This is a genomic window from Nonomuraea glycinis, assembly GCF_014646515.1.
Classification (GTDB): Bacteria; Actinomycetota; Actinomycetes; order Streptosporangiales; family Streptosporangiaceae; genus Nonomuraea; species Nonomuraea glycinis.
This window is the reverse complement of record NZ_BMNK01000010.1, coordinates 81,156-195,807: the sequence shown is the minus strand read 5'-3', so window position 1 is coordinate 195,807 and position 114,652 is coordinate 81,156. Positions and strand designations below refer to the sequence as shown.

Sequence of the window (114,652 nt, the reverse complement as noted above, 5' to 3'; positions counted from 1 at the left end):
GCATCGACACGCCGATCGGTGCCCTCACGTGGTGCCCGTGATAGTCCCCCGATTCCCAGAACATGGACTCACTATAGCCCAGACGTATTCATAGGTCTATGCCCGCCTCCATAGACCTATGAGCGTCCGCTTTGTACGCGCATGTCTGCTTTCGTCTATAATCCTGTTGTGCTTGACCGCGAGGGGCCAGTGCCCATCTACAAGCAGGTCGCCGACCTCATCCGCGAGCGGATCGAACGCGGCGAACTCAAGGCGGGTGATCCCGTACCCAGTGAGGCAAAACTGGAAAAGGATTACGAAATCGCCAGAACAACCGCTCGCCGGGTGGCACGGGAGCTGCGAGAGCAGGGCATGGCCTATACGATTCAGGGCGAAGGAACCTTTGTCGGGAAGCCTGGCGCGCCCCACACACTAAGCAGATTTCCGCGCTATCAACAAATTGCCGAAGAAATCGCCGGGCGGATACGACAAGGCGATTTCCCACCAAACAGGGCGATTCCTGGCGAAAAAGTCATGATGCGACAGTACGGCGTCGCCAAGGTGACCGCGCGTCAAGCCGTGGCCTATCTCAGAAAGCAAGGCTGGGTCTTCACCGTCCCCTATCGGGGAACATATGTGACGACCAAGGACAAGTGGCCGAAGAACGAGGGCCAGTAATCTTTGTCCTTTCCCCGATATACCCTTGAGCAATGCTCGATCCTGATGGTGACACTCACCTCTATGTGCAGATCAGCGAGGTGATCCGGTCGCGCCTCGTCCAGGGCGGCTCCCCTGGCGATCCTGTGGCCAGCGAGGCGGACATCCAGCGAGAGTTCGGCGTAGCACGCACCACGGCGCGCAGAGCGATCCGAGTGCTTCGCGACGAAGGGCTCGTCCATACCGTGCACGGGGAGGGCACCTTCGTCGGTGTCCATGCCGAAGCTCCGCGCCTCCCCCGGAAAACGCCGCTATATCAGCACATTGCCGAAGAGATCGCGAAGCAAATCGGCGCCGGAGACTTCCAGCCAAGGCGTCCGATCCCTAGCGAAACAACCCTGGTCCAGCAGTATGACGTGGCACGCGAGACCATCCGGCGAGCCATGGCGCTCATGCGGGAGCAAGGATGGATTTATACGGTGCCGCAACGCGGCAGTTACGTCTCCCCTGAGGAACAATGGCCCACCGGCTGAAAAGCCGACGACGAGTTATTCGGCGAATGCCTGCGCGGTTGCTGCACCACGTCGCACACTTGTGGTGAGCGGCCATCGCCTGTTTCCTCGCACTGCGCCGATCATCGGGGAGCACGATGGCCGCCCCAGTTCACTGGCTCACCAGGCGGAACGACAGGCACACCAGGCGGAACGACAGGCACACCACAGTCGTGGCGTCGTCCACGACGACCCCCTCGTCCCTCCAGTAGCGCCGGTGCGCCTCGCGCCAGTCGTCGATCGTGTCGTAGCCCTCGCCCTCCGACTCGGCGAAGACCCAGGTCACCTCCGCGAAGGGCAGCAGCACGACGTCGACCACCTCGACCGTGGCCGCGTGGGTGCCGGAGTCGTCGATGAGGGCCAGGTGCTCCCCCACGTGTTCGAGCTCCTCGTTCTCGGCGTGGTAGTCGAGCTCCAGGAGACCGGCCGTGGCCTTTTTCCGGCCGGTCAGCACCAGATCGGTCAGCCAGGTGCGCATGTCGCCAGGGGTGCCCAGCTCGAGAACGCGCAGGCCGTTCGTCCGTCCCCACATGGCCGTCAGAATACCGGGATGATCTCCTCGGGATCGATGAACTCGACCGGGACGCCGTCCAGGTCCAGCTCGGGGATGGCGGGGAAGGCGATGCCCCAGCGTTCGACGATGGCGCGGACGCGGGCCATGGCGACCCGCCAGTTCTCGGCCTGCTCGTCGTAGGAGAGCACGCCGAGGCCGGCGTCGCGGGCGTGGTCCATCAGGACGCGGTGGTTGGGCAGGAAGTAGGGCGGCAGCTCCCAGAAGCCTTCGGGCGGCTCCCAGAGGATCATGGACAGGAAGACGAAACCGGCGCGGAGCTGGCGGGTGATCAGGACGCGGGTCTCGTCGGTGAGGCCGGGCCATTCGTTCTCCAGGATCGTCATGCAGATCTGGAGGTGGCGGGACTCGTCGCGGCCGATGCGCTGGAACATCTCCTCGAAGACGGGATGCCGCGCGCCGGAGGCCATCCCCCTGAAGAGGGTGGAGGCCGCCATCTCCCCCATCATGAAACTGGTGAACAGGATGGGCAGCGAGTATTTGCCCACGGCCGTGTTGTAGCCGGTCCAGTAGCGGCCGCCGTTGTGGTAGAGCCAGCCGATGTTGTTGTGCGCGGCCTTTTCCAGGTCGTCGGTGGGGGTCCAGTCGAGAGGCCCGCCGGGCCAGACCTTGGCGATGCTCCGCTGGCAGCACTCTTCGTGGTTCATCTCGTCACGGGTTATCGAGAAGAAGCACTTCCTGACCGGGTCCTCCTCGTGTTTCTCGAAGGCCTGAATGGTGGCGCGGGCGAAGACGGCCGGGCCGGAGGCGTCGAAATTGGCCAGCACGGAGAACCAGTACATGATGCCCAGCCGCTGCTCACGAGTGAAGTCCTCGGGATTCAGCTCGTCCCACGGAAGGTCGGCCGGATTCCACAGAGTGCGTTTCGACTTCTCGTAGATGGCCGCGAGTTTCTGGGTCTCGACCCGCCACTCCATCGGATAGATGTTGGGCTGCGGGATCTCCGGAGCAGGCCAGAAGCCGCCTTCCGGGATCGTGAGGTCCGCCATGTGTGACACCTCCAACCCCTATCCTGCGTCCAGCCGTCATGCCTTTCAAGTACCCATCACGTACGGGCCCGCTGGGTGATGGCGACGCACGCGAGTACGGCCAGCGCCGCGACCACCGTGGCCATGCCGAACCTCTCCCCCATCAGGAACCAGGCCCACACCAGCGTGAGCAGCGGCTGGACGAGCTGGGTCTGGCCCGCCCTGGCGATGCCGCCCCTGGCGAGGCCCGCGTACCAGGGGAAGAAGCCGAGGAACATCGAGATCAGGCCCGCGTACGCGAGGCCGGCGAGGGAGGCCGGGGTGGGGGTCATGGGGGTGGTGAGGGCCAGGACCGCGGTGATCGGCGCCGTGAGGGGGAGGGACAGGACGACGGTGTACGAGATGACCTGCCAGCCGGGCGTGGTCCTGGACAGCGTGCCGCCCTCGGTGTACGCGATGGCGGCCGACAGGAGGGCGCCCACCAGGAGCAGGTCCGACCAGGTGGCGGCCGTCTCGCCGCTGACGAGGGTGAACGCCGTGATGGCGGCGGCGCCTGCCGTACAGGCTGCCCAGAACAGGGGGCGCGGGCGCTCGCCCGCGCGCAGGACGGCGCAGGCCGCGGTGGCGGCGGGCAGGAGGCCGATGACCACGGCGGCGTGCGAGGTGTCGGCGCCCAGGTGCAGGGCCAGGCCGCTGAAGACGGGGAACCCGAACACGACGCCAAGGGACATCACGGCGTACGCGGGCCAGTGCCGTCTCGGCGGGATCAGGGGAAGGCGGAGCGCTTTGAGACAGACCAGGGCCACCATCCCGGCGAGGAAGGCGCGGCCGATCGCCACCAGCCACGGATCGAAGCCCTGCATCGCGTAGACGGTGGCTGGGAAGGAGCCGGAGAAGGCCAGCACTCCCAGGAAGGCGAGGGCCGTGCCGGTCTGCCGCACCTCGGGGAGCGGGACCGCTACTCGCAAGGCGACAGTAGCGCTATCGTCATCCTTCATGGACAACGATAGCAGTATCGCGCAGATCGCCGCGATTCTGCGCGAAGAGGCCGCCCGGCTCCGGCCCGGTGACCGGCTCCCGTCCAGCAGGGAGATCATGCGCCGCCATGGCGTGAGCCCGGTGACCGTCTCGCGGGCTCTCGGGCAGCTCGCCGCCGAGGGCCGGGTGGTCACCAGGCCGGGCAGCGGGGCGTTCGTGGCGACGCGGCGGGAGTGGACGGCGGACGCCGCGGACTTCTCCTGGCAGACGGTCGCGCTCGGCGATCGGGTGATCGACGAGGAGCCGGTGGCGGCGCTGCTGCGCGTGGCGCCCGAGGGCGCGGTGCCGCTGACCGGCGGCTACCTGCCCATGGGCCTGCGGCCCGACCGGCAGCTCGCGGCCGCCGGCGCCAGGGCGGTGCGCAGGCCGGAGGCGTGGGCGATGCCGCCGCTGAACGGGCTGGGCGAGCTGCGCGGGTGGTTCGCCGCCCAAGCCGGCGGGGAGGTGACGGGCAACGACGCGCTGATCGTGAGCGGCGGGCAGGCCGCGCTGTCCCACGCCTTCAGAGCGCTGGCCGCGCCCGGCACCCAGGTGCTGGTGGAGACGCCGACGTACCCGGGGGCGCTGGCGGCGGCCAAGGCGGCGGGGCTGCGCGCGACGGCGGTGCCCATCGACAGGGACGGCGTACGGCCTGACCTGCTGGCCGAGGCGTTCGCCGTCTCGGGGGCGCGGGTGTTCTTCTGCCAGCCGACGTTGCAGAACCCCACCGGGGTGACGCTCGGCCACGAACGCCGGCGGCAGGTGCTGGAGGTGGCCAGGGCGGCGGGGGCGTTCGTGATCGAGGACGACTACGCCCACCACCTGACCGAGCAGGCACCGCCGTCGCTGCTGTCCATGGACGCGCACGGCACCGTGGTCCACATCCACTCGCTCACCAAGATCCTGTCGCCGAGCATGCGACTGGCGGCCGTCATCGCGCGCGGGCCCGCGGCGCACCGGCTGCGGGCCGGCCAGCTGGTGGAGTCGTTCTTCGTGGCCCGGCCGCTGCAGGAGACGGCGCTGGAGTTCGTCGGCTCACCGGCCTGGCAGCGGCACCTGGCGGCCGTCCACGCCGAGATCGCCACCAGGCGCGACGCGCTCGCGGCGGCGCTGGCCGCGCGGATGCCGCAGGCGGAGCCCTACCTGCTGCCGAACGGCGGCATGCACCTGTGGCTGCGGCTGCCGCCGCAGACCGACGAGCGTGCCCTGGTGGAGGCGGCCAAACGCAACGGCGTCCTGGTCAGCCCCGGCAGGATCTACTACCCGTCGGAGCCGCCCGGACCGCGCATCCGGGTCACCCACATCGCGGCCGCGAACCTCACGGAGCTGGCCGAGGGCGTGCGCAGGCTGGCCCAGGCCCTCGACGCATGCGGATGATCACGAGCCAGTACAGTGGGCGCATGCCGGCGCGCACGGAGTTGGTCCGCGAGGCCGGCGCGCGGTCGCCCGAGTCACCGGTGCTGCCGCTGCGGGTGACGATCGGCGCGCGTCCCGGCCTGGTGCCGGTGGCGGGCGGGGTCACGGGTGCCCTGGCGTGCATCGCGGCGGCGATGACGGGCGATTCGGGGGATCGGCTGAAGGTGTGCGCGGTGGAAACGTGTCCGTGGGCGTTCATCGACGGGTCGAGAAATCGATCACGATCGTGGTGTTCCATGAGGGTCTGCGGTAACCGCACCAGAACACGCGCTTACCGGGCGAGGAAGCAGGGTTCGCGTCATCCCCAAGGCGCAAACACCGATACGGTGTAACTCGTGCCTTGTGGCACGAAGAGCAGGCGAAGGAGCGGGCCGAGATGGCAGACGTAGGCGTCCGGGCGGCCCGGCGCGAGGATGTGCTTCAGGTGGCGAATGTCCAGGTCCGTGCCTGGCGACTCGGCTACCGGGACTTTCTGCCCGAGGGTCCTCTCGAACAGATGACAGGCCCCGCTGCCGAGAAGATGTGGCTACGGCAGTGGGATGAGGCGATCGTCGCCCCGCCCACCTCCCGGCACCGGGTGCTGGTCGCGGTGGAGACGATCCTCGACACCGAGGGCTTTCCCGCGCTGGGCGTCGGCGGCAGCGCCGCCCCGATGACGCCGCGGGGCGGCGAACGGGTGGTCGGGCTGGCCTCACACGCGCCCGCCGAGGACCCCGATCTCGACCCGACCGTCGTGGCGGAGATGCTGACGCTGCTCGTGGACCCCGACTTCGTCCGGCGCGGCCACGCCAGCCGCCTGCTGAACGCCACCGTCGACCACCTGCGCGAGGACGGCTATCGCCAGATCGTCACTTGGGTGTTCTCCGACAACTACGCGGTCCTCGGCTTCCTGGAGTCGGCGGGGTGGGGTGAGGACATGGCCGAGCGCGTGCTCGACATGGGCCGGCCTATCCGCATGGTCAGGCTCACCACCGACATCAGCTGATGGCGACTCCTGCTCAGTGGCTCGCCGGCGCACGCCCGCGCACCCTGCCGAACGCGATCGTCCCGGTCATGGTCGGCACCGGGGTGGCGATCGGCGAGGGCGGCTTCAACGGATGGCGCGCGGTTCTCGCGCTGCTCGTGGCGCTGTCGCTGCAGATCGGCGTCAACTACGCCAACGACTACAGCGACGGCATCCGCGGCACCGACGACCAGCGGGTCGGCCCGATGCGCCTGGTCGGCTCACGGGTGGCCACCCCGCGACAGGTCCTCGGCGCGGCGCTGGGCAGCTTCGCCGCCGCTGCGGTGCTCGGGCTGATCCTCGTGATCGCCACCCAGGCGTGGTGGGTGCTGCTGGTGGGCGCGGCGGCCATCGCCGCCGGCTGGTTCTACACCGGCGGCAGCAGCCCGTACGGATATCGCGCGCTGGGCGAGGTGGCCGTCTTCGTGTTCTTCGGCGTGGTGCCCGTGACCGGCACCGCGTTCGTGCAGACCGAGGCGCTCTCGTGGGCCGCGCTGGTGGCGTCCGTACCGGTCGGGCTGCTGTCCTGCTCGATGCTGGTGGTCAACAACCTGCGCGACGTAGGCTCCGACGGCGAAGTGGGCAAGCGGACGCTGGCGGTCGTGCTCGGCGCGCCGCGCACCCGTACCCTCTACGCGGCCTGCCTGATCGCGCCGTTCGCGGTGGCGCTCGCCATGGTCGTGGCCGCGCCCGCGGCGGCGCTGGCCGTGCTCGCGGCGCCGCTGGCGATCTCTCCGGTGCGGACGGTGCTGCGCGGCGCGGCAGGACCCGCGCTGATCACCGTGCTGCAGCAGACGGGCAAACTCCAGATGGCGTACGGCCTGCTGCTCGCGATCGGCCTGGCCCTCACCCTTTGACATCACAGTTCGATAACGTCGCGTATTAATGGTCGGGACGGATGCATCCTCTTTTTTGGAGGATGAATGCCCGACATCGCGATGCTCTCGGACACTCCGGTCAATTGGCGTGGAGACCTGCTTCGCTTCCGCAGGTACGTCGACCCCCTCGTTTCGGTCATTACCAATCCCCGCACGGAAACGCCCTTCACCATCGGCATTTACGGCGCGTGGGGAAGCGGTAAATCGACCCTGCTCGAAATGGTGGACGAACGCCTGCTCGACCGGCACGGCGACGCTTTCATCCGGGTGCGCTTCAACCCCTGGGTGCACCGGCGCGAGCCGGAGATGCTGCTCCCCCTGCTGAACGCGCTGCACGACGAGCTCAATCAGGACCCCAGGCGCCGCTTCGCGGACACCGTCAAACGGCTGAGCGCCATCATGCTGAACCTCGCCGCCGACGAGATGCTGAAGAGGCTCAGCCTGGGCACCATGAGCGTGGAGAAGATCGTCAAAGTCGCGCACCAGTACGCCGAGATCCGCGGCCAGGTGGACAGCCAGACCGGCCGCCTGCGGGGCCTGCTCCAGCGGGAGGCCGACCTGCTGGCCGCCCAGGGCAAGAAGCTCGTCTTCTTCGTCGACGACCTCGACCGGTGCGAACCGGACCAGATCATCGACGTACTGGAGTCCATCAAGCTCTTCCTCGACCTGAAACACGTCTTCGTGCTCATCGCCTTGGCCAAGGACGTGGTCGACCGCGGCGTGTCGGTGAAGTATCAGCCGTTCGGCTTCCCCGCGGCCGAGCACGCGCTGATCGGCGACGACTACCTCGACAAGATGATCCAGCTGCCGCTGCATCTCTACCCGCTCGGCCCCACCGAGGTCGGCGCGTTCATCCGCGCGTCCCAGCCGGGCGAGCTGGCCAGGCGGCACGCGGCGACCCTGGAGAAGAGCGTCGCCCCGAACCCCCGGAAGATCAAACGGGTGCTCAACCTGCTGCGGGTGACCGAGGCCATCATCGCCGGCACCCCCGGACTGGCCGGCCTGCGCACCGACTTGGTCGTACGGCTCGTCGTGCTGCGGGTGCAGGCGCCGGAGCTGTTCGCTGACGTGGTGCGGCAGCCGGAGCTGCTGGTCGCGCTGGAGCTGGTCTACCAGGAGCGGCTGGTGGCCGACGTGCTGCAAGGGTTTCAGACACGGTTCAGGACCCGGGCGGAGCGGGTGCAGACGCTGACGCGGACGTATCACGGCAAGCACGACTTTCTGGCGCCACTCTTCGCGGACTCCGGATTCGAGGCCTCCGATGCGGAGTTGCCCGCCTATCTGACGATGATCGGCGGCTGAGGGATGTTCGGCGAAGACCGTTACGAGCTGTACGGCCTGCCGTCCGGCAATCCCTACGCCGGTCGCCCACTGGATCCCCTCCTTTCCCCGTCCGACTGCGAGCTCATTCTCGAGCTGGAGGGGTTCATCCGGCTGGCGATGATCCAGGCGGTCGTGGAGCAGGCGATCAAGGAGAAAAGGCCGGCCTTTTTCCTGATCGTCGGCGTGGGCAACAGCGGGCGGACCACGCTGGCCAATCACGTGATGCACCTCTACCGGCAGGCCGCGGCGGCGCATGCACCGGAGTTCACCTTCCTGGCCCACGGCGCGGAGCGCGGTGACATGACGCACGACTCCTACGCGGTGCTGTGCTCCACCCTGCTCTCGCTGCGGAACAAGATGAAGGGACACCAGATCCCGATCTCGCGGGAGTTGGGCGACTGGTTCGCCGAGCTCAGCCAGAAGGGGCGCATGGTCCCGCTGAACGAGTACGACCTGCAGGAGATCGCGGAGTCCACCGCCCGGGAGTGCGCCTCCCGCGAGGCGGGTTTCGGCATCCGGTACGAAGGCGTGCCGGACAAACGGCTGATCCCCCTGGCCCAGCGAGTGTTCGAGAACACCAGCACGGTCGTGGTGTTCACCGTCGACGACTATCAGCACGCCAACACCGTGCAGCTCACCGAGGCCGACCGGCAGGCGTTCGGCAAACAGGGGCACGTCTGCGATCTGAACGCGCTGACTCCGAGGCAGATCGCGGCCCTGGCCACCGACCGCTGGAACGGCACCTCCCCCACCCCCTTCGATTCTGAGGGGATCCAGAAGGTCTTCGGCGCCCGCTCGTACACGATCGGCCAGGCCCTGCGGCACCTTGAGATCCTGCTGGACCTCCGGCTCAGCGAATACGAGCGAGACGAGCCCTGGCCGACCGACGACCTGCGCATCCACGAACTCTGGATACGGCTGAAGCTGTGGCAGCGCGACAAGTGGAACAAGCTGGACGGCATCGATGGCTGAGTACCCGGCCCGCAACCCCTTCCCGGCGCGCGGCACCTCCATCGCCGAGGAGACCTCACTTCCCGACTTCCTCCGTGCGTGGGCACAGGGCATCCCCACCGTGCTCCTTCCCGGGGTGCGCGCGGCCGAGCGCCGCGTCTCGGACTATCTGCGTGAGTTCGGCAACGACGAGATCAGCCGCGGCGGAATCGGCTGGTTGTACGGCGCGCACGGCGTGGGCAAGACGCACGCGGCCCGGCACATGATGGCGTTCGTCAACGACGCGCGGCCCCAGGCGGTCCAGCTCTATCTGAAGTTCCAGGAGGACGATTTCGTCCTCGCCTACCGCCGCCTGATCCCCCAGTTGTCGCAGAGCCTGCTCACCGACCTCAGCCTGCGCTATCTCGGCACGCTCGCCGGCGACCGGGCAGGGCAGGCGGGTGGCCGTTCCCGGCAGGACGCGATCCTGTCCGCGGTCGCGGACGACCCCACCCGCGTGTACGACCTGTTCGGCGCGCACCAGGTGGAGCTGGGGGAAGTGCTCGAGGAGCAGGCCAAGGAGATCTCCGCCGTCGCCGGCAACGGCCAGCACTTCGAGCGGGCGCTGTCGTACCTGCTCCGCCCGGAGTTCTCCACCGCGGCCTACGACTGGTTGTGCGGGCGGCCGATCGACCCGGACGACTCCCGCGCGCTCGGTGTCAGCGGCCGGATCGACGATCCGGTGACGTGCCGCTACGGGCTGCAGGTGCTGGCGACGCTGGTGACCAGAAGCGGGCGCCCGTTCGTCCTGGTCCTCGACCAGTGCGAGAAGTTCCTGCTCGAGGACGGCGCCCCGGTGGGCGCCAACGTCAAGCTGCTGCAGGCGCTGGTCGAGATGATCCCCGGCGCCCAGGGGATGCTGCTCCTGCTGTCGAGCGAGGCGGGCTGGGAGCACCTGCCGCCCGACCTGCGCGACCGCATCGGCACCGGTGATCACCACCTGCGACCGCTCAGCCCTGACGAGGCGGAGCTGGTGCTCCGCGTGTACATCAACACCGCACGGAAGCACCCCGCCGACGGCATCGAGCCCTTCACCGAATCCGGCCTGCTGGAGCTCCTGCGCCGCAGCGGCGGCAACATCCGCCACCTGCTCCAGTTGAGCTGGGCGAGTTTCGACGCCGCGGCGCCGTCGTCCGACATCGACGCCGAACTGGTCGCGACCGCGACCGCGCGCCACAGTCGCTCCCCCGGCCTCGCCGGCCTCGCGACGATCGTGGAGAACGCGCTGGTCGCCGCGGGACTGCCGGCCGAACGGGTGGACAAGACCGGGCGGCCGCCGGAGTTCCTGATACCCGATCGGCGATCCCCGCGTGCTCTGATCAGGCTGAGCGAGGCCGTCTTCTACGACCACGAAGTGGCCAACGCTCTGGAGATAGTGGATCTGGTCGAGCACGCGCGGCGCGCCGGGCGGCCGATGTACACGGCGATCCTGGTCACCGGGTACGTGAGTCCGCCGGTGCTGGCCGGCCTGCGCGAGGCGGTGCGGGTTCTGGTGGCCGATGGCTCCGCCGCGTTCTCCCGCGAGCTGGAGGAGCTCGTACGGGAGATCGCCGCTGGGGAGCGTCTGCCGGTGGAGCCCGGCGCCTTTCACGAGACTCTCCGGACGCTGAACGCGAAGCTGGAGGAGCTGGGCTCCAAGAGCCGGAGCGAGGCCGCGATGCTCAGACGCGACCTGGCCGACGTGGCTGAGCGGCTGGAACGCGAGGAGGCGAGGCCGCCGTCCGACTGGCCGATCCGGCGCGCGGAGCTGACCGACCGCATCGCCCAGGCCAGGAACGCGCGCGCCGAGGCCGACTGGGCGGAGTTCCGCAGGGCCCGTGCGGACGTCATGCGCGAGCGCCGCAGGCGCTTCACGACGCAGGCCGCGGCCGGAGTCACGGCGGTGCTCCTGGGCGCGATCTCCGTGGTGGCCGCGCTGTCGGCGGTGCCCTGGGCCGCGGTCGTCGGCGCGGCCGGTGCCGTCGGCGCGGGCGGCGCAGCCGTCCTCCTCGGACGATCGCGCGGCGCCGTGGTCGTGCACCGGGCCGGGGCGCCTCTGGAGAACCGGCGTGATCTTGACGTGCTCGCCCGTGGACTGCGCGCTTACGCCGACCCGCACGCCGCCGACCCGGTCGGCCGTTACGCCTACGCCCTCAAAGAGGACCCCGACGAGAACTACCGGCCGCTGACGCAGGCCATGCTGACCGAACCGCTCGCTCTCGTACGGCAGGCGATCGGGCGTCGTCTGGCCGTGTCGGAGCGGACTCCGGTCGACTGCGTCACAGACGTGCAGCGTGCCCTGCGGGAGCGGATTCCCGAGGCGCTGTTGCTCCTGGCGCGCAGGCAGCGGCATGCCGAGTCCGATCGGCCGCCGCGCTCGCTGCGGGACCTGCCCCCGGAGTTGCGCATCATCGTGGCGCTGGCCAATCCGCAGGCACTCACGCTGGCCGACGGCGCCCTGTCCGGGCACCCGGCCGAGTCGGTGCTGGCGGCGATCGGCGTACGCGGGTCGAACCACCCACTCGCGCAGGCCTTTCGTCGTGGCCGCTTCGACGAGATCGACTTTCCCCGGAACGAGCTGAGAGCCGCCGCGCGGGTGCTGTCACCTTTCGAGCCGGACGGGCTGGGCACCTATGACTGGCTTCCTCTCATATCCGCGATCGACGAGTTGTATCTCCTCTTTGAGGAGATGCTTTATCACACAGAAAATCCCCCCGAATAACCATAAATCTTGACTTGCTGCTACAGGCATGAGAAATAGGGACGGGGATGTAGCGCATCCATGCGATGGGTCGCGTGACACATAAGGGGTGGCCGTTGTTGGGGAGCCCTGATTCGGATCCGCTGCTCACTCAGGGGTTCCCGGCATTTCTCGACGTCGAAGCGCTGCTGGCGAGCGGCTGGGAGCCGCTCGCCTTCCAGCAGTTCATCCTGAAGATTCACAGTCGATGCGACCTCGCCTGCCGCCATTGCTACGTCTACGAGATGGCGGACCAGAGCTGGCGCGACCAACCCCGCAGAATGTCGGACGCCATCGCGGACCGCGCGATCGAGCGCGTAGCGGAGCACGCGAACCAGCACGATCTCGCTGAGATCGACGTCGTTCTGCACGGCGGTGAGCCGTTGCTGGCGGGCCCCGACCTCATCTCTCGCCTGGTCTGCGGCATCAGGGGCGCGGTGGCCACCGGCACCCGGGTCAACGTCCACGTGCAGACCAACGGCCTGCGGCTCGACCCGTCGTTCCTGCGCCTGTTCGAGTCCCTGGAGATCCGCGTCGGGGTGAGCCTCGACGGCGACGAGGAAGGCCAGGATCGCCACCGCCGCTTCGCCGACGGCCGCGGCAGCCATGCGCTGGTCAGCGAGTCGCTGACCAGGCTGACCTCGGGGAGGTACCACCACCTGTTCAGCGGGCTGCTGTGCACGATCGACGTGCGCAACGACCCCCTGCGGACGTACGAGGCGCTGCTCGGCTTCGACCCGCCCGCGATCGACTTCCTGTTGCCGCACGGCAACTGGGCGACGCCGCCACCCTTCCGCGACCCCGGCTCGCCCGAGACACCGTACGCCGACTGGTTGATCCCCATCTTCGACCGCTGGTATGAAAGTCCTGTCCTGCAGACCGAGATCCGCCTGTTCCAGGAGATCCTGCGCCTGCTGCTGGGCAGCCCGTCACGGGCCGAGGCGGTGGGGCTGTCCCCGGTGCGCATGGTGGTGATCGAGACCGACGGCAGCATCGAGCAATCGGACATCCTGAAGAGCACCTATCAGGGCGCCGCCATGACCCGGCTGCACGTGCTCACCGACTCCCTGGACCGGGCCCTGCTGCACCCGTCGATCGTGGCCCGGCAGATCGGCGAGCTGGCGCTCTCCCCCGCCTGCCGCGACTGCGCCATCATGTCCACCTGCGGAGGCGGGCTCTACGCGCACCGCTACAGCCCGGCAGCCGGCTTCGCCGAGCCTTCGATCTACTGCCCGGACCTGTACCGGTTGATCACGTACATCAGGGCCAGATGCGAGCCGGACCTGGCACGGCTGCGAGGAACACGATGAGCCAACCCTTCCATCGTGTCTCCGGCGCCGCGTTCTCCGGGCTGGCCACGAGCGGCGGCGGCGCCGAGGCGGTGGCCGAGTTGTGCGCCGCGCAGGCGAGCAAGAACCGCCTGCTGGTGCGGCATCTCGTGGACGAGAGCCGCCGGCACCCGGACGCCGAGCTCGTGGCCCAGGCCTACGATGCGCTGTCGGAGCTGGAGGAGTGCTCCCCCGAGGAGGTCGACCGCTGTCTCAGGTATCCGGCGGTCGGCGCGTGGGTGCTGCGCGCCTGCCGGTCGGTGGCCGCGGGTGGCGGCGAACCCGGCCGGCTGACCGCGGTCGCGCTGGCCGCCTCCGTTCGCGCCGGCACCTCCTGCCGCCTCCTGGTCCCGCTGAGTGACGGCGAGCTCATGCTGCCCTCGCTGGGTCGCGTACGTCTGCCCGGCGGCACGTCCCGGGTGGTGGAGGCAACCGTGGAACCGGTCGACGGCGGCGCCGAACTCCACCTCGGCGGCCGCGTCCATCCGGTCTCCGCACAGCGTGATCACCATGGCTGGCAGGTGTTGCACCGCCCGCTCGACGATCCCGAGCTGACGATCGACGACCTCGACCCGTACCGCTGGCCCGGTGCCGACGTCGACGGGCGGCTCACCGACGAGCGCCGCCAGAGGTGGACCGCATGCCTGCGCGAGGCCTGGGACACCCTGACGACGCACCACCAGGACGTGGCCGAGGAGATCGCCGCCGTGGTGTCGGTGCTCACGCCGATCGTGACCCCGACGCGAGATCAGCACAGCGCGTCCGCCCGCGACACGTTCGGCACGATCGCGCTCTCCGACCCCGTCGACGGGCCGGGCATGGCGGTCACCCTCGCGCACGAGCTCCAGCACGCCAAACTGAACGCGCTGTCGGAGGTGGTCGAGCTGATCGGCCGCGACGACGGACGCCGCTACTACGCGCCCTGGCGCCCGGATCCGCGCCCCCTGTTCGGCCTCCTGCACGGCGCGTACGCGCACGCCGGCCTGGCCGGGTTCTGGCGGCGGCACACCGAGGACAGCGCGCTCGGCCTGTACGCCCAGGTGGAGTTCTCCCGCTGGCGCGAGGCCGCCCACCAGGTCACCGGCACGCTCCTGGACAGCGGCGGGCTCACCGAGGCCGGAACGCACTTCGTGGCCATGCTGCGTGACACCCTCGGCCGCTGGCAGGCCGAACCGGTGACGCCGGCCGCCGCCGCCCAGGCTCGCCTCCAGTCCGAACACCATCGGCAGGAGTGGAGCCGGGCCAACACGTCCTGACCGGCGCCGGCGGGTCAGATGGGCGGCGGGTCGAAGTCGGAGTTGAGCCGCTCCCCCGCCTGCACCGCGAGGGTGTCAGGGTGGTCGCGACCCATGATCACCTCAAAGCGCTTCAGCGTCTCGCCGTACAAGCGCTCGGCCTCCTCCTTGGCGCCGGTCTCGCGCAGGTCCTGGCTCAGGTTGGCCGCGCAGATGAGGCTCAGGGGATGCTCGGGGGTGAAGTAGACCTGGATCCTCCGGTAGTTCTCCTCGCCCAGCCGCCGCGCCTGGTCGAACTCGCCTAGGGTCGCCAGATCGTTCTGCAGGTTGATGGCGCAGGTCACCGCGTAGTCATGCTCCAAGCCGACCCGCCCGTCGAGACCGGCCAGGGCTCGGGCGTTCATGTCCCGCGCGGAGGCGGCGTCTCCCGTGAGTCGCATCACCAGGGCGAGATTGGTCCTGCACGCGTGGGTGAACGGGTGGTCGTCACCGAACACCTCGGGATAGTGCCGAAGCGCGCGCTCGGCCATCTCCCGGGCCTCGTCCAGGCCGCCGGAGGCACGCAACGCATTGGACAGGCCCATGGTGGCGGCCATCGTGTCGGCGTGCGCGTCGCCGTACAGCCGATCCATGCGGACGCGAGTCCCCCGCATCAGCTCCAGACCTTCCAGCAGCTGGCCGCTCCTGCGCAGGGAGACCGCGTAGTCCTTGGCCGCCAGCAAGGTGTTGGGGTGGTCCTCGCCCAGCTCTGTCACGCCATAGGCGTAGGCTTCCTCGCTCAGATCAGTCGCTACCTGGAACTGACCACTCAGCCGCACGCTCCGGCTCAGGTTGCTCCATACCTGGAGCTGGAAGCGCTTGCCGGCCGCCTCCACATTGGTCGCCCTGTTGTAGACCTCGCGCAACATCGCCTGAGATCTGTCGTACTCGCTGGCCAGAGCGTGATCGATGGCCAGGTTGTTGCGCGTGCGCAACGTTCGCACATCGTCCTGACCATGAAGACGCCCATGCGCCTCCAGGGATACTTCGTCGACCTCACGCGCGCGCAGGAAGTCACCACGTCCGCGGAGCGTGGCCGCGTAACCGCCCATCGCCCACAGCGTTTCGGAATGTTCTTCGCCCAGGGATGCGCGCATCATCTCCAGGGAGCTCGAGTCGATCTCATAGGCCATGCGATACATGGCCAGCGCCCGGTAGACGTTGCCCAGATGCTGACGAGCCACCAGCACCTCGACGTGACGCTCACCGCTCTGCTCGGTCCACTTCTCTATATATTGCTCAAGGAGTGCCTGTGCCTGCTTGTAGCTGCCTCGTACGTACAGATATCGCGCGATGTTGAGCGCGAACTCGCGCACCTTGGGATCGTCGCAGTCGACCACGTTCGACGGGCTCAGATGAGCGGCCAGCTGATCGAAGTAAGCCCATTTGGTGGTGTCCTCAGGGTTGACCTGTTTAGGACCGGCCAGTAGCAGGTGCACTTCGTGGCGGAGATCACGCCGTTCCGCCTCAGGCGTCTCGTCCCGTAGGAGCGCCTGATTGAGCCGGTGGACCTGCAGTGTCCGCGTCGATGACTCGACCTTGACCAGCGCGTATCGCTCCAGATTGCTCAGCGCGTTGGTCAGTGTTATCGGGTCGGACAGAATGTGCTCGAGTTGCATGCCGGTCGACAGGTCGCCTCGGCGGAACACATCCCGAGGAATGGGTTCGGGGCCGAAGAACGCGCAGCACCGTAAGAGTTCCACTGCCTCGGGGACCCGATCTTCGAGCTGCGAGACGGAGATCTGCCAGGCGGCGGTCATGGATTGCGGATATGTCGGCGCCTTTTCCAGGCTGAGCAGCCGGCCGGTCTGTTCGTCCAGCAGCCGGACATACTCCTCTACCGTCATCAGCGTCCGGCCCAGGAGGGCGGCAGCCTGCTCCAGGGCCAGTGGGAGGTCGCCGAGCTTGTCGGCCACCTGGTTCGCCTGGACGTCGGTCATGGACCTGCCCAGGCGCTTAAGCAAGAATTCCACGCTTTCCTCGCGGTTGAACACGTCCACCTGAATCGTGGGCTCGTGATCGCTCCAGCGTGAGTTGCGCGAGGTGATCAGAACATGGCCGGGCCCTCTGGGAAGGAGGTCCTTGATATCGTCAGGCTCCTCGGCATTATCGAAGATCACCAGCCATTTCCGGTACGGCGTCCCGCTCTCCAGGCTACGAATCACCTGCTGGGTCGCCTGCTCGGTCCCTGTCGCCTGAGGCAGGCCGAGGAAAGGGCCCATCGCGGCCAGCGACGACGGGACCAGGATCGGCTGATCTGCGGATATCCAGAAGACCAGGTCATAGTGGGCGCGATACTGCCAGGCATACTCGATCGCCAGCTGCGTCTTCCCGACACCGCCCAGCCCTTGCAGGGCCTGGGGTTGTGCCACGACCGCGGTCACGGTGTTGATGCTCTTGCGGAGCTCGGCCAGCAGGTCCGCGCGGCCGGTGAAGTTCGGATTGCGCTTCGGGACCCTCTCCCAGACCGTCGGCTCCTGCGCACCTATGGAGCGAGTGTTATCCGCCACGTCCGTCCTCCGCTCCGCGCCCGGAAAGCCAACATTATTATGACTCATCCCAGGGTTGCTTAGTCGAGCCGCTCATAACAGAATCATGAGAAGAATCTTGCGCGATTCCGATCGTCCGGATTCATGCACGCTCATAGGCACCAGTGCGTCATTTGACATTCGGGCGGACCGAAATGAATGGAGTGCACATGCGTGGTGGGCAGTACGGGTCCGGGCAACTGATCGATGTCACCACCGTTTCACTACGCGGCCTGCAGGAAATGGAGAGCGCCGCTCTGAAGGCTGCGGTAGCGTCATGCCTTGGCGACGACAAGGAGCAGGTGGCGGCCTTCTCGAGTTCGATCTAGGGCCGAAACACTTCCCACCCGGCGGCCACCGCGTTCTTATCGCCACATATACCCGAAGGGTATCTTGACATAGCGGACCCATGATGAGCGAGAAGACGCGGCTGCGGATGGATCGACATGGTGACTTCCGGCATGAGCGCACGAGAGGTTGCGCCGGAGCCGTACAAGGGCTTGGACGCCTTCGGCGTGCAGGACCGACACATTTTCGGAGGGCGGGACAAGGATGCCCGCGCCGTCGGCGAACTGTGGCGCACGCAGCGGGTGACCGTCCTGTACGGCGCCTCGGGGATCGGTAAGACCTCGCTGATTCAGGCCGGAGTCATGCCGCGCCTCAGCGCCGGCGGGCTCGACGTGCTCCCTCTGGGCCGGGTGTCCTGCCGATCGAGCCACCCGCGAGCCGCACTCCCTGCCGATGATCCGTACACCCTCGCTCTGCTGGCCTCGTGGTCTCCGCTGGAAGCGCCCACCCGGCTGGCACGCATGACCGTTCCCGCGTTCCTGCGGGGCAGGCCCGCCAGGCGCGACGCCTTCGGCGCCGTGATGCGCACCATGTTGGCGATCGACCACGTCGAGGAGCTCTTCCTCCCCTCTCGGCGCCCCCAAGCCGACCGGGACTGCTTCTTCGAACAACTCGCCGAGGTTCTCAGTACCGAAGACGGCCCACACCTGCTCCTGTCGGTTCGCGCGGACTGGCTGACGGATCTCCTGCCGTACGTCCGCAAGCTCTCCGCTCCCCACGGGGAGCACTTCCGGTTGGAGGCGCTGAACTTCGACGAGGCCCTGGAGGCGGTCACCCAGCCGGTCGAACGCGCCGGGCGCGCCTTCGCCGAGGGCGCCGCCGATCGACTGGTGAACGACCTCATCAAGGTCCGGGCCCGTTCGGACCGCCGGCGACGGCCGGAAGGGGTGGAGCCGGTCCAGCTCCAGGTCGTCTGCAGAGCCCTGTGGAACGCGTTGCCCGCCAAGCCGGGGACGACCGATGTCATCCAGTACGCCGACGCGGCCGCCGACGAGATCCTCGCGGAGCATTACCGAGGGGCGCTCGGCGACCTCGCCGCCGAGCGGTTCAATGACGACGATTTCGGGTTGCGAACATGGCTTCGGCTGACGTTCGCCGGCCGGCCGGGAAGACGGTCGACGGGCCGCCGCGAGCTGATCAGGAGACTCGGATCCGGCCGGACCATGGCCGCCCTGGTGAAAGACCGTCTCGTCCGAGCCGACGAGCGCATGGGTGAGCGCGTCTATGAGCCGGCATACGATCGCCTGCTCGAACCCTCTCGGATGAACGGCCGACCCACCGCTCTCACCCGGCGACGGCCGGCCAAGGGCAGCCTCCGTATGGCCGAGGACGCGCTGTGCCACGGCGAACTCACCCTGGCCGCCCGGCACGGCGCGCAGGCTCTGGCCGCTCCGGAGAGCGACGACCTCGCACGTGCGAAGGCCCAATCCCTGTTGGGCGACGTCGCCCACGAACACGGGTGCCCGGAGGAGGCCATCTCGCACTACACCAGAGCCGCCCAGTGCTTCGATGCCGCTGGAGCGGTAGCCGCCGTCAGCCCTCTGCTCATCGCCATCGGACGCCTGAGACTGGCCCTTGGGCAGCCCAGCGAGGCCGTCCGCGAGTTGCGGGCCGCGATGGCCCGCGTCCCCACCGACCTGCCGATCCAGACCGACCTGGCGTGGGCACTGTGGCACGGCGGACATCCGGAAGCGGCCGTGGGCGTCCTCGACGGTGTGCTCAGCAAGGAGGGCAACAACACCGAGGCCTTGCTCGGCCGCGGCCAGATTCTGGCCGGGCTGGGCCGCGCTCACGACGCGCTGCGCGACCTCGACCGGGCCAAGCCGCTGCGGAGCCCGTCCGCCAAGATCGCCCACGCGCTGGCCCTGGCTCAGAGCGGCAGTATGGACAGAGCTCAGAGCGAACTGGCGGCCGCGATGGCCGAAGCCGGAGGACACGGCCCGGTGCTGCTGTACGCCGCCAGGGTGGAGGAGTTGTCAGGCAGGATGAGGTCGGCTGCGGAGCTCGCAGGACGCGCAATCTCCGCAGCGGCACCCGCGCTGCCCAGACACCTCGAACCGGACGCCCAGCGACTGGCCGGTAATCTGTGACCCCGCCGGCGCCAACCGGCCGACGGCCGGCTCGGCCTCGGTCATGTCCGCGTCTCCTCCGACCACGACCTCCTCGATCGTGTCGACGATCAGCTTCGCCAGGCGCACGCGCTCATTCGCCGTACGCATGGTGCGGTGCGCGCGACGGAGCGCCTGCTTCGCCCGGTAAGAATGACGAAAACTCCGGGGTATGTCGGGCATCGGCGGAGTCAGACCGTCGTGCCGCCAGGACACGCCCATGATGATCAGCATCACGGCGAACAGGAGGATCGAGCCCCCTGTCACGCCGTACCAGGTGACGAGCGCCCCGCCGAGAGGCGCGGCCAGACTGAGCGCGCCGAAGGAGCACAGCCGGGCGACAGCGACCACGCGGGCCAGTTCCCCGGGGGAGATCAGGGTGACTTCCGCCACTCTGATCGCCACATTGCTCAGCGCGCCACCGAATCCGGTGAGGAAGAAGGCAAGGGCGAAGTACGGCCACGCCTCGCCCTGCGCCGCCAGGAGCGCCCCCAGCATCGCGACCGTCAGCGCCAGCAACCAGATCCAGGCGTGCACCCGCAGGATGGAACGCCCCGGCTCCCGGAAGAACGCGACGACGGCGCCCGCTCCGCCCCCCACCCCGCCAACCGCCAGGACGAGCCCGATCGTCGCCGACGACATACCGGCAGATCCAGCGATGAAGATCATTATCAGCGTGTTCACCAGCAGATTGGTCAGGGTGACCAACCTGACCGCGCTACGGAGGAATTCCAGCCTCCGCAAGACCCGAAAGCCTTCGGACAGATCGTGCAGGAGCGACACGCCGGCGGGTCGCCGTTCGAACGTGCGAGGCAGGCTGAAGAACAACCCCCAAGAAACGGCGAAAAGTGCAGTATTCATCGCAAAAGGGATGTACGACCCCGCACCGAAGAGATATCCGCCCAGAGGCCGGCCCGCGAGCGAGGCGAAGTGGGCGGCCCCCTCACTCTTGGCCAGCGCGCGCCACATCGTGACAGGCTGCACCAAGGAGGGCAGCATCGCCGTCTCCGCCAGGTTGCACAGACCCCAGAGCGCGCCTTCGACCAAGGCCGCAATGATCAGATGCGCCAGCGAAGGGCCGCCGAAGAACATCGCGACGAGCACGGTGGCCACGGTCAGGCAGCGACAGAACTCCGCGAACAGCATGACCGCCCGAGGCGATATCCGATCGACCAGGAGCCCCCAAGGCACATACAGGATCAGGACTGGCACGGCCAGCGCGAATCCCGTCCAGCCGACGGCGGTCGGCGATTGAGTCTGCCCAAGAGCTAGGAGCGGGTAGGCGACGCCGAGCGTCCGCGTGCCCACCGTGGAAAAGGCCGAGGTTGTCCAGACCAGAGCGAACTCGCTCCTCTTGGGGATGCGCATCTTACCGCGCACTCGACCATGGACGCTTTTCAAGCCCTCCCCCCGACCAGCCCCTTCCGGGCATGACCCTAAGGTCATGAGTCGGGACGGTCACGGCGACAACCTGCTTCTTGAGGGACTACATGAACATGCTTGACAAGACTCAGAGCATGCGCGCCTCAATATAAGGGACACAGCCGATGACCACTGCCCTATCTCCATTTCGATCTACACACAGTCGAGCAATGGCGGGCAATTTTGATCCGTCCATGATCATTCACGACATAAGCGAACAATGATATGAAATATCCGCATCAAGGCGGCCCTCGCACTTTCTGCGACCGTAAGGCAACATGAAGCATGGATGAGCGCTACATGATTAGCAATGTCCGTTTAAGTCATGATTTAGCGGCTCTGGGGCTGGGCACCGGGCAGGTCGTGCTCCTGCACTCCTCGCTCAGCAGCATCGGCCACCTGGTCGGCGGAGCACGGACGGCAGTCGAAGCACTACGAGACCGACTCGGCCACGACGGCACCTGTGCGGCCCCCACCGGCACCGCCGCGAACTCCGACACCTCCCCGCACTATCGTGCCGCCGTAGCCGCCATGACCGCGCGGGAAGTCGTCCGCCACCGGGCAACGATGCCTGCCTACGACACGGAAACAACGCCTTCGCAGGATATGGGGCGGATCGCCGAGCACCTTCGGCTGCTACCCGGAGCCGTACGCAGCGCCCATCCGCTCACCTCGTTCGCCGCCATAGGCCCGCAGGCGAAGTGCATCACCGACGGCCACGCGCGCGACTGCCTCCTCGGCGAGCGCTCCCCGCTGGCCAGGCTCTACGACGCGGACGCGCTCATCCTGCTCCTGGGCGTCGGCTACGACCGGTGCACCGCCTTCCACCTGGCCGAGTACCGCTACACCGACACGCCACCACGCCGCACCTACCGAGCCGTGGTCGACGACGGACGAGGGCGGGAGTGGTGCGAGTTCGAGGACGTGGACCTGGATGCCGGCGACTTCGCCGCTCTGGGTGCGGACTTCGACCAGACAGGCGTGGTACGGCGCGGGAAAGTAGGACGTGCCGAAGCCCGCCTGTTCTCGCTCACAGCGGCAGTGGATTTCGCCACCGACTGGTTCGCCTCCCACCGATCCCCACAAGAACGACGAACCCTCTGATCCGCGAAACGACCGCCCCTCGGAACGGCCACCGCGCTATCGCCGCATCACCACCCGGGGTGCCACCTCGATGCCCAGCGCTCGCTCATGCTCGACCAGCGCCCGCAGCTCCGGCCCCCACCCCTGCTCCCCCAGCACCGCAAACCCGTGCCGCGCGTACCACGGCGCGTTCCACGGCACATCCCGGTACGTGGTCAGCGTGACAGCGGGCGCGCCCACCGCCAAGGCGTGGTCCAGGACGGCCCGTACGAGCCGGCCGCCGATCCCCCGCCGCATCCGGTCAGGGTGGACGGCGAGCTGTTCCAGGTGCACGTTGCCGTCGACCCAGCCGATCATCGCGAACCCGTCGGGCGGCTCCCCGTCGACCAGCACCGTGCCCGGGTCGTCGACCTCCTCGACCATGGTCGTCCCGGCCGGGAAAGTGATCCCCACCTGCTCGAACAGCCCGTCGGCCGCCACTTCGACCGCCACCAGACCGGCGAGGTCACCGGCTACCGCCCATCGCACCATGCCGACACGGTCTCATGTTCGCGGTGACGGCCGCCTCTGGATATTAGTGTGATGATCGTAGGCTCGGCTGTGCGGAGCCGGGACCCTCTCCTCACACCGTGCCCGCGACCTGACCAGGTGGTGGGCACGGCGTTTTTACAGGTCGAGCAGTGGCTCCAGGCCCAGGGTGAGGCCAGGCAGCTCGCCCACCCGGCGGACGCCGAGCAGGACGCCGGGGGCGAAGGCGGCGCGGTTCATGGTGTCGTGCCTGATGGTGAGGATCTCACCGTCGCCGCCGAGCAGCACCTCCTGGTGCGCGATGAGGCCGGCGAGCCGTACCGCGTGGACGTGCACGCCGCCGACGTCGGCGCCGCGGGCGCCGTCGAGCTCGGTGCTGGTCGCGTCGGGCATCGCGCCGAGGCCGGCCTTGGCGCGTGCCTGGGACACCAGCTCGGCAGTGCGCCTGGCGGTGCCGGACGGGGCGTCGGCCTTGTTCGGGTGGTGCAGCTCGATGATCTCGACGGACTCGAAGTGGCGGGCGGCCTGCTGCGCGAAGTGCATCATGAGCACCGCGGCGATGCCGAAGTTGGGGGCGATGAGGCAGTTGGTCCCGGGTGAGCGCTCCAGCCAGCCGCGGACGGTGCCGAGCCGCTCCGCGTCGAAGCCGGTGGTGCCGACCACGGGGTGGATGCCATGCGCGATGGCCCATTCGAGGTTGCCCATGACGACGTCGGGATGGGTGAAGTCGACCACCGCCTCGGCGCCTTCGAGCCCTTCGATGGGGTCGTCCTTGTCGAGTGCGGCCACCAACTCCATGTCGGTGGCCGCCTCGACCGCCTTGCACACTTCCACGCCCACCCGACCGCGGGCACCGAGCACACCTACCTTGATCACACGGTCAACCCTATACCGAGGTCAGGAGATGGCGTCGGAGAAGTCCTTGTCGCCGTACGGGCCGATCACGGCGAGCGTGAGCGGCCTGCTGAGCACGTCCACGGCAACCTCGGCGATCTCGTCGGGGGTGACCGACTCGATCCGGGCCAGGACCTGGTCCACCGAGAGCAACTCGTCGTAGACGAGCTCGTTCTTGCCGATGCGGGACATGCGCGAGCCGGTGTCCTCCAGGCCGAGGACGAGCCCGCCGCGCATCTGACCCTTGCCACGGACGATCTCGTCGTCGGCCAGGCCGTCGGAGACCACGCGGGCCACCTCGTCGCGGCAGATCTTGAGCACGTCGTCGATCTTCGACGGCAGGCAGCCGACGTAGATGCCGAACTGGCCCGTGTCCGCGTAGGCGGAGGTGTAGCTGTAGGCGGAGTAGGCCAGCCCGCGCTTCTCCCTGATCTCCTGGAAGAGGCGCGACGACATGCCGCCGCCGAGCGCGGCGTTGAGCACGCCGAGCGCGAAGCGGCGGTCGTCCGTACGGGACAGGCCGCTGGTGCCGAGCACCAGGTTGGCCTGCTCGGTGGGCCGGTCGACGACCTTGGCCACCGACCGGGTCCGGGCGCCGGGCCCGCTGGTGCGGGGCGGGGCGTAGACGGCGGGGCCGGTCAACGCGCCGGCCCGCTCGTAGGCCCGGACGACCAGCTCGACGACCTCCTCGTGACGGATGTTGCCCGCCACCGAGACGACCGTGCGCGGCGGCTGGTAGTAGCGCTGGTAGTACTCCGCGATCCGGTCGCGGGCGAGCAGATTGATCGACTCGACCGTGCCCAGGATGGGCCGCCCTATCGGCGAGTCGCCGTACATGGCGGCCGCGAACGCCTCGTGCACCACGTCCGACGGGTCGTCGTCGTGCATGGCGATCTCCTCCAGGATCACGCCACGCTCCGACTCGACGTCGTCTTCCGTGATCAGCGAGCTGGTCACCACGTCGGCGAGCACGTCCACCGCGACCGGCAGGTCCTCGTCGAGGACCCGCGCGTAGTAGCAGGTGTACTCCTTGGCGGTGAAGGCGTTGATCTCACCGCCGATGCCCTCGATGGACGCCGAGATCTCCATGGCGTCGCGGGTGGGCGTGCCCTTGAAGAGCAGGTGCTCCAGGAAGTGGGTGGCCCCGGTGTGCTCGGGGGCCTCGTCACGCGAGCCGATGCCGACCCACATGCCGACCGCGACACTGCGCACGGTCGGCATGGTCTCGGTCACCACGCGCAGCCCACCGGGGAGGACGGTGCGCTTGACGACCCCGGCCCCGTCCCGGCCGGGGTGCAGCGTGGTGGTCGTCACGAGTTGCGGTCGCCGCCGTCGCTATCGTTGCGCGGGGCGCGCACCCGGGTGCGGGTACGGCGCGGGCGGTCGTCGCGGGGCTTGTCGTCGCCGGCCGGAGCGGCCGCCTCGGGCTGAGCCTCGTCGGTGTCGCCCTTGGCCTCCTTCTCGGCGGCCTCCTTCTCGATGACCTCGACGGGCACGAGAGAGAGCTTGCCCCGCTGGTCGATCTCGGCGATCTCCACCTGGATCTTCTCGCCGACGCCCATCACGTCTTCGACGTTCTCGATGCGCTTGCCGCCGTGCAGCTTGCGGATCTGCGAGACGTGCAGCAGACCGTCCTTGCCCGGCATGAGCGAGATGAACGCACCGAAGGCGGCGATCTTGACGACCGTGCCCAGGTAGCGCTCGCCGACCTCCGGCATGTGCGGGTTGGCGATGCCGTTGATCGCCGTACGGGCCGCCTCCGCGGAGGGGCCGTCGGTGGCACCGATGTAGATGGTGCCGTCGTCCTCGATGGTGATCTCGGCGCCCGTGTCGTCCTGGATCTGGTTGATCATCTTGCCCTTGGGGCCGATGACTTCGCCGATCTTGTCCACCGGGACCTTGATGGTGATGATGCGCGGTGCCGTCGGGTTCATCTCCGCCGGGGAGTCGATGGCCTCCTGCATCACGTCGAGGATCGCCAGCCTGGCGCCCTTGGCCTGCTTGAGCGCACCGGCCAGCACCGAGGCGGGAATGCCGTCGAGCTTGGTGTCGAGCTGCAGGGCGGTGATGACGTCCTTGGTGCCGGCGACCTTGAAGTCCATGTCGCCCATGGCGTCCTCGGCGCCGAGGATGTCGGTCAGCGTGACGTAGTCGTCACCCTCGTTGATGAGGCCCATCGCGATGCCGGCCACCATCTCCTTGAGCGGCACACCGGCGTCGAGCAGCGCCATCGTGGAGGCGCAGACCGAGCCCATCGAGGTCGAGCCGTTGGAGCCGAGCGCCTCGGAGACCTGGCGGATGGCGTACGGGAACTCCTCGCGGGCCGGCAGCACCGGGATCAGCGCCCGCTCGGCCAGCGCGCCGTGACCGATCTCGCGGCGCTTGGGCGAGCCCACCCGGCCGGTCTCACCGGTGGAGTAGGGCGGGAAGTTGTAGTTGTGCATGTAACGCTTGGTGCGGTCGGGGTTGAGCGTGTCGATGACCTGCTCCATGCGCAGCATGTTGAGCGTCGTGATGCCGAGGATCTGCGTCTCGCCACGCTCGAACAGGGCCGAGCCGTGCACCCGGGGCACCACGTGGACCTCGGCCGACAGGGCGCGGATGTCCTTGGTGCCGCGGCCGTCGATGCGCAGGCCATCCTTGACGACCCGCTCGCGCATGAGCTTCTTCATCACCGAGCGGAAGGCGGCGGAGATCTCCTTCTCGCGGCCCTCGAACTCCGGCAGCAGCTTCTCGGCCGCCAGCGCCTTGACCTTGTCGAGCTCGTTCTCGCGCTCCTGCTTGCCGGCGATGGTGAGCGCGGCGCTCAGCTCGGTCTTCACGCCGGCCTCGACCGCGGCGAGGACGTCGTCCTGGTAGTCCAGGAAGATCGGATATTCGGCGGTCTCCTTGGCGGCGACCTGCGCGATCCGCGACTGCGCCTCGCACAGCACCTTGATGAAGGGCTTGGCGGCGTCGAGGCCCTCGGCGACGGTCTCCTCGGTGGGCGCCACGGCGCCGTCGGCGACCAGCTTGAGCGTGTCCTTGGTGGACTCGGCCTCGACCATCATGATCGCGACGTCGCCGTCGGCGAGCACCCGACCCGCCACGACCATGTCGAACGTGGCGCGCTCAAGCTCGTGGTGGGTGGGGAAGGCCACCCACTGGCCGTCGATCAGCGCGACGCGGACGCCGCCGATCGGGCCGGAGAACGGCAGCCCGGCGAGCTGCGTGGACAACGAGGCGGCGTTGATGGCCACCACGTCGTAGAGGTGATCCGGGTTGAGCGCCATCACGGTGGCGACGACCTGGATCTCGTTGCGCAGGCCCTTGACGAACGACGGGCGCAGCGGCCGGTCGATGAGCCGGCAGGTGAGGATGGCGTCCTCGGAAGGACGGCCCTCACGCCGGAAGAACGAGCCGGGAATGCGGCCCGCGGCGTACATCCGCTCCTCGACGTCCACCGTGAGCGGGAAGAAGTCGAGGTTCTCTCGCGGGTGCTTGCCCGCCGTGGTCGCCGACAGGACCATCGTGTCGCTGTCGAGATAGGCGACGGCACTGCCTGCCGCCTGCTGTGCGAGCCGTCCGGTCTCGAACCGGATCGTGCGCGTTCCGAAGGAGCCGTTGTCTATGACGGCTTCAGCTGTGTGGACACCCTCCACGGGGGACCTCCTTGGTCAGTCGGTCTCCCGCGCCCTGTACACCGGCACCCTCGTTAGGTGCAGCGCCGGTCTTCGATCGAAGCGCCCGGTCTTGGTTACCGGAAGCCACTACCGAGGACCGGCCCGCAGGCGTCGCGGGTCGCATGGTGCTGAGCGGACGCGGGGGCTCTAAGTGTCTCGGATATTCAGTTGTACGTCAGGCGCGCGGCGCGGAGCCGTTCGACTCGCCGGACCATATGAGAAGGGAGCGGCGTGTCACGCCGCTCCCTCTCATGCTATCGGCGCAGGCCGAGGCGCTCGATGAGCGCACGGTAACGCGCGATGTCGACCTTCTGAAGGTACTTCAGCAGGCGGCGCCGGCGACCGACGAGCAGAAGCAGGCCACGACGGCTGTGGTGGTCGTGCTTGTGCGTCTTCAGGTGCTCGGTGAGCTCGCTGATGCGCTTGCTGAGCAGCGCGATCTGCACCTCGGGCGACCCTGTGTCACCGTCGGCCGTCGCATATTCCTCAATGATGGACTTCTTGGCAGCGGTGTCTAGGGACACGGCTCTCCTTCATCTACGGGCACGCGCGAATGGAAACCTGATGCGAACGACCGTGCGTGCCTACAGTCGCCGCGGCGAAGGCCTTCAGGGCAGCGCGGAGCGCCGCCGTCACAGAGCCGACATACAAGGTTACCACCGTGGGCCGGGTGCCCGGGCTGCTCGCCGTCAGACGTAGTGCTCGGCGTAGTCCTGGGAAGGCGCGATGGGCGTGATGACGTCGATGAGCACGCCGTTGGGATCGGCCACGATGAAGTGCCGCTGGCCGAAGTCCTCGCTGCGCAACGGCAGCTCGGGCGCCAGGCCCGCGCGCACGACCAGCCGCTCCCACTCGGCGTCGGCGTCGGCCACCTCGAAGTTGAGCAGCAGCCCGGCGACCTGCCTGCGGGAGGCCTCGGGCAGCGTCGGGTGGGTGTGGTCGAGCAGCGCCAGCTCGTAGGAGCCACGGCGCAGGCTCACGTACCAGTCCGCCTCGAACGTCACCTCGAAGCCGAACAGCTTGACGTAGAAGTCCCGGGACTCGGCCACCTGGTCGGTGCAGATCACTGGATAGAAGCCGGTGAGTTCCATGATTCCTTCCTTCGCATACCAACGGTATGTGGCGGTAGGCTAGTTCGCGTACCATCGGTATGTCAAAGGGGGCGCGGTGCCGAGGACCAGAGCCGAGCAGCGGGAGCAGACCAGGCGCACGCTGGTCGCCGTGAGCAGGCGGCTCTTCGCGAGCAAGGGGTACGGCGCGGTCGGCCTGGCCGAGATCGTGCGCGAGTCCGGCGTCACCAAGGGCGCCCTCTACCACCACTTCGAAGGCAAGGCGGAGCTGTTCCGCGCGGTGCTGGTGGAGGTGCAGCAGGAGGTGGCGGCCCGGGTGGCGGCCGCCGCCGAGGCCGCGGGCGACCCCTGGTCGCAGCTCAAGGCCGGCTGCGCGGCCTTCGTGACCGCGGGCGCCGACCCCGAGGTGCAGCGCGTCATGCTGATCGACGGCCCGGCCGTGCTGGGCTGGAACGAATGGCGGGCGATCGACGAGGCCACCTCCGCCCGGCACCTGGCCGAGGCGCTGGCCGGGCTCATCGAGGACGGCGTCATCGCCGCCCAGCCGGTGGCCCCACTCACCCACCTGCTGTCGGGCGCGATGAACGAGGCCGTGCTGTGGCTGGCCCAATCGCCGGGACCACACGACCTGGCCGACACCCTGGCGGCGCTGTCACGACTGCTGGAGTCCCTGCGCAGACCGTAAGAAGCTGCAGCGCGCGGGAAGGCTCTCAGGAGGTCAGGCGGCGGGCTTCGGCCACGTCGGCGTGGATCTGGGTGATGAGCCCCTCGATCGAGTCGAACTTGGTGTTGCCCCGAAGCCTCGCCGCGAACTCGACCGCCACGTGCACGCCGTACAGCTCCAGGTCGTCGCGGTCCAGCGCGTACGCCTCGACCGTGCGCGGCACCCCCTCGAACGTGGGGTTGGTGCCGACCGAGATGGCGGCCGGCCACCGCTCGCCCTCGTAGAGGGCGGGCAGGTTGGCCACCGGCACGCACTCCAGCCAGCCCGCGTAGACGCCGTCCGCCGGGATGGCCGTCTGCGGCGGCGTCTCCACGTTGGCCGTGGGGAAGCCGAGCTGACGCCCGCGCTGATAACCGCGGACCACCACGCCCTCCACCCGGTGCGGCCGCCCCAGGTCGGCGGCGGCCCCGCGGACGTCGCCCGACACCAGCCGCTCGCGGATCTCGGTAGAGGAGAGCGCGTCGAGCAGCATGACGGTCTCGACCGTGAAGTCGTACTTCTCCCCCAGCGCCCGCAGCGTCTCGGTGTCGCCCTCGGCGCGGTGGCCGAAGGTGAAGTCCTCCCCCACCACGACGCAAGCGGCGCGCAGCCCGTCGGCGAGCACCCGCTGGGCGAACTCGGCCGGGCTGAGCCGCGACATCTCCAGCGTGAACTCCAGCACCCGGACCTCGTCCACGCCCAGCTGCTTCAGCAGATCGGCCCTGCGCCGCGGCCTCGTCAGGCGTGCCGGGCGGTGGCCGGGCCGCACGAGCTCGTCCGGATGCGGCTCGAACGTGAGCGCCACGGCACGCAGCCCTCGCTCGCGCGCGACGGCGACGGCCCGCTCGACCACCCTCCGGTGGCCGAGGTGCACGCCGTCGAACACACCGATCGTGACGACAGATCTCTCCGAATCCCGCACGCCCGGCCCCATTCGCTTGTGGCGGATCACTCCCTCCACAAGCCTGCCATGCTCGTCCCCGTTCGCTGAAACCGAGGGCGGTACCATCGTTGCCACCATGCCTCGTTACGCTCTTTTGATCCTGCCCGCCTTCAACCGCGTCTACGGCCAGAGCTCCGCCCGGCTCACCCACGCCGAGCTGGCCGTCTTCAGCGACAGAGCGCTGACGGCCACGGTGTCGGACATCGAGGAGAGCCGGATCGGCGGCCTGCCGTACGTGACATTCGCGACAGCGCGGCCGCTCGGCGAGCCGGACGTGGCGCTGCTGTCCAACCTCTCGTCGGTCTACGCCCTGTTCGAGCTCGCGGGCGAGCTCCTCCGACCGCTCACGATGAGCCCCCTCGACCGGCTGAGCAGCGATCTGCTCACGATCCAGAAGTACGCCGGCAAGACCAACGAGCACTTCACCAAACTGCTGCTCAACGTCACCGCGCTGGCCTCGGACTTCCCTCTCGACGGCCGATTGTCGGTGTTCGACCCGATGTGCGGGCGCGGCACGACCCTCAACCAGGCCCTGATGTACGGCTACGACGCCTACGGGCTCGACGTCGACGGCAAGGACTTCGACGCCTACTCGGGCTTCCTCAGGACCTGGCTGAAGAACAAGCGGCTCAAGCACACCGCCGAGATCGTGCCGGTGCGGCGGGAGCGGGCGCTGATCGGGCGGCGGCTCTCGGTCACCTTCGCGCTGTCGAAGGAGGCGTACAAAGCGGGCGAGACGCAGCAGGTGTCGGTCGTCAACGCCGACACCGTGCGCAGCCGCGACTTCTTCAAGCCGCGCTCCTTCCACGTGATCGCCACCGACGCCCCGTACGGCGTGCAGCACGGCAGCAAGGGCGGCGGCGGACTGGCCCGCAGCCCGCTGGAGCTCATCGCCCAGGCCGCGCCGACCTGGGCCGAGCTGCTACGCCCCGGCGGCGCGCTCGGCATCTCCTGGAACACCTATGGCGGCGGCCGCGACGAGCTGGCCGGCATCCTCACCGCGGCGGGCCTCGACGTGGTCCCCTACCCGGACTTCGAGCACTGGGTCGACCAGGCGATCGTCCGCGACCTCATGGTGGCCAGGAAACCCGCCTAGGAGACGAAGACGGCCAGCGGCTTGGCCAGCCGGCCCTGCTCCTCCACGAGCGCGAGCAGCTCGCCGTCGGGCCCGAACATGCCGATCGGCCCCTTGCCGAGGCCCGCCGCGGGCAGCCGGCCGCCGTGCCTGACGACGCGGGCCTCCTCGTCGCTGATGTCCCGGCGCGGGAACGCCGCCGCGACCGCCTCGCCGATCGGCAGCACCGCGCACCGCTCGGCGAGCTGGTCGATGGTGCTGGCCTTGGACAGGTCGTACGGTCCGACGCGGGTACGGCGCAGCGCCGTCAGGTGCCCGCCAACGCCGAGACCGGCGCCCAGGTCACGGGCGAGCGCCCGGATGTAGGTGCCGGACGAGCAGCGGACGGTGGCGTCCACGTCCACGACCTCGCCCTGGTGCCGGATGTCGGTGATCTCGAAGGTGTGGATGGTCACCGGACGGGCGGCCAGCTCCACGTTCTCGCCGGCGCGGGCCAGCTTGTAGGCGCGCTGCCCGTCCACCTTGATCGCGCTGACCTGCGGTGGGATCTGCATGATCTCGCCGGTGAGCGCGGCCACGCCGTCGCGCACCCGCTCGGCGGTGACGTCCGCGGCCGAGGCCTGCGCGGTGACCTGCCCCTCGGCGTCGTCGGTGTTGGTGGTCACGCCCAGCCGCATCGTGGCGTCGTACGCCTTCTCCGTCAGCGCCAGGTGACCGAGGAGCCTGGTCGCCTTCTCCACGCCCACCACGAGCACGCCCGTCGCCATCGGGTCGAGCGTGCCGGCGTGCCCGACGCGGCGGGTGCCCGCGAAGCGGCGCAGCTTGGCCACCACGTCGTGGGACGTCCACTCGGCGGGCTTGTCCACGATGATCAAGCCGCTCTCGGCCATCAAGCCTCTCTCAGCAGTTCCTGGAACTTCGCCATGGTCTCCTCGACACCTTCGTGCGAGGTGAACCCGGCCGCGCTGTGGTGACCGCCGCCGCCCAGCGCGGCGCAGATCGCCGCCACGTCGACGTGGCCCTTGGACCTGGTCGACACCTGCCACGCGCCCTGGTCGTCCTCCTTGAGGACCGCGGCCACCCGGGCCTCGTCGGTGCGCCGCACGATGTCGATGATGCCTTCGAGCTCGCAGTACGGCAGGCCGTACGCGGCCCGGTCGACGCGGGTGACGTACGTCCACACCAGGCCGTCGTCCAGCCGCACCCGCTCCAGCGCCGCCCCCAGCACCTTGAGGTAGCCGAACGGGGAACGGTCCCACAGCTCCCGGGCGATCTCCTCGGTACGCAGGCCGGTCGCGACCAGGCGGGCCGCCATCTGGTGCACGGCGGGCGTGGTGGAGGAGTACTTGAACGACCCGGTGTCGGTCACCAGGCCCGCGTACAGGCAGGTGGCGATGTCGCGGTCGAGCGCGCCGCCGAGCCGGTAGATCAGCTGCTCGGCCAGCATGGCGGTGGCCGCCGAGCTCGGGTCGATGAGGCCGAGCGTGCCGAAACCGTCGTTGGACGGGTGGTGGTCGACCACGATGAGCTCGCGCGCCCGCCTGACGCTGTCGGCGAGCACGCCCAGCCGGCCGATCGACGGCGAGTCGAACGTGATCATCAGGTCGGGCGCCGCGGGATAGTCCGCCGGCGGCACCAGCATGTCCTGGCCGGGCAGGAAGCCGAGCAGGCGCGGCACGGTGAAGTCACGGTCGCCGAAGGAGGCGGTGACGCGCTTGCCCATCGACCGCAGCGTGAAGCCGACGGCCAGCATCGAGCCGAGCGCGTCCCCGTCGGGTGACACATGACAGGCCAGTGCCACCTCGTCGGCCTGCGAGATCAGCTGGAGCGCCCGGCTCCACGCCGCCTCGGGCACGGGCGAGCCGGTCGGCTGCGCCGCGCCCGGGGTCACGCGGGACGGGCGGTCTAGCCTGTCGCGAACGTCGGGCGTCACGGCGCCGGGTGTCCCGCCTGCTCGTCGTCTTCCTCGTCGGGCTTCTTGTACGGGTCGGGCTCGCCGGCGTATTCGGCGCCCGCGGCCCGCCGCGCCACTTCGGCGTCCCGCGCCTTGGCGGCGCTGATCAGGTCGTCGAGCTGGCGGGCGCTGTCGGGCAGCGGGTCATGCTTGAACGCCAGCGTCGGGGTGAAACGCACGCCGGTCTGGCGGCCCACCTCGGACCGGATGACACCCTTGGCGCTCTCGAGCGCGGCCGCGCTGTCGGCGCGCTCGGCGTCGGAGCCGAACACCGTGTAGAAGACCGTGGCCTCGCGCAGATCAGGCGTGATCCGCGTGTCGGTCACGGTGACGAAGCCCAGACGCGGGTCCTTGATCCGGCGCTCCAGCATCTCGGCGACGATCTGCTGGATGCGATCGGCAAGCTTGCGCGCTCGTGGTGCATCCACCATGTTCGCTTCCCCCCTCAGGCACGACAGGCCGTCGTGCGGTCGTTCAGTCTTCGTCGTTGTAGATCCGATGCCTGGCCGACAGCAGCTCGATCTCGGGGCGGAAGGCCACCAGCCGTTCGCAGGCGTCCATCACCTCGTTGCAGTTGTCCGCTGAGGCGGAGACGACCGCGATGCTGACCTCGGTTCTGCGGTGCAGGTCGAGGTGGCCGGTCTCGGCCACGGCGACAGCCGGAAAGCGCCGTAGCAACTCGGCGACCAGCGGACGCACGACGGATCGCTTCTGCTTCAGCGAATGCACATCGCCGAGCAGGATGTCCAGAGTAAGGGCACCCACATACATGGTTGGCAACCACCGCTTGCATGGGAATCGGAAGCACGCCGGTCCTGGTGCGGTGGCGACCAGGTCAGAGCGTGCGGAGGGCGCCCGGCGGATGATCCGCCGGACGCCCGGCCACGGGTCAGGCCCGCGGCTTCTCCCGCATCTCGAACGTCTCGATGACGTCGTCGATCCTGATGTCGTTGTAGCCGACACCGATACCGCACTCGAAGCCGTCACGCACCTCGGTCGCGTCCTCCTTGAACCGGCGCAGCGACGAGACGGTCAGGTTGTCCGCGATGACGACGCCGTCGCGGATGATCCTGGCCTTGCTGTTGCGGACGATCAGACCGGAGCGGACCAGCGAACCGGCGACGTTGCCGATCTTCGGCACCTTGAAGACCTCGCGGACCTCCGCCGTGCCCATCTGGACCTCTTCGAACTCGGGCTTGAGCATGCCCTTGAGCGCCGCTTCGATTTCCTCGATCGCCTGGTAGATGACCGAGTAGTAGCGGATGTCGACGCCTTCGCGCTCGGCCAGGTCGCGCGCCCGAGGCTCGGGGCGGACGTTGAAGCCGATGATGACCGCGTTGTCGTCGGCGACGGCCAGGTTGACGTCGTACTCGGTGATCGCACCGACGGCGCGGTGCAGGACACGGAGCCTGACCTCGTCGCCGACGTCGATCTTGAGCAGTGCGTCTTCCAGCGCCTCCACCGAACCGGAGACGTCGCCCTTGATGATGAGCTTGAGCTCGTCGACGCGCCCCTTCTCGAGGTTGCTGAACAGCTCCTCGAGGGTGAGACGACGGCTCGACTTCGCCATGTCGGCGCTGCGCTTGCGCGCCGCGCGCTGCTGGGCGATCTGGCGAGCCATCCGGTCGTCGGTGACAACGATGAAGTTGTCGCCGGCGCCCGGCACGGCCGTCAGACCCATCACCAGGACCGGACGGGACGGCGTGGCCTCTTCGACCGCGTCGCCGTTGTCGTCGAGCATCGCCCGGACGCGGCCGAAGGCCTCGCCACAGACGATGGAGTCGCCGACGCGGAGCGTGCCGCGCTGGACCAGGACGGTGGCGACAGGGCCGCGGCCCTTGTCGAGGTGTGCCTCGATCGCCAGGCCCTGCGCGTCCATCGTCGGGTTGGCCCGCAGGTCGAGCTCGGCATCGGCGGTCAGGATGATCGCCTCGAGGAGGCTGTCGATGCCGGTGCCGTTCTTGGCCGAGATGTCGACGAACATCGTCGAGCCACCGAACTCCTCGGCCACCAGGCCGTACTCGGTGAGCTGGGCCCTGACCTTGTTGGGGTCGGCGCCCTCCTTGTCGACCTTGTTGACCGCGACCACGATCGGCACGTCGGCCGCCTGGGCGTGGTTGAGCGCCTCGATCGTCTGCGGCTTGACGCCGTCGTCGGCCGCGACCACCAGCACCGCGATGTCGGTCGCCTTGGCACCACGGGCACGCATGGCGGTGAACGCCTCGTGACCCGGGGTGTCGATGAAGGTGACCTTGCGCTCCTGGCCCTCGTGCTCGGCCGCGACCTGGTAGGCACCGATGTGCTGGGTGATGCCACCGGCCTCGCGCGCCGCCACGTTGGTCTTGCGGATGGCGTCGAGCAGCTTGGTCTTACCGTGGTCGACGTGACCCATGACGGTCACGACCGGCGGACGCGCGGCCAGGTCGGCCTCGTCGCCCTCGTCCTCGCCGAACTCGATGTCGAAGGCCTCGAGAAGCTCGCGGTCCTCCTCCTCCGGGCTGACGACCTGGATGTTGTAGTCCAGCTCGGCGCCGAGCAGCTGCAGCGTCTCTTCGTTGACCGACTGGGTGGCGGTCACCATCTCGCCGAGGTGCAGCATGATCTGCACCAGTGCGGCCGGGTTGGCGCCGATCCTGTCGGCGAAGTCCGCCAGCGAGGCTCCGCGCGGCAGGCGGATCGTCGCGCCGTTACCGCGCGAGACCTGCACACCGCCGATCGCCGGGGCCGACATGTTGTCGAACTCCTGGCGCCTCTGACGCTTGGACTTGCGGCCACGCGTGGGACGGCCACCGGGACGCCCGAAGGCACCCGCCGTGCCGCCGCCGCGACCGCGGCCACCGCCGCCGGGACGACCGGCGAAACCACCCGGAGCACCGGGGCGCTGGCCCGTGCCGGCGCCACCACCGGGGCGACCGGCGAAACCGCCGCCACCGCCACCGGGACGACCGCCACCGCCGCCGCCACCGGGACGGCCTCCGCCGCCACCGCCACCGGGACGACCGCCACCGCCGCCACCGCCGGGACGGCCTCCGCCGCCACCACCGGGGCCGGCAGGACGGCCCTGCGGCATCATCATCGGGTTGGGACGCGGACCACCGGGGCGGGGACCGCCCGCACCAGGGCCGGGACGCGGACCCGCGGCACCGGGCGGACCCGGACGCGGACCGGGAGCACCCGGCCGCGCGTCGCCGCCGGCGCGACTCTGCGGCGGACGCGGTCCCGCGCCCTCACGGGGCGGGCCGTCACGACGCTCGCGCGGCGGACCGGCCGGGCCGCCTTCACGGTTGCCTCCGGGACGCGGCGGCCGGGACTGGCCCATGCCGCTGGCGTTGGAGGAGAACGGGTTGTTGCCCGGACGCGGGCCGCGCGGACCCGGCTTGGGGCCGGCACCCGGACGGGACGCGCCACCACCGGCAGGAGCGCCGGGACGACCGGCCTGGCCGGGACCGCCCGCGGCGGGCCCACCACTCTGACGGGGCGCCGCCGGACCCGGCTTGGGGCCGGGACGGGCCGCCGGACCGGGACGCGGACCGGACGCGGCCGGACGCGTGCCGCTGTCGAAGCGGGCCTGCGGAGCCGCGGGCGTCTCGCCACGGGCAGCCTCAGGCTGCACCTGCGGCTTGGGCTCCGGCGCGACGGCCTGAGGCTCAGGCTGCGGCGCGGGCGCCGGCGGACGCGGCGCGGGACCCGGACGCGGACCGGGCTTGGGACCCGGACCCGGACGCGGAACGGATGAGGTCGGCGTCTCGTGGACGCCGTTGCCGGCCTGGCTGTCCGCCGGCCGAGGAGCAGCCCTTGGCGGCTGCGGCTTGTGAGACGACGAACCGCCGCCTCTGGAGGGCCCACCCTTGGATGCGCCCAGAGCTTCGGTGAGCCTGCGGACGACCGGCGCCTCGATGGTCGAGGACGCCGAACGGACGAACTCCCCCATCTCCTGGAGCTTGGCCATGACGACCTTGCTCTCTACGCCGAACTCCTTAGCGAGCTCGTATACCCGGACCTTCGCCACTGCACTCCCTTACTCGGCCCGGGAGGCTGGCTGTGCCGTCCGGACCGTCGTTACGTTGACGTCTTCATCGCCGCGTGCTCATCAGGCGCTCATAGCAATCTGACTCCGCCCCATCAACTCGGCGTCCTACATGACATTTCGTGGTTCTCCTTCTAGGTGGGCTCGCACTCGCGAGGCGTCAAGCGGTCCCGGCACACGAAACGCGCGCAGGAACGCTCGGCGACGCTCGGCGAGCTCTAGACAGCTCACGGTCGGATGCAGCGATGCACCCCGGCCAGGAAGCTGTCCTCGCAGGTCAGGGACCACTTGGTCCTCGACCCGCACCAACCGGAGCAGCTCGGACTTAGCCGTGCGGACCCTGCAGCCCACACAGGTGCGCTGTGGGGCCGCGTGGCAACCATATTCCAGCTTACCGTGTCGACGCATCTACGGAACCGGCGGCGTCCTCGGCCTGAGTATCCGGACGGATGTCGATGCGCCAGCCCGTCAGCCGGGCGGCAAGCCGGGCATTCTGCCCTTCCTTGCCGATGGCCAGAGAGAGCTGGTAGTCGGGCACGATCACTCGTGCCACCCGTCCTTCGAGATCGAGGACCTCCACGTGCGAAACACGTGCGGGCGACAGGGCATTCCCCACGAAGTCGCCCGGGTCCTCCGACCAGTCGATGATGTCGATCTTCTCGCCGTGCAGCTCGGTCATCACGTTGCGCACCCGCGAGCCCATCGGGCCGATGCAGGCGCCCTTGGCGTTGACGCCCGGCCGGCGCGACCGGACCGCGATCTTGGTGCGGTGGCCCGCCTCGCGCGCCACCGCCGCGATCTCCACGGTGCCGTCGGCGATCTCCGGCACCTCCAGCGCGAACAGCTTCTTCACCAGGCCGGGGTGCGTGCGCGAGAGCGTGACCGAGGGGCCCTTGTGGCCCTTCTTCACTTGCACCACGTAGGCGCGCAGGCGCTCGCCGTGCACGTAGTCCTCGCCGGGCACCTGCTCGTGGGCCGGCAGCACGGCCTCGATCTTGCCGAGGTCGACCAGCACCACCCGCGGGTCCTTGCCCTGCTGGATGACCCCGGAGACCAGCTCACCCTCGCGGCTGGCGAACTCCCCGAAGTTGATCTCGTCCTCGGCGTCACGCAGCTGCTGCAGGATGACCTGCTTGGCGGTGGTGGCGGCGATTCGGCTGAAGTTTCCAGGCGTGTCGTCGTACTCCCTGACGATCTCGCCGTCCTCGTCGAGCTCGGCCGCCCAGATGGTCACGTGCCCGCTGGACTTGTCGAGCTCGGCCCGTGCCTTGGTCCCGGCGCCGTCCGTGCGGAAGTAGGCGATCAGCAACGCGTCTTCGATGGCCTTGACGACCAGGTCGAAGGAGATGTCCTTCTCCCGCTCAAGGCTGCGCAGGACGCTCATGTCAATGTCCACGAGGCTTCCCCTTAGCCTTCGTCGCCGTCGACGTCGTCGAAGCGGCGGAACTCCACCTGCACCCGTCCACGGGCCAGGTCCTGAAAGTCGAGCCGTCGGCCGGCTCCTTCGACGTCGAGATCGACGCCGTCGTCGTCGGCGGTGAGGATCCTGCCCTCGATCACCGTGCCGTCCCGCAGTTCGGCCTTCACCAGCCGCTTGGCCGCCCGCCGCCAGTGGCGGGGCTCGGTCAGCGGCCGGTCGATGCCCGGCGAGGACACCTCGAGGGTGTAGGCCGCTTGGCCCATCGCGTCGTCGTCGTCATCGAGGGCCGCCGAGACGGCCTGGCTCACGTCGGCCACGTCGTCGAGACTCACACCGCCGTCGCGGTCGACGATCACGCGCAGCAACCGCCTCTTGCCGGCCTGGGTGACGGTGACGTCCTCCAGATCGAGGCCCTCCGCGCTGACCACAGGCCCAAGGAGCTTCATCAGGTGGTCGCGGGATGATGCGCTGCCCATATCGACCTCCCCTATTGTCATGTCTCAGCCGGGCGGACCTCGCCTCTGGCTCTCCGTCGCATGGCTGCTCGGCCAGCGGCGACAGTTGACACCCTATCTGTAGGAAGGCACGCAGAGAGCGACACTCGGCACCCCCGGACGGCGAGCCTCGGCTCCAGGGGGCGGCGGACGCCACCTCGGCCGACGGCTGCCGCGTGCCGCGGCACGCCTGACAGCGAGGGCGGGCCTGAGCCCGTACGATGCTATCTGCGGTCCGTGACACTGGAGGTCCCTGCTCGTGCGCCAGCCACACCTCTCCCGGCGAGCCGTGCTGGCGGGCGGAGCGATGGTGGCGCTCGCGGGATGCAGCGCGGACGTCCCGCCGCCTCCCCCGCGGGACTCCCCGGAGCAGGCGTTCGCCCGCGCGCTGATCGCGGAGAAGGCCAAGACCGTCGCCCTCTACGACACGCTGATCGCCAAGGGCGGCGCCCGGCTCGTCCCCTTCAGGGATCGGCACCAGGCGCACCTCGCGGAGCTGCGCAGGCGCTTTCCCCAGATGACCGGGCCGACCGGCTCGCCCACGGCCGCCACCACCCCCACGACGAGCGCCAAGGTGACGACGGCGCGCCTGCGCAGCCTTGAGCGCAAGTCGGCAGCGCTGCGGCCGAGCCAGCTCGCCGGGATCCCGCCGTCGCTCGCCCAGCTCGTCGCCAGCATCGGCGCCTGCGAGGCCGTGCACGCGCTGGCCCCGGTCAAGGCTCCCGGGCCGGCCCGGGGCGGCACCCGTCCCGGCGATGTGGACAAGCTGCGCAAGGCCCTGGCGGCCGAGCACGCGGCGGTCTTCGCCTACGGCCTGCTCGGCGCGCGGACCGCCGGCTCGATGCGGGTCCGGATCACCCGTGCCTACGACGCCCACCGGGACCGCAGGGACGAGCTGCGCGGGCTGATCACGGCGCTCGGCGGCAAGCCCGCCGAGCCGGCGCCCTCCTACGCGCTGCCGTCCGTGCCGTCGACCGCCACGGCCGCCGCCCGGCTCGCGGCGCACGTGGAGAGCGGCATCGTGGCCGCCTACCTGGAGCTGGTCGCCGCCACCGCCGCCGAGCTTCGTACGTACGCGGCGCTGGTGATGCAGGAGGCCGCCACCCGCTCCTACTCCTTCAGACCGGCGATCACCACGGCCTTCCCCGGCATGCCGGCACCCGCCCCACCGAAGCAGACGACCCCGACCCCAGGCGGCTGACCACCAGCCGGAACGCGCGACCCCGCCCCCACGGCTGGCCTTCAGCCCGAACGGGCGGCACCGATCGCCGGTGGCCGGCCTGTCAGCGGCGACGGCAGATCATGAACTCCGTGGTGGGGCTCTCGCGCAGGACGCGCACCAGGCGGCGCTCCACGGGGTAGAGCGCGGCCCCGGCCAGCCAGCCGGTCACCTCGGTCAGGGTCACCGCGCGCAGCAGCCCGCCCCACAGCTTGCGCCACAGCGGCTGGCCGTCGACCTGGGCGTTCATCAGCACCAGCATGGGGACGCGGCGGACCACGTCGAACCCGGCCTCGTCGAGGGCCTTGGTGATCCACGGCAGGGTGCGGTTGACCTGGTAGTCGGAGCGCTCCTCAGGCCTTTGCAGGAAGTTCTCCGACAGCACGAAGACGCCGCCGGGCTTGACCGCCTCGCCGATGGTGCGCAGGGCCGCCCGGTAGCGATCGTCGTCGGTGATGTGGAAGAGCATGTCCATCGCCGAGACGGCGTCGAACGAGCCGGGCTCCAGCGCGTCGCCGGGCTCGGCGATGTCGAGCTGGAGGAAGGAGGACTTGGGGAACCGGGCGCGCAGCCGCTCCACCGCCGCCTGGGTGAGGTCGCTGCCGGTGACGGAGCCGGCGCCGAGCTCACGCCACAGCCGGACGTAGAAGCCGGTGCCGGAGCCGACGTCGAGCACCCGCGCCGTCGGCAGGTCCAGGCCGAGGGTGGCCGCCTCACGGCGGAACCCCTCGGCGCGCACGCGATACATCCAGATATTGAACGCCCGGCCGAGCGCCTTGTATCCGACACCACTCTCGGTCCAGTCGGACTCCAGGCGTCGTTCCCAGAAGTCTTTCAATTCGACATGTGGCTTCATCGCACCGAGGTTTACAGCCCCTCAGCGCGCCGTCAAACCAGCCGTTGCCTGATGCCCGGTATGGAGGTGAATCGGAGGTACGGCCCTCGCCCGCGCAGCGGTCAGGAGCCCGAGCAGGCGGCGACGACCCGGTCGACGGCCTCGGCCAGCGGAATCTCGCCCTTGTCCCCCGACACCCGGTCGCGCAGCTCCACCACGCCCTGGTTGAGCCCACGGCCCACGACCAGGACGGTGGGCAGGCCGAGCAGCTCGGCGTCCTTGAACTTGACGCCCGGCGAGACCTGACGCCGGTCGTCCACCAGGACGCGCAGCCCACGGGACTCCAGCTCGGCGGCCAGCTCCAGGGCGACCTCCACCTGGCGGTCCTTGCCGGTGCCCACGATGTGGACGTCGGCGGGGGCGATCTCGCGCGGCCACACCAGGCCCAGCTCGTCGTGGCTCTGCTCGGCGATGACCGCCACGGCGCGGGAGACGCCGACGCCGTAGGAGCCCATCGTGATGCGGATCGGCTTGCCGTCGGGGCCCAGCGCGTCGAGTCCGGCGACGTCGGCGTACTTGCGGCCGAGCTGGAAGATGTGGCCGATCTCGATGCCGCGGTCGATGGACAGCTCCGCGCCGCAGCGGGGGCAGGAGTCACCGGCGCGCACCTCGGCGGCCTCGATCGTGCCGTCGGGCTCGAAGTCACGGCCGGCGACGACGTGCGCGGCGTGCTTGCCGGGCTGGTTGGCGCCCGTCACCCAGGCGGTGCCGGTGGCCACGCGGGGGTCGACGAGGTAGCGGATGCCGAGGTCGCGCAGCACCTGCGGGCCGATGTAGCCGCGCACGAGGCCGGGGTGCTTGGCGAAGTCCTCGGCTTCGAAGATGGCGGGCTCGCCGGGGGCCAGCGCGGCCTCCAGGCGCTTGAAGTCGACCTCGCGGTCGCCGGGAACGCCGATGACCAGGGTCTCGACCTTCTTGGAGCCAGGGGTGGCGACCTTGACGACGACGTTCTTCAGCGTGTCGGCGGCGGTCACGGACAGGCCGTGGTGCTCGTTGACGTAGGAGACCAGCGAGTCGATCGTCGGGGTGCCGGGGGTGTCGAGGACCCGCTGCTCCGGCAGGCCGTCGAGGGCGCGGGCGGCGGGGGCGGGCGTGGTGACGGCCTCGGCGTTGGCGGCGTAACCGCAGGAGCGGCAGGCCACGAACGTGTCCTCGCCGGTGGGCGTGGGGGCCAGGAACTCCTCCGAGGCGGAGCCGCCCATCGCGCCCGACGTGGCAAAAACGATCTTGTAGGTGATGCCCAGCCGGTCGAACGTCTTGATGTAGGTGTCGCGGTGCGCCTCGTAGGAGCGCTTGAGGCCGTCGTCGTCGAGGTCGAAGGAGTAGGAGTCCTTCATCAGGAACTCGCGCCCGCGCAGGATGCCCGCCCGGGGCCGCGCCTCGTCGCGGTATTTAGTCTGGATCTGGTAGAGCGTGACCGGATAGTCCTTGTAGGAGGAGTATTCGCCCTTGACCATGTCGGTGAAGAGCTCCTCGTGCGTGGGGCCGAGAAGGTAGTCGGCGCCCTTGCGGTCACGCAGCCGGAACAGCGTGTCGCCGTATTCGGTCCAGCGGCCGGTGGCCTCGTAGTATTCGCGGGGCAGCAGGGCCGGGAAGAGCACCTCCTGGCCGCCCATCCGGTTCATCTCCTCGCGGACGACGCGGGTGACGTTCTCCAGCACCAGCTTGCCGAGGGGCAGCCACGAGTAGATGCCGGGCGCGACGCGGCGGACATAGCCGGCGCGAACGAGGAGCTTGTGGCTCGGCACTTCCGCGTCTGCCGGGTCGTCCCGCAGGGTGCGAAGAAACAACGACGACATGCGCAGCAACACGGCTACTCCTTGCTCGGGCCTGATGTGAAGGCTTACAGGCTATCGACTCGGAGCCACCCTCGGCGCGCGCTTAACCGGCGACGGCGCTCCAGCCGCCGATCGCGGCGGCGAACAGCCCGGTCAGCACCGCGGTGCACGCCAGCGCCCTGATCCGGGCCCCGGCGCTCCCGCGCAGGGCGATCACCACCGCGACGGCCACCGCGCCGATCAGCAGAGCGGGCAGCGGCCAGAAGGCGCGCTCGTCGCCGATGAAGCCGGGAGTCGCCCGGTCCACGACGTCGGCGAGCAGGGCCGCGCCGATGACGCCGGCCGCGTAGTCGCCCCACCGGTCGCTCCTGCGGGTGACGTAGGCCAGCAGGCCGATGCCGACCAGCAGCGCGAGCGTCCAGTTGAGCCCGGCGGCGCTGCCGCCGATCACGTCGAAGCGGGACTCGCCGCCGATGACGCCGCTCACGGCCGCGGCCAGGGTGGCCACCGTGGCCAGGAAGGTGGTCAGCAGCGCCCAGCCGAAACCGGACGCGCTGGCCCCGACGGCCAGCGTCAGCGCCAGATAGGCGTACGGATCGTAGACGTGGCCGACCCAGCCGGGGCCCAGGCCCGCGGCGAGCACGCCGAGGAGACCGACGACCAGTCCGCCCAGGAACGCGGCCAGCATATGGCGTTCGATGCCTCGCTGCCGCCGATCGAACTCGGCGAGATCCGCGTACTGCATTGCGCTTTTACTCATGTCCATCCCCAGGCCATCCCTGCCTAAAGACGACCGCTATCAGGGTATTTAGCCGTACAAAAAAGGCAAATTTCGGGGCAACCTTGTGCAGGGTCAGCCGCCGAGGAGTTCTTCCCAGGGGTGGCGGGCGGTGGTGCGGCGGGTGGTGTCGAGGGCCTCGGCCAGGCGCCAGAAGTGCGGGCGGGCCCGCGTTCCGGCTCTGCCCATGGGGTCGACGGCGCGGAGCTCGAAGCGGACGCCCAGCACCTCCAGCACGGCGGAGGCGTCGTCGGCGGTCACGACACGGCCGATGGCGTGCGGGTGCCCGGCGAGCAGCGCCGCCACCTCGGAGGCGAAGGGGCCGTCGCGCCACTCGAGGTGCCAGCTCTCGTCGGGGCCCGGCCACCAGGTCAGGTCGCGGCACGACTCGATGAACTCCGCCTTGGTGGCGAGCGCCGCCATGACCCTGCCGAACGCCTCGTAGCGGCGAGCACCGGCGAACGTGGGGTCGTTCGGGTCCGTCCCGTCCTTCGTCCGCCGTAGCGCGTGCTTTCGCCTCACGAGGATCACTTTGATCGCGACGGCACCCTTCCCGCAAGTGGTGGCTGCTGGTACGCTCAACCAAGCGAGCGCTTGGTTCACAGACTTCGGCGGAGGCGCGATGACGGCCCTACGGATCAGCCTGGGCTACGAACTGGAGGTACGCGGACGCACCCGCGAGGTCGAGCAGCGGGCGTTCCAGAACGTGATCGACCAGGTCGTGCTGGGCGATCGGCTGGGCTTCGACACCGCCTGGTTCGTCGAGCACCACTTCACCCGGGGGTTCTCCCACTCCTCCGCGCCGGACCTGGTGCTGGCCGCCATCTCCCAGCGCACCGAGCAGATCCACCTGGGGCTCGGCGTGGTGCTGCTGCCGTTCCAGTCGCCCATCCGCACCGCCGAGCGGGTCGCCACGCTGGACGTGCTCAGCGGCGGGCGGGTGGAGTTCGGGACCGGGCGGGGCGCCTCCCCGCTGGAGTACCAGGCATTCCAGCGGCCCTTCGAGAAGTCGCGGCAGATCTGGGAGGACTGCCTGGAGGCGACGCTGGCCATCTGGCAGGCCGACGGGGAGCCGGTCAGCCGCTCGAACGAGTTCTTCGAGATCCCGGACGTGGCGGTCTATCCCCGTCCCGTGCAGCGGCCGCATCCCCCGGTCTGGGTGGCCTCCACCTCCCTGGAGGGCTACCTGGCCGCCGCCAGGCACGGCTACAACCTGCTCGGCATGACCATGCTCAAGGGCGTCGACGAGGTGACCGAGGACATCGCCCGCTACCGGGAGGCGCTGGCCGAGCACGGCTTCGACCCCGGCACCCGGCGGGTGGCGCTGATGATCCCCTGGTTCGTCGCCCCCACCCGCGACCAGGCCAACGCCACGGCCGCCGACGCGGTCCTGTGGTACATCCGCCGCCAGGTCAACCTCGTCACCCCGCCGGACTACTACGACGCCCGGCACGCGACCCACCGGGTGCTCGGCCAGCTCGCGGCCGGGATGCCGCCCGAGGAGTCGATGGCCGTGCTGCGCGAGCACCTGATGGTCGTGGTGGACGACGTGGCGGGCTCGCGCAAGGCGCTGGCCCGCCTCGCCGAGGCCGGCGTCACCGACCTGATCCTCCAGGCGCAGGTGGGCGGGCTGGCGCACGATCAGGTGTGCGCGTCGATGACCCTGTTCATGGACGAGGTGATGCGTTGATGACGGCTCGCTGGCTGACGCGTGGCGAGCTCGGCGCGGCGGGCGGCGCCGCCACCGGGCTCCTGCTCGTCGCACCGGATCTGTCCAGCGTCTTCCCGCTCGGCCCCGCCGACCGTACGGCCTGCGTACGGATGACCGGCGAGGTGCTTCAGGCCACCGGGGTCGGCGCGGCCGATCGGGTGGTCGTGGCGCTGGCCGAGCCGGCGGCCACACTCTGGACGTCGGCGGCGGCGGACGTGGCGGCGGCCGCCGCGTCGGTCGGACCCCGGGGCCGGATGCGGCTGCACCACGCGCTGACCACGCTCAGGGCCACCACGCTCGTCGCCACCCCCACCGGGGTCATGGACTTCCTGGCCAGGCTGCATCTGGAGTTCCTGCTCGACCCGCTCGACCTGGGGCTGCGGCACATCGTGCTGACCGGCGAGATCGCCTCCAGGCACACGATCCGGCAGCTGGCCGGCGAGTTCGGGGCGGCGGTGTCGGAGGCGTACTCCAGTCCGTTCAGCGGCGGCGCGCTGGCCTGGCGGACGGCCGAGGAGGACCCGCTGACGCCCGTGGCGGACGGCGTGCTGGGGCTGGCCTCGCTGGACAAGGACGTGCCGTACGCGGACGGCGGCCTGGCCGAGATGGTGATCATGCCCCTGGGGCACTCGACGCTGGGCGACACCGTGCTGCGGACCGGGCACGTGGCCCGTGCGGAGAACGGCGGGCTGCCCGCACCGGAGCACACGGTGGGTGAGCACGTGCTGGTGCGAGGGGTGTGGGTCGCGCTGCCCCGGCTGGAGAAGGCGCTGTCCAAGATCGACGGGGTGTCCGGGTGGGAGCTGACGGTCAGCCGGGCGGGCACGCTCGACTCGGCGGTGCTCACCGTGACGTTCGGCCGCCAGAGCCTGGTCGCGAACCCCATGTGGAAGGCCCGGATCCGGGAGGCGCTGCGAGCGCTGACCCCCGTCACGATCGGCGTGGAGATCGCCCCCGAGGCGGCTGAGGCGGCCCGGCCGGGCCTGGTGAACGATCTGCGCGGCCAGCACCTCGGCCGCGACCGGGCGCTGCTGACCTGAGACCCGGTGGGACCCGATCGGAGGCGTGACGGTGGAATCCACGGGATCAACGGGATCGGCGGGGGCCGAGCGAACGATGCCCGGCTGGGGGACGCTCCCCCGGATGCTGCGTGACCAGGCCGCTCGCCACCCCTTCAGCACGGTGATCGTCGACGGGGACACCCGGATGACGATGGCGGAGCTGCGCGCGGCGGCCGCGGTCACCGCGCGCGGGCTCATCGCGCTCGGGGTGCGGCCGGGGGACCGAGTGGCGCTGTGGGGGGTGAACGATCCCTCCTGGGCGGTGCACGCCTTCGCCGTCTGGGACGCGGGCGCGGTGCTCGTGCCGCTCTCGCCGCGGTACAAGGGGATCGAGGCCGCCGCGCTGATCGAGAAGACCGGGGCGCGGACCTTGATCACCGGCGACGGGCCCGACGGCACCCCACTGGCCCGCCTGCTGCCACCGCTCCCCGGCCTGCGGCACCTGGTCGTACCCGATCGGGAGCAGCGGGAGGTCGCGGAAGCGCGGGCCGAGGGGCGGGCTCTGCTGGGCGTCGCGGAGTTGCGGGCGCGGGGGGTCGAGGTCGAGGAGCGGGTCGCCGAGGAGCGGGCGCTGGGCGTACGGCCTGATGATCTGTGCGAGATCATGTCCACCTCCGGCACCACCGGCACGCCCAAGGGGGTGATGCTGGATCACGCGCAGGTGCTGCGGGGCTACTGGGACTGGTCGGAGATCGTCACGCTGGACGAGCATGACCGCTATCCGGCGATCGCGCCGTTCAGCCATGGGTTCGGGCTGAACGCCGGGCTGGTCGCCTGCGTGCTGCGGCGGGCGGCGATGATGCCGATCCGGGTGTTCACGCCCGACGCGCTGATGTCGCTGATCTCCGCCGGCCGGGCGAGCGTCCTGGCCGGGCCGCCCACGCTCTTCTACCGGCTGCTCGACGAGCTGGACCGGGGCGAGTGGGACGTGTCGTCGCTGCGGGTGGCCATCTGCGGCGCCGCCGCCGTGCCTCCCGCGCTGATCACCCGGCTGGTGGAACGGGTCGGGCTGGAGCGCATGATCAACGCGTACGGCCTGATGGAGGGCACGGTCGTCTCCATGACCAGGGCGGGTGACCCGGTCGAGGTGATCGCGTCCACCACCGGCAGGCCGGTGCCCGGCATCGAGGTGCGGATCGTGGACGACTGCGGCCTGGAGGTGGCCGCCGGGAAGCGCGGCGAGATCCTGCAGCGGGGGTACGGGGTGATGCGCGGTTACTGGGACGATCCGGAGCGCAGCGCCGAGGCCGTGGCATTCTTGATAAATCCGGAAATTTGGCGATTGTTGACCGGAAGAAGGAGCTCTATATCGTCAACGGGTTCAATGTCTCCCCTGCCGAGGTAGAGGCACTTCTGTTACTGGAAGGCTCGCTGGCCCAGGCCGCCGTGGTCGGTGTGCCCGATCCGGTCTCCGGCGAGGCGGGCGTCGCCTACGTGGTGCCCAGGCCCGGGACCAGGGCCGATCCGGAGGCGCTGCGCGCCTGGGCACGGGCCAACATGTCCGGGTACAAGGTGCCCAGGCGGATGATCGTGGTGGACGCGCTCCCGACGAACGTCAACGGCAAGATCGACAAGCTCGCGCTGCGCGAACGGCTCGCCCACGAGGGCTGAGCCTTCTTGAGTGCCCGCCGGGTCTGAGGGAGTATCGGTACAGATCCCGTGAGCGAATATGTCGGGAAAATGATGCTCGGGCGGCAGTCAACGAAGATAGGTTCATCCCGACGCGCGATCGGGGATGTATCGATCACGCCGACCCGTTACACCTGGCGGAACGCGTGCCCCGAAATGGACGACGACCGGCATAGGGAGGCGACGTGACGTTGCGCGTGGCGGTCATCGGATCGGGCCCCGCCGGGATCTACACGGCCGAAGCACTGGTGAAGCAGTCGGCCGAGCCCGTCGAGGTGGACGTCCTCGAACGCCTGCCGACCCCGTACGGACTGGTCAGATATGGCGTGGCGCCCGACCACACGTCGATCAAGTCCATTGCCAACTACCTGCGCCGGGTCCTGGAGCTGCCCGAGGTGCGCTTCCTCGGCGGCGTGACGCTGGGCGAGCACCTGTCGGTCGAGGACTTGCTGCGCTGCTACGACGCCGTCGTCTACGCCACCGGCGCGATGGTCGACCGGCGGCTCGGCATCCCGGGAGAGGACCTGCCGGGCAGCGTGGCCGCCACCGACTTCGTCAACTGGTACTGCGGTCATCCGGACGTGGACCCGTCGCGGTTCACGCTGGACAGCCCGGAGGTGGCCGTGATCGGCGTCGGCAACGTCGCCGTCGACGTGGTCCGCGTATTGGCCAAGACCGCCGCGGAGCTGAGCTCCACCGACGTGCCGCACGACGTGCTCGAACGCCTGGCGGACAGCCAGGTGAAGGCCATCCACATGATCGGCCGCCGCGGTCCCGAGCACGCCAAGTTCACCCTCAAGGAGCTGCGCGAGCTCGGCGAGCTGACGAACGCCGACGTCTGCGTGCGCCCGGAGGAGGCCGTGGTGCTGGGCGCCGACTTCCCCCGGCAGATCCGCGGCAACATCGACGTGCTGCGCTCCTGGTCCGACCACCAGCCAGTCGGCCGGCCCCGCCGCCTGGACGTGCGCTTCTGGCTGCGCCCGGTGGAGATCCTGGGCACCGACCGGGTGGAGGGGCTCAAGCTCGAACGCACCCGGCTGTCGGCGGAGGGCCGGGTGGTGGGCACCGGCGAGTTCGAGACGCTGCCCGTCGGCATGGTGCTGCGCTCGGTCGGCTACCAGAGCGTCCCGCTGCCGGGGGTGCCGTTCTCGCCGGAGACGATGACGGTGCCGAACGAGGCCGGCCGGGTGCGGGAACGCGAATACGTCGCGGGCTGGCTCAAACGCGGCCCCACGGGCGTGATCGGCACCAACAAGTCCGACGCCGCGGAGACGGTCCGCACGCTGCTGTCCGATCTGTCCGGCCCGGACGACCTGGCGGGCGGGGAGCGGCCGGCCCCCGCGTCCGTCGACGCGCTGCTGGCCGAGCGGGGCGTGCGGCCGGTGACGTACGCGGAGTGGCAGGCCATCGAGGCCGCCGAGGCCGAGCTCGCCAAGACGCTGGGCCGCGGCGAGCGGGTCAAGCTCGTCGGCCTGGAAGCCATGCTGCGAGCCTGCCGCCCCTGATCCGCGAAGGGAACCCATGCGCGTCACCACGAGCCACCACGTCGACGGCTTCGAGGAGGTCCACGCGGTCCAGCGGGCCCGCTACCCCGGGGCCGAGCCCACCTGGCAGCCGGTGCACACCGTGTACGTCCCGGCCGACCGGTTCGGCGCGGGCACGGTCGCCGCGTGGGGCGACGAGGCACTGGCCCTGGCCAAGGCGCACCTGAGCGGGCCGGGCGAGCTCGCCGAGGTGTTCGGGCTGCCCGCCGTCCTCGCGACCGCCGTACACGAAAGAGTGCTGCGCAAGCTCGCCACCGAGCCGGTCGAGGACCTGCGGGTGGACTTCGAGGACGGGTACGGCGTACGGCCGGACGAGGAGGACGGCCACGTCGAGCAGGCGGTCGAGGCGCTGGCCGGGATGCGCGAGGCGGGGACGCTGCCGCGCCGGTGGGGGCTGCGGGTGAAGTCGTTCGCCGACGGCGACCCGGCCCGCTCGCTGCGCACCCTGGACGGGTTCGTCACCGGGATGGTGGAGCGGGCCGGCGAGCTGCCCACCGGATTCACCGTGACGTTTCCCAAGGTCATCATGGAGTCCGGCCTCACCCAGTTCGCCGCGTTCCTGCGGCGGCTGGAGGAGGGTCTCGGGCTGGGGCGGCGGCTGCGGTTCGAGCTCCAGGTGGAGGCGCCGCAGACGGTGCTGTTCCTGCGCGGGGACCTGGCCGAGACGCTCGGCGGACGGCTGGCGGCGGCGCACTTCGGCGTGTTCGACTACACCGCGGCGCTCGGGCTGCCGCCGCACGAGCAGCGGCTCGACCATCCGGCCTGCGACCACGCCAGGCACGTGATGCAGACGGCGTTCGCGGGCACCGGGGTCGAGCTGTCCGACGGGTCGCTCGCCGCCTCCCCCGCCTCCGGCTCGGCCGCGGACGTGCGGGCGCTGTGGCGGCGGCACGCCGAGCTGGTCAGGCACTCGCTCGCGCACGGCTTCTACCAGGGCTGGGACATGCACCCCTCGCACCTGGTGAGCCGCTTCGCCACCGTCTACGCCTTCCACCTGGCGCGCTACGACTCCTACCGGGACAGGGTGCACGCCTGGGAGGAGCGCCGGGCGGCCGGGGGCGGCGTGCTGGACGAGCCGGCGACGATCAAAACCCTCGCGGCGGCCCTCCGCAGGGCCGACTCGGTCCTCGGCTGACGATCACAGCGCGTACAGGTCAGTCGCGTTCGATCAGGGCGCGCCAGCGGCGGACCAGGCGCGCGTCGACCGGATCGGACCAGCTCCGCCGGACGGCGGAGCCGACGTGGAAGGCGCGGACCCCGTAGTCGAGCAGGTCGGGCACGTGGGTGGGCTTGAGGCCGCCGCCCGCCAGGATGATGGAGCCGTCGCCCGCGTCCGTGCGGTGCTTCAGGACCGCCAGGCCGTCGGCGACGCCCTTGGGCGAGCCGGAGGTCAGGACGGTCGCCAGGTTGGGCAGCAGGCGCACGGCCCGCCAGGACGCCTGTACGTCGGCCGCGTGGTCGACGGCGCGGTGGAACGTCCACGGCAGCGGCGACACCCCGTGGATGAGCGCCTGGGTGGCGGCCAGGTCGACCGCGCCGGCCTCGTCGAGGAAGCCGAACACGAACCCGGCCGCCCCCGCCTCCGCCAGTGCTCGGGCGTCGCGCCGCAGCCGGTCGAGCTCGTCGGCGTCGGCGGTGAACCCGGCGCGGCTTCGCAACATCACCATCTGCGGCAGCGGGCACTCCGCGGCGATCGCCGCGACCGTCTCCGGCGCCGGGGTCAGCCCGTCTGCCGCCATGTCGGTGACGACCTCGACGCGGTCGGCGCCGCCCTGTTCCGCGGCGACGGCGTCGCGCACGTTCAGCGCGATCACCTCGAGGAGGGATCCGGTCATGCTGCCGAGGTTATATGGCGCTCTGCACCTTTTCGCCCTAAACGGCAGAGAAGATCCTCCGAGCGGGCCACGATCCGGGCCCGGAGCTCGGAGGCGCAGGGATCAGGATCAGGCGCTGATCAGCTCTGCGAAGGTGAGATCACGGAACTCCGTGATCGCCACGTCCGTCGCCGGGCGCTGGAAGAGCGCGCCGGAGGCCCGATGGGGCAGGTCGACCGTCCGCACGTGGCGGAAGCCCCTGCTGCGGTAGTAGCCCTGCAGTCCGGGGTTGCCCTTGGCGCAGTCGAGCCGCAGCCACGGCAGCCCCGCCTCGTACGCGGTGCGGCCCGCCCAGTCCAGCAGGGCGTCTCCCAGCCCGCCGCCCGCCCAGAGGCGCCCCACGGCCAGCTTGTGGACGTACAGGGCCGCGCTGGGGTCGTCGTGGGGGGTCCAGAACTCCGCGTCCGCGTGGCCGTCGAGGGCGATCGTGGCGACCGGAGGGGCCGGCTCGCCGGGACCGAAGTAGCGGAGCTCGTCCTCCAGGAGGAACAGCACCCGCTCCTCGATGAGGGGCTCGATGCGCTCGGGGCCGAAGCCGTCCCGGGGCCACTGGCGGACGCCCCGCGAATACAGCCATTCGGCGGTGTCGGACAGGAGGGCCAGAATCCCCCGGAGATCGTCGGACTCTGCCCTCCTGAGTGTCAGCGGTTGGAGCAGGGTGTTGGCGTACATGGGTCACCTTTCGTCGCTGTGTGCGTTGTATCGGATACGATGAGTAATGGCACAATGGGACGCGACGCCAATTAGGCGAATAGCCCGATATATACGGATAAATCGCCATTGGGGGAGCGTGCACGACTCCCCGCGCCCAGCGAGAATGCAAGCTCGCTGCGCCGCGGCCGGGCGGATCACCCCCAACCGAGCTCGGTCAGCGGCGGTCGAGCTCGTATCTGATCAGATGTTTGTCGGCAGGTAGCACCGACACTGCAACGCGCACCGGTATGTCACCCTCGTCGTATCCGACTCGGACATAAACCACAACTGGTGTACCCAGCTCCAATTGGAGCCGCTCAGCCTCTTCCTGGTTGGGCATGCGCGCCCAGATGTCGTCCACCACGCGTACCTGCGCGTGCCCCAGCTCCCCGAGCACCCGATTGGCGCCGCGCTCGATGTCGCCGGGACGGGCGATCTCAGAGTTGGCCACCAGGTCCCGGGGAAAGTAGGAGTCGTTGGTGTTGTACGGCTGGCCGTCCACGAATCTCAGGCGGCGCCGCACCACCGCGAGCTGCCCGTCGGCCAGCTCCAGCCGGCTGGCGATCTCCTCGACCGGCGAGACGGTCAGCACCTCGATGTACTGACTGAAGGCGCGGCCCTCCTGCGTGACGGCGAACGCGAAGGCCTCCCGCAGCTCCCCCGCGGGTTGTGGCTCCAGCTCCCGCTGGGGATAGATGAGCAGCGGCCGGCGGTCCCTGACCACCGTGCCGCGTCGCGGCGTGCGTGTGACAAGTCCCTCATTCACCAGCTCACCGAGGGCCAACCTGACGGTGTTCCTGCTCACCCCATGGTCTTCCATGAGTTGTGCCTCAGTCGGCAGCTGCGCTCCGGGGCCGAGTATGCCGGAGTAGATGGCCCTTCGTAGCTCCGAAGCCACCTGCTGATACAGCACCGACCTTGCCACTTTCACCCCTTTTGTTCCAACAATTTAGACGATCTGGTTCTAGCAGGCCATCACCCCTTGACCGGACGGCATAGTCGGCCGCATCATCCATTCGTTGGTACAAATCCATCGAAAGGCCGGTGAGGGGGTGAGGGCCGGTGGTGCCGGTCCGCGCGGGTACGCCGTACCTGCCCTGGGAGAGCCCTTGCGAAGCAACACGTTTACTGCGTTACGCGGTGCGTCGCATGGGATTCACCCACATCAACCAGAGCAACGGGCGACCTGAGCATCGGGCACGGCACGTCCGACCCGGCCGGCATGGCAGAGCGCACTCCACCGCTCGCCGACCTCCGGAGTCCTCGCAAGAGGGTCACTCCCCCACCATCTCCGTGTGCGATCACTCGGCCTAGGACTCCATCCCTCGCCGGAGTCCTGGCGTCGCCGCACACGGGGCAGGAAGCGCGTCCTGGCGGGTCCCCCACGCCCGCCAGGGCGCGCGCTCCTACCCACCCCGATCACGGCCCGGCCGGCCGCCAGTCCAGGAGCACCACCCCGTCGCCCGCCCTGGTGTGCACACCCCGCACCGCCTGCCCGCCCCGGGGCTCGCGAGCACCGCGCCAGTTCCCGTAGACGAAGCAGCCCGGCACCGCCGCCAGCCGCACCATCACCACGAGGTACGGCTCCGCGCCGCCGGGGGTGAAAGCCTGATGGTTGACGATCCAGCTCTCCACCGTCCCCTCCGGCTCGATCGCCGCCCAGTGCGCGCCCTCGCGGTGACAGGCGGGACAGAAGGCCCTCGGCGGGAAGCGGAGGGTGTCGCAGGACGCGCAGCGCTGGACGGCGAACTCGCCCCGGGCCAGCAGCTCCCACCACCCCGCCGAGTCCCGATCCGGCACCGGAGCTGGTCTCTCACGCACGGCGGGCCTTTCTGCCGGAGGGCGCGCTCAGCCTTTGGTCAGGATGAGGGCGGAGGTGGCGGGCAGGATGTAGCCGGGCTGGGCGGTGGACAGGGCCACCTCGGCGCCGGGCACCTGGCGGTCGGCCGCGTCGCCACGGAGCTGGGAGACGGCCTCGGCGATGTGGTTGATGCCGTGCACGTAGCCCTCGGACAGGAAGCCGCCGTGCGTGTTGACCGGGAGCCGGCCGGCGGAGACCGCGTACGGGCCGCCCTCGCCTTTCGGGCAGAAGCCGTAGTCCTCCAGCTGGACGAGCACGGAGTAGGTGAAGCAGTCGTAGAGCTCCGCGACGTCGATGTCCGAGGGGCCCAGCCCGGCCTGGGCGTACAGGCGGGGCGCGAGGGCGGCGGCGGCGGAGGTGGTGGGGTCGGCGGCGCCGCCCGACAGGTGCGAGGCGCCGCCGCCCCAGGCGGCGGCGGAGATGAGCACCGGCGGGCGGCGGAGGGTACGGGCGCGCTCGGCCGTGGTGATGACCAGGGCGCAGGCGCCGTCGGTCTCCAGGCAGCAGTCGAGGAGCCGGAACGGCTCGGCGATCCATCTGGCGGCCAGGTAGTCGTCGAGGGTGATGGGGGTGCGCATGAGGGCGCGCGGGTTCTTGGCGGCCGACGCGCGCTGGGTGACGGCGATGTGCCCGAAATGCTCGGCTTTAGTGCCATATTTCAGCATGTGAGCGCGGGCATACATGGCGTACTGCTGGGGTGGCGCGACGTAGCCGTACGGGGCCTGGAACTGGATCTCCGGGCTGACCGGCAGCCCCCGGCCGGTGCCGCCCATCCGGAACTCCGAGCGGGCGTTGACGGCCCGGTAGCAGACCACGGTCTCGGCCAGGCCCGCCGCCACCGCGAGCGCCGCCTGGCCGACCACGGCGTGCGAGACGCTGCCGCCGCCGAACTGGTCCAGGTGCCAAGTGGGATCGTGCACGCCCAGCGCGGGACCGACCACGGTGGGCGCCACGGAGTCCCCCACCCGATGGGTGGCCAGGCCGTCCACGTCACCGGGGCCCAGTCCGGCGTCGTCGAGCGCGGCCATGATCGCGCGGCAGGCCAGGGTGAGCGTGCTGACGCCGGAGTCCCTGGTGAAGGCCGTGTATCCCACGCCGGCCACGGCCGTACGATCCCTGAATTCAAGCAAGCGCTTGGCCACATCGTCACGCTAGGCGGGAAATTCACGACATGTCAACGCGTACCGCATTCCGCTTGACAGCCCTTCGGCCGCGCGCCTACCGTCCAAGCAAGCGCTTGGTATGATTGCCGCGTCAGGGTGAAGAGGAGACGACCATGGGCACGCACGCCGCCGGTCTGATCGCACCGGGAACGATCGCGCCGCACACGCCACCGACCGCGCTCGCGCCGACCGGGGTGATCGCACCGGATCGGCGGGTCGCTGCCTTGACGCCTCGCCAGCGCAGCACTCGCAACGGAGCCGCCATGCCGACCGGCCCTTCCAGCGGCAGTTGCCGAGAAGACGGCCATCTCGACAGCAAGACGTTCCGGTCGGTGCTCGGCCGGTTCGCCACCGGAGTGGTGGCGATCACCGCCCTCGACCCCGTGGACGGCCGGCCGTACGGCCTGGCGGCCAACTCCTTCACCTCGGTGTCGCTGGATCCGCCGCTGGTGGCGTTCTGCGTGGCGCACACGAGCACGAGCTGGCCGCGGGTGCGGGGCGCGACGGCGCTGACCGTGAACGTGCTGGCCGAGGACCAGCAGGCCGTCTGCGCCCAGCTGGCGTCCAGGGGCGGCGACAAGTTCGCCGGGCTGCGCTGGACCGGCTCCCCCGGCGGCAACCCGGTGCTCGACGGCGCGCTGGCCTGGATCGACTGCGTGGTGGAGGCCGAGCACCCGGCCGGCGACCACATGATCGTGGTGGCCCGGGTGCAGCAACTCGACACCCACGCCGACGGCGGCCCGCTGGTGTTCTACCGCGGCGGCTACGGCGGCTTCGTCGAGTGACCGCCGGCCGGGTGGCCGGCGGTCGGGCGACCGCCAGGTGAGTGACCGCCAGGTGAGTGACCGCCAGGTGAGTGACCGCCAGGTGAGTGACCGCCGGGTGAAGGACCGCCGGGTGAAGGACCGCCGGGTGAAGGACCGCCAGGTGAACCGTGCTGGTCAGAACCGCGCCAGGCTAGGCGGAAGAGGCCGGCGGGATCTACTGTCCAAGGTATGGGCACACGCTCCTCGTTCCTGCTCGATGTCCTCATGGCGGAGTTCGGCGAATCGATCAAGCGTGATCCTCCCGCTTTCAGGAGGAAGTTCCGGAAGATGGCGGCCTCCCCCTTCGCGTTCTACCGGGGCAGCGCGTCCCTGTTCTACGCGGACCTGACCGGGCCGTACGCCGACGACTCCTATCTCGACCCGGCCACCAGCAGGGTGTGGATCCACGGCGACCTGCACGCGGAGAACTTCGGCACCTACATGAACGCCTCGGGCGTGCTGGTGTTCAACGTCAACGACTTCGACGAGGCGTACGTCGGCCCGTACCTCTGGGATCTCAAGCGCTTCGCCGCGAGCGTGGCGCTGCTGGGCTACGCCAAGGCGCTGTCGGACGAGGTGATCGGCGGGCTCGTCGGCGGCTTCGCGGGGGCCTACCTGACCGAGCTGGCCGCCATCGCGCGCGGCGGCGACGACGCCATCGGGTCGCTCACGCTCGACACCACCTCCGGAGTGCTGCACCGGGTGCTGCAGACGGCCCGACTGCGCACGCGGGTGGCGATGCTGGAGGTGGAGACGGTGGTCGAGGAGTACGACCGGCGCTTCGCGTTCATGGAGGGGCGCGAGCCCGTCGAGGCCGGGACCCGGGCGCAGGTGCTGGCGGCCTTCGAGGACTACCTGACGACGCTGCCGACGCCGTCGAGCCCGGTCGAGCACGTCATCAAGGACGTGGCGCTGCGCAAGGGCGTGGGCATCGGCTCGGCCGGGCTGCCCTCCTACAACCTGCTGCTGGAGGGCACGTCACAGGCGCTGGAGAACGACGTCATCCTCTACATGAAGCAGGCGCAGGTGCCGGCGGTGGCGCGCTACATCACCGATGAGAAGGTGACCCACTACTTCCGCCATCAGGGGCACCGGACCGCCGAGTCGCAGCGGGCGCTGCAGGCCTACGCCGATCCCTGGCTCGGCCACACCACGCTGGGCGGGGTGGGGCAGCTCGTGGCCGAGGTGTCGCCCTACTCCGCGGATCTGGACTGGGACGACGTCAGCGAGCCGGCGGAGCTGGAGGCGATCGTCCAGGACCTGGGCCGGGCCGTGGCGCGCATGCACTCGGTGGCCGACGACGAGTCCAGCCATGACCTGGTGAGCTTCTCCACCGAGGAGGCGATCGTGGGGGTGGTGGCCGACGACAGGGCCGGCTTCACCGAGGTGCTGGTGGACTTCGCGCACCGTTACGGGGCGCAGGCCCGCGAGGACCACCAACGGTTCGTCGACCTGTTCCGCAACGGCCGGCTGCCCGGGATCTGACTGGCAACCGACCGTTCGGTATGGCAAGCTTCCGAGACATGACTCTGTTCTCGGTGGAAGGCAAGACCGTCGTCGTCACGGGCGGTTCGCGCGGTATCGGACGCATGATCGCGGCCGGATTCGTCCAGGCGGGCGCGCACGTGCACATCTCCGCGCGCAAGGCCGCCGAGGTGGAGAAGACGGCCGCGGAGCTCGGCTGCTCCTCGGTGGTCGCGGACCTGTCCACGCCCGAGGGGGTGGAGGCGCTGGTGTCGGCCGTCGACGGGCCGGTGCACGTGCTCGTCAACAACGCGGGCGCCACCTGGGGCGCGCCCCTGGCCGACTATCCCGAGCACGCCTTCGACAAGCTCTGGAACATCAACGTCAAGGGGGTCTTCTACGTGACCCAGCGCTTCCTGCCCCAGTTGCGCCAGGCGGCCGGCGCGGAGGACCCGGCGCGGGTGATCAACGTGGGATCCATCGACGGGATCAGGGTGCCGGAGATGGACACCTTCGCCTACTCCTCCACCAAGTCGGCCGTCCACATGCTGACCAGGCACCTCGCCAAGCAGCTGGCCGCCGAGCACATCACGGTCAACGCGCTGGCCCCCGGCCCGTTCGAGTCCAAGATGATGGCCTTCGCCCTCGACGACCCGGCGACCCGTGCGGCCATCGCCGCCAGCATCCCCCTGGGCCGCATCGGCCACCCGGACGACATGGCCGGCGCGGCGATCTTCCTGGCCTCCCGCGCCGGCGCCTACCTGACCGGCACCGTCATCCCGGTCGACGGCGGCATCACCTGCTGATCAGCTCGCGCAGGGCCGCGGCCAGGCGCGCCGCCGCCTCAGGCTCGGCCCGCAGATAGAGGTACGGCTCCGTCAGCTCGACCTCGATGACCGCCGGGCTGCCGTCATGAAGCCGGACCAGGTCGATCCTGGCGTACAGAAGGGCCTGAGGGATGGCGGCAAGCACCTTCTCCGCGAGTTCGACCTGGTCCGGGGCCGGGGTGCGCGACTGCGCCCGTACGCCGTCCGCGGCGGTCATGCCCGGAGCGAGCATCGGCGTGCGGCGGACGGCGTGGCTGAAGCGGCGGTTGAAGTAGAGGAGCGAGGTCTCGCCCTCGGACTCGACCATGTCGAGGTAGGGCTGGACCATGGGCGTGCGCCCGGCGGCCTCCAGGGCGGCGGCGTGCGCCTGGGCGCGGTCGCGGTCGGCGGTCCTGATCGTGTCGCGGGCGCCGGCGGAGATCGCGGGCTTGACGACGTAGTCGTCCCAGAGCGGCAACTCCCGCGCCGACCAGTGGGTGGGCACGATCGGCACACCGAGGTCACGCAGGTAGGTCTTGTCGGTGTTGGCGTCAAGAACGGCGGCCGGATTCAGCAGCCGGGTGACGGACTCCACCCGCCGGGCCCAGGAGAGAAACTCGGCCCTGCGGTCCACGTAGTCCCAGACCGATCGGACCACGACGGCGTCATAGGCGGCCCAGTCGACGCCGGGATCGTCCCAGCGTTCGGGCCGGCCGTTGATTCCGGTCGCGTGCCAGGCATCGAGAGCCGTCGTCCGCTCGTCGTCATGGCCATCGGGGTCATCGAACGTCACATATGCGCAGGTAGTCATCCTGGCGATGGTAGTGCCGAACCAGAAACTGGGCACACGCCCCCGCGCTCCGCGCCGAGCGCGGGTGCGCGTGCCGGGATCGGCTAGTCGACGCGGACGCCGAAGGCCGCCCGGCTGTCATCGGACGCGACAGCCGCGTTGCCGTTGATGTTGTTGACGTTGGTCGAGCTCCGGCCGCCGAAGTTGGCCGCGCCGATGTTGGCGAAGTTGTTGCCCGACTGCGAAGTCTCCTCGTTCCGGCTGGAGTTGCGGTTGTCCGTGTCGGCGAAGGCCGGGGCGGAGACGAGGGTGAGGCCCGCGGCGGCGGCAACGACGAACCCGGTCACGCTGAGCTTCTTGATCATGTCGATTTCCTTCCACAGAGGTTAGGTCGAGAGTTCAGAGGCTCGCCGGGACAGTGGGCCCCGGCGGGAAACCGTGATCGGATCAGTAGAAGATGTAGGTCACGGCGATGCTGTCGTTCGTCGCGGTCGTGGCGATGCCGTTGATGTTGTTGACGTTGGTCGACCAGCCCCAGCCCCGGTTGACCGCGCCGACGTTCGCGAAGTTGTTCCCCGACCGGGACGCTTCGGTGTTGCGGCTTGAGTTGCCGGCCCAGCTGTCCGCGTGCGCGGGGGCGGCCAGCAGCGTGACGCCCGCCGTGGCCGCGACCACGGCACCGGTGACGCACAGCTTTCTGATCACTTGAGCTCCTTCGCCGTTGGCTTCGAGGGGTGGCGGAACGCCAGGGCCCGAAGGCGTGCCACACCCCCTTGACCTGTCTTGACCCATGAGGATCAAGGTCACAGCGACTATATAACCGTGAGTCATGAATCGGTAGCGTTAGGTAATCAGAACATTCTTCTGGCAAAGTCACTGACAAGGGATGTCAGTGGTAGCGCCATAACGTCGGCCGCATGATCTACGAGTTGAGGCGCTACACGCTGCACCCCGGTGAGCGGGACACGCTGATCGGATTGTTCGAGCGCGAGTTCGTGGAGACGCAGGAGAGCGCCGGGATGGACGTCGTCGGCCACTTCCGCGACCTCGACGCGCCCGACACCTTCCCCTGGCTCCGGGCGTTCACGGACATGGACAGCCGCAAGGCCGCCCTGTCCGCCTTCTACGGCGGGCCGGTCTGGAAGGCGCACCGGGACGCGGCCAACGCCACCATGATCGACTCCGACGACGTCCTCCTCCTGCGCCCGGCCGGCTACGGCTTCCGGCGGTCGCCGCGCCCGCCCGTGGGGGCCGCCGCGCTGCCCTCCTCGGTGTACGTGGCCACGATCTGCCAGGTCGACCCGGACGCCACGGGGGCGTTCCACCAGTTCTTCGCCGAGCGGGCGGCACCGGTGCTGGCCGAGGGCGGGGCGGCGCCGGTCGCCTGCTTCGCGAGCGAGCACGCGGTCAACACCTTTCCGGCGCTGCCCGTACGTACAGGGGAGGAGGTTTTCGTGTGGTTCGCTCGGTTCGAGCGGGCGGAGGACGAGCGTGTGGTGGAGGTGCCGGCGCTGGAGGGGTTCCTCACGGCGGCGCCGCGGCGGCTGCGGCTCGCGCCGGCGGCCCGGTCGGCCCTGCGCTGAGGCGTTCAGAGCACGTTGATGCCCCAGGAGACGTTCAGAGCACGTTGATACCTCAGGAGACGTTCAGAGCACGTTGATGCCCCGGGCGGCCAGGATGGCGTCGGCCTGGGCCCTGTTGATGGTCGCGCCGGCGAAGGCGTGCAGCCTGGCGTCGTCGATCTCCCCGAGGTCGGCGCCGCGCAGGTCGGACCGGGTGAAGACGGTCTTCAGCAGCTTGGCGCCGCGCAGCCTGCAGTCGCTGAAGGTGGCCTCGGTGAAGTCGCAGCCGGACAGGTCGGCCTCGTCGAAGCGGACGCCCTCGATCACGTCGCCGCGCATCGAGCAGCCGCCGAGGTTGGCCAGGGTGAGGTTGGAGCGGGTGACCCTGAAGCCGGTGCCGCGCGAGCCGGTGAGCGAGGCGCCGATCAGCCGGCAGCCGGTGAAGGAGGCGTCGGTCAGCAGCGCGCCGCCGAACTGCGCGGCGGACAGGTCGACGCTGGTGAACGTCACGTCGATGAGGTCGGCGTCGCTGAACCTGACGCGCGGTCCGCCGCCGCCGGTGAAGACCGCGCCGTCGAGGTCGGCCTTGCGGAAGTCGGTCTGCTCCAGCACGCACGACTCGAACCGCGCCCCGGCCAGGGAGGCTCCCCACAGATCCGTCTCGGTGAGGTCGCACCCGCGAAAGACGTGCGTCTCGTCCGGCGCGAGCCGGTCCGTCAGGGACTTACGGGACAGATCCTCGCCGTCGAAGTTCACGGTGTCAGAGGCTACCGGTGATCACCTCGGCGGCGGCACGGCCGCAGACCATCGCGGAGCCGTACGTGGCGATGTGCACCGCGCCCAGGTCGGAGCGCTCGGGCAGGCCCATCTCCACCACGACGGCGTCCGGCCGGGCGCTGAGCAGGTGGCGCAGCGCCTCGCCCTGCCAGGGGTGGCGGTGCACGTCGCGGACCACGACCACGAGCGGGCGTCCGGCCGCGCCGGCGAGCAGGTCCTCGATCGCCGCGCCGGTGGCCTGACCGGCGGCGAACCTGGTCACGGTGGTGCCGGGCAGCAGCCCGGCCAGCGGTCCCGCCACTCCCCACGGGGTGCCCTTGTCGATGGCCAGGTTCATCTCCGGCGACAGCTCCAGCACGTGCGGGGCGGTGGTGAGCGGCAGCACGGCGGCGCTGGACCTGCGGGTGACGCGGACGGCGCGGCGGGCCGCGCTCAGGCCCAGGTGGCCGTTCGCGCCGGGGGCGCTGCCCGAGGAGGCGGTCCAGCCGGCCAGCTCGCGGACCCTGCGGGCGGCGTCCGCCAGGCGCTCCTCGGGCAGCAGTCCTTCGGTCACGGCGGCGGCGATCGCGTCGCGCACCCCGATCGCGGTCGCCTCATCGGCCCGCTCGCCGCCGACGCAGATGGCGTCGGCGCCGGCCGCGATGGCGCGGGCGGAGGCCCCGCCGATGCCGTGCACGCCGGAGACGGCGGTCATCTCGATCCCGTCGGTGACGATCATGCCGTCGAAGCCGAGCTCCTCGCGGAGCAGCCCGGTGAGCACCTTGGGGCTGAGCGTGGCGGGCAGCTCGGGATCGTAGGTGGGCACCAGGAGGTGGCCGGTCATGATGGACCGGACTCCCTCCTCGATGGCCGCGCGAAAGGGCCGCAGGGCGTCCTCGATCCCGCCGGAGGCCACCCTGGGCACGCCGTGGTGGGAGTCCACCGAGGTGTCGCCGTGGCCGGGGAAGTGCTTGGCGCACGCGGCCACGCCGACCGACTGCATGCCCCGGACGAAGGCCCGGGTGTGGCGGGAGACCAGGTCGGGGTCGGCGCCGAAGGACCGCAGGCCGATGACGGGGTTGTCCGGGTTGGAGTTCACGTCGGCGGAGGGTGCGAAGTCGATGGTGATGCCGGCGGCGGCCAGGTCACGGGCCAGGTCCGCGGCGAGCGCCTCGGTCAGCGCCACGTCGTCCACCACGCCGAGCGCGTAGCCGCCGGGACGGGTGCTGCCGGTGCCGACTTCGAGCCGGGTCACCTCGCCCGTCTCCTCGTCGGTGCCGATCAGGGCGGCGGGGTTCTCCGCGCGCAGCGCCGCCGTCAGCCGGGTGACCTGGGCCGGATCGGCGATGTTGCGGGAGAACAGCACGACCCCGGCCAGGCCCTCGCCGAGCCTTCTGCGCACCCAGTCCGGCGGGGTGTGGCCGGCGAAACCCGGCAGGAGCACGGCGTCGGCCATGGCGAGGAGGTCACCGCTCTTGGACATGACTCGAAATCTAATAGGAAAGTTTCTTATTTGCTAGAGGCATTTTCGAACGTCAGCCCCTGTCCTCCCCGGACGAACTCCGTCCCGGTGCTCAGCGGGGCCCTGATGCCTATCAAGCGCTTGGCCGCAGCGATGAGCTGGGCCGGACAGGTGAACAAGCGATTGCCTGAGGGCCCATAATGGGTACGTGACAACGCGAAAGAACTCCGCGGGCACCGCCACCCCGGCGAAGCGCCAGCGAGCGACCTCCTCGGGCGCCGCGTCCGAGCGCCGTGACCATCTCGTCAAGCTCGCGGCGGAGCTCTTCGCGCGCAAGGGCTTCCAGGCCACGACCGTCCGGGAGATCGCCGAAGAGGCGGGCATCCTGTCGGGCAGCCTCTATCACCACTTCGACTCCAAGGAGACGATCGTCGACGAGGTGCTCTCCACCTTCCTCGATGATCTCATCGCCCGCTACCGCGCGGCCCTCGAGACCGGCGGCGACCCGCGCACGGTCTTGTCGGAGATGGTGCGCATCGGCTTCGGCACGCTGGAGCCGCACCGCGCCGCGATCACCGTGATGCAGAACGACTGGAACTATCTCCAGCAGTTCGAGCGGTTCAACTACCTGGTGAAGGCCGAGGAGGAGGTGGAGCAGATGTGGGTCGCGCAGATCAAGGCGGGGCAGGGCGTCGGGCTCTTCCGCCCCGACGTCGACGCCAAGCTGACCTACCGGATGATCCGCGACACCATCTGGGTGGCGGTGCGCTGGTTCCGCCCCGGCGGCAGGCTCAACACGACCGGGCTGGCCGAGCACTACATCACCGTGCTGTTCGACGGGCTGGCCACCGGTGAGCGGACGTCCCAGCGAGCATGAGCCTCGGTGAGCCGGTGCGGCTGGCACTGCGGGAGGTCGCGGATCCGGTCAAGGCCGCCGCGATGCAGACGTACATGAAGTCCAAGATGCCCTTCCTCGGCGTGCAGGCGGGGCCGCGGCGGGCCGCGCTCAAGCGGGTGTTCGCCGCCCATCGGCTCGACAGCGCGCCCGAGTGGCGGCGGGCGGTGCTCGCGCTCTGGCGCGAGGCCGACTACCGCGAGGAGCTCTACGCGGCGATCCAGCTCACCGGCCATCACCTCTACCGCGACTACCAAACCCTCTACACGGTGCCGATGTACGAGGAGATGATCGTCAGCGGCGCCTGGTGGGATCTGGTGGACGAGCTGGCCACGCACCGGATCGGCGCCCTGCTCGCCGCGTTCCCCGACTCCATGCGGCCGCTGATGCTGCAGTGGGCGCACGAGGACGACCTGTGGAAGCGGCGCACCGCGATCCTGTGCCAGAACCGGTTCAAGGCCGCCACCGACACCGCGCTGCTGTTCGCCTGCATCGAGCCGAGCCTGTCGGACAACGACTTCTTCGCCCGCAAGGCGATCGGCTGGGCGCTGCGCGAGTACGCCAGGACCGACCCGCGCGAGGTGGTCCGCTACGTGCGGGTCAAGGGCCTCACTGGACTGAGCCGCCGCGAGGCGCTGAAGAACCTGCCGGTCACCTAGTCCACAGCGCGTCCTGTACGGCCTGCACCAGGGCGAGCAGCTCACCCGTGACGCGCTCCTTGGACCAGGCCAGCGCGTAGGTGATGCGCAGATCGGGCGCCTCCAGCGGGACGAACCTGACGTCGTCCCGCCGCACGGTCCTGACCAGGAGCTGCGGGATCGGCAGCAGTCCGGCGCCGGCGGCGACCAGGTCGAGCGCGGCGGCGAAGTCGTCGCCGGGCAGCAGCCGGCGGTGGCCGGGCAGCCCGGCCCAGGGCCTGCCTTCCGGGGTGAGCAGCGCGTGCCCGGCCAGGTCGGCGGGCACCAGCGCGGACCGGCCCGCCAGGGCGTGCCCGGCGGGGACGGCGACATGGTCCACCGTGACGTGGAAGCGCGCCGCCGTGACGAACCTGACCGGCGCCGGGATGGCCAGGATCGCCGCCGAGACCTCGCCGGACTCCAGCGCCGCAGAGGCGGCCGCCCGCCCCGCCATGCGCAGCTCCACCCCGATCGCCGGGCTGCGGCTCGCCATCCTCCGGACGATCCGGGCAGCCAGCGCGCCGATGAGCGGAGGATAAGCAAGATGAATAGTGGGCCGGGCCAGCCTAGCCGCTTCTGCGGTGAACGCGGCGGCGGATTCGAGCACCTGCTCGGCATAGGGCAGCAGCGCCAGACCTTCGGCCGTCAGCCGGACCTCGCGGGCGGAGCGCTCGAAGAGCCTGACCCCGGCGGCTCGCTCCAGCCTGGTGATGGCCTGGCTCATGGCCGGCTGGGACATGCCCTGGTCGGCGGCGGCCGCCGAGAAGCTGAGCCGGGCGGCGACCCTGGCGAAGCACTGGATCTCCTTGAGCATAACCGTCACCAATGCATGATGCAGGACGAGCGGCTCACTGTGCAGGATGCCAGCGTCTCGATCCATCACTGAGGAGTCGTCGATGTCCCGTTTCCCGCAGTCCACTGTGCTCGGATATCCGAGGATCGGCCCGCGAAGGGAGCTGAAGCGCGCGCTGGAGTCCTACTGGGACGGCCGCACCGGCCGTGCCGAGCTCGACCGGGTGGGCGCCGCCCTCAGGGCGGACACCTGGCGCAGACTGGACGAGCTGGGGCTGGCGGCACTGCCGTCCAACACCTTCTCGCTCTATGACCAGGTGCTGGACACCGCCGTGCTGCTCGGCGCGGTGCCGGAGCGCTATCGGGACGCCGCCGACCCCTACTTCGCCATGGCGCGCGGCACCGAAGGGCTCGCGCCGCTGCGGATGACCAAGTGGTTCGACACGAACTATCACTACATCGTGCCGGAGGTCGGCCCGGAGACGGTCTTCAAGCTGGACGCCGCCAAGCCGCTCGCCGAGTTGCGGCAGGCGCGCGAGCTGGGGTTCGAGACGCGGCCCGTGGTGATCGGGCCGGTCACGTTCCTGCTGCTGTCGGCGGACCCGGCCGCGGCGCTGGACCGCCTGGACGACGTGCTGGCCTGCTACGAGGAGCTGCTCGGCGCGCTGGCCGCCGAGGGCGTGGCGTGGGTGCAGCTCGACGAGCCGGCGCTGGTGGCCGACCGCACCCCGGACGAGCTGGCCGCCGTGCGTACCGCCTACGAGCGGCTCGCGGGCGTGGCGGCGCGGCCCGCCCTGTTCGTCGCCTCCTACTTCGGCCACCTGGGCGAGGCGCTGCCGGTGCTGGCCGCCACCGCCGTGGAAGCCATCGGGGTCGACCTGGTGAACGGCGCGCCGGACGGGCTCGCGGCGCTGGCGGGCAAGACGGTGGTCGCGGGCGTGGTGTCGGGCCGCGAGGTGTGGCGGACGGCTCCGGAGCGGGCCGCGCACGCGCTGCGCACCGTGGCTCAGCATGCCGGGCAGGTGGTGGTCAGCACGTCCTGCTCGCTCCTGCACGTACCGTACGACCTGCGCGACGAGCCGGACCTGGACCCGGAGCTGACCGCGCGGCTGGCGTTCGCCGAGCAGAAGGTGGCCGAGGTCGTCGAGCTGGCGCGCACCGGCTTCGAGGGGCCGGAGCCGGTCGAGCGCGCTGCGCCGAGCGCGCGGCCGGAGCCGGTCGAGCGGCGCAGCCCGTACGAGGTGCGGGCGGCGGCGCAGGCCGCGCACCTGCGGCTGCCGGTGCTGCCGATCACCACGATCGGGTCGTTCCCGCAGACCGGCGAGCTGCGCCAGGCCCGCGCGGCCCTGGCGGCGGGCACGCTGGCCGCCGGGGACTACGAGCGCCTGGTGGAGGCCGAGATCGAGCGGGTCGTACGGCTGCAGGAGCGGCTCGGGCTGGACGTGCTCGTGCACGGTGAGCCGGAGCGCAACGACATGGTGCAGTACTTCGCCGAGCACCTCGACGGCTTCGCCGTCACCAGGAACGGCTGGGTCCAGTCCTACGGCTCCCGCTGCACCAAGCCGCCCATCCTGCACGGCGACGTGGCCCGGCCCGAGCCGATCACCGTGCGCTGGGCCCGGCACGCCCGATCGCTCACCGGCAAGCCGGTCAAGGGCATGCTCACCGGGCCGGTCACGATCGTGGCCTGGTCGTTCGTCCGCGACGACCTGCCGCTGCGCGAGGTGACCTTCCAGGTGGCGGACGCGGTGCGCGAGGAGGTGCGCGACCTGGAGGCGGCGGGGCTGTCGATCATCCAGGTGGACGAGCCCGCGCTGCGCGAGCTGCTGCCGCTGCGCCGCGCCGGGCAGGCCGGTTATCTGGAGTGGGCGGTGGCCGCCTACCGCCGGGCCACCTCGGGGGCGGGTGACAGCACACAGATCCACACGCACCTGTGCTACTCCGACGCCGGCGAGATCCTGGCGGCCATCGACGGGCTGGACGCCGACGTGACGACGATCGAGTCGGCCCGGTCCGGGGCGCGGATCCTGGACGCGGTCGGCTCCTTCGGCCGCGGGCTGGGGCCGGGCGTGTACGACATCCACTCGCCCCGGGTGCCCTCCGGCGCGGAGGTCGAGGAGCTGCTGCGCAGGACGCTGGCGGCGCTGCCCGCCGAGCGGGTCTGGGTCAACCCGGACTGCGGGCTGAAGACCCGCACCTACGAGCAGGTGGAGGCGGCCCTGGCCAACGTGGCGGCGGCGACCGGCAGACTGCGGGCCGAGCTCACCTCCGGTAACGCTCGGTGAGCCCTTCCGTCGTCATGGTGCGCCAGAAAGCCCAGAGAACACCGGTGTACCGCCACAACGTCGTCCTCTGTCAATAAAACGTACAATTCCGCTGTGAAGGACTCCGAGGCAGCGGACGTGCTCAGCCTGCGGCGCCACAATCTCTCCCTTGTTCTGCACCACCTGCGCGATCACGGGCAGAGCTCCAGGATCGAGGTGTCCGGGGACACCGGGCTGGGCGCCGGCGCGGTCACCAGCCTGGTCGGTGAGCTGATCGGCTACGGGCTGGCCGAGGAGGTGGGGCTGCGCGGCACCGGCTCGGCCGGGCGGCCCCGGCGGCTGCTGACGCTCGGGCACAACTCGGTGGCGGCCGTCGGCGTCCGGCTGGATCCGACGTTCATCTCGGTGCGGGTCACCGATCTGGCCGAGCGGGAGCGCTATCAGGAGCAGGCGCCGCACGGGCTGACCGCGCCGACGGTGGACGAGGCGGCCAAGGCGCTGGCCGAGCGGGTCACGCGGGCGGTGGGCGACTGGCACGGGCGGACCGTGTCGGTCGTGGTGGCCGTGCCCGGGTGGACGGACCGGGGCATCGTGACCAGCGTGCCGTTCGGGTGGCGGCTCGCGCCGCTGCTGGCGGCCCTGCACGAGCACCTCCCCGGGATCGGGCCGGTCGCCCTGGTCAACGACGGCAACCTGGAGACCTGGGCCGAGTACCAGTCGCTGCGCCTGACCGGGGTGCGCGACCTGATCTACCTGGCGGGCGGGCTCGGCGCCGGCGGCGGGGTCGTGGTGGACGGCCGCCTGGTGTACGGGGCGCACGGGGCGGCGGGCGAGCTCGGTCACCTGGAGGTCGAGCCGGGCGGGCTCCCCTGCCCCTGCGGCCGGCGCGGCTGCCTGGAGCGTTACGTGTCCCTGCAGGCGCTGCTGGAGCGCACCGGCATCGGCGAGCACGAGCGGGGCGTGGAGGAGATCGCCGAGCGGGCCGAGCGGGGAGACCCCGCCACCCTGCGGGCGCTGAGGGAGGCCGCCGAGCGGATCCACTCGGTCGTCATGAACGCTCGCATGCTGCTGAACCCGCAGGTGGTCGTCCTCGGCGGGCACTTCGGCAGGCTGGTGAAGTGGCTCGGGCCGGTGATCGCGCAGGACACGCTGCGGGTCTCGCCGCCGTTCGAGGTGCGCGCCGCGGGCCATGGACGCGACGCCGCGCTGCACGGCGCCACCTGTTTCGCGGCGGCGGCCATCCTGGACGACCCGCTGCTCGTCACCCGGCCCACATGAATGCGCCCTACTTGAGCGCCCCCATGGTCAGGCCCGACTGGATCTGCCGCTGGAAGATCGTGTAGACGACCAGCATCGGCAGGATGGCCAGCGTCAGCGCGGCGAACAGGGCGGCCCAGTCGGAGTCGTACCCGGCGGCCGTGGAGATGTCCGCGATGCCCTGCGTGAGCACCCACTTGTCCCGCTCCTGCAGCAGCACCAGCGGGAGTTGATACTGGTTCCACTGGCCCAGGATGTTGAAGATGGTGATGCTCACCAGGCCCGGCCTGGCCATCGGCAGCATGATCTGGAAGAAGACGCGGGTGTGCGACGCGCCGTCCACCATGGCCGCCTCCCCCACCGCCGTGGGCAGTGTGCGGAAGAACGCCGCCAGGAAGAACACCGTGAACGGCATCGAGTAGGCGATGTAGACCAGCACCAGGCCCGCGTGCGTGTTGAGCCCGATGAACGGCCCGACCAGCGGCACGTTGCCCATGTTCTGCACCACGAAGAACAGCGGCGTCAGCGCCAGATAGACCGGGAAGGCCAGGCCGGAGACGAACAGCAGATAGACGGCCCGGTTGCCGCGGAAGGAGTAGCGGGCCAGCACGTAGGCGGCCATCGCGCCGCACAGCATGGTGCCGAACGTGCTGAAGGTCACCACCACGACGCTGTTGAGCATGTACTGGCCGATGTGCGCCTGCTCCCAGGCCCGCGCGAAGTTGTCCCACCGCAGGGTGGCGGGCAGCGACCATGCGTCGCCGAAGATCTCGTCCTCGCTCTTGACCGAGGCCAGGAACGTCCACAGGATCGGCACCAGCGTCAGCACGGTCCACAGCAGCAGCGCCAGGTGCGACAGCATCGCCATCGGCCCCAGCCGCCGCCGGGTCTCCTGGCGGGCCAGCTTGCGGGAGTTCGCGACCGTCCACGAGGTCATCTCTAGTACTCGATTCTTTCGCGACGCGACAGGCGCAGCGACAGGATGGCGAAGCCGATGGTGAAGAAGAACATCACGACGCCCAGCGCCGAGGCGTAGCCGAAGCGGAAGTGCTGGAAGGCGTTGCGGTAGATCTCGGTGGCCATGACCGTGGTGGAGAAGTCCGGGCCGCCGTGCTGGTCCGTCATCACCCACACGATCGCGAACACGTCCATCGCCAGGATGCCGAGGTAGACCCAGGCCACCTGCACGGTGTCCCAGAGCAGCGGCAGCGTGATCCGGAAGAACAGGCTGACCCGCCCGGCCCCGTCGATCTGCGCCGCCTCGAACATGTCCCGCGGGATGGAGGCGAGCCCGGCCGAGAAGAGCACCACGTAGAAGCCGACCGCCTGCCACACCATGACGCCGAGCACCGACCAGAACGCGACGTCCGGATCGGACAGGAAGCCCACCGGCCTCGCCCCCAGCGCCATCAGCGGCCCGTTCAGCATGCCGCTGCCGTCGGGCCGGAACACCTGCTGGAACAGCACCGCGACCACGGTCACGGCCAGCACCTGCGGGAAGAAGAACAGCACCCGGTAGAACTTCGACCCGGCGACCCCGCCCACGCCCCGCCCTTCGCTGCCCACGTTGAGCAGGAACGCGAAGAACAGGGCGATGACGATCGTCACCAGCGGCAGCAGCACGAGGAGCGCCGCGTTGTGCGTGACCGCCTTCCAGAAGACTCCGTCGGAGAAGAGCCTGACGAAGTTGTCCAGCCCGACGAAGTTCGGCGTGGCGGTCACGCCTCGCCAGTCGGTCATCGCGATGTAGAACGCCTGGGCGTACGGCGAGATGACGTAGACCAGGTAGAGCGTCACCGGGGCCGCCAGGAACGCGGTGATGAACAGGCCCCGGCGATAGGTGTTGAACATCAGCGCTTGTATTTCTTGATCGAGGAGTCGTTCTTGATCTCATCCGCCTTCTTCTGCAGGCGCTGCACGTACTCCTCGGGCGTGACGCCGCCGCTCATGAGCTGCCCGGTGGCGGCGACGGCCTCGTCGTGGAGCTGGGCGTACCAGGTGCGCCAGCGGTAGTAGACGGTGTTGGCGCCGGCGGCGGCGATCGCCGCCGTGGCACTCTTCGCGCCGGGCGACAGCTCCCGCCCCTCCCCCGCGCCCTTGACCACCGACACGGTACGGACCAGCTCGCTGAAGTCGCCGGCCGCCTTCTTCGAGAGCATGGCCCGCAGGTACTCCATGCCGCCCTGCGGGTTGGCGCCCTTCGACGGGACGATGAACGACTCGCCGGGCTGGGTGTGCAGGGTGCCGTGCGGCATCTTGTCGGAAGCGGTGAAGTCGGGGATGGGGAACATGCCGTACTCGAAGTCGTCGGGGGTGGTGGTCTTCTGCTCGTTCTCCAGCCACGACCCGGACGGCAGCATGGCCACCTGGTATTTGTTCTGCGCCGTCTGGGTCTGGACGTGGTCCAGGCCGGCGGTGCCCTCCATCAGATACTTGGCGCCGACCTCGGCCCAGGCGGTGGCCGCCGTCTTCATCGGCTCGCTGGACCAGGCGCCGTCCTCGAGGTTGTCGATGTTGACGAGGACCTCGTTGCCGCCGATCTTCGCGGCCATGGTGAGCAGCGGCTCGTAGAGATATTGCGGGTGCTTGCCGGCGTAGGTGAACGGCGCCATCTTGCCGGACTTCTTGATCGTCTCGCACAGCTTGAGGAACTCGTCCCAGGTCGTCGGCACCGTCCAGCCGTTGTCCCGGAAGACCTTCTGTGAGTACCAGATGCCGTGGATGTAGTTGACGTAGCCCAGCACGCTGAACTTGCCGTCGTAGGTGCCGAACTCGACCACCGCCGGGTCGAGGATGTCCCTGACCTTGACGGCGGGGTCGTCCCAGCTCGGCGCGTCCAGCATCGGGGTGAGGTCCTGGAGCTGGCCGTCCTGGGCCAGCGCGCCCAGGTCCATGGCGTTGGCGCCGGAGTTGTCGATGACGTCCGGCGGGTTGCCGCCGGCGAACCTCGGCTGCAGGACCTTGGTGATCTCCTTGGTGACGTTGTGCTTGATCGCCGCGTCCGGATACTTCGTCTTGAACAGCGGCTGGTGGATGTCGGTGGCGTAGGCGTCGCCGAAACCGCCGTCGAAGATCCACACCTCCAGCGGCTTCTTGGCGTCCACGCCGAACGGGTTGGCGGCGCTGGTGGCGAGCGGGGCCGCCGACGAGGCGGGGGCCTGGCTCTGCGGGGTGGCGCACGCGGCGAGCGCGCCCGCCACGGGGGCGATGGCGGCGGCACGCAGGAGCGCGCGCCGGGTGATGTGGTGGGGGGTGTTGGTCATGTGAACTACTCCTGACTGGTCAAGCTCCACGTCTGATGCGTCCCGCGTAGCGGCTCTCCAGGGCCTTGTTGTGCTCGTCGCCGCCGGTAACGTTTACCGACAGGTAGACCGGAGGCGTCTCACCCAGCTCCACCAGCAGGTCCACGGCCTCGGTGACGACCATCTGGGCCAGCAGCGCCGAGGTGATCGTGGAGACCGCGCCGTAGCTGCCGCCGCCGGGCAACTCCATGAGGGCGTCGCCGTACGGCGCGCCGTTGTCCAGCACGATGTCGGCCAGGTCCAGCAGCTTGCCGCCCGACGGGTGCCGGGAGGTCATCTGGATGCTGTGCTTGACCGAGGTGATCGCGATCAACTGGTGGCCGCGCTCCTTGACGATCGAGGCCAGCTCGACCACCGTGCCGTTCACGCCCGAGCTGGAGACCAGCACGAACACGTCCTGCGGCGCGACCGGCGCCAGCTCGTAGATCCGGTGCGCGACCGCCGGATCGCGTTCGAGCTCGGGGGTGAGCACACTGGCCGGTTCGCCGCCGTACAGGACCAGGTCTTTGGGCGTGAGCCGGTTGCTGGGCACCAGGCCGCCCGCCCGGCCCGCGATCTCCATGGCGATGGCCTCGGAGTGCCCCGACCCGAACGCGTTGACCACGCCGCCCGCCCGCAGCGACGCCACGACGGCCGCCGCCGCGCGGCGCACCGGCTCCTGCTGTGTCTCGGCGACCTGACGGGCCAGCTCCAGGGCCATGGATGCGTACGTCATCTAGCCTCTCTCCACGCGGTGGCTCTCCACTGCGCTGATCGTGAGCTCGAACGCCTGGTTGGTGCGCTCGTAGGTGCGCTGGGCGACCGCCACGTAGACGGCGTCGAGCACGAACAGCTGCGAGTGGACCGCGGCCAGCCCGCCGAGCCGGAACGTGGTCTCCCTGCTGGCCGTCGTCAGCACCAGGTCGGCGAGCTCGGCCAGCGGGGAGCGGGCGAAGGAGGTGACGGCGACCGTCCTGGCGCCGTGGCTGCCAGCCTCGGCCAGCGCCTCCATGACCTCCCGGGTGCGGCCGCGGTGGCTGATGCCGATCGCGATGTCCTCGGCGGTCATCAGGGCCGCCTCCGACAGGGCGACGTGCGCGTCGCCCGCGCTCCAGCACGGGATGCCGATGCGCCGCAGCCGGCCCTCCAGCATGGTCGCGACGTTGCCGCTGGTGGAGACGCCGACCAGGAGCACCCTGCGGGCGGCGATGATGTCGTCGGCGACCTTGGCCACCACGCCCGGGTCGAGCTGGGCGGCGGTGTCCTGGATGAGCCGGGTGTCGGCGGCGGCCATCACCTCGATGGCCGCGTCGATCGGGTCGTCGGGGCCGATCTCGTGCCCCACGCCGGCGCCCCAGCCCGCCTGGGCGGCCCGGCCGGTCTCGGTGGCCAGCGCCACCCGCAGCTCGGCGTAGCCGGTGAAGCCGAAGGCGCGGCAGAACCGCGTCACGGTCGCGGGCGAGCTGCCCGCGCGCTCGGCCAGCGTGATGATGGTCGACCTGGCGGCCTCCGCCGGATCCGCGAGGATGACCTCGCCGACCCGGCGCAACGCCTCGGGCAGACCGGACAGTTCGGTGGCGATTCGACCCAGTGCTCCTGAAGTCACGAATATTCCTTCCGGATATCGCGTCTTCTGGCGAAAATTATTCTTGCAAAGCGGTCAAGTCAAGACCCACAATCTGATCGTGACTTATTCGCTCGTAGTCGGAGTCGACGCCGGGGCCACCTCCACCCGGGTCGCGGTGCACACCCTCGACGGCACCCGCGTCGGCTACGCCACCGGAAGCGCGGGCAACCCCAGCGCGCACGGCCTGGCCAAGGCGGTGACCGCCATCGGTGACACCCTGCATGAGGCGCTGACCGGCCAGGACGGCTCCCGCGTGGTGGCGTCCCTGGCCGGGGTCGCGGGGCATGTCCAGTCGATGGCGCCCGCGCTGGGCAGGATCTGGGCCGACCTGGGCATCCCGGCCGGCCCCCGGCTCACGGGCGACGTGACGATCGCCTACGCCGCGGGCACGCCCGAGCCGGACGGCTCGCTGCTGCTGTCGGGCACGGGCGCGGTGGCGGCCCGGATCGCCGGCTACGAGATGGTGGCCATCGCCGACGGCCTCGGCTGGCTGCTCGGCGACGAGGGCTCCGGCTTCTGGATCGGCCGCGCCGCCGCCAAGGCCGTCGCCGCGTCCCTCGACCGCGGCTCCTTCGCCGGCCTGCTCACCGAGCTGGTGCTGGAGCACTTCCTCGGCGCCGAGCGCCGCTCCGCGCCGCGCGACACCGCCGATCGACTGGTACGGCTCGCGCAGGCGGACCACATGCGGCTGGCCGCGCTGTCGTCCCTGGTGAGCCGGGCCGCCTCGGCGGGCGACCCGATGGCCCTCGGGATCGCCCGCGAGGCGGCCGATCACCTGGTCGCCACGGTCAGGCGGGTGCATGTCTCCGGTCCGGTGGTGCTCGCGGGGAGCGTGCTGACGAACGAAGGTCCGGTACGGCAGGGCGTCCAGGAGTTGCTGGCCGACCAGGAGGTGGCGACGGCGCGGGACATCGCGGGGGCGGCGGCCTGGCTGGCCACCCGCGACCTGCTGCCGGAGGAGGATCGGAAGGCCGCGCACGCCCGTTTCACCCCTTGACCGCCCCCGCTTGGTTCACCCTTTGATCGCCCCTGCTGTCATGCCCGTGCCCACGCGGCGCTGCAGGAAGAGGAAAAGCAGCAGCGCCGGGAGCGCGAAGAGGCTGGCGGCGGCCATGGTCGCGCCCCAGTCGGTGCCGAAGACGTCGCGGAAGGACGACAGCCAGACGGGCAGCGTCCGTTTGTCGTGGTCCTTGATGATCAGCACGTTGACGAAGGCGAACTCGTTCCAGGCGGTGATGAACCCGAACAGCGACGTCGCCATCAGCCCTGGCGCGAGCAGCGGAAAGACCACCCGGCGGAACGCCACGAGCCGGCTGCACCCGTCGACCTGGGCCGCCTCCTCCAGCTCCGGCGGGATCGCGGCGAGGAACCCGCGCAGGGCGACGATCGTGAACGGCAGCGTGATCATGAAGTAGACCCCGGTCAGCATGGCCAGCGAGTCGAGCAACTCGGTGTCCCTGGCGATGATGAACACCGGCACCAGCAGCGCCTCCCACGGCGCCATCTGCGCGGCGAACACCATGACCACGAACGCGCCCCTCCCCCGCCACCGCATCCGGGCCACCGCGAACGCCGCCAGCAGCGCCACCACCAGCGCGAGCAGCACCGCGACCACGGTCACCAGCAAGCTGTTGCGCCAGAAGGTCCAGAACCCGGGCGCGCTCACGGCGGTCGCGAAATGCTCCAGCGTGGGGGCGGTGGGCCAGAACGTCGGGGTCTCCGACTGGATGTCCCGGGTCGGCTTGAACGCCGTCAGGAACATCCAGTACACCGGGAAGATCGTCACCAGCAGTACGGCCAGCGCCGCGGCGTTGAGCGTGAGCCTTCTCATGAGCGGACCATCCGTCGCAGGTTGCTGATCAGGGCCACGGCGAGGATGCCGACGGTGAGCAGGGCGACCGCCGAGCCCAAGTCGTAGCGGTGCAGCACCCGGGCGACCTTGAACGCGTAGATCGGCAGGGTGGTGGTGGCGTCGCCGGGGCCGCCCTGGCTGAGCACCCAGATCTGCGGGAAGCATTTGGCCACCCAGATCACCTCCAGCGCGGTGATCAGCGCGAAGAGCTGCCTGAGGATCGGTACGGTGATCTTCCAGAAGACCTGCCACCCGGTACCGCCGTCGATCCTGGCCGATTCGTACAGCTCGGCCGGGATCGTGGTCAGGCCCGCGTAGAGGGTGAGCGCGGCGAACGGCACCGACTGCCAGACGACCAGGATGACCAGGACGGCGAAGGTCGCGTTGCCGTTCGCGAACCAGGTGTAGCCGTCGAAGGAGTCGAGGCCGAGCGTGGTCAGCAGCCAGTTGACCACGCCGAGCTCCGACTGGAACAGCCACTGGAAGATCGTGGTGGCCGCGATCACCGGCGTGGCCCAGGCCAGGGCGAGCGCGCTCATCAGGGCCAGGCGCATGCCGCGCCGCAGCCGGACGAGCATCAGGGCGACGCCGGTGGCCAGCGCCACGATGAGCGCCACGTTGATCGCGGTCCAGACGACCGTGCGCAGCAGCACCTGCCAGAACTCGGCGCCGCCCAGCAGCTCCTGGTAGTTCTCCAGGCCGACGAGCGCGGCGCCGCCCCGGATGAGCTCGCCCATCCGGAAGTGCTGCAGCGAGATCACGGCCGCCTTGAGCAGCGGGTAAAGGAGGAGGAAGGCCCCACCCGCCACCGTTGGCGCGATGAGCAGGTAGGGCCACAGGGAGCGGGTCCGCAACTCAGGACCCGCTGTTGAGTGTCGTGGTGATGGACTCGGAGACCTTCTTGGCCTCGGTGGCGGGGTCGGCGCCGGTGAGCACCGCGGTCATGTACTGCTTGATGACCGAGGTGGCCTCGACGGCCGCCCAGTTGGGGGTGTTCGGGGTGGCCCGGCCGACGGCGGCGCCGACCGCCATGGCGGCGGTGCCCTCGTCCCCGGACAGCACCGAGGCCAGCGACGTGCGGTTGGGCACGAAGCTCATGGCCTTGGCCAGCTCGGTCTGGAACTGCTCGCCGGCCAGCTCCTTGATCACCTCGTAGGCCTCGTCCTGGTGCTTCGCCGCGGCCGGGATGATCAGGTCGGAGCCGCCGGTGAAGACGGCGCCTGGCTTGTCGGCGGTCTTGCCGGGGATCGGGAAGAAGCCCATCTTGCCCTTGAGCTTCGGCTCGACCTCCAGGACGCGGGCGGCGATGCCGGGGACGGCGACGATCTGGGCGGTCTTGCCCTGGGCGAACACCTCGTGCTGGGGCGGGTTGGCCTCGTCGGCCTCCTTGGGGCCCTTGCCGAGGGCCTGGAGGCGCTTGTAGAAGTCCATCCCGGCCAGCGCCTGCGGGGTGTCCAGGGCGCCTCGCCACTTGCCGCCTTCTTGTACGGCGAGGTCACCGCCCTCGTCCCAGACGAATCCGGCGAGCGCGTACCAGGTCTGGCCGGGGAGGTAGATGCCCTGGTTACCGCCCTTGTTCAGCTTTTCCGTGACATTTAGCCATTCGTCCCTGGTTTTCGGTGGGGTGTCGATGCCGGCCTTGGCGAACAGGTCCTTGTTGTAGACGACGACCCGGTTGGCGGCGTACCACGGGACGCCGTACTGCTTGCCGTCGATGTTGCCCGGCTGGGCCAGGCCGGGCAGCCAGTCCTCGCCCTTGAGGTCGGCGACCTTGGCGGTGAGGTCGGTGACGCCGCCGCTGGCCGCGTACTGCGCCACCTGGGTGTTGCCCACCTCGATCACGTCGGGGGCGTCGGTGCTGGCCAGCGCGGCGGTCACCCGCTCGCCGATGCCGTCCCACGCCTGGATCTGGAGGTCTAGGTCTGTTTTCGGATGGGCGGTCTCGTAGCGGGTCTCGAACGTCTTCAGCAGGTCCTGCGTGACGCTGCCGTCCATGATCCAGACGGCCAGCTTGACCGGGCCGCTGCTCGCCGGGGTGCCTGTGCTCGCGCCCGAGCCGCACGCCGCCGCGGCCAGGGCCAGTGCCGCCACCGCGGCGGTGAGTCGGTGTTTCATGGTGCCTTCTCGCTACGGGTTGGGGACGGTGTCGCGGAAGGCGGTGCCCTCGGCGCGGAGGTCGTTGACCCGGCTCAGCACGCCGGCAGGCGAGACGACCTCGTTCTTGGCGTGGTAGACCCAGTCGACCTGCTGGCGGTAGGTGCGGGTGCCGGTGGCGGCCTGGAGGTCGATGAACCACTGGTTGAACATGATCCACATCGGCGTCTCGGGGTAGTAGATGCCGCTGTGGTCGGCGAACAGCCGGCCGTCGACGTAGTACTTGATGTGGCCGCCGGACACCTGGATCACCAGGTCATGCCAGCCGGCGAAGCTGGCGCGCTCCTCGGTGTGCGCGTTCACCGCCTGCCACGGCTCGGCCTGGTAGGTCTCCCAGCTCGTGGTGTAGAGGATGTTGGACGGCTCGCCCCAGCCGCCGTTCGGCAGATACTCGAAGTCGAGCTCGCCGTAGTCGGGGTCCAGGTTGAAGCGGAGCGGGGTGATGGTGAAGAACGTCTGCACGACGTGCTCGCCGTCGGGGCCGCTGGTCGGGGCATCGGTGAAACGCACGCGGGCGCCGTACGTGCCCTCGAAGAACTTGCGGTTGGCGGTGGAGAGCTCGGTGTGGACGGTGCCCGAGTTGGTGCCGTTCGTCGAGGAGTCCAAGGTGAGCAGGCCGCTGGGGAAGGTGATCGCCGACGGGGACCAGGTGGCGCCGGGCACGCCTGGGCCGCCCGAGCTGCCGCGCACGGTCCAGCCGCGCTGAGCCAGCCTGGGGTCGCTGGAGTTCGTGTACGTGAAATCGTCGAACAGGACGCCGCCGGGGCCGGGTGGGTCTGTCGGGTCGGGGTCCGGGTCTGGGTTACTGCCGGATGGGTCGCCCCAGGCCAGCTGGCCGTTCACGTAGACGGCGATCTTGTTCCAGTCCGTGTAGGAGGTCTGGGGGCCGTAGGAGGGGTCGTCGTTCTGGGTGAAGCTCTGCCAGTCGGCTCGGTAGAAGCGGAGTTGCAGGTCTCTTGTGGTGGCGCCGGGGGCCAGTTGGCCTGCGGTGAAGCCGATCTCCAGGTACTGCGCGCCGGCTGATTGGGGGACGAAGTGGCCGGTGACCGTTGAGCAGGAGATCACCGCCCAGGAGCAGGCGAAGCGGTAGGTCTCGGTGCCGGTGAGGTAGTAGCGGATTTTGACCTGGTTGAGGGGGATCGTGGTGGTGCCGTCGTTGAAGAGCTGGAGCCAGGGCTCGGCTTGGGCGGTGGTGGTGCCGGGGGCGCTGGTTCTGTACTGGAGGCGGATGGCCTGGGCGGCGCTGGCGGGGTTGGCGATGGCCAGGGTTGCGATCAGAGCCAGGGGGGTGGCTAAGGACAGCAGGATCTTTCGGAAATTTCGCGACATGGGTGGGGTTCTCCTTGTTTGAACGGCCCCCGAATGTGCGGCATGCCAAACAGAGCTGTCGTGCGGCTTGGTGCGGCTCTCGTACGCCTGCGTGCGCCGGCGTCGTGGTGGGGCTGACGTGACCGGGTCGGGGTCAGGCGCCTCGGCGGATGCGGCCCGCGTACAGGGCTTCGAGCTTGAGGTTGTGCGCGTCGCCCTCCGGCACGTTGGCCGAGAGGTAGACCGGGGGGACCTGTCCGGCTTGGAGGAGGTTGCTGACTGTTTGTGCCACGACGAGTTGGGCGAGGAGGGCTGAGGTGATGGTGGAGACGGCACCCGTCGCGCCTCCGTCGGGCAGGGGGAGCACGGCGTCGCCGTACGGGGCTCGGTTGTCGAGGATGACGTCGGCCAGGTCGGTGAGTTTGCGGCCCGAGGGGTGGCGGGAGGGGACCGCGTCGCTGTGCGCGTGCGAGGTGATGGCGATCAGGGGGTGGCCGCGCTCCTTGACCAGGGTGGCGAGCTCGACCACGACGCCGTTCACGCCGGAGTTGGAGATGATCACGAAGAGGTCGTGGTCGTGGACGGGGGCGTTGGCCAGAATGGCGTGGGCCACGGCCGGGTCGCGTTCGAGGTCGTAGCGGTCCAGCTCTTCTCGGGGCGCGTCGCCGTACAGGACGATGTCCCTGAGCGCGAGCCGGTTCGTCGGGACGAGGCCGCCGGCGCGGCCGGCGATCTCCATGGCGACGGCCTCGGAGTGACCGGAGCCGAACGCTTGGATGACGCCGCCCTTGGTCAGCGCCTGGGTGAAGAGGTCGGCGGCCTGGTGGATGGCCGGGTCTTTGGGGATCTCTTGGACGAGGTGGGCGATGTGCTCGGCGAATGCGTCCGGATTTATCGTCATATATCTCCTTCCGGCAGGCGATGTCCCTGCACGGCCCTGACCGTGACGTCGAACGCCTGCCTGGTCCGCTCGTACGTACGCTGGGCGACCGACACGTACACGACGTCCAGCACGAGCAGCTGCGAGTGAATCGCGGCGAACCCGTCGGCCCTGAACGTCGTCTCCCTGCTGGACGTGGTCAGCACCAGCTCGGCCACCTCGGCCAGCGGCGATCGCGGATGCGACGTCACCGCCACCGTGATCGCACCATGGCTGCCGGCCTCGGCCAGCACCTCGATCACCTCCCGCGTCCTGCCGCTGTGCGAGATGCCGATGGCCACGTCACCCTGACCCAGCAGCGCCGCATCGGTGAGCGCACTGTGGGCGTCGGACCTGCTCCAGGTGGGTACGCGCATCCGCTGCAGGCGGTACTCCATCTCGCTGGCCACCGCGGCGCTGCTCGACACCCCGAACAGCAGCACCCGGCCCGCACCCGCCACGGCCTGCGCAACCTTGGCGACCACGGCCAAGTCGAGCTGGTCGCCGGTCTCCTGGATCAGGCGAATGTCGTTGCCCGACACCACGCCCAGGACCTTTTCCAGGCTGTCGTCGGGCAGGATCTCCTGGCCTATGTCGGTCTGCCAGGTCTGCTGGGCGACCCGCCCGGTCTCGGTGGCCACGGCCACCCGCAGCTCGGCGTAGCCCGTGAAGCCGAGAGCTCGGCAGAATCGGGTGATCGTGGCCGTCGAGGTGCGACTCCGCTCGGCGAGGTCGACGATCGTCAGCCTGGCGGCCTCGCCTGGGCTGGCGAGGATCGCGTCGGCAACCTTGCGCAGGGCATCGGGCATCTCATGCCGCTCGGTCCGGATCCGGCCAAGTAGTTCCACGAGATGATAATTATGCCCAACAAACGATGACGTCAAGGTATGTTGCGATAATTTTTGACATTGCTTGGGCCTGAGAAGCGCTCCAGCTCCACCCGTACTACGTGCTTCGCCTGGCAGGCGGCTTGTTGGCGGGTGACAGGCGTCTCACCACAGACCCAAGGCCAGCAAGGGCAGACGCCGCCGAACCCAGGTGCTGGCGGCGCTTCGCGGGAGAGCCTCTCAAAACTAACCCCGACCAGGGAGGGCAGGAGGCCAGCCTCACACGGCTATTTGACTTGAGGCTCCGACCATGGCGCTGGATCGCATATCTCGGCTGTAGTGACCTCACAATTGAGCCGTGCGTCTACGACGTGAATGGCGCCTACCCTGCTGTCATCGAGTAGCAAGCGAAGTTCTCGAGCACTCGTGTTGACTTCGACGTAACCAACGATCAAGCCACGTCGGGCTGCATCTTGGAGGTATCCCATCCGCAAGTTAAGCCCTGTAAGCGTTACTGCGTCTTCGGTGCGAAGCCCGGCCACCCACGCCTCGAATTGCTGGAACAGCGATACGTTGTCACAGTCCTCCACCACCTTGCGATCTTCGCAGTGAGGGTAAGCATCCCAGTAAAAGGGTTTCTCTCCGGGCTGCGATGCGATGAGAATGTTATCAGGGCCAAACCCCTTCGCGTTGTCGAACTCGGCAGCGGGCATCGGCTTACCCAGTTCCACGATAGCCGTCACAGAGGCATATCGACCAAGACCCTCCAGTAGCCCGGCCGTGGCCTTTTTGCTCCCGACGGGAGGGTGGGCGCCGAGCTTTGACAGCAACTCTTGCATTCGGGACTCGCGAAAAACCGGCTCCAAGGATTCCGCCCCAGCGGGAGATATAAGGAGCTTACCGCCCGATGTTGTTTGGAATGCCTCGTAGGCTTTTTTCGAGGCCGGCTCTGCATCAAGGCGCGCCCACTGGGGCTCAATCGTAAAACGGATAGAATATTCCTGCAGCGGCTTCTCCGGCCCAGGTTCAGATGCAATCCGATAATCTGGATTTGCTACAGACAGGCCGCTACGCACTACACGATAAAAGTGACTATAATCGCCACCGGAAAAGCGCGGCCATCCCGGCCTTGACTCTTCCCTGCTTGCGATTAAGGAAATTAAAACAATAATGACAAGGAGACTCGATGTCAGAATCACCCAAGCTGGACGGGAAATATGGCGCAACATTGAACCCTCCGATTCGATACAACGAACGAGGATGGCCGAATGACGAAAATTCGACCATCCTCAGCGTAGAGTCTATTTTGCCATGGTCATACCATAGCTATTCGAGGCTTATGCACATGTAGCCATCAGTGCCGGCTCCGCTGTACGGATATCCGCCTGCCCTGGTCCAAGCACACTTGGATGTGGCAGTAAGGTTGTCGTGGTGAATTTCGGTGACAGTCTTTCCACCTTCTTTTTTCTTTGTGTACCACCTAAAAAGCAGATCCGCTTCGACGGTGTGCTGATAGGCGTCGATCCAGCACTTCGAAAGTACATGATCCCAGCATTCCGCATCGACGAAATCGAGATCGATCGTAACCGCATCAACCGTATTCGGCCATTTCCTGGTTATTTTCCGACTGCAGCGTTCCTCCACCTTTCCGCTGATTCCGATGCTTACGCTCGCGTCGGCACCCGCCAAAGGCTTAATCCCGAATGTGGCCTGGCCGTCTAAAGTCGCATCGTACGACAAATTCCTGAAGCAGGCTGTCGTACCGAGCGTCAACTTGGAGTGCGTTCGAATGTACTTTGCCAGAGCGTCCTTGTCCTTGTCATTGGGATAGGACCACTTGGCACCGTTGGTCGGATATAGGCGAGCCCAGTTCTTGAACGGTTGAATTCTCCAGAAAGTACCTCCACTTTTTTCGTCATTCCAGCAGGATGCTGATTGAACGTGGAGTTGCCAGTACTTCCACAACCTCGTCCTGTCAGTGCTGTTCGACCGGTACTGCTCGGTTTCTTGACGATGCGGTTGACCCTCGCACGCGTCGCGCCCTGGACCGCTCGATCCGCCGCCTGAAGCGGAGTCACCCGCGTCAGTGGGGTCTTCGTTCACATCGAGCGGGACATCAATGATGCTGACGTTTCCGCACCGGTCGAATACGAATATCGAGATTGTCGCCTCGCTTGGTTCGACAATGCCGCCACTCGCCTGCGAGCGAGCGTTGCCAGAACCCGAACCAGTTGTTTCCGTCCACCTACGCGTAACCTCGGACGTAACCCTTACTTGACCATCTGCCTGTTGGATAACGACATTAGCCAACTCTACTGCTGAGTCGCTGCGCGTCTTGTCTGCCAAAGCCATGGTCTCTCGCTGCCGCACCAGACCAGCATTCAGCAATGAGAGCTTGGCCGTACTGGGCGCGGTAGGCATGACACCTGGAGCATCCCAGATGGTGGTGGAACTCCCCTCCAAGACGGCATCTTGAGCCTGATAGTAGGCCTTAACACGATCAGTATAGACCTGGGCGCCAGACTCATCCGCCGTTGCTTCAGCGGATGATGACGCTAAGGGCGAGTCCAAAGTGCAGCCCGTACCTCCGATAGGAGTTGACGGCGGCGGGATAGCCCTTGTCGTGGCTGTGGCCGCTTCCCACTCACCAACCGCGAAATTAGTCTTGGCTCGCACTTTTACGGTGTAGGTGACATTATTTGCCAACCCACTGATAGCAGCCCATGGATCGTCCACGTCCAACGTTTTGATGAGGGTGCCACTACTGTCAAGGACTTCGACATCGTAGCCGTCGATCATGGCGATGCCGCCCGTGCTCTCCGGGAGGCCCCAACTGGCGGTCGCGCTGGCATCGCCGCCTTGGACAGTCAGGTTGAGCACCTTACTTGGCGGTCCGGCAGGTAGATAGGTGAGCGCCAGCGTGGGTTGCTCAGCTGCATTCGGTTCAGCGAATGTGATGACCTCTTCCTTATTGGAGGTGAGCAAGAGCCACTGGTACTCGCTTCCGGCTATGTCAGCCTGAGGACCGCTCAACGGCAGCGAGTATGGCGTGACTGTGTCATCGATGTCACTCGCAAGGTCCGCCCCCTTGGTATCTGCGGTGATCGTACCCTTGAGGGGAGCGGCGGAGATGACTGCATCGGCAGGGCATGTCCCAGCCGAGCAAGTCGGTGTACCTAGTTTGAGCATGCTCTCGGACACGCCTGCACCATCAGGAATTTCATCGAGCCGGAACCCGATGACCGCTGCCGTCTTGTTGATGCCGGCTCCGCCAATGCGGATCACCGCATCGTCAGTCACCGTGCATGGCGAACCATCACAAGCGGTGGGGTCGGTCTTGGCTATCTTGACGACAAAGCTGTCCTTTCCCAGGGAAAGGTTTCCGACCTTAGCGACGGGATCTTTTTCCGGAGGTGTGCCAGGGGTAGTAAAAGAGATCGGTGCGGTCTTTGATGTACATACCTCGCTGTCCGTACTACTCACGGAGGAGACCGTGACTTTAGTCGATTGCGCTGTGACGGCTGAGGTGGTTGCTCCTCCGAGTGGGGTGTTCATGTCGGTGGTGATTTCGGCGGCGGTTTGGGCGCGGTTGTAGATGCGGACGTCGTCGAGGACGCCCTTGAAGAAGTCGCCGTAGGGGGTGTCGCCGCCGAGGTGAAGGGCGCCGCCGTCATCGGCGATGGCGCCGGCGGAGGGGAAATCGCCGATCAGGGAGCCGTTGTGGTAGAGCCTGGCGCCGGAACTGCTATAGGTGAAGGCGAGGTGGGCCCACGTGTTGCGCGTCAGAGGGCTCTCACCCAGCGCCCCGTCTGGTTCGTCCTCTGTGGAGTACCAGGCCATCGGGACGCCGCCCTCGCCGGACGCGTACAGAGCGTAGGACATGTCGAAGTTGGTGAAGTAGTCCTTCGCGATGATGGCACGCCAGCCGTCGACAGCACTGGGCTTGACCCAGGCTGACAGCGTCAGGGCGTTCGTCATCTGCAGCGACGGGGAGTCGTTGATGAAAACGGAACTGGAAGTGCCGTTGAAGGACAGCCCCTTGCCGTACTTTCCGGTGACCCAGGAGGTACTGTCCGCGGTGCCGTTGTTGGTACCGGTCGCGTCGGTGACGGTCGTGCCGGTGCCCTCGTCCATGGCATAGGCGGCCACCAGGCCAGGAGGCAGCGTCGGGTCCGGATCAGGGTCGGGGTCCGGATCAGGATCAGGGTCTGGGGTGGGGGTGGGGTCGGGGTCCGGGTCCGGGTCCGGGTCCGGGTCCGGGTCGGTGCCGCCGTCTTGCGGGGCGGTGACACACGCAGTCATCTGCCACTTGTACGTGCTTCCTGGCTGCACGGTGTTGGCAGGGATTTGGAAGGACGCGCGTTCACCTCCATTGACAGTGCGACTGCCGAGCGGCGCGGATGCGACAGGCGCTCCGGTGCTGTCGTAGAGGTAGTACTTGGCGGTGACCGGACCGCCGGAGGGGCGGTTGACCATGCCCGAGAGGATGGGCTGGGTCGGGTCGGCCATGCCGGTCTCGGCGTCGGAGGGCAGCGTCGGGGCGTCGCTCGTGATGCGGTAGGCCGGGCTCTCGTTGCATGAAGGCGGCGTCACGCCGGCTCGGCAGGCCTTGACCACGAACTTGAAGCTGGCCGGGTTGTCCAGCGCGAAGACCTTGTCCAGCGCCTGGCCGGACGGGATGTTGTTGTGGGTGGTGGTGCCGGGCACGCCGACCAGGGTGCGGATCTCGTTGGCGGTCAGCGCCCGCTGATAGACATGGAGGTCGTCCAGAGCCCCCTTGAGATTGCCGCCGAGGGGATATCCCGAGCTGCCGATCTCGAAGGCGCCTCGGGCGTTCCAGTTGGCGGTGTGGTCGGCCTCGCCGGACAGCACACCGTCCACGTACAGGCGGATCTTGCCCGCTGTCTTGTCGTACTGGGCGGCCAGGTGAGTCCATTCGCCGATCTTGGCGAGGTCCTTGGACTGAAGCGAGGACTGCCGAACGTCGGTGGGGTGGTCCTCCTTGATCATGGTCCACCACCAGCGCTGGTCGAACTCGGGCGCGGTCGAGGTCTCGTACGACAGATTGAAGGCGGGCAAGTTGACGCCCATCTGCGACAGGACGTTCTGACTGGTGGTGCTGCTGTCCAGCCGTATCCAGGCCGTGGTGGTGAAGCTCTGGTTGGTGTTGATCACCGGGCCGCTGGTCTTGGCGTTGCCGCCGGTGAACTTCACCGCCTGGCCCAGTTGGGCGGGCTCGCGGGTGTGCGCGCCGCTCAAGGTGGCGGAGCGGTTGTTACCGGAGGAGTCGGTGAGCGTGCCGCCCGAGGCCTCGTCAAGCTTCCAGTACGCGGCCTCCCCCGCGGGCAACTCGACGGCCGGCGCGGCCATGGTCGAGTCGTTGACCGTCACCGTGTAGTTGAGCGGCGACGCCTCCGGCACGGCCGACTTGTACGTCACCTTGACGTTCTGGCTGCGGGCGATCGCGTCGTTGCCGTCCATGGAGTCGATGGACTCGGCGGTCACAGTGGGGATCTCCGGGGGCAACACCCAGTCCACGCTGAGCTTGGGCGCATCGCTGGTGCCGAACATGGCGGGCCAGAATGAGTACGACTCGTCGTAGTTGGGCGGGGTCGTCTCCTCGTCCGTCAGCCTCATGACGAAACCGTGGTTCGCCGTGCCGGACGCCCATAGCCTGGTCATGTCGGTGAGGTTCCAGCTCCACACCGACCCTGGTGTCGGGGGCAGTGCGCACGGGTCGACCGACGCCCGGCCTTCCTCCGTACTGTCCGGCTGGTCTTCCCAGGCGGTGTCCTCGGCCTCCCAGGGCTGGGTGATCCGCTGTGCTGCGATCCCCTGGAACTCGCCGCAGTCGAAGTCGTACACCTCGTTCTTCAGCCGCAACTGCAGGGTGGACTTGACCACCTGCTTGCCGGTGATCGGCGCCGTGTCGAACGCCATCAGCGAACGAGTGGGACGGATCTCGTAGACCTCGATGCCCCCCGTCCCACACTTCCGAATGCACTCCGCGTATTTGCCGACCTGCCCCGGCGACAACTGAGAGTTCGGTGATTTGATGGAGACCTCTTGGGTCACTCCGAGGGTCGTGGTCGGATCGATCGTGACCGGATACTGGGTGGCGGGATCGGCCAGCCAGGCGGCATCCGGCTTGAGCAGCAGGGCGGTCGCCCCGTCTTTGCCCTCCACCGTGGTATCGACCTTGGCTTGGCGCCCCGGACGGTCGGCGCTGGGCTTCTCGGCCGCCGCGTCCCACATCAGCGGCGCGGGGGCGGAGGCTACCTCCTTCTTGTCCTTGGCTCCGGCTAGCGAGAGCCCGCCCGCCTTGGTCTTCTTGAGTGTGACCCCCTTGGCCTGCACCGGGATGCGGAACTCCACCGAGCCGGTGGGGCGCTCGCGCAGCACGATGTCATGCCGGAAGCCGGTCGGCAGCGCCGTCACGACCAGGTCTCCCGACGGTCCCGCGACGCCTGGATAGGTCGCCACATTGCCCTTGATCTGCGGGCGAGGCAGCTCAGTCAGCCAGGAGAGGCCGAATGACTTCTCCCTGCCGAGGGTCATGGTCGCGAACGGGTCGGATCCGCCCACCGACAGTCGCACGTTGGCCTTGGCCAGCTTGGGCTTCAACACGCCGTTCTGCTCGACCAGAGAGGTGTCGATCCACGCCCAGGAACCGTCCCCCTGCCTGAGCTGTGCCGGGCCGGCATAGGACTCGGTGGCCAAATGGCCGTCCGGATATGCCCACGTACGTGACGTCTCCGTGTAGGCGGCCTGCACCGCGACCGGCTTGTTCTGCTTCTTCGCCTCCTCGACCGCGGCGCGCAGAGCCGCGTCCGGGTCCTCTGGGCGCGGGAACGTGGTCACCGCCGGGCCCTTGGCCGCGGCCTGCGGATCGGGGTCGGCCACGGCCTGCGTGATCGGAACCGCGACCAGCAACGATGCCGCCACCGTGAGCGTCGTTGCGACCGCCAGTCTCCGTTTTGGCTTCTTCCTGAAGATCGATCGGCTGCCTAACTCGTCCACAAACACCTTCCGTGAAAGTTAGTTCGAATTGTCAGCCTTGATCATTCATCGGAGATCGTCAGTGATCAACCCGATCTAGATCACAATAACTTGATCAAAAAACGCGTAACACGGGCAGACCGGACAGCGATCCCCAAAGGGAAAAATCTATGACAATTCGGTAATTCATATTTCCCCTTTGCGCCCCCGACTCTCGTTCGAACTGCTGCGTAGCCGTACAGTCACCCTCGGCTGTTGGATGGGGCCCGCACGCGGTTCATCGGGCGTGGCCGTCGAGCAGGCTTTCCCACAGTCGATGCGCTGCGGCGGTCCGTAGCCAAGGGCTTTCACTGACGCAGGTGCCCTCGGCCGACCGCACGGTCCGGCGGATGTGGACTAAACCAGCCGCCGAGCACAGTTCGTACGACGGCATGATGCACTCACATGTATGCGCCCGAACCCTGATCGAGCCGCACCTCGGCACCGATTCGGACCAAACGATCGGGACAAAACCCTCCCGCAAGGGCTTCAGATGACTGCCATGAAATTCGATCATGGCCCTGCCTCCACGGTCGATCGTGCTGTCAGAGTCGGTACGGCCGCCGCACGCTCATAGGCAAGGCAGGGCAGGGGGACGTGCCGGTTCGGGCAGCACGCCACGCCGATGGTGACGAACCGGCCGCCGTGCAGCCACTCACCCCACCGCACGTCCACTCCACGAGGCAGCAGGTCCAAAGCGGCCTCCAGCCGCTCCTCCAGCAACACCACCGGCAGCGGCAACTCCGCACGGATCCTGCCGTACGCACCGGCCAGCCAGACCACCGCCAGCCACACCTCCTCAAAAGTCGCCGCGATCCGCGACCCCGGCTTAGCCGGCCAGTCGCTGGTCCGCCTCGGCGACAGCACCGACGTCACGAAGTCAGGCGACGACGACCGCCGTTGAGCCTCGTTGCTCCGGTCGGCTCCCGCACCGACCCATTGGTACGCGTGCCAATGCATGCTCAGCCGCTCCCAGTCCGGAATCGCAGCGGTCAGGACACAACCCTTCACGCCCCTTCCTGCTGACTCCCGCCGCACACCACCTCGCCAAGCGGCCTGCCGTACAGATCCAGCACGCGATCCCCCTTCCTCCGGTGCCAGCAACCGACTTGCGATCGCTGCCCGCCTACACCACGCCATCATGGCACTCCTGTAATGGCCTGTAAAGGTCGATTATCATAGGAGCATATAGACCCTTCTATGCTTGTCGTGAAGGGTCTATCTAGAGTTATGCCGTGATGGAATTCAACCCGCGGATCCCAAAGTGGCGCCAGGTCGCAGACGAGATCCAGCGCAGGATCGAGGCAGGTGAGATCGGCTACAACGACGTCATCTCCGAGGTTCAACTCGAACGCGAGCTGGAGGTCTCCCGCCCGACGATCCGCCAGGCCATTGCATACCTGCGGGATGATCTCAAGCTGATCGAGACCATCCCGGGGCGCGGCTCGTTCGTACGCGAACCCACGCCGAAGAAGCCGTAGCACGGTCCTGACTACAGCTGGGGCCGATAGCGGGATCCCGCTATCGAGGATTAACGCCCAAGCTCAGCCCACTCTTATACGGCTACCGTGAACAGGCCGGGTCGGACGCCATCTTCGCAGGGTGTCGTCCGTAAGAAGAAGCCCGCCGGGGAGCCGCTGTACGTCGGGTCGAAGAGGATGAACCACTACGCGGCAGGGGAGGACCAGGCTGCGAAGCGCCGACAGTTTCTCACCGTGGCCGGATCTACCCTCCTGGGTGCAGCCGGGGAGCAGCCCGCCGAAGCCATCGTCGGCCGTCTTGAACACATGCTCATCAGCGCCGCCCCCGCAGAGCCCACATCCCTGAGCAGCCTGACAGCGCAGGTGAACAAGGCACAGGCAGCGCTCGCCGACTCCCGCTACGCCGCCCTGTCCACGCTGCTTCCCCCGCTGGTGGCCACCGCGACCACCACTGCCGCCGCGACCACCGGCCGCCGGCAAGATGGCGTTCACAATGCCTCAGCGAGATTTACAACCTCACCGCGGAACTCGCCACCAAGATCCATACCGATGGCGGCCTCGCGTGGGTCGCCGCCGATCGCGCCCTGCGCGCCGCTCAGCTCTCCGGGGACGGTGTGGCCATCGCTCACGCCTCCCGGCAGGTGGCCATCGCCATGCGCCGCCAAGGCCGCCACGCGAGTGCGACCGATCTACTCACCCACACGGCCCAACACCTGAACGCCGACACCGGTCACCCCTCCGCCGCCGTGCTGAGCGCGTACACCAAGCTGCTCTGCACCGCACTGCAAGACCTCGCCTCCCGAGCGAGGGTTTGAGCGAGCACCTGCTTCCTCCCACAGCAGCGCCGAGCCTGACCAAAACGGGGAGCTGCAGCGGGTGTGGCCGGACGATTCGGAGCGGCTGCTCTAGCCGGCGAAGGGCCGATCGCGGAACCCAGGGCCCAGGACCGAAAGTGGCTGGAATACGGCGGAGTTTGGCACGGATCGATCTTCTCCGGTGCCGGCAAAGGTGCGAGGCTCACTGGTCGCCGTACTGGTCATGGCCGTCGCGGGGACGGTCGGCAGGTGATCTTTTCGTGGAGGACGGACAGTGAAGTGGTTGCGCGGCCTCCTGGGTGTGACGCTCCTGGCGGGAGCGGCCACCGCGTGTGGGCTCATGCCGGCGCCCCAGCCCTCCGCCGTGAGCCCCGCGGCCAGTCCTTCCCAGCAGAGGCAGGAGACCGCGCCCACGTCTGAACCGCCCGCTGAGATCGCCAAGCGCACAGTGCCCGCCAACCCCTGCCGCGTGCTGACCGCGTCGACCCGGTCGAGGATCGGGATGCTGCGGGGGAAGAGGGACCGGCTCAACCTGGCCTGCAAGTGGAGCAACGACCCCGGCGACGCCCCGCCGTTCACGTTCAGGGATCTGAGCATCACCTATGACGCCGGGTTCGAAGGGCTTCCCGCTTCCGTGGCCGTCGCGAGGAAGACCTTCGCGACCATGAGGAAGAACGACTACCGGCAGCCCAGCATCTTCGGCGGGGCGCCCTCGGTGAAGGGGACGGTCAAGCAGGTCGGCTCCGCCAAGGCGGGCGAGCACTTCGACGAGGGCTACTACGTGTATTACGTCTACGAAGTGGGCGACGCCAAGCGCGGCGAGGGCAAGGCTGTCCTGCGCAAGGACAACGTGGTGATCACGATCAACGTCAGCGGTGCCAACGTGCCCGGACGTATGGTGCGCGACGGCAAGCCGATCGGCAACGCCACCGCCCAAGCCATGATCGACATTGTGGCGACTCAGGCTATCGCGGCAGTGCGGTGATATCTGGGGCAGTCGTGGAAGAGTCCGCGCCCCTCCGAAGCCGATGAGTTTCGGGGGGCCGGGTGGTCCTCCTCCTGAAGGCAACGATCAGGAGGTCTCGATGGGCACGGTGGTGCTGTACAAGAGCATGTCGTTGGATGGTTTCGTCGCCGGTCCGGACATCGGTGCGGAGCATCCCATGGGCAAGGGCGGCATGCGGCTGCACGAGTGGATGTTCACGGACCGGCCCGACCCGCGCGATAAGGACGTCATCGCCGCGATGTCCGCTTCGGCCGGTGCGGTCGTGGTCGGCAAGCGTACGTTCGACGTCGGCCTGCCGCACTGGCAGGACACCCCTTACCCGGTGCCGACCTTCGTGCTCACCCACCAGGCACGTGCCGAACTCGTCATGAAGAGCGCGACGTTCACCTTTGTCACCGACGGTATCGGGGCTGCTCTGAAGGCTGCCCAGGACGCCGCCGGGGACAAGAACGTGATCGTGATGGGTGCCCAGACGGGACGGCAGTTCCTCCAGGCCGGACTGCTGGATGAGTTGCTGATCAACCTGGTGCCGGTCGTGCTGGGCGCCGGAAGCCGGCTGTTGGAAGACCTTGGCCACATCGAGTTGACGCGCACTCAGGTGATCGCCTCCGACGCGGTCACACACCTGCGGTTCCGGGTCGTGAGATGACCGCCCGTCCCGGCAGGCCGGATCTCGCACGTTCAGCCCATCAAGCCCGGCAGGTCAAAGGGCGGCCGCCGTTGTAGGTGACCATGTCGCGGAACGCGGCCGGGATGTCGAGGCGTGCGCCCGGCGCGGCGCCGTTCTCCTCGGCGTAGGCGCGGTGCAGGTTGCCGACGATGCGCTCACTGTCGAGCCATTCGGCGTACGGACCGAGGTCGCACTGACGGGCGGCGTCGAGCGGCGAGAGCCCTGCCGCGACGCCCTGCTTCGCGACCTCCTGTACGAAGTACAGGTATCCCAGCGCGTCGTCGATGGCCTCGGGGCCGCACACCGGACCGTGGCCGGGCACGATCGTCGTGGCACCCAGCGGGGCGATCACGTCCTTGAGGACCGCGATCGAGCCCGCGACCGAACCGGAGAGGAGGAAGGGTGTGCCGCCTGCGAACAGCAGGTCACCTGCGAACAGGACGGACCGCTCCGGCACCCAGATGACCGAGTCGTTCGTGGTGTGCGCCGGGCTGCCCACATGGCGGACCTCGCAGCGCAGGTCGTCGACCCACAGCGTCACGCCCTCGCGATAGGTCAGGAACGGTGGCGCCGGCGGCAGCGAGCCCTCGTCGATCGGCTCGAAGATGCCGGTGAGCGGCGGCGCGGCGGCCATGGCCAGCATCTCCGACCGGGTGTTCTCGTGCGCGACGATCGTGGCCCCGGGCAGCCAGGCGTTGCCGGCCGTGTGGTCGGGATGGCTGTGCGTGTTGACGAGGGTGTGCACCGGTCCCGGCGACACGGTACGCATGGCGGCGGCGAACGCGCGGGTGCGCCGTTCCGTCGAGCAGGTGTCGACGGCGACCGTCCCTGACCGCCCGACGAGCATCCCGGTGTTGTTGATCATCCAACCGCCGTCGGACTGCACGTAGGCGTAGAGGCCGCCACCCAAGTCCTCGATCCGCGGATCACCAAGAGCATCGTCACTCATGCGTCTACCCTCGTGCCCGCCTGCTCCTGTCGGGAAGCTGATTTCGCGTATACCCGCCATCAGTGCGACTGATGACCTGCGGCACGGTCATCGGTTAGGCTGAATGCGCTGATGCCCACATCAGGGAGCGCGATGTGGAGGCCGCCGTGAAGCTGTCGAACCTGGACCTGAACCTCCTGGTGTCGCTGGACGTCCTGCTGGAGGAGCGGTCGGTGACGCGTGCGGCCGCTCGTCTGGGCCTGTCCCAGCCCGCCCTCTCGGCCGCGCTCGCCCGGTTGCGGCGGCACTTCGACGATCCGCTGCTCATCCGTTCAGGCAACACCTCCGAGTTGAGCCCGCTCGCCCAGACCCTGCGGCTGCGCACCTCGCACGCGCTGAACGAGGTCGAGCGCGTGTTCGCCAGTGAGGCCGTGTTCGATCCGGCGACCTCCAGGCGCACGTTCACCGTGCAGGCCTCGGATTACGCCATGGCCGTGATCGGTCCGCGGGTCACGCAGGTGCTCGCGGACCGGGCTCCGGGCGTCAAGATGCGGTTCGAGAGTCATTCGAACCCCCTGACGGACAACCCGGCCGACTGGCTCCGCGGGGTGGACGGCATGATCCTGCCACGCGGATTCGTGTTCAACCTCCCCTCGATCGACCTGTTCACCGACGAGTGGGTGTGCGTGGCCGACCAGGACAACGATGCCGTCGGTGATGTCCTGACCATGGCGGACGTCGCCGAGATGCCGTGGGTGCTCACCTACCACGGACCGACCCGCTTCCTGTCCGCCGTGCGGCAGTTGGAGCAACTGGGGATCGAGCCCAGGGTCCAGGTGGTGGTCGAGAGCTTCCTCGTGCTGCCGTTCTACATCGTCGGGAGTCGTCGGCTCGGACTCGTTCAGCGTCATCTGGCGGAAGCGCTGGCCGCCACCGGCCGACTCCGGGTGCTCGCCTGTCCCTGGGACGTGGTGCCGGTGGTGGAGACGCTCTGGTGGCATCCGCTGCACACCCGCAGTCCGGATCACGCCTGGCTGCGGTCGGTCCTCACCGAGACGACCCGGCACCTCGACCGACGGGCCTGAGGGTTCGCGGTGGAAGCACCGCCCGCTGGTACGACATTCGTCTGCCTTATGTGGGGCATCAGCTATTTCAGCTTCCCCGATGCGGTTGGTCGAGCGGACAGTGGTGGCCATCACAGCACATGGATGGAAGGACCACTGTGGTTGCCCCTTTCGCCCTCGCCACGGTCGCCGACGGCACCGCGGAGCGTCCCGCGCTGGTCGTCGATCTCGACGGGGATCCTGCCTGGCGGGACCTCTCCGACCTCGGGCCGACGGTGCACGCGCTCCTGCAGGACTGGGACTCGGTGCTGCGGACGCTGCACACGCTGACCGGCCAGGCCACCCGCCCGCTGGAACAAGAGCAGCTCCGGCAGCCGTTCGTGCCAGGGCAGGTCCTTCAGGCCGGCGCCAACTATCGCACGCACGTCATCGAGCTCGCGGTCAAGCACGCTCCCGGCGACCGGCCCAAGTCCGAGGTGCGGGCCGAGGCCGCGGCGGCGATGGAGCGCCGCACCGCCGACAGCGAGCCGTACCTGTTCATCGGACTGCCCTCGGCCGTCACCGGCCCTTACGACGACGTCGTGCTCCCCGCCTACTCCCAGCAGCACGACTGGGAGCTCGAACTGGCCGTCGTGATCGGCCGGGAGGCGTTCCACGTGGATCGCGAGCACGCACTCGAACACGTCGCCTGCTACACGATCGCCAACGACCTGACCACGCGTGACCTGGTGTTCCGCCGCGACATGCCGGCGATCGGCTCGGACTGGTACCGCGCGAAGAACGCCCCCGGCTTCACCCCGCTCGGCCCCTACCTGGTACCCGCCGAGTTCGTGCCCGAGCACCCGCGGATCCGGCTGGAACTCAACGGAGAAGTGATGCAGGACGAGTCCACCAAGGACATGATCTGCGACGTCGCCGCGATCGTCGCGGCCGCGTCGCGAACGACCCCGCTGCGCCCCGGTGACCTGCTGCTCACCGGCAGCCCGGCGGGCAACGGCATCGCCCACGGCCGGCTGCTGCGCGCGGGCGACGTCATGACCGGCACGATCACCGGGCTGGGCGTTCAGCGCACCCGGGTGGTCGCGCCATGACCGCGGTCGAGTCCGTCGGGGTCATCGGCGCCGGAATGGCCGGTCTGGGCGTCGCCATCCTCCTCGCCGAAGCCGGCGTGCGAGTGGACGTCATCGAGACCACGGCGGAGGTCGGCGCCCTCGGGTCAGGTGTCACGCTGCAGGGCAACGCACTGCGCGTCCTGCGTCGCCTCGGGGTGTGGGAAGGGGTCGAGCGGGCGGGGTACGCCTTCGACTCGGCCGCCCTGCGCACGCCGGACGGCGCGCTGCTGGCCGAGATGCCCGACGCCCGGACAGGCGGTCCTGAGCTTCCCGCCACGGTGGGGATCTACCGCCCCGACCTGGCCCGCCTGCTCGTCGAGCGCGCCGTCGGCCTGGGCGCGAGGGTGCGGACCGGGGTCCGGCCCGTCTCGCTCGAACAGGACGACCACGGGGTCGACCTCGGGTGCTCCGACGGCACGCGCGCTCGCTACGACCTCGTCGTGGGCGCCGACGGGGTGCGGTCGTGGACCCGTGACGCGCTCGGCGTCCCGTTGCGGACGGAGCCGGTGGGCATGGGGATCTGGCGCGCGTTCGCGAAACGGCCGCCGTCGGTGACCCGTACGGACCTCTGCTACGGCGGCGCGGCCTACATCGCCGGATACTGCCCCACCGGCGAGGACACGCTCTACGCCTACCTCGTCGAGGACGCGCGGGACCGCGGCGCGCTGTCCGCCGACGAGCGGCTGGCCGTCATGCGCGGGCTCGCCGAGCACTACCACGGCGCGTGGGACGACATCCGCGCGAACCTGACCGACCCGTCCCGGGTGAACTACGCGCGGTTCGAATGGCACCTCCTGGACGGGCCGTGGCACCGCGGCCGCACGGTGCTGATCGGCGACGCCGCCCACTGCTGCCCGCCGACGATGGCGCAGGGCGCCGCTCAGGCGCTGGAGGACGCGCTGGTGCTGGCCGAGCTGCTCACCACCCGCGACACCCTGGATGAGGACCTGTGGTCGGCGTTCACCTCACGCCGGCTCGACCGCGCGCGCACGGTGGTCGAGAGTTCGGTGCAGATGTGCCGGTGGCTGCTGGCCGGCGAGCGGGGCGACCTGCCAGGACTGATGGGCCGCGTGCACTCCCTGCTCATGGAGCAGCCGTGAACGCGCCCGTGGAGTCAAGAAACCTCGTCATCGACGTGCACGCGCACTGCCTCGTCGCCGAGGTGGAGGCGCTGGTCGCCGGCGAGCCGGGGCTCGCCGAGCTCCGCGCGCTCGAGGCGCGGCGCCACGGCGCGGAGTCAATGGCGGTGTCGGGGCAGATGGTCCGGGCGGCCCTGCCCGCGCTGACGACCGTGGCGCGGCGCCTGTCCGACATGGACGCGGCGGGCGTGGACGTGCAGGTCGTCTCGCCGTCCCCGTCGCACTACCACTACTGGGCCCGCCCCGAGCTCGCGACCGAGGTGTGCCGGGCGGCGAACCGCGGCGTGGCGGCCGTCGTCGACCAGGCTCCCGACCGGCTGGTGGGATTCGGGCTGGTCCCCCTGCAACATCCCGATCTGTGCGTCGCCGCTCTCGACGACGCCCTCGGTCTCGGCCTCAAGGGCGTCGAGATCTCCTCCTTCGCCCCCGGCGTCGAGCTGTCGGACGCTCGGCTCGACCCGTTCTGGGCGCGGGCCGCCGAGACCGCCGCGGTGGTGTTCCTGCACCCCTTCGGCTGCTCGCTCGATGCGCGGCTCGACCGGTTCTACCTGGCCAACACGGTCGGGCAACCGGTCGAGAACGCCGTCGCCCTCTCGCATCTGATCTTCTCGGGGGTCCTGGACCGCCACCCGGACCTGCGGGTGGTCGCGGCGCACGGCGGCGGCTACCTGCCCACCTACCTCGGCCGCTCCGACCACGCCTGGCAGGTGCGCAGCGAGGCCCGGCAGTGCGCCGAAACACCCTCGGCGTACCTGCGCCGGATCTGGTTCGACTCGCTCGTCCACACCCCGCAGGCGCTGCGCGCCCTGGTCGCCGCCGTCGGCGCCGACCGGGTGGTGCTCGGCTCCGACCACCCCTTCGACATGGGCGTGCCCGATCCGCTCGGCCGCCTCGACGCCGCCGGGCTGGACGCGGGCGACCGCGCCGCGATCGCCGGCGGCACCGCGCAGAAGCTGGGGCTCGTCCCCGGGAAGGAATCCTGATGCCCGACACGGCGGCTCCACGCCTGATCACGCACCTGCGGCACGTCGACCTCGCCGTGCCCGACCTGGCCGCCCAGCAGGCGTTCTACACCGGCCAGTGGGGTCTCACCGAAGTCGCCACGGACTCCGGGCTGTCCTTCCTCGCCGCGGAGGGCTCGCCCGAGCAGTACGTGATGCGCCTTCGTCGGTCCGCCGACAAGCGCATCGACCTCATCGCGTTCGGCGCCGCGACCCCGGCCGACGTCGACACGCTCGCCGGGCGGCTGGCGCGGGACGGCGTGCGGCTCGTGTCGGAGCCGGGAGTGCTGGCGACGCCCGGCGGCGGCTACGGGTTCCGGTTCTTCGACAACGAGGGCCGTACCGTCGAGATCTCCGCCGAGGTCGCCGAGCGGACCCACCGCAGGATCGAGGAGGGCGAGTCGATCCCGGTGCGCCTGTCGCACGTGGTGGTCAACTCCGCCGACCCGGAGGGCACCGTCGCGTTCTACGAGCGTCACCTCGGCTTCGCGCTCTCGGACATCCTCACCCACCCGCGCAATGGTCACATGATGTGGTTCCTGCGGTGCAACCCGTGGCACCACAGCTTCGCCGTCGCCCGCTGCCCGCACCCGTCCCTGCACCACGCGAGCTTCGAGATGCGCGGGATCGACGAGTACATGCGCGGTACGGGCCGTCTCCTGCGGGCCGGCGTCGAGAAGATCTGGGGGCCGGGCCGGCACAAGGCCGGCAACAACACCTTCTCGTACTTCCTCGACCCGCAGGGCAACACGATCGAGTACACGACCGAGCTGGAGCGCCTGGACGAGGACACCTGGCACCCCGGCCTGCACGACCTCTCCGATCCCGACGTGGCCGACCAGTGGGGCACCGCCAACCGGATGGACGAGTTCGTCGCGAAGAAGTCGTTCAACGACCCGGACCGGGGCCTGTTCATGGCCCCGCCCGTCTGAGGGCCGGACGATGCGCTTCGCGACGGTCTCAGAAGCCGGCGGGCAGGTGCGGTGCGGCGTGGTGCGGGACGACACGCTGCTGCGCCTCCCCGCCGGGACCACCGTGCTCGACCTGCTCCGTACCGATGGACTCCGCGACGCCGGCGCCCGGGCCCTGGCCGACGGCGACGCCGTCCCGCTGGCCGGGCTGCGGCTGCTGCCACCGGTCGACGCACCCACCGTGCGCGACTTCGTCGCGTTCGAGGAGCACGTCGAGGGGATGACGGCCGGGGCCGGGGTGGGAGCGGAGTGGTACGAGGCCCCGACGTTCTACTTCACCAACCCGTACGCGCTCGTCGGCGCGCACGACGACGTGGCGGTGCCGCCCGGCTGCTCCCGGCTGGACTTCGAGTGCGAGGTCGCGGCCGTCATCGGCCGGGGTGGCGCCGACATCGCCCCCGAAGACGCGTCCGCGCACATCGCCGGCTACACGATCTTCAACGACTGGTCGGCACGCGACCTCCAGTTCCGCGAGATGGCCGTCCGCCTCGGGCCCTGCAAGGGCAAGGACTTCGCCACCACGCTCGGGCCCGTCCTGGTCACGGCCGACGAACTCGAGCCCTACCGCGACGCCGACGGCTTCCTCGCGCTCGGCATGACGGTCGCGGTCAACGGCGTCGAGATCGGGCGAGACCTGCTCTCCAACATGGGCTGGCCGTTCGAGGACCTCGTCGCCTACGCCAGCCGCGGGACCGAGGTCCGTCCCGGTGACGTCCTCGGCTCCGGCACCTGCGGCAACGGCGGCTGCCTCGCCGAACTGTGGGGCCGCGGCCGCACCGATCTGCCCCCGCTGCGGCCCGGAGACGTGGTCACGATGACGGTCGAGGGCCTCGGCACCCTCCGCAACACCGTCGTCGCCGGACGCGAGCCGCACCCGATCGCGCAGGCCCGGCCCCGCCCTCGCACCCGCCCCTGATGTCGACCCGTTCCACCCCCCGAACGCCGTGAGGTCCCCATGAACACCGACGCCTCCCGAACCGCCGGACTGCCCCAGCTCATCCTGCTCCTGGCGGCCAGTTCCATGCCCGTGCTCGGAGCGGTCCTGATCGCACCCGTGCTCCCCCTCATCGCCCAGCATTTCGCCTCCGTGCCGGGCGTCGAGGTCCTGGTGCCGATCGTGCTGACCATCCCCGCGCTCGTCATCGGGCTGACCGCCCCGTTCGCCGGGCAGCTCGTCGACCGGCTCGGCCGGCTGCGGGTGCTGCAGGTCGGCATGGTCGGCTACGCGGTCGCCGGCACCGCACCCCTCTGGCTCGACGGCATCGGCGCGATCATCGCCAGCCGCGTGTTCGTCGGCGTGTTCGAGGCCGGCATCGCGACGGCGGCGATCACGCTGATCGGCGACTACTGGAAGGAGAAGCGCGACCGCTACATCGGCCTCCAGGCGACGACGGCGTCGCTGGGCGGGGTCGTCTTCATCGCGCTCGGCGGCGCGCTGGGGGTCGGGGGCTGGCGCGCACCCTTCTGGGTCTATGCGATCGCGCTGGTGCTCGTCGTCCCGATGACGTGGCTCCTGTGGTCGCCCCAGCGGTCGGCGGAGCCGGCGGATCCGCGTGCGGTCAGGGTCCCGTGGCGCGCGCTCGCCGCGCCGTGCGGGGTCACGCTGTTCGGCGGCGTCGTCTTCTACATCCTCATCGTCCAGCTGTCCACCGTGCTGACCTCGATCGGGATCACGTCCACCGCGACCACCGGCCTGCTGACCGGCGTGCTCGCCATCGCCATCGCCGTCGGCGCGGCGCTCTACGGCCGCTTCGCGAGCCTGGGCAGGCGCGTGCTCCTGCCCGCCGAGTTCGCGACCTCGGGACTCGGCCTCGTCATCGTCTTCGCCTCGTCGAACGTCACGGTGGTGATGGTCGGCGCCGTCATCACCGGGTTCGCGAGCGGCCTGCTCTTCCCCACGCTCATCTCCTGGGTGCTGGACAACGTCGAGTTCTCCCAGCGTGGGCGCGGCACCGGGCTCTGGACGGGCACGGCGTACGTCGGCCAGTTCCTCTCCCCCCTCGTCGTGGCGGGGCTGGCGCTCTTCACCGGCGGTCTGCAGGGTGGCATCGGCGCACTCGGGGTGCTCTCCGTCGTCGTCGGGGTCGCGCTGTTCCTGACCTTCCGCAAGCAGAACCCGACGCCCGCTCCCGCCGTCCCGCCCGCGCCGGTCGCTGACGGACACTGACGGACACTGACCGCAGGGCACGACCAGTCAGCTCGCCAGGAGGGCCGCGCTTCCGTAGCTGCCGCCGAAGCCCGTCACCAGCGCCACCTCGCGCCCGTCCCGCAGCTCCCGTACGGCCTGGGCCACGTTGTTCAGGCCGTGCACGTAGCCCTCCGACAGCAGTCCGCCGTGCGGGTTCACCCAGGCGTGCCGCCGTTCCATCAGGTACGGCCCGAGCTCGGAGCGGCCCACGACCCCGAAGTCCTCCAACTGCCGGGGCACCAGCCACGAGTACGCGTCGTACAGCATCGCCGCGTCCACGTCCGCCGGCCGCATCCCCGAGGTCTGCCACAGCATCGGCGCCACGTACGCCGAGAAGATCGTCGTGACGTCCGGCGCGCGGTCCATCGCGGAGCTGCCCGGACCGCCCGCGCGGACGACCGCCTGGACGCGCGGGCCGTCCAGCACACCGCTGATCAGCAGCGCGCAGGCGCCGTCGGTCTCCTGGCAGCAGTCCACCGTACGCAGCGGCGTGCAGACGTACGGCCTGGCCAGGTAGTCCTCGTACGGCAGCGGCTCGCGTCTGAGGGCGCGCGGGTTGGTGGCGGCGTTGGCCCTGGACTGGGCGACGACGGCGTGCAGGTGCCGCTCGCCGAGCCCGGTCTCGTGCAGGTAGCGGGTCGCGGCCATGGCGAACATCGGGATCGGGCCGGCCATCCCGTACGTGAACCGCTCCTGAGGCCCGGTCGAGACGACGTTCATCCGCTTCCCGGAACGACCGTTCAAAGCGCGATAAATGAGGATATTTCGAGCCAGACCGGCGTGCACCAGCATGGCCGCGTCGCCCAGGATGGAGGCCGCCTGGGTGCCGCCGCCCGCCAGGTCGTTGTGCCAGCCCAGCCGGTCCATCCCCAGCGCCCGGGCGACCTGTGTGACGGGGGCGGAGTCGTTCAGGTGATAGCTGAGCACCGCGTCCACCTCGCGGGCCTCGATCCCGGCGTCGTCGCAGGCCGCACGGCACGCCTCGACGGCCAGCTCCAGCTCGGTGCGACCGGAGGCGCGCGTCAGCGCCGTCATCCCGATCCCGGCGACGGCCGCCTTACCGGCGAAGGGCTGCATGGTTCACCTCCCGCCGGACCGCACCCGCTCCGACTGTTCGTCGGCACGACCGCTCCCACCATCGCCCAGAGCAGGGCGCGCGGCTGCTCCCACCACGGACCGGAGCAGGGCGCGAGGCTGCCCCGGCCAGCGGCGCCTTACGCCCGACACGGTATCGCCCAATCCAGGAGTAAGACAAGCGCTTGCTCGGTAAGATCACCCCGCCAGGCCACATAATGAGTGAATATCGTCACCCCCGGTTAACTGACGCTCTTCACTCCAGCTATCCACATATGTCAGATGAAGTGCGATCATCAAGAGCCCATCACCTTCACCCCGAGGTGAGCGATGGATCTACGCCACATCCGCTACGCGATCACGATCGCCCGCGCGGGCAGCCTGCGGCGCGCCGCGGCCATCCTGCGGATCGCCCAGCCCACCCTGTCGGAGCAGCTGAAGGCGCTGGAGAAGGAAGTCGGGGTGGAGATCTTCACCCGTTCCTCCAGCGGCATGCGGCTCACCGAGGCCGGCGAGGTGTTCCTCGCGCAGGCCACCGTCGCGGTGGACGCCTTCGAGCGGGCGATGCTCGCCGCCCGCGGCAACGGGCGGACCACCCGGCTCGGGGTGGCCGACGGCCTGAGCGACGTGGTGGCCCGGCTGCTGTCGCAGGTTCAGCACTGCGGCCCGCGGGTGGCTCCGATGGGCACGGCCGAGCAGATCGTCTCCCTCATGGACGGCGCGATTCAGGCCGGGCTCGGGTACGCGCCCGGTTCGCTGCCGCGCGGCGTGGCCCGGATGCTGGTCCACCGCTCCCCCGTACGCGCGCTGCTCAGGCGCGACCACCGGCTCGCCGCGAACAAGCGGCTGTCGCTCGCCGCGCTCGCGGGCGAGCCGCTGATCATGCCCGAGTCGGAGGCGGTGGCGGGCGCCCGCCGGTTCCTGGAGGCGTTCGTACGGCAGCGCCTGCATCCCCGGCTCGGCCCGGCGGCCGCCACCCACGACCTGGCGATCGCCATGGTGAGCGAGGGAGCCGGCTACACCCTCTGCGTGCGGGACGGCACTCCGGTGCCGGAGCGGCTGACGTTCGTGCCGATCGCCGAGGAGGTGCCGCCGATCGAGGTCGTCCTTCTGTGGAACCGTCAGGCGGACGTCCACGAGCTGCTCAGCGCGGCCCGCCACCTGGCCCGATCTGGATAGCGATAATATCCAGCAGATGCGCATGTCCGAGCTGAGCACCGAGTCCGGCGTGGCCATCCCCACGATCAAGTACTACCTGCGTGAGGGCCTGCTCCACCAGGGCGAGCAGCTCACCGCCACCCGGGCCGACTACGACGACTCGCACCTGCACCGGCTCCGTCTGATCAGGGCGCTGCTGGAGGTGGGCAGGCTCCCGGTCGCCTCGATCAAGAAGGTCGTCGAGGCGGTGCAGGACGAGTCCCTGCCGATCCACGAGCTGCTCGGCACCGCGCACTACGCCCTGAGCCCTGCCGTCGAGCCCGAGCCGACGCCCGAGTGGGAGACGGCCCGCGCCCAGGTGGACGCCCTGCTCGACCGCCTGGACTGGCAGGTCACCGCCGAGGCTCCGGCCAGGGACGAGCTGGCGCAGACGGTGGTCAGGATGCACCAGCTCGGCCTGACCGCCGACCTGGCGCCGTACGCGGCGGCGGCCGAGCGGCTGGTCACCGAGGTCGAGCTGAACACGATCCCCTACGACGGCCCGCGCGACGCCGCCGTGGAGGCCCTGGTGCTGGGCACGGTCCTGTACGGCCGCGCCTTCGACGCGCTACGCCGCCTGGCCCAGGAATCGGAGTCGGCCCGCCGCTTCGCCCGCGAGGCTGACTGACGAGCCCCGGACCCGCATGTCATGACCCGTACGGGGTAGCGCGGGCCTGATGTTCGAAGATTTCAGGGAGAGCCGCGTCGACGTCGGCGAGGCGGAGTTGTTCGTCAGGCACGGAGGCGACGGTCCGCCGGTGCTGTTGCTGCACGGTCATCCCAGGACGCACGCCACCTGGCATCGGGTCGCGCCGCTGCTCGCCTCAGACTTCACGGTGGTCTGCCCGGACTTAAGGGGGTACGGCCGCTCGTCGAAGCCGCCCTCGACCCCCGACCACGAGCCCTACTCCAAGCGGGCGATGGCCAGGGACATGCTCGCCCTCATGCGCGCGCTCGGTCACGACTGGTTCGCCGTCGCCGGGCACGATCGGGGCGGGTACGTCGCCCAGCGGCTGGCCCTCGACCATCCCGAGGCCGTCACGCACCTGACGGTGATGGACGTGGTGCCCATCGGCGAGGCGCTGAGCCGCTGTGACGCGGGGTTCGCGGCTCGGTGGTGGCACTGGTTCTTCCTGGGCCAGACCGCCAAGCCCGCCGAACGGGTGATCGACGCCGACCCCGACGCGTGGTACCGGACGGGCCCCGAGCAGATGGGTGAGGAGGCCTACCAGGACTTCCGCCGGGCCGTGCACGATCCGGACACCGTGCACGCGATGTGCGAGGACTACCGGGCCGGCCTGGGCGTGGACCGCGCCGCCGACGACGCCGACCGGGCCGCGGGCCGTACCATCGGCTGCCCCACGCTGGTCGTCTGGGCGACGCGGGACGACATGGAGGAGCTCTACGGTGACCCGGTGGAGGTGTGGCGGTCATGGGCGGACGACGTGCGCGGCCTCGCCGTCGACAGTGGCCACCACCTGGCCGAGGAGGCGCCCGAGGAGCTGGCCGCCGCCATCGCGGGGTTCGCCGCTCCACGTGCCGGGTCGGGGCGGCGTCTGCCGTGACGTGCCTTCAGTCGGTGACGGTCACGGGGCGTTTCAGCAGCCACAGCGCGGCCCGTTGCAGCAGGGCGCGGTGGATCTCGTTGCCGTAGGAGCGGGTGTCGTGGCCGAGGGCGTCGTAGAAGACCCGGCCGCGCCGTACGGGACGGGCCCACATGAGCGGCTGGCCGGCCGCGGAGGCGAGCGGGCGGACGTCGGGCAGCACGTCGAGGTCACTGTAGACCTCGTCCACGAGGTCGAAGTCACGCAGCCCCTCCACCACCGGGTGCTCGCCGTGCACCCGCACGCCGGTCCAGCCGAGCGGCGGGTGGTAGGACTTGGACCAGTCCCAGCAGGCGCCGAGCACCCGCGACCAGCCCTGCCAGTCGTCGAAGCAGAGCGACGCCGAGTGCATGCACAGCAGGCCGCCGCCACGGTCGAGGTGGTCCAGCAGGGTGGTGCGGGCCTGGGCCGGCAGCCGGAAGCTCCACCGGTCGCGCAGGTCGGCGAAGCGGTCGGCGTTCATCAGCCAGCGCAGCGCGTTGACGGTGATGAGCTGGACCTCCGACGGCTCGCTCAGCGCGCCGACGATGTCTTCAGTGATCTCGGACTCGACTCCCACCTCGGCCAGCACCTCGGTGAGGGCCGCCGATGTGGCGTCGAAGTCGTGGAACGGGCCTCCGGACAGGACTAGGTTGCGTGCCACCCGCCAAGCCCATCACGCCTGCCGCCTGATTGCCACCCACACGCGGTCACATCAGGACGGGCCCGCCCGTCCTGCCGGCCAAAGGGCTCAGGAGCGGGGTGACTACGCTGCCAGGGGTGAGGCAGGTGGAGGATTTCGAGGCGTACCGGCCGCTGCTGGTCGGGCTGGCCTACCGGCTGCTCGGCAGCATGTGGGACGCCGAGGACGTGGTCCAGGAGGCGTGGCTGCGCTGGTCGGGCGCGGACCGGAGTGACGTCAAGGAGCCCAGGGCGTTCCTGCTGACCGTGGTGTCGCGGCTGGCGCTGGACCAGCTCCGCTCGGCCAGGGTCAAGCGGGAGGCGTACACCGGCCCCTGGCTGCCCGAGCCGGTCTCCACGGCGGAGGCGGGCCCGCTGGACACCGCCGAGCTGCGCGACACGGTGTCGCTGGCGACGCTGCACCTGATGGAGCGGCTCTCGCCGCCGGAGCGGGCGGTGTTCGTGCTGCGCGAGGCCTTCGAGCTGCCGTACGACCGGATCGCGGAGATCGTCGACTCCTCGGTGGCCAACGCCAGGCAGCTCCACCACCGGGCCTCGGTGCGGTTGGGCGAGGGCCGGGACAGGTTCCGGCCGTCGGCCGGCGAGCACGCCGAGCTGCTGACGAGGTTCATCGAGGCGGCGGGCGGCGGCGACCTGGCGGCGCTCACCGAGCTGCTGCACGAGGACGTCGTGGCCTGGAGCGACGGCGGCGGCCGGGTCAGGGCCGCGCTGCGGCCGATCCACGGCCGGCGCAAGGTGGTGGCGTTCCTGGCCGGGGTGAACGCCCGCTACTCCTACGGCGCGGCCACGCTCGGCGAGGCCAACGGGCATCCGGTGCTCTGGACACAGGTCGGGAGCAACCTCCAGCTGGTCGCGATCGACGTGCGCGAGGGCCGCATCCAGGGGCTCTACAGTGTGCTCAATCCGGACAAGCTTCAGCGGGTGCGCCCACCCTCCTGACACGCCCGGTGACATCTATAGTCGCCCCCATGGATCTCGGCATCAAAGGCAAGGTCGCACTCGTCACGGGTGGCAGCGCGGGCATCGGGCTCGCCGCCGCCAAGAGCCTCGCGAAGGAGGGATGCGACGTCTGCGTGAGCGCCCGCAATCCCGAACGGCTCGCCGACGCGGTGGTGGAGCTGCAGGAATTCGGCGGCGTGGTGCACGCGGTGCTCGCCGACGTGGAGGACCCGGACGCCGCGGAGCGGGTCGTACGGGAGACGCGCGACGTGGTCGGCCCGGTCGACATCCTGGTGGCCAACGCCGGTGGGCCGCCGGCCGGCCGGTTCGTGGACGCGAGCATGGCCGACTGGGAGCTGGCGATCCAGCGCAACCTGCTCGGCACGGTACGGCTGGCGCGGGCGGTGCTGCCGGAGATGCGCGCCCGGGGATGGGGCCGCATCGTCACGATCACCAGCAGGTCGGCCCGCGAGGCGCTGGACGGGCTGGCCCTGTCCAACTCCACCCGCTCGGCCGTCGCCGGGCTGGTACGCACCCTGGCCCGCGAGGTCGGCGCCGACGGGGTGCTGGTCAACAACGTGATGCCGGGCTCGATCGACACCGAGCGGCTGCGTGACCTGGCGGGCAGCGAGGAGGCGCTGGCCGAGCGGGCCGGCTCCGTGCCGCTGGGCCGGATCGGGCGGCCCGAGGAGGTGGGCGACGTGGTGGCGTTCCTGGCGAGCGAGCGCGCGTCGTACATGAACGGGGTCTCGGTCCTGGTGGACGGGGGCGAGAGCCGGGTCATCGCCTGACCGGGGACGAATCCCTACAACTTGGATGCTCGTGACATTCTTGCATTGAGGAACGATTGGAAGGCGGGGGCATGGACAAGCCGGTCATCGTGACGGTCGACGACGATCCGGGCGTGTCGAGAGCGGTCGCTCGCGACCTCCGGCGGAGGTACGGCCAGCAGTACAGAATCGTCCGGGCGGAGACGGCGCCGCAGGGCATCGAGGCGGTCAAGGAGATGCGGCTGCGCGGTGACGAGGTGGCCGCCATCCTCGCCGACTACCGGATGCCGCAGATGAACGGGGTGCAGTTCCTCGAGGCGGCGATGGACATGTATCCGTTCGCGCGCCGGGTGCTGCTGACGGCCTACGCCGACACCGACGCCGCGATCCAGGCCATCAACGTGGTGGATCTGGACCACTATCTGCTCAAGCCGTGGGATCCGCCGGAGGAGAAGTTCTACCCGGTGATCGACGGCCAGCTCGACGCCTGGCAGCGCACCGACCGGGTGCCGGTGGCGGAGCTGCGGGTGGTGGGCGACCGGTGGTCCGCGCCCTCTTACAAGGTGCGTGACTTCCTGGCCCGCAACCACGTCCCGTACCAGTGGATGCTGACCGAGGACCCGGACGGCGCGCAGCTCGTGGCGGCGGCGGGCGACGACTGCCGCCTGCCGCTGGTGGTCACCGCCGAGGGGGAGATGCTGCAGGCGCCCGACCAGTCCACCCTGGCCTCGACCGTGGGCCTGTCGACCACCCCCGCGACGGACTTCTACGACCTGATCGTGGTCGGCGGCGGGCCCGCGGGGCTGGGCGCGGCGGTCTACGGCGCCTCCGAAGGGCTCAACACCGTGCTGGTCGAGGCGCACGCCTCCGGCGGGCAGGCGGGCCAGAGCTCCAGGATCGAGAACTACCTGGGCTTCCCCGACGGCGTCTCCGGCCAGCAGCTCGCCGACCGGGCGCGCCGGCAGGCGCTCAAGTTCGGCGCCGAGCTGCTGACCGCGCGCAGCGTCACCCACCTGGAGCCGCGTGGGCAGGCGCGGGTCATCGGGTTCGAGGACGGCCGGGAGATCGCCGCGCACGCGGTGATCCTGGCCACCGGCGTGACCTACCGCCGCCTGGACGCGCCGGGCCTGGACGAGTTCGTCGGCAGGGGCGTCTTCTACGGCGCCGCGCTGACCGAGGCGCCCTCCTGCAAGGACAGCGAGGTCTACATCGTGGGCGCCGCCAACTCGGCCGGGCAGGCGGCCGTCTACCTGGCGGGATTCGCCAGCCGCGTGCATGTGTTGGTGAGGGGTGATGGTTTGGAGAAGTCCATGTCTCACTACCTCATCGAGCAGATCCAGGCGGTCGACAACATCGAGGTGCACCTGGAGTCCCGGGTCACCGGCGGGCAGGGCGATGGTCACCTGCAGCGGCTGTCGATCTCGACCAAGGGCGAGGAGCGGACGGTCGAGACCCAGTGGCTGTTCGTGTTCATCGGCGCCAAGCCCTACACCTCCTGGCTCGGCGACACCGTCGAGCGGGACGACAAGGGGTTCCTGCTGACCGGCCCGGATCTCGTACACGGTGATCAGCGACCGCGTAACTGGCCGCTCAGGCGCCAGCCGTACTTCCTGGAGACCAATGTGCCGGGGGTGCTGGCCGCCGGGGACGTGCGGGCAGAGTCGATCAAGAGAGTGGCCTCCGCCGTCGGAGAGGGCGCGATGGCCGTCGCGCTCGTGCACCGCTATCTGGAGAAACAATGACGAACGTGGACATCGACGAGCTGCGCAAACTGTTCCTGTTCGAGCGCCTGACCGACGAGCAGCTCACCAAGCTGGCGAGCAGCGGGGAGATCAAGAAGTTCGAGCAGGACGAGGAGATCGTCCGCCAGGGCGAGCCGGCCGAGTGCTTCGCGGTGCTGGTGGAGGGCGAGCTGCAGATGGTCTCCGAGACCGTCACCGCCGGGACCGTGGCCATGCCGCGCGCCTCCACGCCGGGGGTGTACGGCGGGGCCACCTCCGCCTACCTCGGCGATCGGGGACCCCAGACCTATCAGCACACGCTGCGCGCCACCGCGCCGTCGCGGGTGTTCATCCTGCCCGCCCGCAAGTTCGCCTACATCGTGACCGAGTGGTTCCCGATGGCCATGCACCTGCTCGACGGCCTGCAGTCCGGCGGGCGGATGCAGCGGGAGATCATCGACAGGCGGCAGCGGCTGACCGCGCTCGGCACGATCACCGCGGGGCTCACCCACGAGCTGAACAACCCGGCCGCGGCGGCCGTGCGCGCGGTGAGCGAGCTGCACTCGCTGATCAGGTCCTCGCGGGTGGAGCTCGCGAAGCTCGCCGAGGACGGCATCCCGCCGCAGCGGCTGCGCGCGCTGGTGGAGATGCAGGAGGCGTGCATGGAGGCGGTCGGCAAGCTGGCCCCCCGCTCCCCGATGGAGATCTCCGACGCCGAGGACGAGCTCGGTGAGGCGCTGGACGACCTGGGTGTGGAGGATGGCTGGGATCTCGCGCCCGCGCTGGTCAACGCCGGGTTCGGCAAGGAGCATCTGGCCAAGGTGCGGACGAAGGTGGGCGAGGAGCACGCGCCCGCCGCGCTGCGCTGGCTGTCGGAGGCCGTCGAGATCTCGCAGATGCTCGGCGAGGTCACCGAGGCGACCGAGCGGATCACCTCGCTGATCCGCTCGGCCAAGCAGTACTCCCAGATGGACCGGGCGCCGTTCCAGGTGCTCGACGTGCACGAGCTGCTCGACAGCACGGTCGCGATCTTCCGTGGCAAGATCCCGCCGGGGATCAGCGTGGTGACCGATTACGACCGGACGCTGCCGCCGATCCCCGCCTACGGCGGCGAGCTCAACCAGGTCTGGACGAACCTGATGCACAACGCGCTCGACGCCATGGGCGAGGAGGGCACGCTGACCATCCGGACCGCGCACGACGAGGACGAGGCGATCATCGAGATCGGCGACACGGGCCCCGGCGTGCCCGAGGGGATCAGGGACCGGATCTTCGAGCCGTTCTTCACCACCAAGACCGTCGGCCAGGGCACGGGGCTCGGGCTGGACATCTCCTACCGGATCGTGGCCGGCCGGCACGGCGGCGACCTGAAGGTCCGCTCGACCCCGGGCGACACCTGGTTCGAGGTACGGCTCCCGCTGCGGGAGTCCACGGTGGGCCCGGCGCCGTCCGACTGAGCCGGGGCCCGATCCGGCTGGGGGCGGCTCGATTCCGTCGTGACGCCCGACCCTGCGCGGTCGGTCCGGCCACCGTGGTTCGTATCCTGGGGGCTCGGCACTTCGCTCGGCCCCCCGGAAGGATCCCCGTGTCAATCACCGACTGGACCCGGCAGGCGCTGCCCGCCATGCTGGACGACCTCAAGGCCCTGGTCGAGCTGGAGACCCACAGCTACGACAAGGCCGCCCTCGTCCAGGGGCTGCGCGGGGTGCGCGCGCTGGCCACCGAGCGGCTCGGCGCGCCGGACATCGAGGTCGTGCACGACGGCGGCCAGTACGGTGACGTGCTGGAGCTCACCTACCACGGGACCGCGCCCGGCACGGTGCTGATGATGAGCCACTACGACACGGTCTGGCCCGTCGGCACGCTCGCCGGCTGGCCGTTCACGGTGGCGGACGGCAAGGTGTCCGGGCCCGGCGCGTTCGACATGAAGTCCGGCCTGGTGCAGTCCGTCTGGGCGCTGCGCGGGCTGCGCGAGCTCGGGCTGCCGCATCCGGGGGTGCGCTTCCTGTTCAACGGCGACGAGGAGATCGGCAGCCTGGTCTCCCGGCCGTACATCGAGGCCGCCTGCGCGGACGCGCTGGCCTGCCTGGTGTTCGAGGCGTCCGGCCACGGCGCGCTGAAGACCGCGCGCAAGGGCGTGGGCATCTTCGACGTGACCGTCACCGGCGTCGAGGCGCACGCCGGGCTCGACCCGAAGGCGGGCGCCAGCGCCATCCACGCGCTGGCCGAGCTGGTCACCCAGATCGCCGCCGCCGGCGCCCCCGAGCTCGGCACCACCGTCAACGTGGGCTTGATCAGCGGCGGCACCGGGCGCAACGTGGCGGCGGGCATCGCCACCTGCGGCGTCGACGTGCGGGTCACGGACTTCGCCGAGATGGGCCGGATCGACGAGCTGCTCGCCGGCCTGCGGCCCGCCGACCCGCGCGTGACGGTCACCGTCAGCGGCGACTGGAACCGGCCGCCCATGACGCCCAACCCGCTGTCGCAGCAGCTGTTCAAGGAGGCGCAGGCCGCCGCCGCCCGGCTCGGGTGGACGCTGGAGGAGACGGCGGTGGGCGGCGCCAGCGACGGCAACTTCGTCTCGGCGCTGGGCCGGCCGGTGCTCGACGGGATGGGCGCGGTGGGCGACGGCGCGCACGCGCGGCACGAGCACGCGCTGGTCGAGCACATCCCGGCGCGGACGGCGCTGACCATCGAGCTGATCTCGGCGCTCGTCTAACCCTGGCGTCGGGCGGGGCTGGGCGACGGGGCAGTATGTCACCCAGTACAACGAGTCGGTGAAGGGGCATTTCTTGAAATACGAACGCCAGCCGTACCGCAGGTGTGGCCGTAGTGGTCTGCTGCTCCCGGCGGTCTCGCTCGGTCTGTGGCACAACTTCGGCGAGGGCAAGCCGCTGGAGACCCAGCGCGCGATCGTGCACAAGGCACTCGACCTGGGCATCACGCACTTCGACCTCGCCGACCGCTACGGTCCGCCGATCGGCGCGGCCGAGGCCGCCTTCGGGCGGATCTTCCCCAAGTCGCTGCGCGACGAGGCGGTGATCACCACCAAGGGCTTCAACCCCATGTGGGACGGCCCCTACGGCACGGGCGGCTCCCGCAAGCACCTGCTGGCCACGCTCGACCGGTCGCTGGCCCGGCTTCAGCTCGACTTCGTGGACATCTTCTACCTGCACCGCGACGACCCGGACACGCCGCTGCAGGAGCAGGTGGCCGTGCTCGACCACATGGTTCGCACCGGCCGCGCCCTCTACGTCGGCGTGTCGAACTTCTCCCCCGAGCGCACCGCCGAGGCCGCCGCGCTGCTGCGCGACCTGGGCACGCCGCTGCTGGTCCACCAGCCGTCCTACTCCATGCTCAAGCGTGACATCGAGGACGAGCTGCTGGGCGTACTGGAGCGGGAGGGCATGGGCTGCGTGGTCTACTCGCCGCTCGCGCAGGGCCTGCTGACCGACCGCTACCTGAACGGCATCCCCGCCGACTCACGCGCCGCCGAGGGGCGGTTCCTCACTCCTGAGGGGGTCACGCCGGAGGTGCTGGCCTTCGTGCGCGAGCTCTCCGCGCTCGCCACGGCACGTGGCCAGTCGGTGGCCCAGCTCGCCCTGGCCTGGGCGCTGCGCGACCCGCGCGTCACCTCGGTGCTCGTCGGCGCCTCCAGCCCCGAGCAGCTGGAGTCGAACGTGGCCGCCGTGGACCGCCTCGACTTCACCGCCGAGGAGCTCGCGGCCATCGAGCTGGCCGCCAAGAAGGCGGGCGTCCAGGCGTAGCTCGCCGGAGGGAGCCGCCCGGCCGTCGCCGGCCGGGCGCTCCTAGGAAAGGTCGCGAAGCGCGTGGTAATGTCCCAAGCGAGCGCTTGGTTCCCCGCTGAGAGGCCGCCGTATGAAGTTCTCCACCTTTCACCTGTTCCACCGGTTCGACGGGCAGAGCTTCAAGGACGTCTACGACTACCACCTGGAGCTCATCGAGCTGGCGGAGGAGCTGGGCTTCGACGGGGTGCGGCTGGCCGAGCACCACTTCCGTGACTACGGCGTGGTGCCCAACCTGTTCACCATGCTCGCCCACGCCGCCGCCCGCACCTCCCGGATCCGCCTCGGCACCGGCATCGTGGTGCTGCCCCTGCACGACCCGATCCACGTCGCCGAGGAGGCCGCGCTGGTCGACGTGCTCTCCGGCGGGCGGCTCGACCTGGGGATCGGGCGGGGATACCAGAGCTTCGAGTTCGACGGGTTCGGCATCGACCTGGCCGAGGCCCGGGACCGGTGCAACGAGGCCCTGGAGGTCATCCTCGGGCTCTGGACGCGGGAGACGTACCAGCATGAGGGGAAGTTCTACCGGACCGGCGCGGAGGTGTCGCTCGCGCCCCGGCCCATGCAGGACCCGCATCCGCCCGTCCACGTCGCCGCGGTCTCCCCCGAGACCGTCACCCTGTACGCCGAGCGCGGGCTGCCCATCCTCGCCGACCCGGCGGCGACGTTCCGTAAGGTCGTCCAGGCGGCGCGGACCTGGCAGGAGACGGCGGCACGGGCGGGGCATCCGCCGGGCGCGGAGCTCGTGGTGGCGCGCAGCGTGTACGTGGCGCCGACCGTGGCGCAGGCGCGGCAGGACCAGGCGAGGTTCGAGGCGGCGTTCGACCGCTCGCGCATCTTCAACGAGCGCAGCGCGCCCATCGACGCCGCGACCGGGCGGGCCGCGCAGGGCTTCGAGTACTACCAGGACCGCTACCTCAAGGGGGGCACCGTCTCGGCGGACTTCCGCTGGGAGCAACTGGAGGTCATCGGGGATCCGGCGCGGGTCATCGAGCAGATCACGCTGCTGCGCGACGCCGGGTTCGCCAACCTGCTGTGCGACTTCGGCAGCACCCGGCCGATGCCGGTGGAGGAGATGAAGAAGGTCATGCGGTTCTTCGCCGCCGAGGTCATGCCCGCGTTCGCCTGAGCCTCCTGGAGGAGCGATGCTGCACAGCCTGTCCCTCTCGGACGTCCTCGCCGAGCACGCCCGCAGCCGCCCCCAGGTGACGGCCGCCGTGGACGGCGACGTCCGGCTCACCTACCCCGACCTCGACGCCCGCGTCACCCGCCTCGCGGACGCCCTGGCCGCCCGCGGCGTCACCCCCGGCGCCCGCGTCCTGTGGCTCGGCCAGAACTCCCACGCCGTCCTCGAACTCCTGCTGGCCTGCTCCCGCCTGGGCGCCGTCTTCTGCCCCGCCAACTGGCGCCAGTCCGAGGACGAGCTCCGCTTCATCCTCGACGACCTGACCCCCGCCGCCGTCATCTGGCAACCCTCCGAAACGACCACCCCCCTCCACACCACCGCGACCACCCCACCCCCTCCGGGCTCCGCAGCGACCACCCCACTCCCTCCTCCGGGCTCCGACTCGCCCACCGCTCCCCCTCCTCCCCCTCCGAGCTCTGACTCGCCCACCGCTCCCGCTCTCCGCGCCGGTACGGCGAGCGGGGGTACGGCGGAGGCCGGCGCGACGCGTGCGGCGGTCTGGGTCCGGGCGGGAGCGGAGTACGAGGCGCTGGTGGCCGGCGGGGCGGTGCGGGACTTTCCACAGGTGGCGGACACCGAGCCGACGCTGGCCCTCTACACCGCGGCCTTCGAGGGCCGGCCGAACGCCGCCCTGCTCAGCAGCGCCGCGCTCCTGGCCCACAGCACGTCACTGCTGGTCGTCCGTCAGATGGAGCCAGGCTTCACCTTCCTCGACAACGGCCCGCTGTTCCACGTCGGCACGATGATGTTCTGCCTGGCGACCTTCCAGATCGGCGGCACGAACGTGTTCACCCCGGCGTTCGACGCCGAGGAGGTGTGCCGGTTGATCGACGCCGAGCGGGTCACGCAGGCGTTCCTGTTCGGCCAGATGATCGACGCGGTGGTGGCGGCGAACCGGGAGAGCAAGTACGACCTGTCGTCGCTGAGGTTCGTCTCCCATTCCCAGGAGTGGGACGACATGATCACCGTGGACGACTCTCCGTGGTGCCGCTCCAAGATGGGCGGGTACGGCCAGACCGAGGTGGGCGGCATGCTCACCTTCCTGGGCCTGGCTCCCGGCGCGGCGGGCTTCGCCGGTCGCCCCTCCCCCTTGGCGCAGGTCCGCATCCTGGGGCCGGACGGCGCCGAGGTCCCGCCGGGCGAGGTGGGCGAGATCTGCGCCCGCGGCAAGACCCTTTTCTCCGGATATTTCGCCCGCCCCGACTTAAATGCGGTTAAGTCGGCGTACGGCTGGCACCACACCGGCGACCTCGGCCGCCGCGAACCCGACGGCACCATCACCTTCATCGGCCCCCGCCTCCGCATGATCAAATCCGGCGCCGAGAACATCTACCCGGCAGAGGTCGAACGCGCGCTCAAGACCCACCCCGCCGTCGCCGACGCCGCCGTCATCGGCGTCCCCGACCCCACCTGGCACCAGGCGGTCAAAGCCGTGGTGGCGCTCGCACCGGGCGCCACGGCCACCGCCGAGGACATCGTGTCCCACGTCGCGTCCCAGCTGGCGTCGTACAAGAAGCCCACCCATGTCGCCTTCGTGGCGGCCATCCCCAAACGCGGCTTCACCCCCGACTACGACGCCCTGGACACCGCCCACGGCGGCGGCAACTACCCCGGCGCCTGACC

The 114,652-nt window shown here is 69.6% G+C and carries 107 protein-coding genes (1 of these 107 running past the window's edge); 54 read left to right on the top strand and 53 right to left on the bottom strand.

Translation table 11 applies throughout. The annotated features are described in order from the left end of the window. Positions 1-64 carry the 5' end (the start) of a hypothetical protein gene (locus IEY87_RS27170; protein WP_189141614.1) on the bottom strand. 227 nt of this gene lie to the left of the window's left edge, so 64 of the gene's 291 nt are visible here — the first part of the coding sequence; it begins with the start codon at positions 62-64; the stop codon falls past the left edge of the window. 104 nt (positions 65-168) lie between these two features. Between IEY87_RS27170 and IEY87_RS27165 the strand changes: the two genes are divergently transcribed. Both IEY87_RS27165 and IEY87_RS27160 read left to right on the top strand, forming a co-directional pair. Next, on the top strand, positions 169-657 hold the full coding sequence (locus tag IEY87_RS27165; protein ID WP_229699390.1) for a GntR family transcriptional regulator: 489 nt from the start codon (positions 169-171) through the stop codon (positions 655-657). 32 nt (positions 658-689) lie between these two features. Continuing rightward, complete coding sequence (locus tag IEY87_RS27160) at positions 690-1,169, top strand: GntR family transcriptional regulator (RefSeq protein ID WP_189141612.1); 480 nt, start codon at positions 690-692, stop codon at positions 1,167-1,169. Positions 1,170-1,299: 130 nt separating this feature from the next. Here IEY87_RS27160 and IEY87_RS27155 read toward each other — a convergent pair whose 3' ends face one another. Genes IEY87_RS27155 through IEY87_RS27145 form a run of 3 tightly spaced genes read right to left on the bottom strand, consistent with a single transcriptional unit; the run spans position 1,300 to position 3,694 of the window. Further along, positions 1,300-1,719: an ASCH domain-containing protein gene (locus IEY87_RS27155; protein WP_189141611.1), complete on the bottom strand. Its 420-nt coding sequence runs from the start codon at positions 1,717-1,719 to the stop codon at positions 1,300-1,302. A gap of 5 nt (positions 1,720-1,724) precedes the next feature. Then, the gene (locus IEY87_RS27150) at positions 1,725-2,747 is read right to left on the bottom strand and encodes a hypothetical protein (RefSeq protein WP_189141610.1); all 1,023 of its coding nucleotides are present in this window, start codon (positions 2,745-2,747) and stop codon (positions 1,725-1,727) included. A 56-nt stretch (positions 2,748-2,803) separates the two neighbouring features. Continuing rightward, on the bottom strand, positions 2,804-3,694 hold the full coding sequence (locus tag IEY87_RS27145) for a DMT family transporter (RefSeq protein ID WP_225278060.1): 891 nt from the start codon (positions 3,692-3,694) through the stop codon (positions 2,804-2,806). Between the two features lie 28 nt (positions 3,695-3,722). On the opposite strand from IEY87_RS27145, the gene IEY87_RS27140 reads away from it, so the two are divergent. The 9 genes from IEY87_RS27140 to IEY87_RS27100 all read left to right on the top strand — a co-directional run bounded on the left by IEY87_RS27140 (position 3,723) and on the right by IEY87_RS27100 (position 14,656). Then, a complete protein-coding gene (locus IEY87_RS27140) occupies positions 3,723-5,120 on the top strand; it encodes an aminotransferase-like domain-containing protein (protein WP_189141608.1) in 1,398 nt (465 codons plus the stop codon). 23 nt (positions 5,121-5,143) lie between these two features. Then, the gene (locus tag IEY87_RS27135) at positions 5,144-5,491 is read left to right on the top strand and encodes a CGNR zinc finger domain-containing protein (protein WP_225278061.1); all 348 of its coding nucleotides are present in this window, start codon (positions 5,144-5,146) and stop codon (positions 5,489-5,491) included. Positions 5,492-5,535: 44 nt separating this feature from the next. After that, a complete protein-coding gene (locus tag IEY87_RS27130) occupies positions 5,536-6,144 on the top strand; it encodes a GNAT family N-acetyltransferase (protein ID WP_189141606.1) in 609 nt (202 codons plus the stop codon). Beyond that, positions 6,144-7,019, top strand: a complete 876-nt coding sequence (locus tag IEY87_RS27125) for a 1,4-dihydroxy-2-naphthoate polyprenyltransferase (protein ID WP_189141605.1) — start codon at positions 6,144-6,146, stop codon at positions 7,017-7,019. Before IEY87_RS27130 ends, IEY87_RS27125 begins: the two co-directional genes overlap by 1 nt. 66 nt (positions 7,020-7,085) lie before the next feature. Next, positions 7,086-8,342 (top strand): KAP family P-loop NTPase fold protein, encoded by a 1,257-nt coding sequence (locus IEY87_RS27120; protein WP_189141604.1) that lies wholly within the window; start codon positions 7,086-7,088, stop codon positions 8,340-8,342. A gap of 3 nt (positions 8,343-8,345) precedes the next feature. Then, entirely contained in the window at positions 8,346-9,335 is a 990-nt protein-coding gene (locus IEY87_RS27115) for a hypothetical protein (protein WP_189141603.1), read from the top strand. Then, positions 9,328-12,054: a hypothetical protein gene (locus IEY87_RS27110; protein WP_189141602.1), complete on the top strand. Its 2,727-nt coding sequence runs from the start codon at positions 9,328-9,330 to the stop codon at positions 12,052-12,054. Before IEY87_RS27115 ends, IEY87_RS27110 begins: the two co-directional genes overlap by 8 nt. A 98-nt stretch (positions 12,055-12,152) precedes the next feature. Further along, positions 12,153-13,382: an FxsB family cyclophane-forming radical SAM/SPASM peptide maturase gene (locus tag IEY87_RS27105; protein WP_225278062.1), complete on the top strand. Its 1,230-nt coding sequence runs from the start codon at positions 12,153-12,155 to the stop codon at positions 13,380-13,382. Next, positions 13,379-14,656 (top strand): HEXXH motif domain-containing protein, encoded by a 1,278-nt coding sequence (locus IEY87_RS27100; RefSeq protein WP_189141600.1) that lies wholly within the window; start codon positions 13,379-13,381, stop codon positions 14,654-14,656. The genes IEY87_RS27105 and IEY87_RS27100 overlap by 4 nt, the downstream gene beginning before the upstream one ends. Before the next feature lie 14 nt (positions 14,657-14,670). Here the strand turns inward: IEY87_RS27100 and fxsT are convergent, their stop codons facing one another. Then, entirely contained in the window at positions 14,671-17,232 is a 2,562-nt protein-coding gene (gene fxsT, locus IEY87_RS27095) for an FxSxx-COOH system tetratricopeptide repeat protein (RefSeq protein WP_189141599.1), read from the bottom strand. Between the two features lie 140 nt (positions 17,233-17,372). On the opposite strand from fxsT, the gene IEY87_RS27090 reads away from it, so the two are divergent. Both IEY87_RS27090 and IEY87_RS27085 read left to right on the top strand, forming a co-directional pair. Next, entirely contained in the window at positions 17,373-17,531 is a 159-nt protein-coding gene (locus tag IEY87_RS27090) for an FxSxx-COOH-like cyclophane-containing RiPP peptide (protein WP_189141598.1), read from the top strand. A gap of 132 nt (positions 17,532-17,663) precedes the next feature. Next, positions 17,664-19,640, top strand: coding sequence for an nSTAND1 domain-containing NTPase (locus IEY87_RS27085; protein ID WP_189141597.1), 1,977 nt, complete (start codon positions 17,664-17,666; stop codon positions 19,638-19,640). On the opposite strand, the gene IEY87_RS27080 is transcribed toward IEY87_RS27085, so the two are convergent. Continuing rightward, complete coding sequence (locus IEY87_RS27080) at positions 19,527-21,026, bottom strand: MFS transporter (protein ID WP_189141596.1); 1,500 nt, start codon at positions 21,024-21,026, stop codon at positions 19,527-19,529. The two genes, IEY87_RS27085 and IEY87_RS27080, sit on opposite strands and share 114 nt — an antisense overlap. Before the next feature lie 354 nt (positions 21,027-21,380). Here IEY87_RS27080 and IEY87_RS27075 point away from each other — a divergent pair, with 354 nt between their 5' ends. Beyond that, positions 21,381-22,184: an AAC(3) family N-acetyltransferase gene (locus IEY87_RS27075; protein ID WP_225278063.1), complete on the top strand. Its 804-nt coding sequence runs from the start codon at positions 21,381-21,383 to the stop codon at positions 22,182-22,184. A gap of 36 nt (positions 22,185-22,220) precedes the next feature. Here IEY87_RS27075 and IEY87_RS27070 read toward each other — a convergent pair whose 3' ends face one another. The 6 genes from IEY87_RS27070 to IEY87_RS27045 form a co-directional block, all read right to left on the bottom strand. Then, a complete protein-coding gene (locus IEY87_RS27070; RefSeq protein WP_189141594.1) occupies positions 22,221-22,694 on the bottom strand; it encodes a GNAT family N-acetyltransferase in 474 nt (157 codons plus the stop codon). A gap of 135 nt (positions 22,695-22,829) precedes the next feature. Next, positions 22,830-23,567, bottom strand: coding sequence for a 4-hydroxy-tetrahydrodipicolinate reductase (gene dapB / locus IEY87_RS27065; protein ID WP_189141593.1), 738 nt, complete (start codon positions 23,565-23,567; stop codon positions 22,830-22,832). 21 nt (positions 23,568-23,588) lie between these two features. Then, complete coding sequence (locus tag IEY87_RS27060) at positions 23,589-24,899, bottom strand: M16 family metallopeptidase (RefSeq protein WP_189141592.1); 1,311 nt, start codon at positions 24,897-24,899, stop codon at positions 23,589-23,591. Continuing rightward, positions 24,896-27,226, bottom strand: coding sequence for a polyribonucleotide nucleotidyltransferase (locus IEY87_RS27055; RefSeq protein ID WP_189141591.1), 2,331 nt, complete (start codon positions 27,224-27,226; stop codon positions 24,896-24,898). The genes IEY87_RS27060 and IEY87_RS27055 overlap by 4 nt, the downstream gene beginning before the upstream one ends. Positions 27,227-27,501: 275 nt before the next feature. Beyond that, on the bottom strand, positions 27,502-27,771 hold the full coding sequence (gene rpsO, locus IEY87_RS27050; RefSeq protein ID WP_189141590.1) for a 30S ribosomal protein S15: 270 nt from the start codon (positions 27,769-27,771) through the stop codon (positions 27,502-27,504). Between the two features lie 165 nt (positions 27,772-27,936). Further along, positions 27,937-28,338: a VOC family protein gene (locus IEY87_RS27045; RefSeq protein ID WP_189141589.1), complete on the bottom strand. Its 402-nt coding sequence runs from the start codon at positions 28,336-28,338 to the stop codon at positions 27,937-27,939. Positions 28,339-28,414: 76 nt separating this feature from the next. Between IEY87_RS27045 and IEY87_RS27040 the strand changes: the two genes are divergently transcribed. Next, positions 28,415-29,002 carry a TetR/AcrR family transcriptional regulator gene (locus tag IEY87_RS27040; protein ID WP_189141588.1) on the top strand — a complete coding sequence of 196 codons (588 nt, stop codon included), beginning with the start codon at positions 28,415-28,417 and terminating at the stop codon, positions 29,000-29,002. A gap of 25 nt (positions 29,003-29,027) precedes the next feature. Here the strand turns inward: IEY87_RS27040 and IEY87_RS27035 are convergent, their stop codons facing one another. After that, complete coding sequence (locus tag IEY87_RS27035; RefSeq protein WP_189141734.1) at positions 29,028-29,954, bottom strand: bifunctional riboflavin kinase/FAD synthetase; 927 nt, start codon at positions 29,952-29,954, stop codon at positions 29,028-29,030. An 85-nt stretch (positions 29,955-30,039) separates the two neighbouring features. Here IEY87_RS27035 and IEY87_RS27030 point away from each other — a divergent pair, with 85 nt between their 5' ends. After that, positions 30,040-31,059, top strand: a complete 1,020-nt coding sequence (locus IEY87_RS27030) for a TRM11 family SAM-dependent methyltransferase (RefSeq protein ID WP_189141587.1) — start codon at positions 30,040-30,042, stop codon at positions 31,057-31,059. Here the strand turns inward: IEY87_RS27030 and truB are convergent. The 8 genes from truB to rimP all read right to left on the bottom strand — a co-directional run bounded on the left by truB (position 31,056) and on the right by rimP (position 38,915). Beyond that, complete coding sequence (gene truB, locus IEY87_RS27025) at positions 31,056-31,928, bottom strand: tRNA pseudouridine(55) synthase TruB (RefSeq protein WP_189141586.1); 873 nt, start codon at positions 31,926-31,928, stop codon at positions 31,056-31,058. The genes IEY87_RS27030 and truB overlap by 4 nt on opposite strands. Further along, complete coding sequence (locus IEY87_RS27020) at positions 31,928-32,971, bottom strand: DHH family phosphoesterase (protein WP_189141585.1); 1,044 nt, start codon at positions 32,969-32,971, stop codon at positions 31,928-31,930. Before IEY87_RS27020 ends, truB begins: the two co-directional genes overlap by 1 nt. Then, positions 32,968-33,423, bottom strand: a complete 456-nt coding sequence (gene rbfA / locus IEY87_RS27015) for a 30S ribosome-binding factor RbfA (protein WP_189141584.1) — start codon at positions 33,421-33,423, stop codon at positions 32,968-32,970. Before rbfA ends, IEY87_RS27020 begins: the two co-directional genes overlap by 4 nt. Positions 33,424-33,466: 43 nt before the next feature. Further along, a complete protein-coding gene (locus IEY87_RS27010; protein WP_189141583.1) occupies positions 33,467-33,763 on the bottom strand; it encodes a DUF503 domain-containing protein in 297 nt (98 codons plus the stop codon). A gap of 118 nt (positions 33,764-33,881) precedes the next feature. Beyond that, the gene (gene infB / locus IEY87_RS27005; protein WP_189141582.1) at positions 33,882-37,001 is read right to left on the bottom strand and encodes a translation initiation factor IF-2; all 3,120 of its coding nucleotides are present in this window, start codon (positions 36,999-37,001) and stop codon (positions 33,882-33,884) included. A gap of 126 nt (positions 37,002-37,127) precedes the next feature. Beyond that, entirely contained in the window at positions 37,128-37,427 is a 300-nt protein-coding gene (locus IEY87_RS27000) for a YlxR family protein (protein WP_189141581.1), read from the bottom strand. Beyond that, entirely contained in the window at positions 37,411-38,415 is a 1,005-nt protein-coding gene (gene nusA, locus IEY87_RS26995; protein ID WP_189141580.1) for a transcription termination factor NusA, read from the bottom strand. The genes IEY87_RS27000 and nusA overlap by 17 nt, the downstream gene beginning before the upstream one ends. Positions 38,416-38,426: 11 nt before the next feature. Continuing rightward, complete coding sequence (gene rimP, locus IEY87_RS26990; protein WP_189141579.1) at positions 38,427-38,915, bottom strand: ribosome maturation factor RimP; 489 nt, start codon at positions 38,913-38,915, stop codon at positions 38,427-38,429. Positions 38,916-39,192: 277 nt separating this feature from the next. Here rimP and IEY87_RS26985 point away from each other — a divergent pair, with 277 nt between their 5' ends. Beyond that, on the top strand, positions 39,193-40,134 hold the full coding sequence (locus IEY87_RS26985; RefSeq protein WP_225278064.1) for a ferritin-like domain-containing protein: 942 nt from the start codon (positions 39,193-39,195) through the stop codon (positions 40,132-40,134). 82 nt (positions 40,135-40,216) lie between these two features. Here the strand turns inward: IEY87_RS26985 and IEY87_RS26980 are convergent, their stop codons facing one another. The 4 genes from IEY87_RS26980 to IEY87_RS26965 form a co-directional block, all read right to left on the bottom strand. Next, positions 40,217-41,008, bottom strand: a complete 792-nt coding sequence (locus tag IEY87_RS26980; protein ID WP_189141578.1) for a class I SAM-dependent methyltransferase — start codon at positions 41,006-41,008, stop codon at positions 40,217-40,219. Positions 41,009-41,109: 101 nt separating this feature from the next. Next, positions 41,110-42,858 (bottom strand): proline--tRNA ligase, encoded by a 1,749-nt coding sequence (locus IEY87_RS26975; protein WP_189141577.1) that lies wholly within the window; start codon positions 42,856-42,858, stop codon positions 41,110-41,112. 70 nt (positions 42,859-42,928) lie between these two features. After that, on the bottom strand, positions 42,929-43,585 hold the full coding sequence (locus IEY87_RS26970) for a hypothetical protein (RefSeq protein ID WP_189141576.1): 657 nt from the start codon (positions 43,583-43,585) through the stop codon (positions 42,929-42,931). Positions 43,586-43,678: 93 nt separating this feature from the next. After that, a complete protein-coding gene (locus IEY87_RS26965; protein WP_225278065.1) occupies positions 43,679-44,125 on the bottom strand; it encodes a hypothetical protein in 447 nt (148 codons plus the stop codon). A 100-nt stretch (positions 44,126-44,225) separates the two neighbouring features. On the opposite strand from IEY87_RS26965, the gene IEY87_RS26960 reads away from it, so the two are divergent. The 6 genes from IEY87_RS26960 to IEY87_RS26940 all read left to right on the top strand — a co-directional run bounded on the left by IEY87_RS26960 (position 44,226) and on the right by IEY87_RS26940 (position 50,683). Next, positions 44,226-45,293 carry an LLM class flavin-dependent oxidoreductase gene (locus IEY87_RS26960; protein ID WP_189141575.1) on the top strand — a complete coding sequence of 356 codons (1,068 nt, stop codon included), beginning with the start codon at positions 44,226-44,228 and terminating at the stop codon, positions 45,291-45,293. Next, positions 45,293-46,354: a phenylacetate--CoA ligase family protein gene (locus IEY87_RS26955; protein WP_189141574.1), complete on the top strand. Its 1,062-nt coding sequence runs from the start codon at positions 45,293-45,295 to the stop codon at positions 46,352-46,354. The genes IEY87_RS26960 and IEY87_RS26955 overlap by 1 nt, the downstream gene beginning before the upstream one ends. A 103-nt stretch (positions 46,355-46,457) precedes the next feature. Then, entirely contained in the window at positions 46,458-47,720 is a 1,263-nt protein-coding gene (locus IEY87_RS26950; RefSeq protein ID WP_308426458.1) for an AMP-binding protein, read from the top strand. After that, the gene (locus tag IEY87_RS47020) at positions 47,651-47,986 is read left to right on the top strand and encodes an AMP-binding enzyme (protein ID WP_308426457.1); all 336 of its coding nucleotides are present in this window, start codon (positions 47,651-47,653) and stop codon (positions 47,984-47,986) included. The genes IEY87_RS26950 and IEY87_RS47020 overlap by 70 nt, the downstream gene beginning before the upstream one ends. A gap of 203 nt (positions 47,987-48,189) precedes the next feature. Continuing rightward, positions 48,190-49,509 (top strand): FAD-dependent oxidoreductase, encoded by a 1,320-nt coding sequence (locus tag IEY87_RS26945; protein ID WP_225278067.1) that lies wholly within the window; start codon positions 48,190-48,192, stop codon positions 49,507-49,509. Positions 49,510-49,525: 16 nt separating this feature from the next. Further along, positions 49,526-50,683, top strand: a complete 1,158-nt coding sequence (locus IEY87_RS26940) for a DUF6986 family protein (RefSeq protein ID WP_189141573.1) — start codon at positions 49,526-49,528, stop codon at positions 50,681-50,683. 19 nt (positions 50,684-50,702) lie between these two features. On the opposite strand, the gene IEY87_RS26935 is transcribed toward IEY87_RS26940, so the two are convergent. The 5 genes from IEY87_RS26935 to IEY87_RS26915 form a co-directional block, all read right to left on the bottom strand. Beyond that, positions 50,703-51,383 carry a copper homeostasis protein CutC gene (locus tag IEY87_RS26935; RefSeq protein ID WP_189141572.1) on the bottom strand — a complete coding sequence of 227 codons (681 nt, stop codon included), beginning with the start codon at positions 51,381-51,383 and terminating at the stop codon, positions 50,703-50,705. Between the two features lie 108 nt (positions 51,384-51,491). Continuing rightward, positions 51,492-52,094 (bottom strand): GNAT family N-acetyltransferase, encoded by a 603-nt coding sequence (locus tag IEY87_RS26930; protein WP_189141571.1) that lies wholly within the window; start codon positions 52,092-52,094, stop codon positions 51,492-51,494. Between the two features lie 196 nt (positions 52,095-52,290). Then, on the bottom strand, positions 52,291-53,013 hold the full coding sequence (locus IEY87_RS26925) for a GntR family transcriptional regulator (protein WP_229699392.1): 723 nt from the start codon (positions 53,011-53,013) through the stop codon (positions 52,291-52,293). Positions 53,014-53,534: 521 nt separating this feature from the next. Further along, positions 53,535-53,936, bottom strand: a complete 402-nt coding sequence (locus IEY87_RS26920; RefSeq protein WP_189141569.1) for a Zn-ribbon domain-containing OB-fold protein — start codon at positions 53,934-53,936, stop codon at positions 53,535-53,537. 27 nt (positions 53,937-53,963) lie between these two features. Then, positions 53,964-55,118: a thiolase C-terminal domain-containing protein gene (locus tag IEY87_RS26915; RefSeq protein ID WP_225278068.1), complete on the bottom strand. Its 1,155-nt coding sequence runs from the start codon at positions 55,116-55,118 to the stop codon at positions 53,964-53,966. A gap of 134 nt (positions 55,119-55,252) precedes the next feature. Here IEY87_RS26915 and IEY87_RS26910 point away from each other — a divergent pair, with 134 nt between their 5' ends. The 3 genes from IEY87_RS26910 (at position 55,253) to IEY87_RS26900 (ending at position 58,215) form a co-directional block, all read left to right on the top strand. Next, positions 55,253-55,924 carry a flavin reductase family protein gene (locus tag IEY87_RS26910; RefSeq protein WP_372462286.1) on the top strand — a complete coding sequence of 224 codons (672 nt, stop codon included), beginning with the start codon at positions 55,253-55,255 and terminating at the stop codon, positions 55,922-55,924. 210 nt (positions 55,925-56,134) lie between these two features. Continuing rightward, positions 56,135-57,430 (top strand): DUF2252 domain-containing protein, encoded by a 1,296-nt coding sequence (locus IEY87_RS26905; RefSeq protein WP_189141568.1) that lies wholly within the window; start codon positions 56,135-56,137, stop codon positions 57,428-57,430. A 38-nt stretch (positions 57,431-57,468) separates the two neighbouring features. Then, positions 57,469-58,215 (top strand): SDR family oxidoreductase, encoded by a 747-nt coding sequence (locus IEY87_RS26900; protein WP_189141567.1) that lies wholly within the window; start codon positions 57,469-57,471, stop codon positions 58,213-58,215. Here IEY87_RS26900 and IEY87_RS26895 read toward each other — a convergent pair. The 3 genes from IEY87_RS26895 to IEY87_RS26885 all read right to left on the bottom strand — a co-directional run bounded on the left by IEY87_RS26895 (position 58,205) and on the right by IEY87_RS26885 (position 59,710). Further along, a complete protein-coding gene (locus tag IEY87_RS26895; protein WP_189141566.1) occupies positions 58,205-59,026 on the bottom strand; it encodes an ATP-grasp domain-containing protein in 822 nt (273 codons plus the stop codon). The two genes, IEY87_RS26900 and IEY87_RS26895, sit on opposite strands and share 11 nt — an antisense overlap. 83 nt (positions 59,027-59,109) lie before the next feature. Next, the gene (locus IEY87_RS26890; RefSeq protein WP_189141565.1) at positions 59,110-59,370 is read right to left on the bottom strand and encodes a hypothetical protein; all 261 of its coding nucleotides are present in this window, start codon (positions 59,368-59,370) and stop codon (positions 59,110-59,112) included. A gap of 82 nt (positions 59,371-59,452) precedes the next feature. After that, entirely contained in the window at positions 59,453-59,710 is a 258-nt protein-coding gene (locus IEY87_RS26885; RefSeq protein ID WP_189141564.1) for a hypothetical protein, read from the bottom strand. Positions 59,711-59,922: 212 nt separating this feature from the next. On the opposite strand from IEY87_RS26885, the gene IEY87_RS26880 reads away from it, so the two are divergent. Continuing rightward, a complete protein-coding gene (locus IEY87_RS26880; protein ID WP_189141563.1) occupies positions 59,923-60,588 on the top strand; it encodes an NIPSNAP family protein in 666 nt (221 codons plus the stop codon). 63 nt (positions 60,589-60,651) lie between these two features. On the opposite strand, the gene IEY87_RS26875 is transcribed toward IEY87_RS26880, so the two are convergent. Both IEY87_RS26875 and IEY87_RS26870 read right to left on the bottom strand, forming a co-directional pair. Further along, the gene (locus tag IEY87_RS26875; protein WP_189141562.1) at positions 60,652-61,323 is read right to left on the bottom strand and encodes a pentapeptide repeat-containing protein; all 672 of its coding nucleotides are present in this window, start codon (positions 61,321-61,323) and stop codon (positions 60,652-60,654) included. Between the two features lie 4 nt (positions 61,324-61,327). Further along, positions 61,328-62,806, bottom strand: coding sequence for a glycoside hydrolase family 3 protein (locus IEY87_RS26870; RefSeq protein ID WP_189141561.1), 1,479 nt, complete (start codon positions 62,804-62,806; stop codon positions 61,328-61,330). Between the two features lie 187 nt (positions 62,807-62,993). On the opposite strand from IEY87_RS26870, the gene IEY87_RS26865 reads away from it, so the two are divergent. After that, positions 62,994-63,662 (top strand): TetR/AcrR family transcriptional regulator, encoded by a 669-nt coding sequence (locus IEY87_RS26865; protein WP_189141560.1) that lies wholly within the window; start codon positions 62,994-62,996, stop codon positions 63,660-63,662. Continuing rightward, complete coding sequence (locus tag IEY87_RS26860) at positions 63,659-64,339, top strand: DNA alkylation repair protein (RefSeq protein ID WP_189141559.1); 681 nt, start codon at positions 63,659-63,661, stop codon at positions 64,337-64,339. The genes IEY87_RS26865 and IEY87_RS26860 overlap by 4 nt, the downstream gene beginning before the upstream one ends. On the opposite strand, the gene IEY87_RS26855 is transcribed toward IEY87_RS26860, so the two are convergent. Beyond that, entirely contained in the window at positions 64,332-65,171 is an 840-nt protein-coding gene (locus IEY87_RS26855; protein WP_225278088.1) for a LysR family transcriptional regulator, read from the bottom strand. The genes IEY87_RS26860 and IEY87_RS26855 overlap by 8 nt on opposite strands. Before the next feature lie 82 nt (positions 65,172-65,253). Here IEY87_RS26855 and metE point away from each other — a divergent pair, with 82 nt between their 5' ends. Next, positions 65,254-67,434: a 5-methyltetrahydropteroyltriglutamate--homocysteine S-methyltransferase gene (gene metE / locus IEY87_RS26850; protein WP_189141557.1), complete on the top strand. Its 2,181-nt coding sequence runs from the start codon at positions 65,254-65,256 to the stop codon at positions 67,432-67,434. A gap of 93 nt (positions 67,435-67,527) precedes the next feature. Then, positions 67,528-68,691, top strand: coding sequence for an ROK family protein (locus tag IEY87_RS26845; RefSeq protein ID WP_189141556.1), 1,164 nt, complete (start codon positions 67,528-67,530; stop codon positions 68,689-68,691). Positions 68,692-68,698: 7 nt separating this feature from the next. Here the strand turns inward: IEY87_RS26845 and IEY87_RS26840 are convergent, their stop codons facing one another. Genes IEY87_RS26840 through IEY87_RS26820 form a run of 5 tightly spaced genes read right to left on the bottom strand, consistent with a single transcriptional unit; the run spans position 68,699 to position 73,557 of the window. Next, the gene (locus IEY87_RS26840; protein ID WP_189141555.1) at positions 68,699-69,607 is read right to left on the bottom strand and encodes a carbohydrate ABC transporter permease; all 909 of its coding nucleotides are present in this window, start codon (positions 69,605-69,607) and stop codon (positions 68,699-68,701) included. A gap of 2 nt (positions 69,608-69,609) precedes the next feature. Next, entirely contained in the window at positions 69,610-70,521 is a 912-nt protein-coding gene (locus tag IEY87_RS26835) for a carbohydrate ABC transporter permease (RefSeq protein WP_189141554.1), read from the bottom strand. Further along, a complete protein-coding gene (gene ngcE, locus IEY87_RS26830; protein WP_189141553.1) occupies positions 70,521-71,933 on the bottom strand; it encodes an N-acetylglucosamine/diacetylchitobiose ABC transporter substrate-binding protein in 1,413 nt (470 codons plus the stop codon). The genes IEY87_RS26835 and ngcE overlap by 1 nt, the downstream gene beginning before the upstream one ends. Before the next feature lie 19 nt (positions 71,934-71,952). Continuing rightward, positions 71,953-72,687, bottom strand: a complete 735-nt coding sequence (locus tag IEY87_RS26825) for a sugar isomerase domain-containing protein (RefSeq protein WP_189141552.1) — start codon at positions 72,685-72,687, stop codon at positions 71,953-71,955. Next, a complete protein-coding gene (locus IEY87_RS26820; RefSeq protein WP_225278069.1) occupies positions 72,688-73,557 on the bottom strand; it encodes a MurR/RpiR family transcriptional regulator in 870 nt (289 codons plus the stop codon). A gap of 79 nt (positions 73,558-73,636) precedes the next feature. Here IEY87_RS26820 and IEY87_RS26815 point away from each other — a divergent pair, with 79 nt between their 5' ends. Continuing rightward, positions 73,637-74,575: an N-acetylglucosamine kinase gene (locus IEY87_RS26815; protein ID WP_189141551.1), complete on the top strand. Its 939-nt coding sequence runs from the start codon at positions 73,637-73,639 to the stop codon at positions 74,573-74,575. Positions 74,576-74,590: 15 nt separating this feature from the next. Here IEY87_RS26815 and IEY87_RS26810 read toward each other — a convergent pair whose 3' ends face one another. From IEY87_RS26810 to IEY87_RS26770, 9 genes are all read right to left on the bottom strand, one after another. Continuing rightward, positions 74,591-75,409 (bottom strand): carbohydrate ABC transporter permease, encoded by an 819-nt coding sequence (locus IEY87_RS26810; RefSeq protein WP_189141550.1) that lies wholly within the window; start codon positions 75,407-75,409, stop codon positions 74,591-74,593. Beyond that, positions 75,406-76,284 (bottom strand): carbohydrate ABC transporter permease, encoded by an 879-nt coding sequence (locus IEY87_RS26805; RefSeq protein ID WP_225278070.1) that lies wholly within the window; start codon positions 76,282-76,284, stop codon positions 75,406-75,408. Before IEY87_RS26805 ends, IEY87_RS26810 begins: the two co-directional genes overlap by 4 nt. Before the next feature lies 1 nt (position 76,285). Next, positions 76,286-77,545, bottom strand: coding sequence for an extracellular solute-binding protein (locus IEY87_RS26800; protein ID WP_189141549.1), 1,260 nt, complete (start codon positions 77,543-77,545; stop codon positions 76,286-76,288). 12 nt (positions 77,546-77,557) lie between these two features. Continuing rightward, entirely contained in the window at positions 77,558-78,913 is a 1,356-nt protein-coding gene (locus tag IEY87_RS26795) for a cellulose binding domain-containing protein (protein WP_189141548.1), read from the bottom strand. A 133-nt stretch (positions 78,914-79,046) separates the two neighbouring features. Beyond that, on the bottom strand, positions 79,047-79,793 hold the full coding sequence (locus tag IEY87_RS26790; RefSeq protein ID WP_189141547.1) for a sugar isomerase domain-containing protein: 747 nt from the start codon (positions 79,791-79,793) through the stop codon (positions 79,047-79,049). Beyond that, positions 79,790-80,659 carry a MurR/RpiR family transcriptional regulator gene (locus IEY87_RS26785; protein WP_225278071.1) on the bottom strand — a complete coding sequence of 290 codons (870 nt, stop codon included), beginning with the start codon at positions 80,657-80,659 and terminating at the stop codon, positions 79,790-79,792. The genes IEY87_RS26790 and IEY87_RS26785 overlap by 4 nt, the downstream gene beginning before the upstream one ends. A gap of 266 nt (positions 80,660-80,925) precedes the next feature. Then, positions 80,926-81,867, bottom strand: coding sequence for a hypothetical protein (locus IEY87_RS26780; protein WP_189141546.1), 942 nt, complete (start codon positions 81,865-81,867; stop codon positions 80,926-80,928). A 97-nt stretch (positions 81,868-81,964) separates the two neighbouring features. Beyond that, entirely contained in the window at positions 81,965-87,658 is a 5,694-nt protein-coding gene (locus tag IEY87_RS26775) for a LamG-like jellyroll fold domain-containing protein (RefSeq protein ID WP_189141545.1), read from the bottom strand. Between the two features lie 531 nt (positions 87,659-88,189). Beyond that, on the bottom strand, positions 88,190-88,552 hold the full coding sequence (locus IEY87_RS26770; protein ID WP_189141544.1) for a hypothetical protein: 363 nt from the start codon (positions 88,550-88,552) through the stop codon (positions 88,190-88,192). Positions 88,553-88,914: 362 nt separating this feature from the next. On the opposite strand from IEY87_RS26770, the gene IEY87_RS26765 reads away from it, so the two are divergent. From IEY87_RS26765 to IEY87_RS26750, 4 genes are all read left to right on the top strand, one after another. After that, the gene (locus tag IEY87_RS26765; protein ID WP_225278089.1) at positions 88,915-89,157 is read left to right on the top strand and encodes a GntR family transcriptional regulator; all 243 of its coding nucleotides are present in this window, start codon (positions 88,915-88,917) and stop codon (positions 89,155-89,157) included. Positions 89,158-89,771: 614 nt separating this feature from the next. After that, positions 89,772-89,972, top strand: a complete 201-nt coding sequence (locus IEY87_RS26760) for a hypothetical protein (protein WP_189141542.1) — start codon at positions 89,772-89,774, stop codon at positions 89,970-89,972. A gap of 274 nt (positions 89,973-90,246) precedes the next feature. Further along, positions 90,247-90,957 (top strand): DUF3558 domain-containing protein, encoded by a 711-nt coding sequence (locus IEY87_RS26755; RefSeq protein WP_225278072.1) that lies wholly within the window; start codon positions 90,247-90,249, stop codon positions 90,955-90,957. 100 nt (positions 90,958-91,057) lie between these two features. Continuing rightward, complete coding sequence (locus IEY87_RS26750; RefSeq protein ID WP_189141540.1) at positions 91,058-91,627, top strand: dihydrofolate reductase family protein; 570 nt, start codon at positions 91,058-91,060, stop codon at positions 91,625-91,627. Positions 91,628-91,667: 40 nt separating this feature from the next. Here the strand turns inward: IEY87_RS26750 and IEY87_RS26745 are convergent, their stop codons facing one another. Further along, entirely contained in the window at positions 91,668-92,597 is a 930-nt protein-coding gene (locus IEY87_RS26745; RefSeq protein WP_189141539.1) for an MBL fold metallo-hydrolase, read from the bottom strand. A gap of 134 nt (positions 92,598-92,731) precedes the next feature. On the opposite strand from IEY87_RS26745, the gene IEY87_RS26740 reads away from it, so the two are divergent. The 7 genes from IEY87_RS26740 (at position 92,732) to IEY87_RS26710 (ending at position 100,030) form a co-directional block, all read left to right on the top strand. Beyond that, a complete protein-coding gene (locus IEY87_RS26740) occupies positions 92,732-93,661 on the top strand; it encodes a LysR family transcriptional regulator (protein WP_225278073.1) in 930 nt (309 codons plus the stop codon). Positions 93,662-93,798: 137 nt separating this feature from the next. Beyond that, positions 93,799-94,731: a fumarylacetoacetate hydrolase family protein gene (locus IEY87_RS26735; RefSeq protein ID WP_225278074.1), complete on the top strand. Its 933-nt coding sequence runs from the start codon at positions 93,799-93,801 to the stop codon at positions 94,729-94,731. Continuing rightward, entirely contained in the window at positions 94,728-95,852 is a 1,125-nt protein-coding gene (locus tag IEY87_RS26730) for an FAD-dependent monooxygenase (protein ID WP_189141537.1), read from the top strand. The genes IEY87_RS26735 and IEY87_RS26730 overlap by 4 nt, the downstream gene beginning before the upstream one ends. Beyond that, positions 95,849-96,874 carry an amidohydrolase family protein gene (locus tag IEY87_RS26725; RefSeq protein ID WP_189141536.1) on the top strand — a complete coding sequence of 342 codons (1,026 nt, stop codon included), beginning with the start codon at positions 95,849-95,851 and terminating at the stop codon, positions 96,872-96,874. Before IEY87_RS26730 ends, IEY87_RS26725 begins: the two co-directional genes overlap by 4 nt. Further along, positions 96,874-97,824 carry a VOC family protein gene (locus tag IEY87_RS26720; RefSeq protein WP_189141535.1) on the top strand — a complete coding sequence of 317 codons (951 nt, stop codon included), beginning with the start codon at positions 96,874-96,876 and terminating at the stop codon, positions 97,822-97,824. The genes IEY87_RS26725 and IEY87_RS26720 overlap by 1 nt, the downstream gene beginning before the upstream one ends. Positions 97,825-97,834: 10 nt before the next feature. After that, entirely contained in the window at positions 97,835-98,779 is a 945-nt protein-coding gene (locus IEY87_RS26715) for a fumarylacetoacetate hydrolase family protein (RefSeq protein WP_189141534.1), read from the top strand. Positions 98,780-98,818: 39 nt separating this feature from the next. Beyond that, the gene (locus IEY87_RS26710) at positions 98,819-100,030 is read left to right on the top strand and encodes an MFS transporter (RefSeq protein WP_189141533.1); all 1,212 of its coding nucleotides are present in this window, start codon (positions 98,819-98,821) and stop codon (positions 100,028-100,030) included. Positions 100,031-100,057: 27 nt separating this feature from the next. Here the strand turns inward: IEY87_RS26710 and IEY87_RS26705 are convergent, their stop codons facing one another. Beyond that, positions 100,058-101,128 carry a thiolase C-terminal domain-containing protein gene (locus IEY87_RS26705; protein WP_189141532.1) on the bottom strand — a complete coding sequence of 357 codons (1,071 nt, stop codon included), beginning with the start codon at positions 101,126-101,128 and terminating at the stop codon, positions 100,058-100,060. A gap of 327 nt (positions 101,129-101,455) precedes the next feature. Here IEY87_RS26705 and IEY87_RS26700 point away from each other — a divergent pair, with 327 nt between their 5' ends. Genes IEY87_RS26700 through IEY87_RS26690 form a run of 3 tightly spaced genes read left to right on the top strand, consistent with a single transcriptional unit; the run spans position 101,456 to position 103,887 of the window. After that, positions 101,456-102,304, top strand: a complete 849-nt coding sequence (locus tag IEY87_RS26700; protein ID WP_189141531.1) for a LysR family transcriptional regulator — start codon at positions 101,456-101,458, stop codon at positions 102,302-102,304. A 16-nt stretch (positions 102,305-102,320) separates the two neighbouring features. Continuing rightward, positions 102,321-102,950 (top strand): MerR family transcriptional regulator, encoded by a 630-nt coding sequence (locus IEY87_RS26695; protein ID WP_189141530.1) that lies wholly within the window; start codon positions 102,321-102,323, stop codon positions 102,948-102,950. A gap of 49 nt (positions 102,951-102,999) precedes the next feature. After that, entirely contained in the window at positions 103,000-103,887 is an 888-nt protein-coding gene (locus IEY87_RS26690) for an alpha/beta hydrolase (RefSeq protein WP_189141529.1), read from the top strand. A gap of 7 nt (positions 103,888-103,894) precedes the next feature. Here the strand turns inward: IEY87_RS26690 and IEY87_RS26685 are convergent, their stop codons facing one another. Then, complete coding sequence (locus IEY87_RS26685; protein ID WP_189141528.1) at positions 103,895-104,569, bottom strand: ThuA domain-containing protein; 675 nt, start codon at positions 104,567-104,569, stop codon at positions 103,895-103,897. 116 nt (positions 104,570-104,685) lie between these two features. Here IEY87_RS26685 and IEY87_RS26680 point away from each other — a divergent pair, with 116 nt between their 5' ends. The 8 genes from IEY87_RS26680 (at position 104,686) to IEY87_RS26645 (ending at position 114,650) form a co-directional block, all read left to right on the top strand. Beyond that, the gene (locus tag IEY87_RS26680) at positions 104,686-105,546 is read left to right on the top strand and encodes an RNA polymerase sigma-70 factor (protein WP_225278075.1); all 861 of its coding nucleotides are present in this window, start codon (positions 104,686-104,688) and stop codon (positions 105,544-105,546) included. A gap of 29 nt (positions 105,547-105,575) precedes the next feature. Beyond that, positions 105,576-106,337: an SDR family oxidoreductase gene (locus tag IEY87_RS26675; protein WP_189141527.1), complete on the top strand. Its 762-nt coding sequence runs from the start codon at positions 105,576-105,578 to the stop codon at positions 106,335-106,337. 71 nt (positions 106,338-106,408) lie between these two features. Next, positions 106,409-108,058, top strand: coding sequence for an NAD(P)/FAD-dependent oxidoreductase (locus tag IEY87_RS26670; RefSeq protein WP_189141526.1), 1,650 nt, complete (start codon positions 106,409-106,411; stop codon positions 108,056-108,058). After that, positions 108,055-109,494 carry an ATP-binding protein gene (locus IEY87_RS26665; RefSeq protein WP_189141525.1) on the top strand — a complete coding sequence of 480 codons (1,440 nt, stop codon included), beginning with the start codon at positions 108,055-108,057 and terminating at the stop codon, positions 109,492-109,494. The genes IEY87_RS26670 and IEY87_RS26665 overlap by 4 nt, the downstream gene beginning before the upstream one ends. 128 nt (positions 109,495-109,622) lie before the next feature. Beyond that, complete coding sequence (locus tag IEY87_RS26660) at positions 109,623-110,756, top strand: M20 family metallopeptidase (RefSeq protein ID WP_225278076.1); 1,134 nt, start codon at positions 109,623-109,625, stop codon at positions 110,754-110,756. Between the two features lie 73 nt (positions 110,757-110,829). Next, entirely contained in the window at positions 110,830-111,804 is a 975-nt protein-coding gene (locus IEY87_RS26655) for an aldo/keto reductase (protein WP_189141524.1), read from the top strand. 112 nt (positions 111,805-111,916) lie between these two features. Further along, positions 111,917-112,972 carry an LLM class flavin-dependent oxidoreductase gene (locus IEY87_RS26650; protein WP_189141523.1) on the top strand — a complete coding sequence of 352 codons (1,056 nt, stop codon included), beginning with the start codon at positions 111,917-111,919 and terminating at the stop codon, positions 112,970-112,972. Between the two features lie 16 nt (positions 112,973-112,988). Next, a complete protein-coding gene (locus IEY87_RS26645) occupies positions 112,989-114,650 on the top strand; it encodes an AMP-binding protein (protein WP_189141522.1) in 1,662 nt (553 codons plus the stop codon). Positions 114,651-114,652 lie beyond the last annotated feature (2 nt).

Bases quoted from the DNA above. Each gene is read 5' to 3' on its own strand.
- IEY87_RS27045 (WP_189141589.1), bottom strand. From the start codon at position 28,338: ATGGAACTCACCGGCTTCTATCCAGTGATCTGCACCGACCAGGTGGCC.
- IEY87_RS26765 (WP_225278089.1), top strand. From the start codon at position 88,915: ATGGAATTCAACCCGCGGATCCCAAAGTGGCGCCAGGTCGCAGACGAG.
- IEY87_RS26665 (WP_189141525.1), top strand. From the start codon at position 108,055: ATGACGAACGTGGACATCGACGAGCTGCGCAAACTGTTCCTGTTCGAG.
- IEY87_RS26880 (WP_189141563.1), top strand. From the start codon at position 59,923: ATGATCTACGAGTTGAGGCGCTACACGCTGCACCCCGGTGAGCGGGAC.
- IEY87_RS26780 (WP_189141546.1), bottom strand. From the start codon at position 81,867: ATGTTGCGCCATATTTCCCGTCCAGCTTGGGTGATTCTGACATCGAGT.
- IEY87_RS26910 (WP_372462286.1), top strand. From the start codon at position 55,253: ATGGGCACGCACGCCGCCGGTCTGATCGCACCGGGAACGATCGCGCCG.
- IEY87_RS27090 (WP_189141598.1), top strand. From the start codon at position 17,373: ATGCGTGGTGGGCAGTACGGGTCCGGGCAACTGATCGATGTCACCACC.
- ngcE (WP_189141553.1), bottom strand. From the start codon at position 71,933: ATGACCAACACCCCCCACCACATCACCCGGCGCGCGCTCCTGCGTGCC.
- IEY87_RS26715 (WP_189141534.1), top strand. From the start codon at position 97,835: ATGCGCTTCGCGACGGTCTCAGAAGCCGGCGGGCAGGTGCGGTGCGGC.
- IEY87_RS26670 (WP_189141526.1), top strand. From the start codon at position 106,409: ATGGACAAGCCGGTCATCGTGACGGTCGACGACGATCCGGGCGTGTCG.
- fxsT (WP_189141599.1), bottom strand. From the start codon at position 17,232: ATGAGTCATAATAATGTTGGCTTTCCGGGCGCGGAGCGGAGGACGGAC.
- IEY87_RS27155 (WP_189141611.1), bottom strand. From the start codon at position 1,719: ATGTGGGGACGGACGAACGGCCTGCGCGTTCTCGAGCTGGGCACCCCT.
- IEY87_RS26895 (WP_189141566.1), bottom strand. From the start codon at position 59,026: ATGACTACCTGCGCATATGTGACGTTCGATGACCCCGATGGCCATGAC.
- IEY87_RS26690 (WP_189141529.1), top strand. From the start codon at position 103,000: ATGTTCGAAGATTTCAGGGAGAGCCGCGTCGACGTCGGCGAGGCGGAG.
- IEY87_RS26940 (WP_189141573.1), top strand. From the start codon at position 49,526: ATGCGCGTCACCACGAGCCACCACGTCGACGGCTTCGAGGAGGTCCAC.
- IEY87_RS26900 (WP_189141567.1), top strand. From the start codon at position 57,469: ATGACTCTGTTCTCGGTGGAAGGCAAGACCGTCGTCGTCACGGGCGGT.
- IEY87_RS26645 (WP_189141522.1), top strand. From the start codon at position 112,989: ATGCTGCACAGCCTGTCCCTCTCGGACGTCCTCGCCGAGCACGCCCGC.
- IEY87_RS26840 (WP_189141555.1), bottom strand. From the start codon at position 69,607: ATGACCTCGTGGACGGTCGCGAACTCCCGCAAGCTGGCCCGCCAGGAG.
- IEY87_RS27135 (WP_225278061.1), top strand. From the start codon at position 5,144: ATGCCGGCGCGCACGGAGTTGGTCCGCGAGGCCGGCGCGCGGTCGCCC.
- IEY87_RS26745 (WP_189141539.1), bottom strand. From the start codon at position 92,597: ATGAGTGACGATGCTCTTGGTGATCCGCGGATCGAGGACTTGGGTGGC.
- IEY87_RS26795 (WP_189141548.1), bottom strand. From the start codon at position 78,913: ATGTCGCGAAATTTCCGAAAGATCCTGCTGTCCTTAGCCACCCCCCTG.
- IEY87_RS26835 (WP_189141554.1), bottom strand. From the start codon at position 70,521: ATGTTCAACACCTATCGCCGGGGCCTGTTCATCACCGCGTTCCTGGCG.
- IEY87_RS26980 (WP_189141578.1), bottom strand. From the start codon at position 41,008: ATGAAGCCACATGTCGAATTGAAAGACTTCTGGGAACGACGCCTGGAG.
- IEY87_RS26955 (WP_189141574.1), top strand. From the start codon at position 45,293: ATGACGGCTCGCTGGCTGACGCGTGGCGAGCTCGGCGCGGCGGGCGGC.
- IEY87_RS26750 (WP_189141540.1), top strand. From the start codon at position 91,058: ATGGGCACGGTGGTGCTGTACAAGAGCATGTCGTTGGATGGTTTCGTC.
- IEY87_RS26970 (WP_189141576.1), bottom strand. From the start codon at position 43,585: ATGAGTAAAAGCGCAATGCAGTACGCGGATCTCGCCGAGTTCGATCGG.
- IEY87_RS27125 (WP_189141605.1), top strand. From the start codon at position 6,144: ATGGCGACTCCTGCTCAGTGGCTCGCCGGCGCACGCCCGCGCACCCTG.
- IEY87_RS26930 (WP_189141571.1), bottom strand. From the start codon at position 52,094: ATGTACGCCAACACCCTGCTCCAACCGCTGACACTCAGGAGGGCAGAG.
- IEY87_RS27035 (WP_189141734.1), bottom strand. From the start codon at position 29,954: ATGGGGCCGGGCGTGCGGGATTCGGAGAGATCTGTCGTCACGATCGGT.
- IEY87_RS26710 (WP_189141533.1), top strand. From the start codon at position 98,819: ATGAACACCGACGCCTCCCGAACCGCCGGACTGCCCCAGCTCATCCTG.
- truB (WP_189141586.1), bottom strand. From the start codon at position 31,928: ATGGCCGAGAGCGGCTTGATCATCGTGGACAAGCCCGCCGAGTGGACG.
- IEY87_RS26935 (WP_189141572.1), bottom strand. From the start codon at position 51,383: ATGACCGGATCCCTCCTCGAGGTGATCGCGCTGAACGTGCGCGACGCC.
- IEY87_RS26705 (WP_189141532.1), bottom strand. From the start codon at position 101,128: ATGCAGCCCTTCGCCGGTAAGGCGGCCGTCGCCGGGATCGGGATGACG.
- metE (WP_189141557.1), top strand. From the start codon at position 65,254: ATGTCCCGTTTCCCGCAGTCCACTGTGCTCGGATATCCGAGGATCGGC.
- IEY87_RS27075 (WP_225278063.1), top strand. From the start codon at position 21,381: ATGATTAGCAATGTCCGTTTAAGTCATGATTTAGCGGCTCTGGGGCTG.
- IEY87_RS26675 (WP_189141527.1), top strand. From the start codon at position 105,576: ATGGATCTCGGCATCAAAGGCAAGGTCGCACTCGTCACGGGTGGCAGC.
- IEY87_RS27150 (WP_189141610.1), bottom strand. From the start codon at position 2,747: ATGGCGGACCTCACGATCCCGGAAGGCGGCTTCTGGCCTGCTCCGGAG.
- IEY87_RS26860 (WP_189141559.1), top strand. From the start codon at position 63,659: ATGAGCCTCGGTGAGCCGGTGCGGCTGGCACTGCGGGAGGTCGCGGAT.
- IEY87_RS26825 (WP_189141552.1), bottom strand. From the start codon at position 72,687: ATGACGTACGCATCCATGGCCCTGGAGCTGGCCCGTCAGGTCGCCGAG.
- IEY87_RS26730 (WP_189141537.1), top strand. From the start codon at position 94,728: ATGACCGCGGTCGAGTCCGTCGGGGTCATCGGCGCCGGAATGGCCGGT.
- IEY87_RS27140 (WP_189141608.1), top strand. From the start codon at position 3,723: ATGGACAACGATAGCAGTATCGCGCAGATCGCCGCGATTCTGCGCGAA.
- IEY87_RS26720 (WP_189141535.1), top strand. From the start codon at position 96,874: ATGCCCGACACGGCGGCTCCACGCCTGATCACGCACCTGCGGCACGTC.
- rimP (WP_189141579.1), bottom strand. From the start codon at position 38,915: ATGGGCAGCGCATCATCCCGCGACCACCTGATGAAGCTCCTTGGGCCT.
- IEY87_RS27130 (WP_189141606.1), top strand. From the start codon at position 5,536: ATGGCAGACGTAGGCGTCCGGGCGGCCCGGCGCGAGGATGTGCTTCAG.
- IEY87_RS26810 (WP_189141550.1), bottom strand. From the start codon at position 75,409: ATGAGAAGGCTCACGCTCAACGCCGCGGCGCTGGCCGTACTGCTGGTG.
- IEY87_RS26950 (WP_308426458.1), top strand. From the start codon at position 46,458: ATGCTGCGTGACCAGGCCGCTCGCCACCCCTTCAGCACGGTGATCGTC.
- IEY87_RS27100 (WP_189141600.1), top strand. From the start codon at position 13,379: ATGAGCCAACCCTTCCATCGTGTCTCCGGCGCCGCGTTCTCCGGGCTG.
- rbfA (WP_189141584.1), bottom strand. From the start codon at position 33,423: ATGGTGGATGCACCACGAGCGCGCAAGCTTGCCGATCGCATCCAGCAG.
- IEY87_RS27115 (WP_189141603.1), top strand. From the start codon at position 8,346: ATGTTCGGCGAAGACCGTTACGAGCTGTACGGCCTGCCGTCCGGCAAT.
- IEY87_RS26905 (WP_189141568.1), top strand. From the start codon at position 56,135: ATGGGCACACGCTCCTCGTTCCTGCTCGATGTCCTCATGGCGGAGTTC.
- IEY87_RS26855 (WP_225278088.1), bottom strand. From the start codon at position 65,171: ATGCTCAAGGAGATCCAGTGCTTCGCCAGGGTCGCCGCCCGGCTCAGC.
- IEY87_RS27030 (WP_189141587.1), top strand. From the start codon at position 30,040: ATGCCTCGTTACGCTCTTTTGATCCTGCCCGCCTTCAACCGCGTCTAC.
- IEY87_RS27070 (WP_189141594.1), bottom strand. From the start codon at position 22,694: ATGGTGCGATGGGCGGTAGCCGGTGACCTCGCCGGTCTGGTGGCGGTC.
- IEY87_RS26800 (WP_189141549.1), bottom strand. From the start codon at position 77,545: ATGAAACACCGACTCACCGCCGCGGTGGCGGCACTGGCCCTGGCCGCG.
- IEY87_RS26870 (WP_189141561.1), bottom strand. From the start codon at position 62,806: ATGTCCAAGAGCGGTGACCTCCTCGCCATGGCCGACGCCGTGCTCCTG.
- IEY87_RS26695 (WP_189141530.1), top strand. From the start codon at position 102,321: ATGCGCATGTCCGAGCTGAGCACCGAGTCCGGCGTGGCCATCCCCACG.
- IEY87_RS26650 (WP_189141523.1), top strand. From the start codon at position 111,917: ATGAAGTTCTCCACCTTTCACCTGTTCCACCGGTTCGACGGGCAGAGC.
- IEY87_RS27120 (WP_189141604.1), top strand. From the start codon at position 7,086: ATGCCCGACATCGCGATGCTCTCGGACACTCCGGTCAATTGGCGTGGA.
- IEY87_RS27160 (WP_189141612.1), top strand. From the start codon at position 690: ATGCTCGATCCTGATGGTGACACTCACCTCTATGTGCAGATCAGCGAG.
- IEY87_RS26960 (WP_189141575.1), top strand. From the start codon at position 44,226: ATGACGGCCCTACGGATCAGCCTGGGCTACGAACTGGAGGTACGCGGA.
- IEY87_RS26890 (WP_189141565.1), bottom strand. From the start codon at position 59,370: ATGATCAAGAAGCTCAGCGTGACCGGGTTCGTCGTTGCCGCCGCCGCG.
- IEY87_RS27000 (WP_189141581.1), bottom strand. From the start codon at position 37,427: ATGCGTCGACACGGTAAGCTGGAATATGGTTGCCACGCGGCCCCACAG.
- IEY87_RS27010 (WP_189141583.1), bottom strand. From the start codon at position 33,763: ATGTATGTGGGTGCCCTTACTCTGGACATCCTGCTCGGCGATGTGCAT.
- IEY87_RS27080 (WP_189141596.1), bottom strand. From the start codon at position 21,026: ATGCGCATCCCCAAGAGGAGCGAGTTCGCTCTGGTCTGGACAACCTCG.
- IEY87_RS26700 (WP_189141531.1), top strand. From the start codon at position 101,456: ATGGATCTACGCCACATCCGCTACGCGATCACGATCGCCCGCGCGGGC.
- IEY87_RS27110 (WP_189141602.1), top strand. From the start codon at position 9,328: ATGGCTGAGTACCCGGCCCGCAACCCCTTCCCGGCGCGCGGCACCTCC.
- IEY87_RS26790 (WP_189141547.1), bottom strand. From the start codon at position 79,793: ATGACGATAAATCCGGACGCATTCGCCGAGCACATCGCCCACCTCGTC.
- IEY87_RS27085 (WP_189141597.1), top strand. From the start codon at position 17,664: ATGAGCGCACGAGAGGTTGCGCCGGAGCCGTACAAGGGCTTGGACGCC.